Genomic DNA, 114,308 nt, shown 5'->3' with positions numbered 1-114,308 from the left:
ACGGCGGCGGACGATGGTTGTGCGCGAGTGAACGGACTCAGCGTCCGAGCCGTCCCCGCACCATTCCGACCATGGAGTTGAGCTCCTCGATCCGCATCTTCTTCGCCGCGACGAAGAAGACACCGAGCAGCACGGTCCCGCCCGCCACGAGTGCGACCAGCGAGCCGAGCGCCCCCTGGCCGAGCCCCTTGAGGACGACGTAGCCCAGCGCGCCGCCCATCGCGGCCGCCGGGACGGCCGCCAGGGACAGCCTCGCGTACGTACGCAGGACGCGCGTTCCGTCCAGGTCGCCGCCCAGACGGTTGCGCAGCCGGCGCCAGGCCACCCCGACGCCCACCGCGTAGGCCAGACCGTACGCGCCCGCCATCCCCACGACTGCCCACTGGGCGGGCAGGATCACATAGCAGGCGGCCGAGGCCGCGGCATTCACCGCGGCCACGATGACCGTGTTGTAGAACGGCGTCCGCGTGTCCTCGTACGCGTAGAAGCCGCGCAGTACGACGTACTGCACCGAGTACGGGATCAGCCCCAGTGCGAACGCCATCAGGATGAAGCCCATGGACCGGCCCGCCTCGACGCCGCTGCTGGAGTACAGCAGGGTGCACATCGGGACGCCGAGCGCGAGGAACATGAAGGAGACGGGGACGATCGCGACCGCCGAGTTGCGCAGGCCCTGCGAGATGTCGTCGCGGACCGCGCCCGGGTCGTTGTCGTGCGCGGCGCGGGAGATGCGCGGCAGCAGCGCCGCCATCACCGAGACGGTGATGATCGCCTGCGGCATGCCCCAGATCAGCTGGGCGTTGGAGTAGGCGAGGAAGCCGGCTCCGTGCTCCCCGGAGGCCTTTCCGGCCGCCGTGGCGAGCTGGGTGACGACGAGGACGCCGGCCTGGTTGGCGAGCACGAACAGTACGGTCCACTTGGCGAGCTGGACCGTCTTGCCGAGACCGTGGCCCCGCCAGTCGAAGCGCGGCCGGAAGCGGAAGCCGGTCTCCCGCAGGTACGGGATCATCGCCAGAGCCTGGACGACCAAGCCGAGCAGGGTGCCGAGGCCCAGGAGGCGAATGCCCTCCGGCGGGATCGTCTGCACGCCCATGCGGGACTCGGCCGACGTGCCGTACACCCAGATGAACAGGCCGAACGTGCCGATCATGACGATGTTGTTGAGGACCGGGGTCCACATCATCGCGCCGAACTTGCCGCGGGCGTTGAGGATCTGGCCCATCACCACGTGCACACCCATGAAGAAGATCGTGGGCAGGCAGTAGCGGGCGAAGGTGACGGCGACGCTGTTGGCGGCCGTGTCGTCGGAGATGGTGCCCGACATCAGCTTGATCAACAGTGGAGCGGCGAAGACGACGATGGCGACGATGGCGCCCAGCGCCACCATGACCAGGGTGAGCAGCCGGTTGGCGTACGCCTCGCCGCCGTCCTCGTCGTCCTTCATGGACCGCACCAGCTGCGGCACGAAGACGGAGTTGAGGCCACCGCCGACGGTGAGGATGTAGATCATCGTCGGCAGGGTGTACGCGATGGTGTACGTGTCGCCCAGCAGCGAGGTGCCCAGCGCGGCGGTGATCACCAGGCTGCGGACGAAGCCGGTCAGGCGCGACACGAGCGTGCCCGCTGCCATCACGGCGCTCGACTTGAGCAGCCCGGAGGCGCGGCCGCCGGACTTCTGCTGTGGCGTGGCGGGCAGCGGCTCGGGCTCCGGGGAGGCCGGTGCCGGACCGGACCCCTGCTGGTCGCGGTAGAGGTACGCGAAGGCGTCCTGCTCGGACGGCTCCTCGCCCGCCTGGGTGACCAGGGCGTCGACGCCCACGAACTGCGTGGTGCGGGCGGTGTCGCCGTACGGCAGACGGCGCGAGGGGCCCTCCGGCTCGGGCGGCGGGGTCTGGGCCCAGATCCGGGGGTCCGGTGCGTACTGCTGGGCGGGCGGCTGCTGGTAGAGCGGCTGCGGCTCGGCGTAGGTGCCCGGGGGCGGCGGCGGGTGCGCGGCGCGGTCGTACAGCGCCTCGGTCACCGGGTCCTGGGCGTACAGATCCTGCGCCCGGTACGGATCGTTGCCGTAGGCGTCCTGGAAGTACGGGTCCGGCACCGGCTGCTGCGGCGGCACCTGCTCGGCGTAGGGAGGCACCGGGGGCGTGTTGCCGGACGACGCGGAGCCGCCGCCCGCGCCCTGCCCGCGGTCACCGTCGTACGGCGCGTTCATGGTTACCCCACCTCATCGTCCCCGGCCTGGCCGGCCACGGTGCATAGCGATAGCTCAATGCTCCACTTTCTCACCCGTGCCGGGCGAGGCCCCGCTTTGCGGACCGGTGTCCGGTGTCGGGTCACTCGGCTGCTCGGGATCGTCGCCGCCGTCCGCCTCCGCTCCGTCGCCTTCCCCGGTCTCCCCGGCCGCCTTCCGGGCCGTCGACCGCTTGCGCTGGGTGTACATCCTGATGCCCGCGAGGACGAGCAGCAGAACACCACCGGCGATCACCAGCATCACGGTGGGGGTGATCTCGGAGACCTTGACCGTGAACTCCATCGGATCGCCGTACGGCGTGCCGTCCTGCGTGTAGAGCCGGGCGGTCACCTGTACGGGGCCGTTGGCGTTAGCGGTGGCCGTGAACTTCACCGACTGGCTGTGACCGCCGTCGATCTTGACCGGCTGTCCGCCGTTCGCGTCCTCGTTGGTGGTCACTTTCAGGCGGGAGGGATTGCTCGGCTCCAGCTTCAGCACCAGATTGCCCACGGGCTGGACCAGCTGGTTCTGCACGGTGACGGCAAGGGTGGCGCTGCGCCCCGACATGGTCGCCGTGGACTTCTGGATGAGCCGCACCTCGCCGGTGAGCCCGTCCAGATAGCTCTGCACCCCGGCCCGGTAGATCACGGCCCCTTCGCGGTCGCCGCGCCAGGACGTCGACATCTCGCGGTTGACGGCGTTGCCGAAGGGCGTGACGACGCGGTCGGGCGCGGTCAGGATGACCTTGAACTTGTCCAGGGTGCCCTGGGTGCTCTTCATGTCCTGGAACGCCTGCACCGGCAGTTCCTGCCTGCGTAGCGACCCGGGGTACGAGGAGGAGCCGGGCACCCGGGCGGTGGCGCGCGCGTCCGGCTTGGCCGTGGCGGCCGCGGTGAGGTCGAGGGGCTCGGTCCAGCGCTGCGCGCTCAGGGCGCGGATGGCGTTCGCCATCGTCTGGGCCTGGCTGGCGGACGGCATCCGCTGCGGGGCGACGACGATGCTGCGCTGCTTCTCGGTGTCCTGGAGCGTGATCGCCAGCGTCTGGGCGAGGAACTCCTGGACGGCCCGGGTGGAGTTCCCGGCCCTGGACATGTCGCCCTCGAACGCCGTCGAGAGGCGGGCGTCGGAGACCACGGCCGTGGTGCCGCCGCCGATCGGCCGCGCGGCCGACGGCGAGTACAGGAGGCCGCCGGTCTCGCGGAGGCTGTCGCTGCGGGCGATCACGTTGTGGGCGCCCGCCGAGGTGGCCACGTCGACGATCGAGGGGTCGACCGCGCCCTCCACCGGCCAGGTGAAGTCGACCGAAGGCGTCACATGGAGGATGGTCTCCACGGTCTTCTCGGCCACCTCGGTGGCCCCCTGCAGATGGCTCAGCGACCCGGAGACGTCCTTGCCGCGATGGGCGAGCGAGGCCAGGTCCGGGTCGGCGAAGGGCAGCGCGACGACCTTCTCGCCCTGTACCGCGTCCTCGAGCTCGCCCAGCCACTGCTTGGCCACGTCCTGGTTGGTGCCCGGCACATCGGTGTCGCCGGACTTGACCCGGTAGTTGCGGGTCATCGCGTCGACGCTGGCGAGCAGATCGGGGTCGATCACCCAGGTCACCGGCAGCTGGCTGCCCAGCGAGACCATCCGCTCCAGCCGGCCGCCGGGCGCGAGCTCCGCGGCCAGCGTGTCGTCGGCGAAGACCGGGGTCTGCTGCTCGTCCGAGCCCGTCTGCGCGGTGAGGTGGGTCGACGACATCAGCGGCCACATATAGGTGAGCTGTGACTTCTTGCCGTCGACGGCCTCGGGCTGCCACGGCAGGAAGGTCCGCTGGATGCCCAGGACCTGCTCGTACTGCTGGTTCGCCGTCTGCCCGGACAGGGAGACGCCCAGCTGGTAGACGCCGTCGCCGCCCAGCCCCAGCTTGCTCACCGGCACCGAGAGGGTGAAGTCCCGGCTGATCCCGGGGGCAAGCTTCGCGAACTTGACCGTGTACTTGTCACCGACCTCGGCCGGGTCCAGGCCCGGCGCGTAGCCGCTGCGCTGGGAGGCGTCGTCGATCGCGGTCCGGCCGTTGAGCCGCTGGCCCACCCGCAGGCCCACATGGGCGCCTGTGACGGTCTGCTTGCCCGTGTTGGTGACCGTGCCGGAGATCGTCAGCGTGTCGCTCTTGACGGGGGCGCTGGGGGACATCGAGTCGAGCGTCATCTGGACGGTGCGCGAGACCGGAGCCGCTCTGCCCGGTGCGGCCGCCCCGGTGGCGTGGGCCGCCGTGGTGGCGGCCGTGCCGGAGAGCAGACCGGCGATCAAGGGGGCGCCGACGAGCAGCGCCGCTGAGCGGCGCAGCCACCGGCGGGCAGGAGAGGGGCCCATCCCCTGAGAATCTGCCGCCTCGGCCACGCGTCGCCCGTCCCTCGTCGTCGTCAGCTGTGTCGGTGATTGTCGATTCCTGCGTCCACGCATGGTAACGAGGTGGACTGTGGCGAAGTGCCGTGGACTGCTCCACGTGATCGGAAGAGTGTGCCAGGGAGCCAGGCGAGGCGGCTTCCCGGGGCCGTGGAGAGCCCGCGAGGACGGGTGAGCCGGGGCGGGCGGAAACGGTGACGCCCCGGTCGGCCGGGGCACGTACCCTTTTCTGTTGTGCCGAACGCCAACGAAGACAACCCCAGCGCCCTGAGCCAGGTGCAGCGCCGCGCGGTCAGCGAACTGCTGCGGGTCTCCCCGGTCGCCGACGACCTCGCCCGCCGCTTCCAGGAGGCCGGGTTCTCGCTTGCCCTGGTAGGCGGGTCGGTACGGGACGCGCTCCTCGGCCGGCTCGGGAACGACCTGGACTTCACGACCGACGCCCGCCCCGAGGACGTGCTGAAGATCGTGCGCCCGTGGGCGGACGCGGTCTGGGAGGTCGGGATCGCGTTCGGCACCGTCGGCTGCCAGAAGGACGGCTACCTCATCGAGGTGACCACGTACCGCTCCGAGGCGTACGACCGCACCTCGCGCAAGCCCGAGGTGTCCTACGGCGACTCCATCGAGGAGGACCTGGTCCGCCGCGACTTCACCGTCAACGCGATGGCCGTGGCACTCCCCGAGAAGGAGTTCATCGACCCGCACGGCGGCCTGGAGGATCTGGCGGAGCGCATCCTGCGCACCCCCGGCACCCCGGAGGAGTCCTTCTCCGACGACCCGCTGCGCATGATGAGGGCCGCGCGTTTCGCGGCCCAGCTCGACTTCGAGGTGGCCTCCGAGGTCGTCGCCGCGATGACGTCGATGGCCGAGCGGATCGAGATCGTCTCTGCCGAGCGCGTGCGGGACGAACTGAACAAGCTGCTGGTCTCCGTACACCCGCGCGAGGGGCTGCGGCTGCTTGTGGAGACCGGGCTCGCGGACCACGTGCTGCCCGAGCTTCCCGCGTTGCGGCTGGAGAGTGACGAGCACCACCGGCACAAGGACGTCTACGAGCACTCGCTCACGGTGCTCGACCAGGCCATCGCCCTGGAGAAGGACGGCCCCGACCTGGTGCTGCGCCTCGCCGCTCTGCTGCACGACATCGGCAAGCCGAGGACGCGCCGGTTCGAGCAGGACGGCCGGGTCTCCTTCCACCACCATGAGGTGGTCGGCGCGAAGATGACCAAGAAGCGCATGACCGCGCTGAAGTACTCCAACGACATGGTCAAGGACGTCTCGCGTCTGGTGGAGCTGCATCTGCGCTTCCACGGCTACGGGACCGGCGAGTGGACCGACTCGGCGGTGCGCCGGTACGTACGCGACGGCGGGCCGCTCCTGGCGCGGCTGCACAAGCTGACCCGCTCGGACTGCACCACGCGCAACAAGCGCAAGGCGACCGCGCTGTCGCGGGCCTACGATGGGCTGGAGGAGCGGATCGCGCAGCTCCAGGAGCAGGAGGAGCTCGACTCGATCCGCCCGGACCTGGACGGCAACCAGATCCAGGAGGTCCTGGGGATCGGGCCCGGCCCGGCGATCGGTCAGGCGTACAAGCACCTGCTGGAGCTGCGCCTGGAGAACGGGCCGATGGAGCATGACGCGGCCGTCGCGGCGCTCAAGGAGTGGTGGGCCCAGCAGGGCTGAGGTCGGCCACGAGGCCGTTTCACGTGAAACATGCGCCGTGGTTTCACGTGGAACACGGCGACCGGTCGATATGCCCGGGGGCGGTGTTTCACGTGAAACACCGCCCCTGAGGTCCCTGCTACGACTACTTCTTGTAGTTCTCCAGGCAGAGGGTGAAGTCCTTGCTGCCGCCCGTCTCGGTGTACTCCGAGTACTTGTTGCGGTCGCAGCCGCCGGCGTCGTCCTTCTTCTGGACAACCTTGTACTTGGCCTTGGAGTCGCCGCAGTCCACGACCTTCAGGTCCGGGTTGGTCGTGGAGTCGGGGTTGCCGATGCTCATGCAGTCGCCGACCTTGGCGGTGTCGGCGTCATGGCGGCTGGTGTACCAGCCCACGGCCGCGGCGATGATGACGCTCACCACGACGAAGATCCGGACGATCTTCTTGACGTTGCGGCGCGGCGGGGCGGGCGCCGGCGCGTGGGGTATCGGACCGCCCTGGTTGAAGTAGGGCGACTGCTGCGGCGGGACTCCCGGCTGACCCGGCTGCTGACCGTACGGCGCGCCTCCCTGCGGCTGCCCGTACGGGGCTGCGCCCTGCGGTTGTCCGTAGGGAGCGTTGGGCTGCGGCGCGTACGGGTTCTGGCCCTGGGGCGGCGGAGTGGACACTTGGGGGTTCCCCCTTGGTGAAAAACAGATGATGTAGGACGCCCGTAAGGTAGCGGGCCCGGCTGACATCCCTGCTACCGGAGGGGACTCTGTGGCCCTGATGTGACACTCAGCCGCGCTGAAAGCGGGTCATAAACACTGCTACTGCCGCGTAGATCACAGAGACCGTGACAACCAGAAGTGCCGACTTTCCGTCAGGCGGCAGCATCAGCGCGGCAACCGCGGCGGCGCCGACGAAGGCGACGTTGAAGAGCACGTCGTACAGCGAGAAGATCCGGCCGCGGTAGGCGTCGTCCACCGAGGACTGCACCACGGTGTCCGTGGAGATCTTCGCGCCCTGGGTGACCAGCCCCAGGACGAAGGCGGCGACGAGCACGGGCGCGGAGGCGAACGGCAGCCCCAGGGCGGGCTCCAGGACCGCCGCCGTCCCCGCGCACACCGCCATCCATCTGTAGGGCCCCAGCCGCGCCACCGCCCCCGGTGTCACCACGGCCGCCGCGAAGAACCCCGCCCCCGAGATGCCCACCGCCAGCCCCAGCAGCGCCAGCCCGTCGGAGGTGCTGTCGGCCCAGGCGTACCGGCAGAGCATCAGCACCAGCACCGTCAGCGCCCCGTAGCAGAAGCGCATCAGCGTCATCGCGATCAGCACGTGTGCGGCCGCGCGGCGCTCCCGCAAGTGGCGCAGCCCGTCGGCGAGTCCGCGTGCCGCCGTGCCGATCGCGGCGCCGATCCCGGGCCGCACCGCGGCGGGGTCGGGCCCCAGCAGTCCGGGCGGCAGGCGCAGCGACCACAGGGCCGCGCACAGATAGAGGAGCGAGCCGAGCAGCACGGTGGCGGCGTCCGCCGGGAGCACCAGACGCAGCCCGAAGGCCAGCCCGCCGCCAGCTGTCGCGGCGAGCGTTCCGGCGGTCGGCGAGAGGGAGTTGGCCATGACGAGCCGTTCCTCGTCCACGACCCGGGGCAGCGCGGCCGAAAGTCCCGCGAGGACGAAGCGGTTGACGGCCGTGACGCAGAGCGCGGAGGTGTAGAAGAGCGCGTCGGGCGCCGAGGTGAGCAGGAGCAGCGCGGTGCAGCCGGCCAGCAGGGCCCGCAGCAGATTGCCGTACAGAAAGACCTGGCGCCGCTGCCAGCGGTCCAGGAGGACGCCCGCGAAGGGGCCGACGACCGAGTAGGGCAGCAGCAGAACGGCCATGGCCGAGGCGATCGCCGCGGGCGAGGTCTGCTTCTCGGGGGAGAAGACGACGTGTGTGGCGAGCGCGACCTGGTAGACGCCGTCCGACGCCTGGGAGAGCAGCCGTACAGCCAGCAGATGCCGGAAATTCCTCAGGCGCAGGAGTATGCGCAGATCACGCACGACAGGCATGTGTGCAAGCGTCACATACGGAGAGGGCCCCCGCGCCGGCACGGCACAGGGACCCTCAACAGTCGGGTGGAAGCCGAGGCTTAGCGCTCGACCTCGCCCTTGATGAACTTCTCGACGTTCTCGAGGGCCTCGTCGTCGAAGTACTGCACCGGCGGGGACTTCATGAAGTACGAGGACGCGGAGAGGATCGGGCCGCCGATGCCGCGGTCCTTGGCGATCTTCGCGGCACGCACGGCGTCGATGATGACACCCGCGGAGTTCGGGGAGTCCCACACCTCGAGCTTGTACTCAAGGTTCAGCGGAACATCACCGAAGGCGCGGCCTTCGAGGCGCACGTACGCCCACTTGCGGTCGTCCAGCCAGGCCACGTAGTCCGAGGGGCCGATGTGGACGTTGTTCTCGCCCAGCTCGCGGTCGCGGATCTGCGAGGTGACGGCCTGCGTCTTCGAGATCTTCTTGGACTCCAGGCGCTCACGCTCGAGCATGTTCTTGAAGTCCATGTTGCCGCCGACGTTCAGCTGCATGGTGCGCTCCAGGCGGACACCGCGGTCCTCGAAGAGCTTCGCCATGACGCGGTGCGTGATGGTAGCGCCGACCTGGGACTTGATGTCGTCGCCGACGATCGGGACGCCCGCCTCGGTGAACTTGTCAGCCCACTCCTTGGTGCCGGCGATGAAGACCGGAAGGGCGTTGACGAACGCGACCTTGGCGTCGATGGCGCACTGCGCGTAGAACTTCGCAGCGACCTCGGAACCCACGGGGAGGTAGCAGACCAGAACGTCGACCTGCTTGTCCTTGAGGACCTGGACGATGTCGACCGGGGCCTCGGCGGACTCCTCGATGGTCTGGCGGTAGTACTTGCCCAGACCGTCGTGGGTGTGACCACGCTGGACCGTGACGCCCTTGTTCGGGACGTCGCAGATCTTGATGGTGTTGTTCTCGCTGGCACCGATGGCGTCCGCGAGGTCGAGGCCGACCTTCTTGGCGTCCACGTCGAACGCGGCCACGAACTCCACGTCCTTGACGTGGTAGTCGCCGAACTGGACGTGCATCAGACCCGGCACCTTGCCGGCCGGGTCGGCGTCCTTGTAGTACTCGACGCCCTGCACCAGCGAGGCGGCGCAGTTTCCTACGCCGACGATGGCTACGCGAACCGAACCCATTCCGGTTGCTCCCTGTGTGTTCTCGACGAAGTCCTGCGGACGCAGGGCCTTCAGTTGGCGGTGTCCTCGGACGGATCCGGCCGGGTGCTGTCCCGATGCCGGGGCAGGCCGCCCGTCTCTCCTGATGTGTGGTCCTGCTGAGCGGAGCCGGTGGCCGGGCCGGATCGCTGATCCCGCCCCGCCCGCTCGCTCTCGATGAGCTCGTTCAGCCAGCGCACTTCGCGCTCCACGGACTCCATGCCGTGACGCTGCAGCTCAAGCGTGTAGTCGTCCAGGCGCTCGCGCGTACGGGCCAGGGAGGCGCGCATCTTTTCGAGGCGCTCCTCCAGCCGGCTGCGACGACCTTCCAGCACGCGCATCCGCACCTCGCGCTCCGTCTGCCCGAAAAAGGCGAAACGTGCCGCGAAGTGCTCGTCCTCCCAGGTGTCGGGACCGGTGTGGGAGAGCAGTTCTTCGAAATGCTCCTTCCCTTCGGCCGTCAACCGGTAGACGATCTTGGCCCGGCGCCCTGCGAGTGAAGCAGCGAGAGCGTCCTCGGGAGCGCTGCCCGGTTCCTCGATCAACCAGCCGCTCGCGACCAGCGTCTTGAGGCAGGGGTAGAGGGTCCCGTAACTGAAGGCCCGGAAGATCCCCAGTGAGGTATTGAGCCGCTTGCGCAGCTCGTACCCGTGCATCGGGGCCTCCCGAAGCAGGCCGAGTACGGCGAATTCGAGGATGCCGGAGCGCCTGCTCAACCTTCGCCTCCTCTGCTGCCGCGGACCTTTATGCCGTGCTGATGTATCGACTCGATACATCCTGACGATAGAACGGTGTCGCCTCTGCGACAAGAGGGGCCATGGTGAACGGCGTCACATCGGCAATTCGTAGGAAGCAAGTTGCCTGATTTGGGGTGAACTTCGGCCCCTGGCTGGTTTTGACCGTGCGTAGTCTGTGCGGCATGCAGACCACCGGGAGCCGAGTGACGTCAGGGGGCGTCGGCGCGTACCGCGCTATCGGCATACCGGGTGCACGGCGGACGGGCTCGTCGCAGGGCTGGTCCGTCTGTCGGGGGGACCGGAACTCACCAGTCGCTTTCAGGCGCTCTCGCCTGCCCGAGGAGTAGTCGTTCGATGAGCGAGCACCGTCGCAAACCGCCGGAGTCGCAAGGCGGCGGCCGGGCCGCCGCCCGACGGGCTGCCCAGCAGCCCTCCGGCCGCCGCGCGGCCCCCGCCCGGGACTCCGTCACGGATTCCCCCTCCGGCTCGTACGGAGAGGAGCGGCCGGCCGGTGGGCGCGCCGAGGCGCGACGATCCGCCCAGCGGGGCGGACGCAGACGAGGGGCCGAGCCCGGCGGCGGCGGTCCGGCGGGTCCGGGCGGGCGCCGCGGCGGTACGGGCCCCGGCAACCGGCGGCCCGGCAAGAAGCGCTTCATCGACTACCCGCGCTTCAACAAGCGCGGGTGGCGGCGCTGGATGCCCTCCTGGAAGCTCGTCAGCGGGCTGTCTCTGGGCTTTCTCGGCACGCTGGTGGTCGCCATCGGCGTCGCCTACTGGATGGTGAGCGTCCCGAACGTGGCCCAGGCGGCCCAGGCCGAGAACAACGTCTACTACTGGTCCGACGGGTCCCAGATGGTCGCGACCGGCGGCGAGATCAACCGCCAGATCATCGCGTACGAGAAGATCCCGGCGGCCATGCGGTACGCGGTGATCTCGGCGGAGAACAAGACCTTCGAGACCGACTCCGGCGTCGACCCCCAGGGCATCGCGCGCGCCCTGGTGAACATGGCCAAGGGCGGCCACACGCAGGGTGGCTCCACGATCACCCAGCAGTACGTGAAGAACGCCCGGCTCGACGACCAGTCGCAGACCCTGACCCGTAAGTTCAAAGAGCTCTTCATCTCCATCAAGGTCGGCGCGACCAAGAAGAAGAGCGAGATCATGGCGGGCTATCTGAACACCGCCTACTACGGGCGCGGCGCCTACGGTCTGCAGGCCGCGGCCCGCACGTACTACAGCAAGGACGCCAAGGACCTCGACCCCAGCCAATGCGCCTTCCTCGCCTCGCTGCTCAAGGGCGCCACCTACTTCGACCCGGCCGGCGCCACCGAGATCGACCCGGCGGCCACGCCGCAGCAGAACACCAAGAACGCCATGAGCCGGTGGGCCTGGATCCTCGACGAGGAAGTGAAGGACGGCCACCTCGGCGCGGCGGACCGGGCCAAGTACAAGACCTTCCCGATGCCGGACAAGCCCAAGAAGAACGCGCAGCTCAGCGGGCAGATCGGCTATCTGGTCAGCCTGTCCAAGGCGTACTTGGTGAACAACAACACCCAGGGCATCACCGCCGGTGACCTGGACAAGGGCGGCTACGAGATCCACACGACCTTCGACAAGAAGAAGGTCCAGGAGCTCGAAGACGTGGTGAAGAAGGTCCGCAAGAAGAACATCGACCCGAAGAAGCGCCCGGAGTACGACACGTTCGTCCAGTTCGGCGCGGCGTCGGTGGACACCAAGAGCGGCGCCATCAAGGCGCTGTACGGCGGTGAGGACGCGACCAAGCACTTCACCAACAACGCCGACCAGACCGGTGCCCAGGTCGGCTCGACCTTCAAGCCGTTCGTGCTGGCTGCCGCCATGGAGTACGGAAAGCGCGACCCGAAGGGCCCCAAGGACCAGGGCGACTCGGAGCGGACCCTGGTCTCCCCGAAGAGCATCTACAGCGGCATGAACAAGCTGAAGATCAAGAACTACGACGGGAGCGTGTGGACCAACGAGAAGGGCGAGCAGTGGCTGCAGACCAACGACGGCAATGAGTCGTACAACAAGCCCAGCTACGCCATCGACCTGCGGTACGCGATGCAGGAGTCGGCGAACACGCCGTACGTCCAGCTAGGCATGGACGTCGGCACGGACAAGGTGAGGGACGTCGCCCTCGCCGCGGGTCTGCGCAAGGACAGCCTGGCCTCGTCGAGCGTGCCGTCGTTCTCCATCGGTACCTCCTCCCCCAGCGCGATCCGCATGGCCGGCGCGTACGCCACCTTCGCCACCAGCGGGATGCACCACGACCCGTACTCGGTCGAGAAGGTCAACAAGCGCGGCCAGGCCGTCTACCAGCACGACGACAAGGCGACCCGCGCCTTCTCGGCCGCGATCGCGGACAACGTGACGGACGTCCTGAAGAACGTCGTGGAGAAGGGCACCGGCACCAACGCCCAGCTCAGCGGCCGTGATGTGGCGGGCAAGACCGGTACCACCGACGGCAACCGTTCCGCCTGGTTCGTCGGCTACACGCCGCAGCTGTCGACCGCAGTGAGCATGTACCGCCTCGACGACAACGAGACGAACAAGAAGCGCGAGTTCCTGAAGATGTTCGGTACCGGCGGCCAGGAGAAGATCCACGGTGCGTCGTTCCCGTCGACAATCTGGCACGACTACATGGAGCAGGCGCTGAACGGCGTACCGGCCGTCGACTTCCCGACGCCCGAGGCGATCGGCGACAAGGTGTACGGCGGCGGCATGTCGCCCAGCCCGAGCCCCTCCCCGACGCCCTCGGACTCCCCGTCGCCCTCCGGAAGCCCCTCGCCCACCCCGTCGCTGACGCCATCGCCGTCCCCGAAGCCCAGCAAGTCCTGTGGCAAGTGGGACTGGAGCTGCGGCGGGCCCGGTGGAGCTGGCGGCACCGACGCGGGCACCGACCAGGGCACCACCGCCGGGGACACCAGCGGCCCCTCCGGCAGCCCGTCGCCCAGTAAGTCCAAACCGGGCAGCGGCACCCAAGGGAATATCTTCGGAGGCCCTAACGGCTAGCGGGCCCGGCGCACGCGGCTGAATCGCGGGGGCGGTGTCTCACGTGAAACCAGACATGGTGTTTCACGTGAAACATCGCCCCTCGGCATTTCCACAGAGGTGTACGGCAGGATGTGCGGCATGACGAGCGAGACCAGTGCCCGCGCGGACGAGGACAGGCGTGCGGAGCCCGCAGAACCCGTCGTACGGCCCACGGAGCAGGACGAGGTCGCCGCGGCCGGCAGCGAGCTGCTGGGCGGTCCGATGGGCCGCTGGGCCTGGGGGGCGGGCCACTGGCTCACCCCTGTCCGGGTGATCGCCCTCGTCGCGATCGGCATGTTCGCCCTCGGTATGGCGCAGAAGGCCCCCTGCTACGAATGGGCCTGGTTCCGGGGCGTGAACTCCCAGTACACCCACGCCTGCTACTCCGACATCCCGCACCTGTACGTGGGTCGGGGCTTCGCCGACGATCTCGTGCCGTACTTCGACCGGCTGAGCGGCGACATGGACTACCTCGAATATCCCGTCCTGACGGGACTGTTCATGGAGGTGGCCTCCTGGCTGACGCCCAGCGGCGGCAGCATGCAGCACCGCGAGCAGATGTACTGGATGGTCAACGCCGGGATGCTGATGGCCTGCACGGCCGTCATCGCCGTCTGTGTCGCGCGGACGCACCGCCGCCGCCCCTGGGACGCCCTGCTGGTCGCCCTGGCGCCCGCCTTCGCGCTCACCGCGACGATCAACTGGGACCTCTTCGCCATCGCCCTGACGGCCGCCGCCATGCTGATGTGGTCCCGTAGCCGCCCGCTCGCCTTCGGCATCCTCGTCGGGCTCGCGACGGCCGCCAAGCTCTATCCCGTCCTGCTCCTCGGACCGCTGCTGTTCCTGTGCTGGCGGGCAGGGAAGTGGCGGGAGTACGGGGTGGCCGTGTTCGGCGCGGCGGGCGCCTGGCTGGCGGTGAACGTGCCGGTGATGCTGCTCGCGCCCGAAGGCTGGAAGAAGTTCTACACGTTCAGCCAGGAGCGGTCCGTCGACTTCGGCTCGTTCTGGCTGATCATCTCGCAGCGCACCGGCAAGTCCCTGGACGTCGACACGGTGAACAACCTGGCGACCCTGCTGATGGTGCTGTTGTGCGCGGGCGTCGCGGCGCTGACGCTCACCGCACCGCGCCGTCCACGCTTCGCGCAGCTCGCCTTCCTGGTCGTCGCCGCGTTCATCCTGACCAACAAGGTCTACTCGCCGCAGTACGTGCTGTGGCTGATTCCACTGGCCGCGCTGGCCCGGCCGCGCTGGCGGGACTTCCTGATCTGGCAGGCCGGGGAGGTCGTCTACTTCCTCGGGATCTGGATGTACCTCGCGTACACGATGAGCGGCGAAAAGCACCAGGGGCTGCCGCCGGAGGGCTACCAACTGGCCATCGCCGCCCATCTGCTGGCGACGCTCTACCTGTGCGCGGTGATCGTGCGGGACATCATGATGCCCGAGCGGGACGTCGTACGGCGCGACGGCTCGGACGATCCGTCCGGTGGCGTTCTCGACGGGGCCAAGGATGTCTTCGTCCTGGGGCAGGCGGCACATCCGCCCCGGCACGCGGCTCGCCTTGTGGAGGGCCCCCGGGTGGAGTGGGGTACGCGGCAGCCGGGCACCTAGCCCGGGCGGCCGGGAAGCGACGCGAAGGGCCCCCGCCGGTGGCGGGGGCCCTTCGTCATGTCCGGCGGCGACGCGTCGCCTAGCGGTCGACCAGGCGGTCGAACTGCGTCGTGGTGTGCCTCAGATGGGCCACCAGCTCATCGCCCACGCGCGGCTCCTGGGAGTCCGACGGGACGAAGAGGATCGACACCTGCATGTGCGGCGGCTCGGCGAACCAGCGCTGCTTGCCGTCCCAGACGAACGGCGACAGATTGCGGTTGACGGTCGCGAGACCGGCCCGGGCGACGCCCTTGGCGCGCGGCATCACACCGTGCAGCGCCTTGGGAGCCTCCAGCCCGACGCCGTGCGAGGTGCCGCCGGCGACCACGACCAGCCAGCCGTCGGAGGCGGCCTTCTGCTGGCGGTAGCCGAAACGATCCCCCTTCGCGACCCGGGTGACGTCCAGGACGGCGCCCCGGTACTCGGTCGCCTCGTGGTCGCCGAGCCACAGCCGTGTACCGATGCGGGCGCGGAAGCGGGTCTGCGGGAACTGCTGCTGCAGCCGCGCCTGCTCCTCGGCCCGCAGATGGCTGACGAACATGGTGTGCAGCGGCAGCCGGGCCGCGCGCAGCCGGTCCATCCAGCCGATGACCTCCTCGACCGCGTCCGAGCCGTCGGTGCGGTCGAGCGGGAGGTGCAGGGCGAAGCCCTCCAGGCGCACGTCGTCGATGGCGGAGTGGAGCATGCCGAGCTCCTCCTCCTTGACGCCGTGGCGCTTCATCGAGCTCATGCACTCGATGACCACGCGCGCGCCCACCAGGGCGTGCACCCCGTCCACGGACGACACGGAGCGGATGACGCGGTCCGGCAACGGCACCGGCTCCTCGCTCCGGCGGAACGGCGTGAGCACCAGCAGGTCGCCGCCGAACCAGTCCTTCATGCGGGCCGCCTCATAGGTGGTGCCGACCGCCAGGACGTCCGAGCCGAAGCGGTTCACCTCCTCGGCCAGCCGCTCGTGGCCAAAGCCGTAGCCGTTGCCCTTGCAGACCGGGATGATGCCCGGGAACTGGTCGACCACGGACTTCTGGTGCGCCCGCCAGCGCGCGGTGTCGACGTACAGGGAGAGCGCCATGGCCGGATCCGGAACCTTTCTGGTGGCTGCGGTGTATCAGAGGTATGTGAGACGAGATTACGCAACCATCAGCGCCGCGACATGTAGATGTCGAGGGCCTTGTGCAGCAGCTTGTTCAGCGGGAAGTCCCACTCGCCGACGTACTCGACGGCCTCGCCGCCGGTGCCCACCTTGAACTGGATGAGACCGAAGAGGTGGTCGGTCTCGTCGAGCGAGTCGGAGATGCCGCGCAGGTCGTAGACGGTCGCGCCCATGGCGTACGCGTCGCGCAGCATCCGCCACTGCATCGCGTTCGAGGGCCGGACCTCACGGCCGATGTTGTCGGAGGCGCCGTAGGAGTACCAGACGTGCCCGCCGACGACGAGCATCGTCGCCGCCGACAGGTTCACGCCGTTGTGCCGCGCGAAGTAGAGCCGCATCCGGTTGGGGTCCTCGTTGTTGAGGACCGTCCACATGCGCTGGAAGTACGAGAGCGGGCGCGGCCGGAAGTGGTCGCGGACAGCGGTGATCTCGTACAGCCGCTGCCACTCGGCCAGGTCCTCGTAGCCGCCCTGGACGACCTCGACACCGGCCTTCTCGGCCTTCTTGATGTTGCGGCGCCACAGCTGGTTGAAGCCCTTGAGGACATCGTCGAGCGAGCGGTTGGCGAGCGGCACCTGGAAGACATAGCGCGGCTGCACATCGCCGAAGCCGGCGCCGCCGTCCTCGCCCTGCTGCCAGCCCATCTTGCGCAGCCGGTCGGCGACTTCGAAGGCGCGCGGCTCGATGTGGGTGGCCTCGACGTCCCGCAGACGCTTGACGTCCGGGTCCTGGATGCCGGACTTGATGGCGGCCGAGTCCCAGCGCCGGATGACGACGGGCGGGCCCATCTTCACCGAGAAGGCACCCTGGTGCTTCAGATGCGCCAGCATCGGCTGCAGCCACTCGTCGAGGTTCGGGGCGTACCAGTTGATGACCGGGCCCTCGGGCATATACGCGAGGTACCGCTTGATCTTCGGCAGCTGGCGGTAGAGCACCAGGCCGGCGCCGACCATCTGGCCGTTCTTGTCGAACCATCCGAGGTTCTCCGAGCGCCACTCGGTCTTCACGTCAGCCCACGCCGGGACCTGGCAGTGGCTCGCCGCGGGCAGGCTCTGGATGTACGCCAGATGCTGCTCTCGGCTGATGGTCCTCAGGGTCAGGCTCATGCGGGGCGCTCCTCGGCAGGTGTGTCCCCATGGGTACAGGGGCTCCGGCTCTCGCGCCGAAGCCTACTGCGCCCGAGGAGCGCCCCGGTTGGCTGTACGGACCCTGGGCTGGTGCGGGGTGCTCTCAGCCGCCGACCACACCGCCGAAGAGGCCGCCGTGCGCCATGCCCAGGAAGAAGCCCACCGCGGAGGCTCCGAGCCCGAGGATCAGCAGGAACCGCTCGCGGGTGGTCTCCGAGATGAACTGTCCGTACGCACCGGTGAGGATCCCGATGAGGCCTGCCCAGGAGCTGACCAGGTGCAGGCTGTGGAAGAACGCGGTGCTGAACGCCAGCGCTCCCAGCACGACGGTCACCGCCATGAAGGCGTCCTGAAGGGGATGAGGCTTGCCGTCGGTGGCGAAGAGGGAGACGACGGACGAGTTCGATCGCACTGCCTGTGCCATGAGGCACCTCCTGGCGGTAGCGGAACGCGGCGAAGGGTAGCGCCACGCACACCCGATGTGTACAGATTGCGTCCCCTGACCGCCGGATTTCAACCGGAAGCGGGTGTGCGGGTACTCTGTACGATCTGCACCGGTGTCTGCCCTGGCCAGGACGCGGTCCCTCTCCCTCGGAGCGGGATTGTCAGTGGCGGCGGATACCGTTGCTTACGCATCACGACCCTCCTGCCACGGAACGACCGTGGCCGCTGAGTCCAAAGGAGGTGGGTTCCACATGCGTCACTACGAGGTGATGGTCATCCTCGACCCCGATCTGGAGGAGCGCGCTGTCTCTCCCCTGATCGAGAACTTCCTCTCCGTTGTCCGCGAGGGCAACGGAAAGGTTGAGAAGGTCGACACCTGGGGCCGTCGTCGTCTCTCCTACGAGATCAAGAAGAAGCCCGAGGGCATCTACACGGTCATCGACCTGCAGGCCGAGCCTGCGGTCGTCAAGGAGCTCGACCGTCAGATGAACCTGAACGAGTCGGTCCTCCGGACGAAGGTCCTCCGCCCCGAGACCCACTGAGCTTCCGCTCAGAGGCAATCGGGTTCCGAGTAGCAACACAGCAGCCAGCAGCAATCCCCGCCGAGAGGTTCATCCATGGCAGGCGAGACCGTCATCACGGTCGTCGGCAATCTCGTCGACGACCCCGAGCTGCGCTTCACCCCCTCGGGTGCGGCCGTCGCGAAGTTCCGTGTCGCGTCGACTCCCCGCACCTTCGACCGTCAGACCAATGAGTGGAAGGACGGCGAAGGCCTGTTCCTGACCTGCTCGGTCTGGCGTCAGGCGGCGGAGAACGTCGCCGAGTCGCTCCAGCGAGGCATGCGCGTCGTCGTGCAGGGCCGGCTGAAGCAGCGGTCCTACGAGGACCGCGAGGGCGTCAAGCGCACGGTCTACGAGCTGGACGTCGAGGAAGTCGGCCCCAGCCTCAAGAACGCCACGGCCAAGGTCACCAAGACCACCGGCCGAGGCGGCCAGGGTGGTTACGGCGGCGGTGGCCAGCAGCAGGGCGGCGGCAACTGGGGCGGAACCCCCAGCGGTGGCTCCCAGGGCGGCGGCGCTCCCGCCGACGACCCCTGGGCCTCCGGCGCGCCGGCCGGCGGCAGCCAGCAGCAGGGTGGCAGCGGCGGCGGCTGGGGCGGAAGCTCCGGCAGCTCCGGTGGCTCCGGCGGCGGCTACTCGGACGAGCCGCCCTTCTAGGGCAGCTCGTACCCCCACTTCTTGATCACACAGGAGAAACACCATGGCGAAGCCGCCTGTGCGCAAGCCTAAGAAGAAGGTCTGCGCTTTCTGCAAGGACAAGACCGCTTACGTGGACTACAAGGACACGAACATGCTGCGGAAGTTCATTTCCGACCGCGGCAAGATCCGTGCCCGCCGCGTTACCGGCAACTGCACGCAGCACCAGCGTGACGTCGCCACGGCCGTCAAGAACAGCCGTGAGATGGCGCTGCTGCCCTACACGTCCACCGCGCGATAAGGGAAGGGTGACCGAAAAATGAAGATCATCCTCACCCACGAGGTCTCTGGCCTCGGTGCCGCTGGCGACGTCGTGGACGTCAAGGACGGCTACGCTCGCAACTACCTGGTCCCGCGTGGTTTCGCGATCCGCTGGACCAAGGGCGGCGAGAAGGACGTCGAGCAGATCCGTCGTGCTCGCAAGATCCACGAGATCGCCACCATCGAGCAGGCCAACGAGATCAAGGCCCGCCTCGAGGGCGTGAAGGTGCGTCTGGCCGTTCGCTCCGGCGACGCCGGCCGTCTCTTCGGCTCTGTCACCCAGGCCGACGTCGCTGCGGCGATCAAGGCTGCCGGTGGCCCGGACGTGGACAAGCGTCGCGTCGAGCTCGGCTCGCCGATCAAGACCCTGGGCGCGCACCAGGTGTCCGTGCGTCTGCACGCCGAGGTTGCCGCGAAGGTTGGCGTCGAGGTCGTCGCCGCCTAAGCGCAGCGCTCAGCAGAGCATAAGAAGGGCCGCACCCTCCGGGGTGCGGCCCTTCGCCATGTGCGGCGCGTGTGATGTTTCACGTGAAACGCCGCGCTTCGGGTGCCGTGTTTCACGTGAAACAGCGGTCCTCCAACCGACCCTCAACCGTTCCTCAACCCGTCCACGGGGGGGCCTCGACGCTCCCCGAGCGGTCCTCAGCGCGTCGCGCCTGTCACCAGCCAGCGTCCCGAGCGGGCACGGGCCCACAGCGTCAGCATCCGGACGGTCATCATCAGGGTCATCGCCCACCACAGTGTCGTGAGCCCGCCGCCGAGTACCGGGACCAGGAGCGCCACCGGAGCGAAGCAGACGAGGGTCAGCAGCATCGCCCGGGCCAGATAGGGGCCGTCGCCCGCACCCATCAGCACGCCGTCGAGGACGAAGACAACGCCGGAGATCGGCTGGGAGACGGCGACCACGAGGAGAGCGGGCAGCAGGGTGTCCTGAACCGTGTGGTCGCCGGTGAAGAGCGGGATGAACAGCGGCCGGGCGACGGCCACCAGCAGGCCGAGCGCCACTCCGGCGGTGATGCCCCACTCCACCATGCGCCGGCACGCCTGGCGGGCGCCCTCGGTGTCCCCGGACCCCAGATAGCGCCCGATGATGGCCTGCCCGGCGATGGCGATCGCGTCGAGGGCGAATGCCAGCAGGCTCCACAGGGACAGGATGATCTGGTGGGCGGCGATGTCGGCGTCGCCGAGGCGGGCGGCCACGGCGGTGGCGATCATCAGTACGGCGCGCAGTGAGAGCGTACGAACCAGCAGCGGGACCCCCGCCTGGGCGCTGGCGCGGATGCCCGCCGCGTCGGGGCGCAGCGAGGCGCCGTGCCGCCGGGCCCCCCGTACGACGACCGAGAGGTAGACGGCCGCCATCGCGAACTGGGCGATCACGGTGCCCCAGGCGGAACCCGCGATGCCGAGGCCCGCCCCGTAGACGAGCCCGACGTTCAGCGCCGCGTTCAGCGTGAAGCCGCCGATGGCGACATAGAGCGGCGTCCTGGTGTCCTGGAGGCCGCGCAGGATGCCGGTGGCCGCGAGCACCATGAGCATGGCGGGGATGCCGAGCGCGGAGATGCGCAGATAGGTGACGGCGTAGGGGGCGGCGGTGTCCGAGGCGCCGAAGAGATCGATGAACCAGGGGGCCGCGGGCAGGACGACGGCTATGACGGCCGCGCCGAGCAGCAGGGCGAGCCAGACGCCGTCCATGCCCTGGCGGATGGCGGCCTGCAGGTCTCCGGCGCCGACGCGGCGTGCGACGGCGGCCGTGGTCGCGTAGGCGAGGAAGACGAAGACACTCACGGCGGTGGTGAGGAGTGCCGCGGCGATGCCCAGACCGGCCAGTTGCGGGGTGCCGAGGTGGCCGACGATCGCGCTGTCGGCCATCACGAAGAGCGGCTCGGCGACGAGTGCGCCGAAGGCGGGCACGGCGAGGGAGACGATCTCGCGGTCGTGTCTGCGCCGGATGCTCTTCGGTGCCACTGGGGCCTGTGTCATGAACTCAATCTAATCTTCCACAGGTAAGAGATGCAATGCATCAGTGATCCTTACTTTGGAACCGGAGTGCGGCTCGGCTGTGCGCCGTTTGTCGTGATCTTGGGCCAGCCGGGAAAGTTTTTCTCCCCCACAGCCGGTGGACGGAAAACCAGCAGGTCAAGTGGGTGTTGGCGGGGTGGGTATGACTTTGTCCACAGTGCTGTCCCCCGGTCCGTGCACAGGTTCTGCGGGGTTCTCCACAGCATCTGGTCCCTCGTCCACATGGCCTGTGGATAACCGGATTGGCTGACGGTGCCGACGGGCCTAACGTGGACCGGCGCCCGACGCGCCGGAACCGGAGTCGGGCATCTCGTTTTGTCAGTGCCGTGCCGTAGAAAGAGTGGCACGGCTAGGTCCGCGGAGCGGACGGGAGGAGGTGGCCCGGTGAGCATTCCCGAGCCCTTGGACGACCCCTGGGCCGACAGCGGTCCGGGTGACCGTCTGCCCGTCTCCCGCCCCCGCCGCGCCGAGGGACGGGGCCGCGGCCGCGACGACCAGCACGACCGGGGCAGCGAGAGCGAATCCTGGGACGGCGGCGGCTCGTCCGGCTTCGAGCGGGTCCCCCCGCAGGACATCGACGCCGAGCAGTCCGTTCTGGGCGGCATGCTGCTCTCCAAGGACGCCATCGCGGACGTCGTGGAGATCATCAAGGGCCATGACTTCTACCGGCCGGCGCACGAGACCGTCTACACGGCGATCCTCGACCTGTACGCGAAGGGCGAGCCGGCCGACCCGATCACCGTCGCGGCCGAGCTGGTCAAGCGGGGCGAGATCACCCGCGTCGGCGGCGCCTCGTATCTGCACACCCTGGTCCAGTCGGTGCCGACCGCGGCCAACGCCTCGTACTACGCGGAGATCGTCCACGAGCGGGCGGTGCTCCGCCGTCTCGTCGAGGCGGGCACCAAGATCACGCAGATGGGATACGCGGCGGACGGCGACGTCGACGAGATCGTCAACTCCGCCCAGGCCGAGATCTACGCGGTCACCGAGCAGCGCACCAGCGAGGACTATCTGCCGCTCGGCGACATCATGGAGGGCGCGCTCGACGAGATCGAGGCGATCGGCTCCCGCAGCGGCGAGATGACCGGTGTGCCGACCGGCTTCACCGACTTCGACTCGCTCACCAACGGTCTCCACCCGGGCCAGATGATCGTCATCGCGGCCCGTCCCGCCATGGGTAAGTCCACGCTGGCGCTGGACTTCGCCCGGGCCTGCTCGATCAAGCACAACCTGCCCAGCGTGATCTTCTCCCTCGAAATGGGCCGCAACGAGATCGCGATGCGTCTCCTGTCGGCCGAGGCCCGGGTCGCGCTGCACCACATGCGCTCCGGCACCATGACCGACGAGGACTGGACCCGGCTCGCCCGCCGGATGCCGGACGTCTCCCAGGCCCCGCTGTACATCGACGACTCCCCGAACCTGTCGATGATGGAGATCCGCGCCAAGTGCCGTCGGCTCAAGCAGCGCAACGACCTCAAGCTCGTCGTCATCGACTATCTGCAGCTGATGCAGTCCGGTGGGTCCAAGCGCGCCGAGAGCCGCCAGCAGGAGGTCTCGGACATGTCCCGAAACCTCAAGCTTCTCGCCAAGGAGCTGGAGCTCCCGGTCATCGCGCTGTCGCAGCTGAACCGTGGCCCCGAGCAGCGTACGGACAAGAAGCCCATGGTCTCCGACCTGCGTGAGTCCGGCTCCATCGAGCAGGACGCGGACATGGTCATCCTGCTGCACCGCGAGGACGCGTACGAGAAGGAGTCCCCGCGCGCCGGCGAGGCGGACCTGATCGTGGCCAAGCACCGTAACGGTCCGACGGCCACGATCACGGTGGCCTTCCAGGGCCACTACTCGCGCTTCGTGGACATGGCGCAGACCTGACCGGGCCCTGACATACGCGAACCGATACGCACGGGCCGATGCACACGGGCCTGAACCGTAGGGCCGGTGCCCACTCGTGCGTGTCGGACGAAAAACCGGTCGACGGCCGCATGACCTGGGGATAGACCTGGGCCCATGACCTCATCCCCGCATGCGCCGATCACTCCGCCGACGACCACGGCCCCCCTCGGCCTTCTGCCCAGTACAGAGCGCGCTCTGATTCACCGCCTCGCCGTCGCCCAGTCCGAGGGGCGGCTCCCTTCGCTGGTCGCCGCGGTGGTGCGCGAGGGCCGGATCGTCTGGACGGGCTCGCGCACCTCGGTCGACGGCCACGCTCCGGACGCCGACGTCCAGTACCGCATCGGCTCGATCACCAAGACCTTCACCGCCGTCCTGGTCATGCGGCTGAGGGACGAGGGGCTGCTGGACCTCGAAGACCCGCTGGAGAAGCACCTGCCCGGCACCGGGGTCGGTGAGGTGACCATCGCCCAACTCCTCGGCCACAGCGCCGGGTTGGCGGCCGAGACGCCCGCGCCGTGGTGGGAGCGGAGCTCGGCGGCGCTGCGCCCGGAGCTCGCGGACGTGCTGGGCGAGAACCCGTTTCTGCACCCGGTCGGCAGGCTGCACCACTACTCGAACCCGGGCTACACGCTGCTCGGTTCGCTGGTCGAGGCGGTACGCGGAGTGTCCTGGGAGGAGGCGTTGCAGAGCGAGATCCTCGATCCGCTGGGGCTGAACAGGACGAGCACGCAGCCGGTGGCCCCGCATGCGGGCGGCTGGGCCGTGCACCCCTGGGCCGACGCCCTGCTGCCCGAACCGTCCGAGGACCTGGGGATCATGGCCCCCGCGGGCCAGCTGTGGTCGACGGCCGCGGACCTCTGCCGCTTCGCCGCCTTCCTTGCCGGGGGAGACGACCGTGTGCTGAGCGCCGCGACCGTACGGGAGATGCGGAGGCCGTCCGCTCCGCCCGAGGCGGGGGACTGGCAGGGCGGTTACGGACTGGGCGTTCAGCTGAACCGCCAGGACGACCACCGCACCCTCGCCGGGCACACCGGCTCGCTGCCCGGGTTCGTCGCAGGGCTGTGGATCAGCGTGGAGGACGGCATCGGGGCGGTCGCGCTCGCCAATGCCACCTCGGGGACGGCCCCGGCGGTCGCCGCCGATCTCGTCCGGATCGTCGTCGAGGCCGAACCGAAGCTCCCTGAGCCGTGGCGGCCCCTGTCAGAGGTCGATCCGGACCTGCTGGAGCTCACCGGCCCCTGGTACTGGGGGACTTATGCCTATGGTCTGCGGCTGAACGCCGATGGCATGGTGGCGCTGGAGCCGCTGCGCGGAACCGGCCGCGCGGCGAGGTTCGAAGCTCGGGCCGATGGCACCTGGATCGGTCTCAACGGCTACTACAAGGGCGAAATCCTGCGGGCGGTGCGCCGCCCGGACGGTTCGGTGAGCCATCTCGACCTGGGGTCGTTCGCCTTCACCCGGGAGCCGTACGGGCCGGGCGAGGTGGTCCCGGGGGGTGTCGACCCCGAGGGCTGGCGCGGGGTCTGATGTTTCACGTGAAACGTGGCCCACGTGCCCCCGGGGCGCTCAGCGAGTTCCGGTTCCGGAGGCTCAGAGGGCTTTCTTGAAGCCCAGATGGGACGCCTCGAAGCCCAGTCGCTCATAGAAGCGGTGGGCTTCGATCCGGGTGGCGTCCGACGTCAGCTGGACCAACTGGCAGCCCAGGCGCCGGGATTCCTCGACGGCCCACTCGATGAGCCGGGTGCCGAGGCCGCTGCCGCGCTCATCGGCGTGGATGCGTACGCCTTCGATGATCGAGCGGGTGGCGCCGCGCCGGGACAGCCCCGGGACGACGGTCAGCTGGAGTGTGCCGACGACCTGGTTGTCGCGGACGGCGACGACCAGGTGCTGGTTGGGGTCTTCGGCCAGTCGCTCGAAGGCGGCGAGGTAGGGGGCGAGGTCGTCCGGCGACTCCCGCTGGGCGCCCAGCGGGTCATCGGCGAGCATCGCCACGATCGCCGGGATGTCCTGGGGCGCCGCCGGCCTTATCTCAAGATCGCTCATGGACCGGAGACTACGCGGGGACGCGGAGTTCCTCGACGGCCCTGACCAGCGGGGCGAGCTCCGGGTTCCGCGCGGCCTCGTCGAGCGCCTCGCGCAGTGCGCGGTCATTGGTGGGCCGGGCCTCGGAGAGCAGCTCCTGGCCGGACTCCGTGACGTCCGTGTAGATCCCGCGCCGGTCGGTGTCGCAGAGGTACCGGGTCAGCAGGCCGCGGTCCTCCAGGCGGGTGACCAGCCGGGTGGTGGCGGACTGGCTGAGGACGACCGCGTCCGCGACCTGCTTCATCTGCAGATGGCCGCCCGGGCCGCTGTGCTGGCGGCTGAGGACGTCAAGGAGCGAGTACTCGCGCACGCTCAGCTCGTGTCCCGACTGCAGGGCCCGCTCGATATGGGCCTCGATCCTTCCGTGCAGCAGGGAGAGGGCGCACCAGCCCTGGGAGAGGGCGGTGAGTGCGGGGTCCGTCGCGGTCATGCGTCTTTCCTCCGTCCGGAGCGGCTTGAGACCAGGATAGGTCACGAGCGCAATAGCCCGCGTTTGCAATTAACCCGCGTCTGCAATTATTGTGGACGCTTGTAAGGCGCTCATGCAATCTCCTGGAAGGGTGAACATCCCATGCCACTCGCGCTCCTAGCCCTGGCCATCGGGGCGTTCGGTATCGGCACCACCGAATTCGTGATCATGGGCCTGCTGCCGGAGGTGGCCGACACCTTCGACGTGACCATCCCCATGGCCGGCTACCTGGTGACCGGATACGCGCTCGGCGTGGTGCTCGGCGCCCCGCTGATGACCGTCCTGGGCACCAGGATCTCCCGCAAGCGCATGCTGATGCTGCTGATGGGTTTCTTCATCGTCGGCAACGTGCTCTCCGCCGTCGCCCCCGTCTTCGGACTGATGCTGGCCGGGCGGATCGTCGCCTCCCTGGCGCACGGCGCGTTCTTCGGCATCGGTTCGGTCGTCGCGGCCGATCTGGTCGCCCCGGAGAAGAAGGCCGGCGCCATCGCGATGATGTTCACCGGCCTGACCGTCGCCAATGTCATCGGCGTCCCGCTGGGCACGCTGGTCGGCCAGCAGATCGGCTGGCGTACGACGTTCTTCATCGTGGCCGCACTCGGTGTGGTCGGGCTGCTTGGCGTCGCCAAGCTCGTCCCCGACATGCCCAAGGCCGAGGGCGTCCGCCTGCGCCACGAGATCGCCGCGTTCCGCAACGTCCAGGTGCTGCTTGCCATGGCGATGACCGTGCTGGGCTTCGGCGGCGTCTTCGCCGCGATCACCTACATCACGCCGATGATGACCCATGTCACCGGCTATGCGGACGGCTCCGTCACCTGGCTGCTGGTCCTCTTCGGCCTCGGCATGGTCGCCGGGAACCTGATCGGCGGCCGGTTCGCCGACCGGGCTCTGATGCCGATGCTCTACGTGTCGCTGAGCGGCCTCGCCGTCGTGCTGGCCCTGTTCACCCTCACCGCCCACGACAAGACCGCCTCGGCCGTCACCGTCTTCCTGATCGGCGCGCTCGGCTTCGCGACCGTACCGCCGCTGCAGAAGCGGGTCCTGGACCAGGCCGCGGGCGCCCCCACCCTCGCCTCCGCCGTGAACATCGGCGCCTTCAACCTCGGCAACGCGCTTTCCGCCTGGCTCGGCGGGCTCGTGATCGCCGCCGGACTCGGCTACACCGCCCCGAACTGGGTCGGTGCCACGCTCGCCGCCTCGGCGGTCGTCCTCGCCGTCGTCTCCAGCGCGCTGGAACGCCGTACGCGGACGGACAGCCGGATCCTCACGGGCACCGCGCCCGAGCCGGTCCGCGCCACTGCGGCTCACCACTGACCGGTCCCGGAAGCACCCCGGTCGCCCCTGACCAACCGCTCTACCGCATCAAGGAGGCACCCCTCATGACCGCCGCCACCGCAGTCGCCCCGCTCACCATCCAGGACGCCGAAGCCCTGGTGGAGGCGGCCCGCGCCGCCGCTGAGGATGCCGGGGCCACGGTCGCCGTCACCGTGCTCGACGCGGGTGGCCATCTGCTGGCCTTCCGCCGCGACGACCGCGCCGTACTGATCGCGGGCGAGACCAGCACCCGCAAGGCGTACACCGCGCTCCAGCTCGGCACCGCGACCGCCGACCTCGTCGACGCGGTCCAGCCCGGTGGGCTCTTCCACACCCTGCCGACTGCGCTCGACCGGCCGCTGCTCTTCATCGCGGGCGGCATACCCGTCCACCGCGACGGCAGGCTGATCGGGGCGATCGGTGTGGGCGGCGGATCCCCCGAGCAGGACCACGGCTTCGCCACGGAGGCCGTCCAGCGGCTCGTCTGAGCCCCTGGCGAGTCCGCCGCAGGGCCACCGCCGACGCAGGCCGGCGTTCAGCCCGCGGCGACCGTCAGCGGTGCGAAGCGACGGGTCCAGTCGCCGGGCAGGCCGGGGATGTTGCGGGTCATCACCGCGTTGAAGGCGATCGGTTCCAGACCGTTCGCCTTCAGCCAGTCGAGCAACTCCTCGTGGCGTACGTCGACATCGGTGCGCAGCGGGCGGTCCGTGCCCGCGGCGAGCGAGGCGACCAGGGCCTTCGCTGTCTCGGTGTCACGCGCCACCAGCGGACCCACGACATGGGTCTCCATGTTCGGCCAGGCCGCCGCATAGCCGATGATGCCCCCGGAGTCCTCGGCGACCCGCAGCTGGTCGGCGAAGGCGGGCAGCCGGGTGATCACATGAGTGCGGTCGCGGCCGAAGACATCGGCGTCCAGCCGCAGGATGGCGGGCAGGTCCTCGGCGGTAGCGGGGCGGGTCGCCACGGTGGGGGCCGGGCCCGAGGGACGGAAGTGGCCACGGATCATCTCGGCGCGGCCGGTGGTCTCGAAGCCCAGCTGTTCGTAGAGCGGCTGCCCGTACGGCGTGGCGTGCAGCGTGACCGGCCGGTCGCCCAGCTCCGCCAGAACGTGCCGCATCAGCCGCCGCCCCACGCCCAGCCGTGCGTGCTTCTCGGCCACCAGGACCATTCCAATGGCGGCGAGATCCGCGTACGAGGTGACCACACAGGCGGTGACCAGCCCTTTGTCGTCCGGGTCGTCGATGCCGTAGCCCCTTCCCGCTGTGAGCAGCAGGCCCCACTTGTGCTCCTCGCGCGGCCAGCCGCGGTCCTCGGAGAGGTCGGCGCAGGAAACGAGGTCGTCAATGGTCAGGCGGCGGATCGGAAGCTCGTCGAGCGGTGAGGGCATGGGGATCAGGCTGTCCGATGAACCCGTACTTCGTCCACCGTTTTGCGCATACAGCACGTTGCTTTTGGCCACGCTCTGTCAGCCTCCACCCGGATGTTTCACGTGAAACGTGGAGCGAAGGCGTTGTTTCACGTGAAACATGGAGGCCCTGGACGACCCGGACTCCGGGCCGGGGTGCCCGATGCACAGGCGTGACCAGGGGTACTAGCCTCTCGACACATGGCGAGACTCCATCTCTTCGACCTCGACGGGACCCTCATCCGGGGATCCGCCGCGCCGGTCGAGATATCCCGGCAGCTCGGGCTGCTGGAGGAGATCGGCGAGCTGGAGAGGGAGTTGTCCGGCGGTCTGATCGGGCCGCCCGACTACGCAATGCGGGTGCACGAGCTCTGGTCGGGGCTGACAGAGGCACATGTGGCGGCGGCTTTCGTCTCGGCGCCCTGGCTCGCCGGGATCCAGGAGGTGTGGCGGGAGATCCGGGAGGGCGGCGACTACTGCGCCGTGATCTCGCTCTCGCCGTCGTTCTTCGTCGAGCGGCTGCTGGAGTGGGGTGCCCATGCCGCGCACGGCTCCGTCTTCCCCGAGGTGCCCTTCACCCGGCCCGTCGACCCGGCCGGGATCCTCAGCGCCGCCGCGAAGGTGACGGTCGCCGAGCGGCTGCGCGCAGAGTTCGGGGTGAGCCGCGCGAACTGTGTCGCGTACGGGGACTCGATGTCGGACATGGAACTCTTCGCCGCGGTGCCCGTCTCCGTCGCCGTGAACGCCGACGGCCATCTCGCCGGAAGGGCGACGCACACCTACACCGGGGGCGACCTCCGTGAGGCCTACGCGCTGGCACAGGTCACACGAGCCTAACGGGAATGTGGGTTCGGGTACCCGGGATTCCTGCTATTTGTCCCCGCGGCCTCACTGAAGCTGACATGCTCCGGTACGGGAGGGACGGGACTCCCGGACGTCGGTAACTGCGGCCAGAGGTTCGAGGCGAGACAAGGGATGAACGCTCCGACCAACACGTCGACCGACGCTGTGCTGATACGCCGCTCGCTCGCGGAGATCGCACCTTTAGCGGACAAGGTCACGTCGTATTTCTACGCACTGCTCTTCATAGGCGATCCGGAGCTGCGCACGCTCTTTCCGGCAGCGATGGACACCCAGCGGGACCGGTTGCTCAAGGCGCTGCTCACGGCCGCCGAGCATCTGGAGAACACCGCCACACTCACTGAATATCTTCGCCAGCTGGGCCGGGGCCACCGTAAGTACGGCACCCGGCCCGAGCATTATCCGGCCGTCGGAGAGGCGCTGATCGGGGCGCTGGTCCGGTACGCCGTGAAGACCTGGGACGAGGCGACCCAGGCCGCCTGGGTCCGGGCCTACACGACGATGTCGCAGATCATGATCGACGCGGCCGACGAGGACGAGCTGAGGCGGCCCGCCTGGTGGTACGCCGAGGTCGTCTCGCACGATCTGAGGACCCCGGACATCGCGGTGGTGACTCTCCGCCCGGACCAGCCGTACCCCTTTCTGGCCGGGCAGTACACGACGCTGGAGACGCCCTGGTGGCCGCGGATCTGGCGGCACTACTCGCTGGCCTCGGCGCCCCGCGCCGACGGGTTGCTGTCGCTGCACGTCAAGGCGGTGCCAGCCGGCTGGGTCTCCGGCGCGCTGGTCCACCGCGCCCGCCCCGGGGACACCCTGCGCCTGGGACCGCCCGCCGGGTCGATGGTGGTCGACCACACCACCGACAACGGCCTGCTCTGTCTGGGCGGCGGCACCGGCATAGCGCCCATCAAGGCGCTGGTCGAGGACGTCGCCCGGTACGGCGAGCGGCGGCCCGTCGAGGTCTTCTACGGCGCCCGCAGCAACCACGACCTCTACGACATCGACACCCTGCTGCGGATGCAGCAGGCCCACTCCTGGCTGTCAGTGCGGCCGGTGATCTCGGGGAGCCCGGGCCGGGGGCTCGGCGGGCGGCTCCCGGAGGCGGTGCGCGAGTACGGGCCGTGGAACTCGTACGACGCCTATGTGTCCGGGCCACCGGGGATGATCCGCAGCGGCGTGACCACCCTGCGGGACATCGGGATCCCCTCCGACCGTATCCGGCACGACTCCGTCGAGGAGCTCGTCGCGGCGAACGACTGAGGCGCGGCGCACGGCCGAGGGCCGCGCACCCGGTAGGGGATCAGCCCAGGTCCGGCGCGTGCATCGCGCGGACGCCCTCGATGTTGCCGTCGAGGTAGTGCCGCAGCGACAGCGGTACGAGGTGGACGGAGGCGATGCCGACGCGGGTGAACGGGATCCGTACGATCTCGTACTCGCCGCACGGCTCGTCCACTTCGGGGCCGTGCCGCAGGGATTCGTCCATGGAGTCGAGCCGGCAGACGAAGAAGTGCTGCACCTTCACGCCGGTCGCCCCGCCGTCGGCGCCGATGTGCTCGACGGTGTCGACGAAACAGGGCACCACATCGGTGATCTTCGCGCCGAGTTCCTCGTGCACCTCGCGGTGCAGGGCCTCGACGACGGTGGAGTCCTCCGGCTCGACGCCGCCGCCGGGGGTGAGCCAGTAGGGATCCATGCCGGGCTTGGTGCGCTTGATCAGGATCAGGTCGTCGCCGTCCAGCAGGACGGCTCGTGCGGTGCGCTTGACCACGGGTCGGACGGTCATGGGAGAAATGTGGCCCGTGGCGGCGCCCGCGAAACTCTCTCAGCTCCAGTCGACCGCGGCGCGCAGCAGCCACTCCTGCGCCCGCGCGATGTGCGGCAGGGCGAGCGTGCCGGTGCGCACCGCCAGGAAGTAGGTCCGCAGCGGGGGCACCGGCGGGTCGAGCAGGGCCACCAGTTCGCCGCGCTCCAGCGCCCCCTCGCAGAGATATCGCGGCAGTACAGCCAGGCCGGCCCCGGCCGTCACCGTCTCCAGGACCGCCCGCAGGTCGGGCGCGATCACCGTGCCCGCGGCGGCCGGCTTGGTGTCGAAGACCGCGGCCCAGTAGCGCGAGACGAGCGGGAGCGACTCGTGCACCTCCACCACCGGCATGTGCTCCAGTACGCCGGGGCCTCCGCGCCGCAGCGCCCCCGGCGCGACCCGCGAGGCCCAGCGCACTCCGGCGACCAGCACGTGCTCCTCGTCGCAGAGCGGGGTAGCGCTGAGCAGCCGGCCACGGGGGCGGGCGGTGGCGATTGCCAGGTCGTGGTGGCCTGCGGCCACGCCCTCCAGGGTCTCCTCCGCGTTGCCGAAGGAGGCCCGCAGCGCGAGCCCCTGCGGGACGAGGGAGGTCAGTGCGGGCAGGGCACGCAGCGAGGTGAACTCCGGCGGTCCTGCGAGATGGAGGGTGCGTACACCCGACTCCTCGTACGAGCCGGACTCCGCGATCTCGACCAGCGCGTCCAGGTGCGGAGCGGCGCGCTGAGCCAGTTCGTCGCCGACGGTCGTCGGTGTCACCCCGCGCGCCTGGCGCAGGAACAGCGGGCGCCCCAACTGCCGCTCCAGAGTGCGGATCTGGCTGGTGACGGCTGGCTGCGAGAGGCCGAGCAGGGCGGCGGCCCGGGTGAAGGAGCCCGCGCGATGGACCGTGACGAACGTGCGCAGCAGGGCGAGGTCCATGGGTGCCCTCCCGTCCCGAACTGCCTCACAACGTCCCCGGCCGGACACAACTATAAATATGTCGATAGGCCTCTGTCGCTACCGTGATTGGACACTGACACAGAGTCAACTAGCCTTGGTGGCACGGTTCTTCGCGCGCGGAACCGGGGCGGTCCGAGCCATGAGGGGGGAGGCTCGGACCGCCTGTCTCATGCCCCGGCGGCCGAGGCCTCGTCCAGCGCCCGCCGTACGTCGGCGACGAGGTCCGCAGTGTCCTCGGCCCCGGCGGAGAAGCGGATGAAGCCCTCCGCGACCTTGTCACCGCCCCAGCGGCCGCGCCGCTCGGCCGTGGAGCGCACCCCGCCGAAGCTCGTGGCGTCGTCCACCAGCCGCAGCGCCGCCAGAAACCGCTCCGCGTACGCGCGGTCGGGCAGGTCGAAGGAGACGACACAGCCGAAGCGGCGCATCTGCGCGGCCGCCTGCCGGTGCGCGGGGTCGGACGGCAGCCCGGGATGGCGCACCCCGCTCACCTCGGGGCGCTCCGCCAGCGCCTCGGCCACGGCCAGCGCGTTCGCCGACTGCCGGTCCGCGCGCAGCTGGAGCGTGGCCAGCGAGCGGTGCGCCAGCCAGGCCTCCATCGGCCCGGGAATCGCGCCGACGACCTTGCGCCATTTACGTACGCGCGCGGCGAGCTCGGCGTCCCGGCAGACCACATAGCCGAGCAGCAGATCGCCGTGGCCGGTGAGGCCCTTGGTGCCGCTGGCCACCGCGAAGTCCGCGCCGAGCTCCAGCGGGCGCTGGCCGAGCGGGGTCGCCAGCGTGTTGTCGACCGCGACCAGCGCGCCCGTGTCGTGGGCGGCCCGCGCCAGCCGCCGGATGTCGCAGACGTCCAGGCCCGGGTTGGAGGGCGTCTCGATCCACAGGAGGGCCGCGCCGTCCAGAACGTCCAGCTGGGCGTCGCCCGCGGTCGGCGCGGTGCGCACCTCGACTCCGTACGCGGCGAGCTGCTCGCGCACCAGGGGCAGCGCCTGGTAGCCGTCGTCCGGCAGGACCACGACGTCGCCCACGCGCGCGTGGGAGAGCAGGACCGCCGAGACCGCGGCCATGCCGGAGGCGAACACGACCGTTTCGGCGGGCGCGTCCGGGGACTCCAGCTCGGCGAGGGCGCGCTCCAGATGGGTCCAGGTCGGATTGGTGTCCCGGCCGTAGGTGTAGGGGCCCACGGCCTCGCCCGGGAGGTGGAAGTGCGCGGCGAACACCGGCCCCGGCAGCGGGGGTTCGTACGCCACCGGGTCCGGGAGCCCGGCCCGCACCGCTCTGGTGCCGTCACCCGGCGCCCGGGGAGGGTTCACACCGGAGGTCATCCGCGCTCCCCTCAGTCCCTGTCGTCGGGCAGGACGACGTTCAGCGCCCAGGACACGATCGAGATGATCAGGCCGCCGAGCAGCGCGGTCCAGAAGCCCTCGACATGGAAGTTGAGGTCGAGCTTCCCGGCCAGCCACGAGGTGAGCAGCAGCATCAGGGCATTGATCACAAAGGTGATCAGGCCGAGCGTGAGGATGAACAGCGGGAGCGAGAGGAGCTTCACGACCGGCTTGACGATGAAGTTCACCACGCCGAAGAGCAGCGCGACCAGAACCAGCGTCAGGGCCTTCCTGCCGGTGCTGTCACCGGTGAGCGTGATGTCCTGAACCAGCCAGATGGCCACGGCCAGAGCCGCCGCGTTGGCGAGCGTCTTGACTACGAAATTCTTCATGTGTCTGATCGTGGCAGACGTGATCGGTACCAGTGCAGGGGCGGACGGCGATGAAGCAATTCCGGCTTGACGAACTTGAGGCGGAGCGCGCCGCAAACGACGGCGCGTACCTGCAGTTTCTGCGTGAAAGGAACATGTCGGCCGGGCTCTACGCACTGGACGCGGGCGACCACGATCCGCAGAAGCCGCACGCCCAGGACGAGATCTACTTCGTGGTGAGCGGCCGGGCGTCCATCACGGTCGGCCTGGAGACCACCGAGGTGGCGCGGGGCAGCGTCGTCCATGTGCCGGCCGGGGTCGCCCACCGGTTCCACCACATCGTCGAGGACCTGCGGGTTCTGGTCGTCTTCTCTCCCCCTGAGAGCTGAGGGCGCCCCCGGGGATTCCCTAGGGGGCCGGTCAGGGGAGACCAAGGGCTGCGAGGCCCCCGTTCGGTACCCCCGCGCCCCTAGCATCGAGGGTGTCGAAGGCAGCAGCCCGAGACTTGAGGAGAATCACGAGTACGAAAGAGGTAAGGACGATGGCCGCACGGGAGATATTCACGGGGATGCCCTGGTGGGTGAAGTGGGTCGCCGTGCCCGTCATCGCGCTGGTCGTATTCGGCGGTCTCATCGCCAGTGTGGTCGGCTTCCTGTTCGGACTGCTCTTCAAGGCGCTGATCTTCGTGGCCCTGGTCGGCGGTCTCATCTACGTCGTCCGGCGGTTCATGTCCTCGTCGTCCTCGCGCGGCGACTGGTAGACGCCAGCGCGCATTTCGTACGGGTGCGGTCCCGTACAGGCACAGCGCTCGTACAGGACGACCAGGATTAGCCCGGCTGAGGGACGGAGAGGCCAAACCCCTCATGGCGCCGGAGGCGGCCGTTATGGTGAAAACCTCTGCTGCCTCGGGCGGGCCCCCTTGCCCGTCAGCACGCCTGGGGGTGACCTGTGGCCACGGCTGCGAACGCCGGTATCCCTACCCTGATCGGTTCGGTCCAGCGGGCGTTGCGCCTGCTGGAGGCCGTGGGTGCCCATGTGGACGGCGCTCCTGCCAAACAGCTGGCGCGGGAGGCCGGGCTGCCGCTTCCCACCGCGTACCACCTGCTGCGCACCCTCACACACGAGGGCTATCTGCGCAGGGAGAACGGGGTGTTCGTCTTCGGCGAGGCGGCCGAGAGGCTGGCGGACGGCGGCGCGATGCAGAATCGTCGCACCAAGATCAGCCGCTCTCTCGCGGAGTGGCGCGACGCCATTGGGGTCCCCGTCTACTTCGCGGTCTACCGCGAGGGTGAGATCGAGATCGCCGGAGTGGCCGACACGCCGTCGGCCCCGGCCGTCGAGGAGTGGGCCGACTTCCGGGAGACCGGGCACGCGCACGCCATCGGCCAGTGCCTGTTGAGCCAACTCGACGAGAAGGCCCGCGAGGACCATCTGAAACGGCACCCTGTCCGCGCGGTCACCCCCTATTCCGTACGCGACCGCCGGGCCCTCCTGGACCGCCTCGCGGCTACGGAGCGTATGCAGCCGTTCGTCGAACGACAGGAGTACGCCCTGGGTACGGTCTGCGCGGCCATCCCGATCACGGCGGGTTCCGGAGCCGCGACCATGGCCATCTCCCTCCCCCTCCACCAGCAAGAACGCCTGATTCCGGCGATCGAGCAGCTCCGCGGCGAAGTCGGCCGTCTCCTCAGCTCCCTCGCGTTCTCTATCAGTATCTGAAAAATCACTCCTTGTGATCTTTTAGTGCTTCCAGCACGATTGCGTCAAGAGGGCCAGGGGGATCATTCCTGGCCATTTCAGCTACAGCGGGGTACATGATGCGTGAGGTCCTGGCAGAGGTCATGATGAGCTTCCTCGTCTCCGAGGAGCTCTCCTTCAGGATCCCGGTGGAGCTCACGTACCGCGGCGACGATCCGTACGCCGTCCGCATGACCTTCCACCTTCCCGGCGACGAACCCGTGACCTGGACATTCGGGCGGGAACTACTGCTCGACGGCATCAACACCCCCACCGGCGAAGGGGACGTGCACATTGCGCCCTCCTGCCCCGAGGAGCTCTGCGACGTCCACATCCGCCTCCAGGTGGGCGGCGAACGGGCGCTCTTCCGGGCCGGGGCCGGCCCGCTGGTGGCCTTCCTCGACCGCACCGACAAGCTCGTACCGCTGGGACAGGAGCGCGCGCTCGGCGACTTCGACGGACATCTGGACGAGGCGCTGGGACGGATCCTGGCCGAGGAGCAGAACGCGGGCTGAGCGCCGCCTACTTCTTGCGGCGCCGGCCCCGCCCGCCCCGCACCGGCCCGCGGGCCGCGACGGCCGGGCGGTCGGCCGAGACCACCAGCGCCGCGAGTGCGGTGGTCAACGGGACCGAGGCCACCAGGCCGATCGATCCCACCAGCGTCCGGACGATCTCCGCGGCGACCAGCTCGCTGTTGGCCACCGTCCCCACGCTGCTCTGCGCGATGGAGAACAGCAGCAACAGCGGCAGCGCCGCGCCCGCGTATGCCAGGACCAGGGTGTTGACCACCGACGCGATGTGGTCGCGGCCGATCCGGATGCCCGCCCGGTACAGCCCGCGCGGGCCCATCGTCGGATTGGCCTCGTGGAGCTCCCAGACCGCCGACGTCTGGGTGACCGTCACATCGTCGAGCACCCCGAGCGATCCGATGATCACGCCGGCCAGCAGCAGACCGGACATGTCGATGTTCGGGTACAGCGCGTGGATCAGGCCGGTGTTGTCGTCGGTGTTGCCGGTCAACGAGGCCCAGCCGATGAAGAGCGACCCGAGCAGCCCGATCAGGACGAGCGAGACCAGCGTGCCGAGCACGGCGACCGAGGTGCGCGCCGACAGGCCGTGGCACATGTACAGCGCGATCAGCATGATCGCGCTCGAACCCACCACCGCGACCAGCAGCGGATTGGAGCCCTGGAGGATCGCCGGGAGGATGAACAGGGTCAGCACGGCGAACGAGACGACCAGCGCGACGAGCGCCATCACCCCGCGCAGCCGGCCGACGACCACGACCGCGAGCGCGAAGATCCCCGCGAGCAGCGCCATCGGGAGCCGCCGGTTCACATCGGTCACCGAATACTGCAGGTCGTGCGGGGCGTCGGGGGCGTACGCGACGATCACGCCCTGCCCCTTGTGCAGTTGGCGCGGGGCGTCCGGCTGGACGATCTCGGTGAAGGTGCGGCCCTTCTCCTTGCCGCTGGTGACCTCGACGGTCGCCTTGGCGCACAGGCCCCGCTGGGAGCGCCCGGCCTGTTGGCCCTCGGCGGTTGAGGTGTCGCCGTTCGACGGCGTCTGACCGGCGTTGACCGACTTGCAGTCGACCTTCTGGAGGGCGAGGACCTTCGCCTGCTGGGTCTGGCGGTCGAAGCCGACTCCGGTGCGCTGGTGGGACGGGGATCCCCCGGGCCACAGTACGGCCAGGCCGACGAGCACCGCGACCGAGAACGGGATCAGCACGGCGGCGATCACCTTGCGGAGGTGCTTCGAGACGGGCGCCGCAGGACCGTGACTGTGCGTGTGCCCAGGGGGCTGGCCGTGCGGGTGTCCGTGGGCGTCCTCGGGGGGCTGCTCTGCTGATGTCACCGCCCGATCATCGCAAGACGGCGGGGCCCCTCTGTTCAGCGCGCTGGCGATGACGCTAGCGTGGTGACACCTTTGCACACGCGGGAGCTCGGAGCACCGGGCTGAGAGGGCGCTGAAAGCCGTACGAACCGTACGGAAGCGGCTGCGCCGACCGCCGAACCTGTTACCGGGTAATGCCGGCGTAGGGAGTAGGTCTCATGACCGTTCAGGACGCACGCACGCCTGCCTCGAATCAGAGCGAGGCCGGGAAGTCCATCGGCTGGCACAAGGGATACGTCGAGGGCTCGCGCCCCGACCTCCGGGTGGCGGTCCGCCAGGTTCACCTCACCAACGGCAAGGACGTCACGCTGTACGACACGTCCGGGCCGTACACCGACCCGAACATCGAGACGGACGTCCGCCGGGGACTCGCCCCGCTCCGGGAGAACTGGATCATCGCGCGCGGCGACACCGAGGAGTATGCGGGCCGCCCCGTGCGCCCCGAGGACGACGGCATCAAGCACACCTCGCCGCGCGGCGGGCTGAAGAACCTCGACGCGGTGTTCCCGGGCCGCCCGCGCCAGCCGCGCCGGGGCCGTGGTGGGCAGGCCGTCACCCAGCTCGCGTACGCCCGCCGGGGCGAGGTCACCCCGGAGATGGAATACGTCGCGATCCGCGAGAACGTCTCTCCCGAGGTCGTGCGCGAGGAGATCGCGGCCGGGCGCGCGGTGCTGCCCGCCAACGTCAACCACCCCGAGATCGAGCCGATGATCATCGGTAAGCGGTTCCTGGTGAAGGTCAACGCCAACATCGGCAACTCCGCCGTCACCTCCTCCATCGAGGAGGAGGTCGACAAGATGACCTGGGCCACCCGTTGGGGCGCCGACACGGTCATGGACCTCTCGACCGGCCGCAACATCCACACCACCCGTGAGTGGGTGCTGCGCAACTCCCCCGTCCCGATCGGCACCGTGCCGCTCTACCAGGCGCTGGAGAAGGTCGACGGCCGCGCCGAGGAGCTGACCTGGGACGTCTACAAGGACACGGTCATCGAGCAGGCCGAGCAGGGCGTCGACTACATGACGGTCCACGCCGGGGTGCTCCTGCGGTACGTGCCGCTCACCGCCCGCCGCAAGACCGGCATCGTCTCGCGCGGCGGCTCGATCATGGCCGCCTGGTGCCTCGCGCACCACAAGGAGTCGTTCCTGTACGAGAACTTCGAGGAGCTCTGCGAGATCCTCGCGGCGTACGACGTGACGTACTCCCTGGGCGACGGTCTGCGCCCGGGCTCCATCGCGGACGCCAACGACGAGGCGCAGTTCGCCGAGCTGCGCACGCTCGGTGAGCTCAACACGATCGCCAAGCGCCACAACGTGCAGACGATGATCGAGGGCCCGGGACACGTCCCGATGCACAAGATCAAGGAGAACATCGACCTCCAGCAGGAGATCTGCGAAGAGGCGCCGTTCTACACGCTCGGCCCGCTGACCACCGACGTCGCCCCGGCGTACGACCACATCACCTCCGGCATCGGTGCTGCGATGATCGCCTGGTGGGGCACCGCGATGCTCTGCTACGTCACGCCCAAGGAGCACCTGGGCCTGCCGAACCGCGACGACGTCAAGACGGGCGTCATCACCTACAAGATCGCGGCGCACGCGGCCGACCTCGCCAAGGGACACCCGGGCGCGCAGGACTGGGACGACGCGCTCTCGGACGCCCGCTTCGAGTTCCGCTGGGAGGACCAGTTCAACCTGGCCCTTGACCCGGACACCGCGCGGGAGTTCCACGATGAGACGCTGCCCGCCGAGCCGGCGAAGACCGCTCACTTCTGCTCGATGTGCGGGCCGAAGTTCTGCTCGATGAAGATCTCGCAGGACATCCGGCGCGAGCACGGCGGGGATCTGGCGGCGGGGGACATCGAGGCCGGAATGGCGGAGAAGTCCAAGGAGTTCGCCGAGGCGGGCAACCGCGTCTATCTGCCGATCGCGGAGTGACGTACGCGTACCGATGTTTCACGTGAAACAGCGCTCGCTGTTTCACGTGAAACATGCGCGGCCGCGGTTTCACGTGAAACGAAGGTGCCGGTGGTTTCCCCGTGGGGTCCCAGCGGTTTCACGTGAAACGGGCGCCCCCAAGCCGGTCACTCCGGCTGGTGTTCGGGGCCCCCGAAGTCGGGACTGGTGAAGTCCGGGCTGGTGAAGCTGGGCCGGGTCCCGGTGGACGAGTCGCCCGGACTGTCGAAGTCGGGCCGGTCGTAGCCGAGGCTCGGTATCCGGCCCGCCGAGCGACGCCTCGGCACGCCCGGACCGGCGCCCGGGTCGGCCAGCGCCTCACGCAGGAACGGGTAGATGCCCCGCTCCACCAGGGCGTGGCGCCATGCGTCACGGGCCCGGGAGACCTCCTGTGTTCTCTCGTCGCCCACCTCGGCCTCCTCCGGCTCGGCGACGACCTGGGTGGCGCCGTTGCGGAGCGCGGTGAGCAGGAGGCTGATCGCGGCGGCGAGTATCGCGGCCGCGGTGAGCGCTCCGAAGAACCATCCGGCGGTCAGTAAAGTGTCGGCGAAGGCGGGCTCGGGGTTGAGCATCTTCAGGATGTAGCCCACCAACAGGAAGATCGCGGCGGCGGTCCCGGAGAGGACGGGCGCCAGCACCGCGACGACCGCGCCGACACCCGCACCCGAGGTGGACTCCGGGCTGTCGACCACCGGAGGAGTCATCACCGAACCGCGTTCCGATGTGAGCGCAGGGGTGGAGGGCGTGCGCAACTCCTCGCGCACCCTGACGTAGTGCTCGTACTCGGCCGCCGCGGCCGCCGAGACGAGGGCACCGGCGTTGAGCACCATGGTGCGCAACTGCTCGGTGTTGAGCCGTACTCCTACGCCGGCCAGTTCGGGCCGGTCGGGCGCGGTGCGCAGTGCGTCGTCGAGGATCCGCTCGAACTCCGGGCGGTCCTCGGTCAGCAGGTGCGGAGCGCTGTTCATGTGCATCCCCCGATGCTCCGTAGGGCCGGAAAGCCCGCCTGACGAACGGGCAATCGGGCGGAAACGGAGGAGAGCCTGCTACGGATAAGCCGATGGTAGAGCGATTACGGCACGGGGTGACAGGGTGTTTCCGAAATCACCTGGCTGCCGCCCGAGCCGGTGCTTTCCCGATTACGCGTCAGTCATGCAGAGGCAACTGCACGACCAGCAGTTTTCCGGCCATGGTCACCCCACCGTCCATGGCGATGGCGAGGCCGTCCGCGTACACGTGCGGGCCCTCCACGACCGGACGGGAGTCTTCCTCACCGTCTTCGGTGCCCACTTCGCCCAGAAGGTAGGGAATCGGGCTGTGTCCGTGGACCACTCGCTGTCCGCCGTACGCCGAGAGCAGCTCGCGCGCGGCCTGGGGGCCGCCCTCGTCGCGGAAGGCGAAGCGCTTGGTGAACTTCCGGAACAGGTCCCAGCATTCGTCGGCGTCGTTGCGGGTGAGCAGCGCGTGCACGGTGTCGTTCACGGCCTCGATGGAGTCGCCGTACTCCAGGTACGCGGTGGTGTCTGAGTGCATCAGCAGATGCCCGTCCTCCTGCTCGATCGCGTCGAGGCGGGACATCCACTGCAGATGGACGTCCTGGAGGCGGTCCATGTCGGCCTTCTGGCCGCCGTTGAGCAGCCAGGCGGCCTGGAAGGTGGCGGTGCCCGCACCGGAGTTGACCGGGGTGTCACCGAAACGCTTGGCGCCGATCAGGAGCAGCTCGTGGTTGCCCATGAGGGCCTTGCAGTAGCCGCCGACGGCCGCGGCCTCGGCCGACAGCCGCATCACCAGGTCGATGACGCCGATGCCGTCGGGACCGCGGTCGGTGAAGTCGCCGAGGAACCAGAGGCGGGCGTTGCCCGCGGCCCAGTTCGCGTCGACGTCGATCAGCCCCTGCTCGCGCAGCGCGGCCAGGAGTTCGTCGAGGTAGCCGTGGACGTCGCCCACGACGTAGAGCGGCCCGAGGCCGTCCGGCAGGGGCGCCGGGGCGGGGTCGGTCTGCACCCGGACCTGCACGGTGTCCCCCCGGTTGATCACCGGGAGGTCGCGTGCCGTCGGGGTGTAGCCCTCGGGCGGCTCGTCGTCCGCGAAGGCGTCCCCCGGGTGGATGTCCGCGGGGTACGCCTCCGCCAGGTGCACTGCCACAGGAGGGTGCGGCTGCGCCGGCGGAGGCATTTCGACGGGTGGGGGCGGCGGAGGGACCTGCGCGGAATGCGCGGGAGCCTGCGCGTACGGAGGCACCCGGAAGTCACGCAACGTCTCCGTCCGCTCGGGTCCCAGACCGGCCCCCTGAGTCATCGACCCCTCCACCACCGTCGCGCCGCCGTACACCGTGGGACCCCCCTGGTCGGGCGGGGATCCGCAGTGTCGTGCGCCCATCATAGGAATGAGGCTCGTGCTGTGTGACGCACCAGGGGTGGTGAATCCGGGCGCGGCCCTGGTTTGCCGGTTGTTATGTCCCCCAATGTGTTGGTCTAGTCCTTGTCTCCATCGCTGTCGGGGCTCCTGTCCGGCACGTTCGGGTCCTGGCCGAGTCCCCTGGGTTCCGCGACGGGGGAGCGCGGGGGACTGACCGTCGTACGCGGCGAACGGCGCTGCGACGACGTGCGGATGATGAGTTCGGTCGGTATCACCTGCTCGATCGGGTGACCGTGGTCGATGCCTTCGATGGCGTCGATGAGCAGTTGGACCACGGCGGTGCCGATGCGCCGGGGCTTGAGCGAGAGGGTGGTGATGGGCGGTTCGGTACTCGCGTACACGGTGGACTCGCTGCAGCAGACGAGCAGCAGGTCCTCGGGCACCCGCAGGCCGTATCTGCGGGCGGCCGCCAGCAGATCGGTGCCGTTGGGGTCGAACAGTCCGTACACGGCGTCGGGCCGGTCCGGGCGAGCGAGCAGCCGGTCGGCCGCGACGGCGCCCGCGCACGGGTCGTGGGCGGGGTAGGACTCGTAGACCGGGTCCTGCCCGACCCGCTCGCACCAGCTCAGATATGCCTCGGTGGAGAGCCGGGTATAGGTGTCGGTGGTGGTGCCGGTGAGAAGGCCGATCCGGCGGGCGCCGGCGGCTGCGAGATGGTCGAGCAGTTCGAGTACGGCGGCCTCGTGGTCGTTGTCGACCCACGCGGTCACCGGCAGCGAACCCGCAGGACGTCCGTCGGAGACCACTGGAAGTCCCTGGCGGACCAGTTCGGTGACGACGGGATCCTGGTCGGAGGGGTCGATCACGACGGTGCCGTCGAGGGCGACGTTCGACCAGACGTCCGCGGGGCTGCGGCGTGAGGTGGCGGGCAGGATGACGAGGGCGTAGCCGCGCGCGAGCGCGGCGGATGTCGCGGCCCTCGCCATCTCGGCGAAATAGGCGAACTCGGTGAAGGTGAAAGGTTCATCCCCGTATGTCGTCACGGTCAGGCCGATCAAGCCCGACTTGCCGGTACGGAGCGTGCGGGCCGCTGCGGATGGGCGATAGCCCAGCCGGTCTGCGACCTCGCGGACGTGGCGACGGGTGGCGTCGGGGAGCCGGCCCTTGCCGTTGAGCGCGTCGGAGACGGTCGTGATGGAGACACCGGCGGCGGCGGCAACGTCCCGAATGCCCGCCCTCCCCAGCCGGCGACCGGTCGACCGGCTCACCTGGTGCTTCCCTGCTGCTGTCATGGCGAGCCGATAGTAGGGCGAGGCGAGACAGTTGCCCCGCGTGCATATGCACGCGTTGACAGGCACGTTTCTGCATGATCATAAGTAGCTAAGCGCCTTGATTTGCATGGGAGTTGGGCGGATTCGCGTTGCGGTGGCGGTTGTCGATCGGTGGGAGGCTGCCGAATGCCCGATGTTTCGAAGAGGACTCAACTCACCTGCACGAGGGATGCGCGCCACGGCGCAAGCCACCGGCGCACGGCTTTGACGGGGTGCGCTCCCCCTCCCCGCGCGCCCGCGTTCCCGGGACGGGCCGGTGGGGGCGGCCGCGCCCGGAGGATGCCTTTTGGCTCTTCGCAGGGGCGCCGAATCCTCATAAGGTGAGCAGTATTCGTACGGACGGAACGGTCGAGGAGGACCTGCGGTGAGCGAGACGAGCCCCAAGCTGCGCGCCGAGCTGGACGGCATCCCCACCTACAAGCCCGGCAAGCCCGCGGCCGCCGGCGGCCCGGTCGCGTACAAGCTGTCCTCCAACGAGAACCCCTACCCGCCGCTGCCGGGGGTGATGGAGGGCGTCGTCGCCGCCGCCGGGAGCTTCAACCGCTACCCGGACATGGCGTGCACCGGTCTGATGAACGAGCTGGCCGACCGCTTCGGCGTGCCGCTCACCCACCTCGCCACCGGTACGGGCTCGGTCGGGGTCGCCCAGCAGCTGCTCCAGGCCACCTCCGGCCCCGGTGACGAGGTCATCTACGCCTGGCGCTCCTTCGAGGCGTACCCGATCATTACCCAGATCAGTGGAGCGACGTCCGTAAGGGTGCCGCTGACCTCGGGCGATGTGCACGACCTGGATGCCATGGCCGAGGCGATCACCGACCGGACCCGGCTGATCTTCGTCTGCAACCCGAACAATCCGACCGGCACCGTGGTCCGCCGGGCGGAGCTGGAACGATTCCTCGACCGGGTGCCGTCGGACGTGCTGGTGGTCCTGGACGAGGCGTACAAGGAGTTCGTCCGCGACGCCGACGTGCCGGACGGGCTGGAGATCTACCGCGACCGCCCGAACGTCGCGGTGCTGCGCACCTTCTCCAAGGCGTACGGGCTCGCCGGACTCCGGATCGGCTTCGCCGTCGCCCACGAGCCGGTGGCGGCGGCGCTGCGCAAGACGGCCGTCCCCTTCGGCGTCAGCCAGCTCGCCCAGGACGCGGCGGTGGCCTCCCTGCGCGCCGAGGACGAACTGCTCGGGCGTGTCGGCTCGTTGGTGGGCGAGCGCGCCCGGGTGTACGAGGGCCTTGTCGGGCAGGGCTGGACCGTGCCCGAGACGCAGGCGAACTTCGTCTGGCTGCGCCTCGGCGAGCGGACGGTCGAGTTCGCGCAGGCCTGTGAGGCGGCGGGCGTGGTGGTCCGGCCGTTCGCGGGCGAGGGCGTGCGGGTCACGATCGGTGAGACCGAGGCCAACGACCTCTTCCTGAAGGTGGCCGAAGGCTTCCGCAAGGCGAACTAGGGCCTTTGGCGCCCCGAGCCCGGTCCGGGACGGCGCGGCCCCAGGGTCTGTCCGGCGGATCCGGTCGGCCCCGGGCCCACCCCCTCGCGCGCGTCCGACTCCAGCGCGGGGGAGGCCGGGGTCTCGATGTAGACCTCCTCGCCCCAGGTGCGGGCGGTGGGGACGATCGGAGTCCCCCGCGAGCAGTGCGCTCGTGGGGGCCCGGGAGCTCACCCCATACGGGCCCCGCCCAGAGGTCCCCCCCCCCGCTTGAAGGTCACGGAAGCGTGTGCGACATAATGCTTGTGAATGTGAACGCGTTCACAAGCGTGTCCCTCTTCATCCCGGAATCAGTGGGATCAGAGGGGCAAACCGCCGCTGTGATCACGGCGATGTAAGGAGATGACGTTGTGAATCTGGCTCTGGCGCCGGAAACACTGGCGCGATGGCAGTTCGGCATCACCACCGTCTACCACTTCCTCTTCGTGCCGCTCACGATCTCGCTCGCCGCGCTCACGGCCGGGCTGCAGACCGCGTGGGTGCGGACTGAGAACCAGAAGTACCTCAAGGCGACGAAGTTCTGGGGCAAGCTCTTCCTGATCAACATCGCGATGGGCGTCGTCACCGGCATCGTCCAGGAGTTCCAGTTCGGCATGAACTGGTCCGACTACTCGCGGTTCGTGGGTGACATCTTCGGGGCCCCGCTCGCCTTCGAGGCGCTCATCGCCTTCTTCTTCGAGTCGACCTTCATCGGCCTGTGGATCTTCGGCTGGGACAAGCTGCCGAAGAAGATCCACCTCGCCTGCATCTGGATGGTCTCGATCGGCACCATCCTCTCCGCGTACTTCATCCTGGCCGCCAACTCCTGGATGCAGCACCCGGTCGGCTACAAGATCAACAAGGCCACCGGGCGCGCGGAGCTCACCGACTTCTGGCACGTGCTGACGCAGGACACCACCCTGGTCGTCGTCTTCCACACGCTCACCGCGGCCTTCCTCACCGGTGGCGCGTTCATGGTCGGCATCTCCGCCATCCATCTGCGCCGCAAGAAGCACATCCCGGTGATGCGCACCTCGCTCCGGCTCGGCCTGGTCACGCTCGTCGTGGGCGGACTGCTCACGGCCGTCAGCGGCGACCAGCTCGGCAAGGTCATGTTCAAGCAGCAGCCCATGAAGATGGCGGCGGCCGAGGCGCTGTGGGACGGCGAGAAGTCGGCGCCCTTCTCGATATTCGCCTACGGAGACGTGGCCAAGGGCCACAACAGCGTCGAGGTCTCGGTCCCGGGTGTGCTCTCCTTCCTCGCCGACAACAACTTCTCCTCGTACGTTCCCGGCATCAACGACGTGAACAAGCAGGAGCAGCAGAAGTACGGGCCCGGCGACTACCGGCCCAACATCCCGGTCACCTTCTGGGGCTTCCGCTGGATGATCGGCTTCGGCATGGCGTCCTTCGCCATCGGAGCCGTCGGCCTCTGGCTCACCCGCAAGAAGTTCCTGCTGGCACCCGGCCTCAGGACCGGTGACGACGAGGTGCCGCACCTGGTCCTCTTCCGGAACAAAGCGCTCGGCACCCGGCTGACCGGCTGGTACTGGTTCATCGCCATCTGGACGCTCGGCTTCCCGCTGATCGCCAACTCCTGGGGCTGGATCTTCACTGAGATGGGCCGGCAGCCCTGGGTCGTCTACGGCGTGCTGCGCACCAAGGACGCGGTCTCCCCCGGTGTCTCGCAGGGCGAGGTCCTCACCTCGATGATCGTCTTCACCCTCCTCTACGCCGTGCTCGCGGTGATCGAGGTGCGGCTGCTCGCGAAGTACGTCAAGGCCGGACCGCCCGAGCTCACCGAGTCCGACCTCAACCCGCCCACCAAGATCGGCGGGGACGACCGCGACCCCGACCGGCCGATGGCCTTCTCGTACTGAGGCTGAGGAGACAGAGGCATGGAACTCCACGACGTCTGGTTCGTACTCATCGCCGTCCTGTGGACCGGCTACTTCTTCCTGGAGGGCTTCGACTTCGGAGTCGGGATCCTCACGAAACTGCTGGCCCGCGACCGTACGGAGAAGCGGGTCCTGATCAACACGATCGGGCCCGTCTGGGACGGCAACGAGGTGTGGCTGCTGACCGCGGGCGGTGCGACCTTCGCCGCCTTCCCTGAGTGGTACGCCACGCTCTTCTCCGGCTTCTATCTGCCGCTGCTGATCATCCTGGTCTGTCTGATCGTGCGCGGTGTGGCCTTCGAGTACCGGGCGAAGCGGCCCGAGGAGAAGTGGCAGCGCAACTGGGAGGAGGCCATCTTCTGGACCTCGCTGATCCCGGCGTTCCTGTGGGGCGTGGCCTTCGGCAACATCGTGCGCGGAGTGAAGATCGACGCGCACAAGGAGTACGTGGGCACCTTCTGGGACCTGTTCAATGCGTACGCCATCCTCGGCGGACTGGTGACGCTGTTCCTGTTCACCTTCCACGGCTCGGTCTTCACCTCCCTGAAGACCGTCGGTGAGATCCGCGAGCGGTCGCGGGCGCTGGCACTGAAGCTGGGCCTGGTCACGGCCGTACTGGCGCTCGTGTTCCTGATCTGGACGCAGGTCTCGCGCGGTGACACCAAGAGCCTGGTCGCGATGGTGATCGCGGTCGTCGCCCTGGTCGGGGCGGTCGGGGCGATCAAGGTCGGTCGCGAAGGCTGGTCGTTCGCCCTGTCGGGCATCACGATCGCGGCCGCCGTGGCGATGCTCTTCCTGACGCTCTTCCCGAACGTCATGCCGTCCTCGCTGCACGAGGAGTGGAACCTCACGGTCTCCAACGCCTCGTCGAGCCCGTACACGCTGAAGATCATGACCTGGTGCGCGGGCATCGCGACCCCGGTGGTGCTCCTCTACCAGGGCTGGACGTACTGGGTGTTCCGCAAGCGGATCGGCACACAGCACATCGCCGAGACGCACTGAGTCCGCACGGGGGTGTGTTTCACGTGAAACACACCCCCTGATCCGTAGCCCCCTGACCCTTCGAGGGGATGTTTCACGTGAAACCGATCGACCCGCGACTGCTCCGATACGCCCGGGCCACCCGACTCTTCCTCGCGGCTGTCGTCGCCCTCGGCCTGGTCGGGGCGGGGCTGGTCGTCGCGCAGGCGATGCTCATCGCCGAAGTGGTGGTGGGGGCGTTCCAGGACGACCTCGGCGCCGGTGGGCTGCGGGCGCCCCTGCTGCTGCTCGGGGCGGTCGCGGTCGGGCGGGGGCTGGTGTCCTGGCTGACCGAGCTGGCCGCCCACCGGGCGAGCGCCGCGGTCAAGTCTGAGCTGCGGGGACGGCTTCTCCAACGGGCGGCCCTGCTGGGGCCCGAGTGGCTCAGCGGCCAGCGGACCGGCTCGCTGGTCGCGCTGGCCACCCGCGGGGTGGATGCGCTCGACGACTACTTCTCGCGCTATCTGCCGCAGTTGGGGCTCGCGGTGGTGGTGCCGGTGGCGGTGCTCGCCAGGATCGTCACCGAGGACTGGGTGTCGGCCGCGACCATCCTCGTCACCCTGCCGCTCATCCCGCTCTTCATGGCGCTGATCGGCTGGGCCACCCAGGCGCAGACGGACCGCCAGTGGCGGCTCCTCTCCCGGCTGTCGGGGCACTTCCTGGACGTGGTCGCCGGGCTGCCGACGCTCAAGGTGTTCGGCCGGGCCAAGGTGCAGGCCGAGTCGATCCGGACGATCACCTCGGAGTACCGCCGGGCCACGCTGAAGACCCTGCGGATCGCGTTCCTGTCGTCGTTCGCCCTGGAGCTCCTCGCGACGCTGTCGGTGGCGCTGGTCGCCGTCGGCATCGGCATGCGCTTGGTCCACGGCGATCTGGACCTCTACACCGGGCTGGTGATCCTGGTCCTCGCCCCGGAGGCGTATCTGCCGCTGCGGCAGGTCGGCGCGCAGTACCACGCTGCGGCGGAGGGGCTGTCGGCCGCCGAGGAGATCTTCGAGGTCCTGGAGACCCCGCTGCCCGAGGGCGGTACGGGTGTGGTGCCGGCCGGTCCCGTACGGATCGAGGTCGACCGGGTGACGATTCGTCATTCAGGCCGCACCGAACCGTCGTTGGCCACCGCATCCCTGGTGGTGGAGCCGGGCGAGACAGTGGCGCTGACCGGGCCGAGCGGTGTCGGGAAGTCGACGCTCCTGGGCGCGGTGCTGGGCTTCGTGGCGCCGGACGAGGGCCAGGTGCGGATCTCCGGCACCGATCTGGGGGCGCTTTCGCTGGAGCAGTGGCGCGAGCGGATCGCCTGGGTGCCGCAGCGGCCGCACCTGTTCGCCGGGACGATCGCGGAGAACGTACGCCTCGCACGGCCGGACGCGGACGACACAGCGGTACGGGACGCCCTGCGGGACGCGGGCGCCCTGGAGTTCGTGACGGCGCTGCCCGAGGGTCTTGGGACCGAACTGGGGGAGGACGGCGCCGGGCTCTCCGCCGGTCAGCGCCAACGGCTCGCGCTGGCAAGGGCGTTCCTCGCGGACCGGCCGGTCCTGCTCCTCGACGAGCCCACGGCGGCGCTGGACGGGGCGACCGAAGCGGGCATCGTCGACGCGGTAGGGAGGCTGTCGGCGGGCCGCACCGTACTGCTGGTGGTCCACCGCCCCGCCCTGCTCGCGGTCGCGGACCGGGTGGTGGAGCTGCGGCCGGCCGGGGGCGGGGACGGCGGGGCGGTGGCGCGGGAGGCGGTGTACGGGGTCGGCGAGGCGGTTGCAGCGATGACTTCCCGTACTGACGTTCCCGTACCGGCTCAGGCCCTGGCTTCAGCTCCGGCCGTGGCTTCTGCATCAGCTTCTGCTTCGGACGGGCACGCCACCTCCCAGGACGTGCTCGCGCGGGTGCGCGGGGCGGCCGGGGGGCTGCGCGGGCGCCTCGCCCTGGCGTTGGTGCTGGGGGCGTTGGCGCTCGGGTCGGCCGTGGGGCTGACGGCCGTGTCCGGGTGGCTCATCTCGCGGGCCTCCGAGCAGCCGCCGGTGCTGTATCTGATGGTGGCCGTGACGGCGACCCGGGCGTTCGGCATCGGGCGGGCCGTGTTCCGGTACGCCGAGCGGCTGGTGTCCCACGACTCGGTGCTGCGGATGCTCGCCGAGGTGCGCGTCGCGGTGTACCGCAGGCTGGAGAGGATCGCCCCGGCCGGGCTGCGCTCCACCAGGCGCGGCGATCTGCTGTCCCGCCTGGTCTCGGATGTGGACGAACTCCAGGACTACTGGCTGCGCTGGGCGCTGCCCGCCGCCACGGCCGTGGTGGTCTCGGCGGCCAGTGCCGGGTTCACCGCCTGGCTGCTGCCCGAGGCCGGGGCGGTACTCGCGATCGGGCTGCTGGTCGCCGGGGTGGGCGTGCCGATGGTCAGCGGCGCGTGCGCACGTCGGGCCGAGCGCCAACTGGCGCCCGCGCGCGGCCTCCTGGCCGCCAGGGTGGCCGATCTGCTCACCGGAACGGGCGAGTTGACGGTGGCGGGCGCGCTCGCCCGCCGTAGCCGGGAGGCGAAGGCCGCCGACTCGGCGCTCACGCGGATCGCGTCGCGGGCCGCTGCCGCCACCGCGCTCGGCGGCGGCCTCTCCGCGCTGACCTGCGGACTGACCGTGGCGGCCGCGGCCCTCGTAGGGGTTCAGGCGGTCGCCGACGGGCGCCTGGACGGGGTACGGCTCGCCGTTGTGGTCCTGGTGCCGCTCGCCGCCTTCGAAGCCGTCAACGGTCTGCCGCTCGCCGTACAGGCGCGCCAGCGGGTCAGGCGTAGCGCCGAGCGGGTGTACGAGGTGCTCGACGCACCCGTGCCGGTACGGGAGCCGGAGCACCCGGCCACCGCACCCGCGTCGCCCTTCCCCCTGGAGGTGCGGGGGCTTGCCGCCCGGTACGACGGGCAGAGCCGGGACGCGCTGAGTGACTTCACGCTGACGCTCACCCCGGGCCGGCGTGTCGCCGTCGTCGGGACCTCCGGGTCCGGCAAGACCACCCTCGCCCAGGTGCTGCTGCGCTTCCTGGACGCGCGCGAGGGCACGTACCGGATCGGCGGGAAGGACGCGGCGGGGCTTGCGAGCGACGACGTCCGCCGCCTCGTGGGGCTCTGTGCCCAGGACGCCCACATCTTCGACAGCTCCGTACGAGAGAACCTGCGGCTGGCCCGTACCGGCGCGGACGAGGACGCGCTGCGGGACGCGTTGGCCGCGGCACGGCTGCTCGACTGGGTGGACGGGCTGCCCGACGGCCTCGACACCCTCGTCGGGGAGCACGGCGCCCGGCTCTCGGGCGGCCAGCGCCAGCGGCTCGCGCTGGCCCGAGCGATCCTGGCCGACTTCCCGGTGCTGGTCCTGGACGAGCCCGCCGAGCATCTGGACCTGGCGACGGCCGACGCGCTCACGGCGGATCTGCTGCGGGTGACGGAGGGCCGGACGACCGTGCTGATCACCCACCGGCTGCGTGGCCTGGACGCTGTGGACGAGGTGGTGGTGCTGGCCGAGGGCCGGGTCGTGCAGCGCGGGGCGTACGACGAACTCGCCCTGGTCGACGGGGAGCTGCGGCGGATGCTGGAGCGTGAGCGCGACAGCGACCTCCTCCAGCCGGGCCGCCCGGCTTGAGGCGGGCTCCGTGCTGGGGCTCCGCTCTGCGGAGCCCCAGCTGTCGCGATCCTCGCCCGGTCTTCCGGTCTGCGCCCTGGCCCTTCGAGGCTGTGCCCCCCTGCCGCCCGCCAGGTCCGACTTTCCTCGCCAATTGGGACTTACTAGGCTCAAGGGCATGTCAGTGCCGGATCCGAAGGACCCCCAGGACACCAAGGACCGTGACGCGCTCGAAGCGGCGACCCTGGCCACCCGAAGCCTCCAGGGTCTGTCCACCGAGCTCACCGCGCGCGTGCCGCAGCTGCTTGAGGCGATGCGTTCCGTCGGTACCGGCCTGGAGCTGCACTCCACGCTCGACCGGATCTGCGAGACCGCCGCCGAGCTGGCCGATGCCCGGTACGCGGCGATCGGGGTCGTCGACGAGACGGGCACGGGACTCTCCGACTTCGTGACGTACGGCGTCACGTTCGAGGAGGCCGCCGCAATCGGCCGACGGCCGGACGGTCACCGGGGGCTGCTCGGCTGGCTGATCCACCACCCCGAGCCGCTGCGGCTCGGAGACCTCTCCGCAGACTCGCGCTCGGCTGGATTCCCCGCGCACCACCCACCGATGCGGACTTTCCTCGGAGTTCCCATCCGGGTGCAGGGCGAGGTCTTCGGGAACCTCTATCTCACGGAGAAGAGCGGCGGGGCCGCGTTCAACGACTACGACCTGCACATGGTGCGGGTGCTGGCCACCGAGGCGGGGATCGCGATCGGCAACGCCCGGCTGTACGAGGCGGCGCGCCAGCGGGAGCGGTGGATCGACGGATCGGTCGCCGTCACCACCGCGCTGCTCTCGGGCGGCGACGCGGACGACGCCCTGGAGGTCGTCGCCGAGCAGGCCCGGCACCTCGCGGACTCCGCCGCCGGAATCGTGCTGCTGCCCGCCGAGGAGGGCGGCCTTGAGATCGTCGCCGTCTCCTCCGAGGAACCAGGCTCGGTGCTGGGCGTGGTGATTCCCCCGGAGAGCCCGGTCGTCGCCACACTTCTGGACGGCGAGGCGGTCTTCATGGACGACGCGGCGACCGACGCCCGGATGATCACCAAACTCGCGGAGCGGTACGGGCCGAGCATGATGCTGCCGCTGCACAGCGGCGGCCGGGTGCTGGGCGCGCTCGCCACCCCGCGTGCGCGGGGAGGCCGCCCGTTCACCGAGGCGGAGCGGACGCTGGCCACGCAGTTCGCCTCACAGGCGGCGCTCGCGCTGATGATGGCGGAGGCGCAGCGGGACCGGGAGCGGCTCGCCGTGTACGAGGACCGCGACCGCATCGCCCGGGACCTCCACGACCTGGTCATCCAGCGGCTGTTCGCCACCGGGATGATGCTGGAGGGCGCCCAGCGCAAGTCGGTCGTGCCCGAGGTGCAGCGGGGCGTCGGCAAGGCCGTCGACGAGCTGGACGTGACGATCCAGGAGATCCGCACGGCGATCTTCGCGCTCCAGCAGGGGCCGGTCGAGGCGCCGTCCGGGCTGCGCACCCGGGTGCTGCGGGAGATCAACATGGCGGCGGTGCCGCTCGGCTTCAGGCCCGCGCACCGCTTCGTCGGACCGGTCGACGCCCTGGTCGGTGAGCTGACCGGCAAGAACCTCATCGCGGCCCTGCGCGAGGCGCTTTCCAACGCCTTCCGGCACGCCGCGGCCTCGCGTATCGAGGTCGTCGTGGACGCCACCGTCCAGCTCCCGGACGGGAGTCAGGGCGTGCGGCTCATCGTCGCGGACAACGGGGTCGGCATCCCCGAGGGCGGGCGCCGCAGCGGGCTGCGCAATCTGGGGCGGCGCGCGGAGGCGCTGGGCGGGTCCAGTACGTACGGGCCCGGGACCGGGGAGGACGGCGGCGGGACGGCAGTGGTGTGGGAGGCCCCGCTTTAGGGGGCAGGCCGCGAGCCCGCTGAACCCCGACCGCCACGGGGCGCGGGCCGCCTCGATCTCGTATCTGTACGCCACTTGGGGGGAGAGGCCCCCGGGCGATAGGTGTGTTTCACGTGAAACATGCTCCGGCCGCGCGACGATCCGGGCATGCGTCTCGGACACCTGTGCAGGGCCCTCACGCTGGTCCTGTGTGTCCTCGCCGGGCCGCTCACTCCCGCCGCCACGGCCGCCGACGACCCCGATGTGCCCCGTACGAGCCTGGCCGTGGCACGGCGCTATCTGAACGCCGCCCATGTGACCGCCGCATATGAGCAGGGAAGACGTGCGGCCGAGGCCCAGCGGGCGAAGGCGGAGTGGCTCGACCGGCTTCTCGCTGACCGGCGGCGCGATCTCGTACGGCTCCATGACGACATGGGCCGGGTGGCCCGTGCCCAGTACCGGACCGGCGGGAACATCGCGTACACCGCACAGCTGCTGCTCGCCGACGACCCTGAGGAGCTGATGCGCGGTCAGCGGCTGTCCTGGCAGGCCGACATGGCCGTGGCCAGGCTCTATGGGAAGGCGCGGCGCGCAGAAGGGCGGCTCACAACGGCCCAGCGGCGGGCACAGGACGCCTGGCACGACCTCGCGGACCGCAGGGGCCAGCTGGAGGGCATCAAGAAGTCCATCGCAGCGCGCCTGGAGGAGGCGCGCCGGGAGCTCCAGGGCGAGGCCGACCGGAGCGTGGCGGCGGGCCGGTGCCGTGGCGCCGTACGCCTTGAGGAGCCGCCGGGCTCACGCCCCGCGAGTGCGTGGACGGCGCCCGTGGAGATGTACCGGCTGTCGGCGGGCTTCGACAGCGCGGGCGAGCGCTGGGCCCAGCGCCACACCGGCCAGGACTTCGCGGTGGACATCGGCACGCCGGTACGGGCGGTCGGCGCGGGCCGGGTCGTCTCCGTCTCGTGCGGTGGCGGCTTCGGGATCCAGGTCGTCGTCAGGCACCCCGGCGGCTACTACTCGCAGTACGCGCATCTCGCGGCGGTCACCGTGGACCAGGGCGACCGTGTGAGCGCCGGTCAGTGGATCGGTCAGGCGGGCACCACCGGCAACTCGACCGGCCCGCACCTTCACTTCGAGATCAGGCTCACCCCCGAGATGGGCTCGGCGGTCGATCCGGTTCCGTGGCTGAGCGAGCGCGGGGTGACGCTGCACAGCAACGCCGCCGAGCCCGAAGCGGACGGCCCGTGACGCCGGCTCTGCCGCTGAGGGACGCGCGCGTTGCGGGAGTGCGGCTCAGAGGGAGGCGAGGATCCGCTCGATGACGACCGCCACGCCGTCGTCGTTGTTGGCGACCGTGTGACCCGAGGCGGCGGCCACGACGTCCGGGTGGGCGTTGCCCATGGCGTACGAGGTGCCCGCCCAGGTGAGCATCTCGACGTCGTTGGGCATGTCGCCGAAGGCGACGACCTCGGCGGGGGTGATGCCACGCTCGGCGCAGCACAGTTCGAGCGTGGACGCTTTGGAGACGCCGGGGCCGCTGATTTCCAGGAGCGCGGTCGGACTGGACCGGGTGATCTCGGCGCGTGCCCCCACGGCCTTGCGGGCCAGCGCGAGGAAGTCGTCGGGCGGCAGATCCGGGTGGTGGGCGAGCACCTTGAGGATGGGCTCAGCGACCGTGTCGGCGTCCTCGGCCAGCAGCTTCTCGGCGGGCGCGATGCTGCTGGCGGCATACATCAACAACGGCGGATAGGGCCGTTCGTGGTGGAGCCCACCGGTCTGCTCGACGGCGAAGGACGTGCCAGGGACGGCGGCGCGCAGGATCTCGACGACTTCCAGGGCGGCCGCACGCTCCAGCGGGCGGACCTTGACGAAGCGGTGCTCGCCGACCCCGTCGTGCAGATCGACGACGGCCGCGCCGTTGCCGCAGATGGCCAGGCCGTGGCCGTGGACGTGGTCACTGACCACGTCCATCCAGCGGGCGGGGCGACCGGTGACGAAGAAGACCTCGATACCCGCCTCCTCGGCGGCCGCGAGCGCCGCGACCGTACGCTCCGAGACGGACTTGTCGTCGCGCAGCAACGTGCCGTCCAGGTCGGTCGCGATGAGCCGGGGGACGACAGGGGCGGGGTGCTCGGCGGGGAGGGGCTCGGTGGCTGAGGTCACAGATCCCATTCTCCCGTATACCGATGCACGGGCGTGCGAGGGAGCGCACATGTGAGTACGCACGCTGGGGCGTGCGGGGCGCAGGGGGCGCATGAGGCGCCGGGCTCCAGCCAACCTCTGCTGGCCCTGGTGCGAGACTCTGGCCACCCCTGCCCGCCTGCCTTGCTGCCCGGCGCACCCGCGGCGAGGCCGGCGAGCCCCTCCCCGGCACCACCGGGCCGAGGCCAGTGAGATGCCAGGGGCGACGGTGGGAGGCCGGGAGTGTCAGAGGCAGCCGTTAGTGTCGTAGGTATGCGTCTGAGCACTGTGATTCTTCCGGTACGCCGCTGGCACGACGGCGGTCGCGACGAGTGGCTGCGAGCCGAGGAGCTGGGCTTCCACACCGCGTACACCTACGACCACCTGTCCTGGCGGACGTTCCGCGAAGGGCCGTGGTTCGGCGCGGTGCCGACGTTGACCGCCGCTGCTGCCGCCACGTCGAGGATGCGGCTCGGCACGCTGGTCACCTCGCCGAACTTCAGGCACCCGGTGACCCTCGCCAAGGACCTGATAACGCTCGACGACGTCTCGAACGGCCGGATCACGCTCGGGATCGGGGCCGGTGGCAACGGCTTCGACGCCACCGCGCTCGGCCAGCAGGCGTGGACGCCACGCGAGCGGGCCGACCGCTTCGCCGAGTTCGTGCCGCTGCTCGACCGACTGCTGACCGAGGACTCGGTGACGTCCGAGGGCACCTTCTACTCGGCGGTCGAGGCGCGCAACGTCCCCGGCTGCGTGCAGCGGCCGCGGCTGCCGTTCGCCGTGGCGGCGACCGGTCCGCGCGGGCTGAAGCTGGCTGCGCGGCACGGGCAGGCGTGGGTGACCACGGGCGACCCGAAGCTCTTCGAGTCGGGCACGCCCGACCAGTCGGTCGAGGCGATCCGCGGCCAGATCAAGAAGCTCGGCGAGGCCTGCGACGACATCGGCCGTGATGCGGACGAACTGGACAAGATCCTGCTTACCGGCTTCACGCCGGAGCCCGGGCGGGTACTGGAGTCGCTCGACTCCTTCGTGGACTTCGCGGGCAGGCACTTCGAGCTCGGTGTGACGGAGATCGTTCTGCACGCGCCGATCCCGGACTCGGGCTTCGCCGCAGACCGGAAGGTGTTCGAGCAGATCGCCACGGAGGGGCTGGCGCAACTGCGCTGACACGGCGGGGGCACTGACGATGCCCCCGTTCCCCGCCCTGCCGCCGCTCCCGGGCCCGTACGGCCTGCGCGGCTCAGCTCTTGGCGCGTACGCGTCCGCTCAGCCAGGGTGTGAGCGTGCCGCCGAGGACGAGTTCCTTGTACGTCTCGTCGCCGGGCAGCGGCACCACCAGCCACCACCCCGGCGGGAAGAAGCGGCCCCTGACGTACGCCAGGTCGCCGTAGACCGAGCGGAGGAACGCGGGAACCGCGTCGCGCGGCACGTCGTTGAACTCCACACCGTCGACGGTGATCTTCGCGTCGTCCTCCGTGAAGAGCTGCACGGTGACGGCGGGAGAGCCGCCGAGCTCGACGAACGCCTCGTGCGGAAGCGAGCCGTCCGGGTCCAGGACGGCGAACGCCCCGGCCGAGCTGCGGCGCGAGGAGCGGTCGGCGCCTATGTCGTGGGTGACCTCGACGGCGAGGTGGTGCGCGCGGGCGACCTCGCGGATCGCGGCGACGGCGCTCTCGGTGCTGGGCAGACGCGGATGTGCCATGCCGTCGATCATCCCATCGGAGAGCACGACCTGACCCGGCAGCGGGCCTCACTCGGCAGCGGACCTCACTCCGGAAGGCGCAGGTACTTCGGCGGTACGGAGTCGGTGAGCCACACCCCGTTCGCGCTGATGTGGAAGACATGGCCGTCCCGCCGCATCGCCGCGGTGTCCACGCTCAGGACGACGGGGCGGCCGCGCCGGGCACCGACCCGGGTCGCCGTCTCGCGGTCGGCGGAGAGGTGCACATGGTGGCGGGCCATGGGCCGCAGCCCCTCGGCCCGGATCGCGTCCAGGCTGCGGGCCACGGTGCCGTGGTAGAGGTACGCGGGCGGCTCGGCGGCCGGCAGGCCCAGGTCGACGGCGACGGTGTGGCCCTGACTGGCCCGGATCCGGTCGCCCTCGATCGCGAACCGGCGCTTGTCGTTGACGGCGACGACATGGTCGAGCTCGGCACGGGTGATGGGGAAGCGGTGCGCGGCAGCCGCCCGCAGCAAGGTGCCGATCTCGACCCAGCCGTGCGGGTCGAGGGTCAGTCCGATGCGTTCGGGCTGGTGGCGCAGGTGTTTCGACAGGTATTTGGACACCTTCACGGTGCGTCTGTCGTCCGGTGTTTCGGCCATGCCGCCAGGGTGCCGGGCAGGGACCGTCCCGGCACCCCATTTTCCCTCGGCGTCACGCCTTGAGCTGCTCGGCCGCCCAGCGGGCCCACTCTTCGTGCATCGCGCTGAGCCGCTTGCCGTACTCCAGGGCCAGCCGGCCGTGGAGGGAGAGCGGGTCGTTGTCCCACTCGATCGCGGCCTCCGCCTCCCGGAGGCCGGCGAGCTGGCGGGCGGAGCGCTCGGCCTCGGTCAGAAGGTACGTCTGCGCCTCCAGCGGGGTGAGGAGGCCGAGGAAGAAGACGCGCAGCAGAGAGTCGCTGCGGCGGGTGCGGGAGGGCTCGGTCTCGGTGAGCCAGTGGCGCAGCTCGGCCCGGCCCGGGTCGGTGATGGCGTACTCCTTGCGGCCCCGGGGGCCCGCGGACGCCACCTCGATCAGGCCGGAGTCGGCGAGCTTTCCCAGCTCGCCGTAGACCTGGCTCTGGGTCGCCGACCAGACGTGGGAGAGCGAGGTCTCGAACAGTTTCATCAGGTCGTAGCCGCTGGCCGGACGTTCGGCCAGCAGCCCCAGGACCGCGTGACGAAGGCTCATGACCTCAACTTTACATTCCACTCTTGACACGTCAATGCAGGAACCTCTAATTTTGACATGTCGAAGTTGGAATGTGGAGCGGGCGAGAGCCCGACGAAGGGGGACTCCCATGAACTACCTGCGCGGTTTCATCCCGTGGATCGTCTTCGCCGCCGTTGGCAGCGCGCACTGGCAGTGGGGCGCGGTCGCCGCGCTCGCCGTGGGAGCCTGGCTGTTCTACACCGACCGCAAGGGCGGTGCGGCGGCCGACTCGCTGATTCTTGAGCAGTCCACCATCGCCTTCTTCGCCGTGCTGAGCGTAGTGGCCTTCGCCGCGCCGGACAGCGGCCTGCGGGAGTACGGCGGGGCGCTGGCCACCGGCTGGCTGGCCCTCACCGCCTGGGCGACGCTGGCCGTCCGGCGGCCCTTCACCACCGGGATAGCCAAGCGGCAGGCGCCGCGCGAAGTGTGGAGCAACCCGGTGTTCCTGCGCATCAACGTGGTGCTGACCGCCGCCTGGGCCGCCGCCTTCACCGTCACCGCCGTCGGGCTCGCCGTCATCCACGCCGAGTCGCTGGGCAGCACCGCCGCGATAGCCGTGCAGGTCGCCGGGTTCGCGCTGCCCGCACTCTTCACCGCCAAGTACCCGGAGAGCGCCCGACGCTCCGCTCAGGCCGCCAAAGTGACTGCAATCACGGAGTGATGGCGGTCAGTTAGGTTTGATCCACAGACAAGTGCGGTTATCCACAGGGTTTGTGACTATTCTGTGGACAACGGTCGGGCCGCGAGAGCGTCCAACGTACGGGACTGAACCTCCCGTTCGGCCGCGGCGGAGATGAACGCGGCGACGTTCTCCGGGCCGACCAGGGCCTGTACGGCCCGGACCGTGTGCGCGGCCAGGGTGACCGGCCCGGGGTCGGGATCGGCCGGGACTGCCGGGGCCGCGGCGCCGAGGTGCTGCTGAAGGTGCCGGGTGGCGAACAGGCGCATGGCCCGGGCCAGTTCGGCGTCGACGGTCTGTTGGGCGAGCGGGCGCAGCCGGCGCACTAGGCCGGCGGCCTCGGCGGCCTCCGCGTCGGTGGGCGGCCGGTGCCCCAGATAGCGGGCGAAGACGTGCTCGGTGGTGAAGTCGAGGAAGCGGGCCGCGATGTGCTCCACCTGGCCGCGCAGCTCGCGCAGATGCCCGGAGATGGCGTCCAGGGGAACCCCGGCCGCGTGAAGCTCGGCGGCGACCGCCAGCTCCTGCGGGCTGGGAACCAGGAACTCGCGGTCGTTGCCGGGGATGCGTTCCAGGATGCCCAGTTCGACCGCCTCGGCGACGGCCTGGTCGTCGGGCTCGCCGCCGAAGGTGGCGTCGAGATCGTCCCGGGAGATCCGGGCGGCCTCCTCGTCGGTCCAGGGCCCGTTGACCTCGGCGACCAGGCCGAGGACACCGCCGAGGCCGCGGCCCGCGTCCCAGGCCTCCAGGAGTTCCTTGATGGAGGCCAGGGTGTAACCGCGGTCGAGCAGATCGGCGATCTGGCGCAGTCGGGCCAGATGGGCCTCGCCGTACACATTGGACCGGCCGCGGCGCTCGGGCCTGGGCAGCAGGCCACGGTCCTGGTAGGCGCGGATCGTACGGACAGTGGCGCCGCTCGCATGGGCCAGGTCCTCGATGCGGTACTCGGACGAGGAGGGGAGGGAGTGTGGCCCCGCTTGCTGCGGCGCAGGCTGGACCGCCTGCTGGACGGCTTGCTGAGCCGGTGACTGGACCGGAGCCGGGACCGGGGGCTGGAGGGCCGGCTGGGCCGTCGGCCGGACCGGAGGCTGGGCCGGCACGGCCGAGGGCACCGGGGCGTGGGCCGGCGCCGCCGACGCACCCGGCGCCGCCGACGCACCCGGCGCCGCCGACGCACCCGGCGCCGCCGATGACTGTGTTGCTGGCTGCCCGGACAAACCGTCTCCCTCTACCCCAGGGCGGCGCGGCCCACCGCACCCGCTGCCGCACGGGCCGCCGGCGAGGTCGCGAGATATTCGACGGCCTTGCGCAGGGAGCCCTCCTGCGAGGGATGGTACGACCGCCGGAAGTAACGGGGTATGGCCGCGCCGAGCTCCTTCCAGCTGGGCAGCAGCCCGCGCCGTACCGCCCCGTTGTGCTCGCGCAGCGAGTAGCGCAGCCGGCCGGCGAGCTGGGGGTCGTGGCGGATCAGATAGGAGGCGCCCCACCCCCACAGCCAGAGCAGCACCGGGGCGACCACGACCATGCCCTCTACCCGGCGGGCGTAGCGGGGCAGGCCCTCGCCGCCGCAGTGCTGGTACATGTCGAAGGCGACGGCACGGTGTTCGACCTCCTCGGCCCCGTGCCAACGCAGCAGGTCGAGCATGACCGGGTCCGAGCCGGCCAGGTCGAGGGCTTCGGCGTGCAGCACCCAGTCACCCAGAACCGCGGTGAACTGCTCGATCGCGGCGATCAGCGAGAGCCGGAAGCGCAGCCACTCCTGGGCCGGTATCGGCGCGCCGAACGGGGGCCGCTCACCGAGGAGTTTGTCGAAGAGGAAGTCGACGTGGCGGGTGTAGGCGGCGGTGTCGAGGCGCTGCTTGGCGAGGTGGTCGAGGACGTAGGCGTGCTGGACGCTGTGGGTGGCCTCCTGGCCCATGAAGCCCTTGACGTCCTTGAGCAGTGTCGGGTCGGTGACCAGCGGAAGGGCTTCCTTGAAGACCTTCACGAACCACCGTTCGCCCGCTGGCAGGAGCAGGTGCAGAACGTTGATGACATGGGTGGCGGTGGGCTCGTCCGGTATCCAGTGCAGGGGGGTCTCGTGCCAGTCGAACGAGACCCGCCGCGGGGTGATCCTGTACTGCTCCGGACCCGCGCCCTCCAGTCGGTTTGGGCTCACAGCGGTGGCTCCAGTCGGGCGATCGCGCGCAGGGTGCGGGGCGTGAAGCGGGACATGAGGTGGGCGCCGCGGGCCTCGGGCGTCACCGGCACCACGGCCTGGTTCTTCACGACCGCGCGCAGGATCGCCGTGGCGACCTTCTCCGGCGGGTAGTTGCGCAGGCCGTACAACCGGGCGGACCTCTTCTGGCGGCGCTTCTCCTCGGTCTCGTCGACCCCGGCGAAGCGGGCGGTGGAGGTGATGTTGGTGTTGACGAAGCCGGGGCAGATGGCGCTGACGCCGATGCCCTGCCCGGCCAGTTCGGCGCGCAGGCACTCGCTGAGCATCAGCACCGCCGCCTTGGTGGTGGAGTACGCGGGCAGCGCCTTGGAGGGCTGGTAGGCGGCCGCCGAGGCGGTGTTGACGATGTGGCCGCCCTGGCCGCGCTCGGTCATCTGCTTGCCGAAGATCCGGCAGCCGTGGATGACGCCCCACAGATTGACGTCGAGGACCTTCTTCCAGTCCTCGGTGGTGGTGTCGAAGAACGAGCCGGAGAGGCCGATCCCGGCGTTGTTCACCAGGACGTCCACGATGCCGTACTCGGCGGCGACCTTCTCGGCGAGCTTCTCCATGGCCTGCTCGTCGCTGACGTCGACCGTCTCGGCCCAGGCCTCGGGGGCGCCGATTAGCCGGGACATGTCGGCGGTCCGGGCCGCACCCTCCGCGTCCCGGTCCACGGCGACGATCCGCGCCCCGGCCTCCGCGAACGCGAAGGCGGTGGCGCGGCCGATGCCGCTGGCGGCGCCGGTGATGAGGACCAGCTGTCCGCCGAAGCGGTCCGCGTACGGGCCGGTGGCTACGGCGTCCTTGGCCGGGACGCCGTCCTCGTTGGCGGTGATGAACTCGGTGATCCAGGCGGCCAGGCGGTCGGGCCGGGTGCGCGGAACCCAGTGCTTGGCGGGCAGGGTGCGGCGGACCAACTGGGGCGCCCAGAGCTCCAGGTCGTCGTAGAGCCGCTCGGAGAGGAACGCGTCGCCGGTCGGCGTGATCAGCTGCACCGGCACGTGTGCGTACGCGTCGGCGCGCGGTCGGCGCAGCCGGGCCCGGATGTTGTCCCGGTAGAGCCAGGCGCCGTGCGCCGCGTCCTGGGGCAGGGAGGACGTGGGGTAGTCGCCGGAGGGGACCTTCTCCACCCGTTCGAGGATCCTCGGCCACTGCTTGCCGAGCGGGCCGCGCCAGGCGAGCTCGGGAAGGACCGGGGTGTGCAGCATGTACACGTACCAGGACTTGGCGCCCTGGCCGAGCAGCTGGCCCACCCGGCGGGGGGTCGGGCGGGTCATCCGGCTCTTGATCCAGTGCCCGAAGTGGTCGAGGGAGGGGCCGGACATCGAGGTGAAGGAGGCGATCCGGCCCTCGGTGCGCTTGACGGTCACGAACTCCCAGGCCTGTACGGAGCCCCAGTCGTGGCCGACCAGGTGCACCGGCCTGTCCGGGCTCACCGCGTCGACGACCGCCAGGAAGTCGTCGGTCAGCTTCTCCAGGGTGAAGCCGCCGCGCAGCGGGGCCGGAGCGGTCGAGCGGCCGTGGCCCCGTACGTCGTACAGCACGACGTGGAAGCGCTCGGCCAGCCGGACGGCGACCTCCGACCAGACCTCCTTGCTGTCCGGATAGCCGTGCACGAGCACCACGGTCGGCTGCTGCGGATCGCCGAGTTCGGCGACGCACAGCTCGATCCCTCCCGTGCGCACCCAGCGCTCGCGCGCGCCCTCCATACCGTTGCCCGCCCGGTCTCCCACGCTCACGCCGCCTTCTCCTCGGCCCAGCGCCGCACATGCGGCAGATCGTCGTCCAGCCAGAACGCGCTCTGTTCGGGGTCCTTGGAGTCGGTGACGACCAGGATCTCCTCGAACTTCGCGCCCGTACCCCGGAACCCGAGGTGCGGCTCGACCGCCCACAGCCCCGGCCGGGGCGGGTGGTCGGAGAACTTGTAGGGACTCCACAGCGGCGACCAGCCGTCGCGGTGGCCGTGCAGCGCGTCGCCCGCCAGGCCCTTGAGGGACTGGGTGCCGAACCCGAAGACGTTCGGCGACCAGCGGCGCTCCTTGACCTGGTCGACCTTGTGGGCGATCACGCCGAACGGGTACGCGCGGTGCCGGTTGGCATAGCCCTGGCGGACCATGAGCCGGTCCACGTCCTCGTAGATCTCGCGCAGCGGCCGCTGCTCGCGGACCTCGCGCAGGATCAGCTCCCGGTGCGCCTCCAGATCCGCGAGGAGCCGGTTGTGCACGGGGTTGAGGCCGAGGCAGCCCGAGTAGCCGATGTCGGCCGTGAAGCCCCTGTGGACCGGGGCCATGTCGAGGATGAACGGCATCCCCGCCTCCAGCCTCCGGTTGGTGGGGAAGAACTGGAGCGGGATGCGGAAGTTCACGAACGCCGTGCGGTCCCCGAACCAGGCGAACGGCAGATGGAACCAGTCCCGCACGCCGCGCTCGCGCAGCCACTCCCGCTGCATGCGGGCCGCCTCGCGCTCCGTCACACCCGGCTTGAGCTGGGCCGCGACGGCCTCCGCGCACTCGTAGGCGAGCCGCTGCACTTCCCTGAACCCGCTGAGCCGCGCGTCGAGTTCCGTCTTGACCGCCGTTGGCATCGCGCCCACACCCCTGTCGTCGTACGCGTGCGTAACTTGACACTGATGAATGTGACAATGCCCGGCGGCTACGTCAAGGGTTCTGCGTCCGCCTGTGGACAACGACCGCGTTGTGGACAACCCGATGCCCCTTCGGAGGGCGTTTCTCGGGGTTCCGTCACTCTTCCGTAGGGGGCACCTACGGGTCCGTACCTCTGGAGGCGGACACGGATACAGCCGCCTGGTCTGACGATCGATGTGGTCTGCGCCACTACCTTCGAAGTGTGAATGTGATCGCGACCGAAAGCCTGAGCAAGCGGTTCCCCCGGGTGACCGCGCTTGACCGGCTCTCCTTGGACATCGGGCCCGGTGTGACCGGCCTGGTGGGTGCCAATGGAGCCGGCAAGTCGACGTTGATCAAGATCCTCCTCGGCCTCTCCCCGGCCACGGAGGGCACCGCCGCGGTGCTCGGCCTCGACGTCGCCACCAGCGGCGGCGCGATCCGTGAGCGCGTCGGCTACATGCCGGAGCACGACTGTCTGCCGCCCGACGTCTCGGCCACCGAGTTCGTCGTGCACATGGCGCGCATGTCGGGCCTCCCGGTGACCGCCGCCCGCGAGCGCACCGCCGACACCCTGCGCCACGTAGGGCTCTACGAGGAGCGGTACCGCCCGATCGGCGGCTACTCGACCGGTATGAAGCAGCGCGTCAAGCTCGCGCAGGCGCTGGTCCACGACCCGCAGCTGGTCCTGCTCGACGAGCCGACCAACGGGCTCGACCCGGTCGGCCGCGACGAGATGCTCGGCCTGATCCGCCGCATCCACACCGACTTCGGCATCTCCGTCCTGGTCACCTCGCACCTCCTTGGTGAGCTGGAGCGCACCTGTGACCACGTAGTGGTCATCGACGGCGGCACGCTGCTGCGGTCCAGCTCCACCAGCGACTTCACCCAGACCACCACCACCCTCGCGGTCGAGGTCACCGACTCCGACACGCACCCGGACGGCGCCGAAGCCGTGCGCGGCGCGCTCGTCGCGGCCGGCATCACGCTCCACGCGGGCGTGGAGGAAGGACTGCCGGGCGCCGGGCACATCCTGCTCGTGGAGGCGGCGGGCGAGGAGACGTACGACGTGGTGCGCGACACCGTCGCCGGGCTCGGCCTCGGGCTCGTACGGATGGAGCAGCGCCGCCACCACATCGCGGAGGTCTTCAAGACCCCGGCGCAGGCCCCGGAGCCGGTCTCCGAGCGCGCCGCAGCCTGGGCAGCGACCGCCGCCGCACAGCAGAACGGAGGCGGCAGCCATGGCAGCTGAGGCCGCAGGGACTCGGATGACACAGAACCAGATCGCCCAGACCCAGATCCACAACATCGGCTACCGGGACTACGACGGCCCGCGCCTGGGCCGGGCGTACGCACGGCGCTCGCTCTTCTCGCAGTCGCTGCGCGGGGCGTACGGACTGGGCCGCAGCGCCAAGTCCAAGGTGCTGCCGATGCTGCTCTTCGCGGTGATGTGCCTGCCCGCGGCCATCATGGTCGCGGTCGCCGTCGCCACCAAGGCCAACGACCTGCCGGTGGACTACACGCGCAACGCGATCCTGATGCAGGCCGTCATCGGCCTCTTCATCGCCGCGCAGGCCCCCCAGACCGTCTCACGCGACCTGCGGTTCCGTACCGTGCCGCTGTACTTCTCGCGGCCCATCGAGCGGGTGGACTACGTCCTCGCCAAGTTCGCGGCGATGGCCTCGGCGCTCTTCATCCTCACCGCGGCGCCGCTCGTCGTGCTCTACGTGGGCGCACTGCTCGCCAAACTCGACTTCGCGGACCAGACCAAGGGGTTCGCACAGGGACTGGTCTCCGTGGCGCTGCTCTCGCTCCTGTTCGCCGGCATCGGCCTGGTGGTCTCGGCGCTCACCCCGCGCCGCGGCTTCGGCGTCGCGGCCGTCATCGCCGTGCTGACCATCTCCTACGGCGCGGTCTCCGCGGTCCAGGGCGTCGCGTTCGACCAGCAGTCCACCGGGGTCATCCAGTGGCTCGGGCTCTTCTCCCCCATCACGCTCATCGACGGGGTGCAGACCGCCTTCCTCGGCGCGACCTCGGCCTTCCCGGGCCGCGAGGGGCCGGGCGCGGGAGCCGGCGCGGTGTATCTGCTCGTCGTCCTCGCGCTGACCGCCGGCTCGTACGCCGTCCTGATGCGCCGCTACCGGAAGGTCGGGCTGTGACCACCATCGACATCGACCACACCTCACGCTGGTTCGGCAACGTGGTGGCCGTCAACGACGTCACCATGTCGGTCGGCCCCGGGGTGACCGGACTGCTCGGCCCCAACGGCGCCGGAAAGTCCACGCTCATCAACATGATGGGCGGTTTCCTCGCTCCCTCGACGGGAAGCGTGACGCTCGACGGGCGCCCCATCTGGCGCAACGAGGACGTCTACCGGCAGATCGGCATCGTCCCCGAGCGGGAGGCGATGTACGACTTCCTGACCGGCCGCGAGTTCGTCGTCGCCAACGCCGAGCTGCACGGGCTCGGGGCCAGGGAGGCCCAGCGGGCGCTCGCCACGGTCGAGATGGAGTATGCGCAGGACCGCAAGATCCAGACGTACAGCAAGGGCATGCGCCAGCGCGTGAAGATGGCGTCCGCGCTGGTCCACGACCCTTCGGTGCTGCTGCTCGACGAGCCGTTCAACGGCATGGACCCGCGCCAGCGCATGCAGCTGATGGAGCTGCTGCGGCGGATGGGCGCCGAGGGCCGCACCGTCCTGTTCTCCTCGCACATCCTCGAAGAGGTCGAGCAGCTCGCCGCGCACATCGAGGTGATCGTGGCCGGGCGGCACGCGGCGAGCGGTGACTTCCGCAAGATCCGCCGGCTGATGACCGACCGCCCGCACCGCTATCTGATCCGTTCCAGCGACGACCGCGCGCTCGCCGCCGCGCTGATCGCCGACCCGTCGACGGCCGGGATCGAGGTGGACCTCAAGGAGGGCGCGCTGCGCGTCCAGGCGGTCGACTTCGGGCGGTTCACGACGCTGCTCCCGCAGGTCGCGAAGGCGCACGGGATCCGTCTGCTGACCGTCTCGCCGTCCGACGAGTCGCTCGAATCCGTCTTCTCCTACCTCGTAGCGGCCTGAAAGGAGCTGTGAGCGTCATGTACAACCCCACAGTCGCCCGGCTCACCTACCGGGCCCTGCTCGGCCGCCGCCGGGCCGCCATCCTCTGCGTGCTGCCGGTGCTGCTGATCGTCATCTCCGCGGCGGTACGGTCCTTCAGCGGCGCCGACGACCAGGTCGCGGCCAATCTGCTCGGCGGGTTCGCGCTCGCCACGATGGTCCCGCTGATCGGCGTCATCGCGGGCACCGGAGCCATCGGGCCCGAGATCGACGACGGCTCGATCGTCTATCTGCTGGCCAAACCGGTGAAACGCCCGACGATCATCCTCACCAAGCTGATCGTGGCGATCGCGGTGACCATGGCCTTCTCGGCCGTCCCCACCTTCATCGCCGGAATGATCCTCAACGGCAACGGCCAGCAGATCGCGATCGCCTACACGGTCGCGGCCCTGGTGGCCTCGATCGCGTACGCGGCGGTCTTCCTGCTCCTGGGCACGGTCACCCGGCACGCGGTGGTCTTCGGCCTGGTCTACGCGCTGGTCTGGGAGAGCCTGTTCGGCAACCTGGTCCCGGGCGCGCGCACGCTGAGCGTCCAGCAGTGGTCGCTCGCCCTCGCCGAGCGGATCGGCACGAACGGCTTCATCACCTCGGACGTCGGCCTGCCGGCCGCGGTCGTGCTGCTGACGGCGGTCACGGTCCTGGCGACCTGGTACGCGGGCCAGAAGCTGCGGACCCTGAAGCTGGCCGGGGAGGAGTGAGGCGCTGGGGGGGTGACGCGCGCCGAGGTGTGAACTCCGGAGCAGGTGTCACCCTCCCGCGACCCGGGCGGCGGTCTTCCGGCCCCGCCCGGGTCATCATCGAGGGATGACGACGCTTCACGGTCCGGGCACGCGCCGGGCCCCCGAGCCGGCCCGGCCGGTGCGGGCCTGGGTGCGCTCCTCGCCGGGGACGCACATCTGGCTGCTGGTCATCGCGATCACGAGCATCGTCATCGAACTGTCCAGCCAGGGCCTTGAGCACTATCTGCTGCACCGCAACAGCAGCAACATCCACCAGCTCACCAAGCACCCCGCCCAGTCGTTGTTCACCAGCGCGTTCTGGATCGAGAACCCGTCCTCGTTCCTGCTGTACCTGGTGCTCTTCGAGCTGGTCCACGCGCCGGTGGAGCGCTGGATCGGCACCGTACGGTGGCTGGTCGCGGTCGCCGCAGCCCATGTCGCGGCCACGCTGATCAGCCAGGAAGTGATCCTGTGGAGCATCCAGAACCACGAGGTGCCCAGACGGATGGCGCACGTGGTGGACATCGGGGTCAGCTACGGGCTCGCCGCTTCGGCGGGGCTGCTGGTGTACCGGCTGCCGCAGCCGTGGCGGTGGCTCTACCTCGCGTGCGTGGTCGCGTTCTTCGGGGTCCCGCTGCTGACGGGGGCCACGTTCACGGACATCGGGCATGCGGTCTCGCTGGCCATCGGGCTGGCCTTCTGGCCGCTGACCAGGGGTAAATCGGTGGCTTCGAACGGGCGTGCGGTGCACAGTGGTTGAGGGCCCCAGGGCAGACCGCTTCGAGCGCGCTACGGCGCGGGTCACGCCGGGGCACGGGGATCAGTAAGGGGCGTCCACCCATGGCGGACGCCCCTTACTTCCCCTTACTTCTGCCCGTACAGGCGCTCTCGTAAGGGCGCTCCCGTACGTACGCCCTCACGCGCCCAGCAACTGCTCCAGGACCACCGCGATCCCGTCGTCCTCGTTGGACGCCGTGATCTCGTGGGCGACGGCCTTCAGCTCGTCGTGGGCGTTGGCCATGGCCACGCCGTGCTCGGCCCAGCCGAACATCGGGATGTCGTTGGGCATGTCGCCGAACGCGATCGTGTCCGTCGACCGGCAGCCGAGCCGGCGCGCGGCCAGCGACAGGCCCGTCGCCTTGCTCAGGCCCAGCGGAAGCAGCTCCACCACACCCTCGCCCGCCATCACCACGTCGACGAGGCTGCCGACGACCTGGCGCGCGATCCGCGCCAGCGCGTCGTCACCGAGCTCCGGGTGCTGGATGTAGACCTTGTTGAGCGGCGCCGACCACAACTCGGCCACCTGGTCGAAGGCGACGACCGGCAGCGAGCCCTCGTGGACCCGGTAGCCGGGGCCGACCAGCACCTCGCCGTCGAGCCCGTCCCGGCTCGCGGCCAGCGCCAGCGGGCCGACCTCGGCCTCTATCTTCGAGAGCGCGAGCCCCGCCAGCTGGCGGTCCAGCGTCACCGATGTCAGCAGACGGTGCTCGCCCGCGTGGTAGACCTGCGCGCCCTGGCCGCACACCGCGAGGCCCTGGTACCCCAGGTCGTCCAGGATGTGCCGGGTCCAGGGCACCGAGCGGCCGGTCACCACGATGTGGGCCGCGCCCGCCGCGGTGGCCGCGGCGAGCGCTTCACGGGTGCGCTCCGAGACCGTCTCGTCGGAGCGCAGCAGCGTCCCGTCAAGATCGGTCGCGATCAGCTTGTACGGGAACGGCTTCCCCGGGGCGATGCTCACTTGGCGATGGGCTCCAGCACCTCGCGGCCGCCCAGGTACGGGCGGAGCACGGCCGGGACCCGCACGGAGCCGTCGGCCTGCTGGTGGTTCTCCAGGATCGCCACGATGGTGCGCGGCACCGCGCAGAGCGTGCCGTTCAGCGTCGACAGCGGCTGGACCTTGCTCTTGCCGTCGGCGTTGTCGCGCATCCGTACGGACAGCCGGCGCGCCTGGAAGCTGTCGCAGTTGGAGGCCGAGGTCAGCTCGCGGTACTTGCCCTGCGTCGGGATCCACGCCTCGCAGTCGTACTTGCGCGAGGCCGAGGAGCCCAGGTCGCCGGTGGCCACGTCGATCACCTGGAAGGGCAGTTCGAGGCCGGTCAGCCACTGCTTCTCCCAGTCCAGGAGCCGCTTGTGCTCGTTCTCGGCGTCGTCCGGGTGGACGTACGAGAACATCTCGACCTTGTCGAACTGGTGGACCCGGAAGATGCCCCGGGTGTCCTTGCCGTACGTACCGGCCTCGCGACGGAAGCACGGCGAGAAGCCCGCGTAGCGCAGCGGCAGCTTGTCCGCGTCGAGGATCTCGTCCATGTGGTACGCGGCGAGCGGGACCTCGGAGGTGCCGACCAGGTAGTAGTCGTCCTTCTCCAGGTGGTACACGTTCTCCGCGGCCTGGCCGAGGAAGCCGGTGCCCTCCATGGCGCGCGGGCGGACCAGTGCCGGGGTGAGCATCGGGATGAAGCCGGCCTCGGTGGCCTGCGCGATCGCCGCGTTGACGAGCGCGAGCTCCAGGAGCGCGCCGACACCCGTCAGGTAGTAGAAGCGCGAGCCGGAGACCTTGGCGCCGCGCTCGACGTCGATGGCGCCCAGCGCCTCGCCGAGCTCCAGGTGGTCCTTGGGCTCGAAGCCCTCGGCCGCGAAGTCGCGGACGGTGCCGTGCGTCTCCAGGACGACGAAGTCCTCCTCGCCGCCGACCGGCACGTCCTCGTGGACGATGTTGCCGAGCTGGAGCAGGAGGCGCTTGGCCGCCTCGTCCGCCTCGTTCTGCTCGGCCTCGGCGCTCTTGACGTCGGCCTTGAGCTGCTCGGCCTTCTGCAGGAGCTGGGCGCGCTCCTCGGGCGAGGCCTTGGGGATGAGCTTGCCGAGCGCCTTCTGCTCGGAGCGCAGCTCGTCGAAGCGGACGCCGGACGACCTGCGCCGCTCGTCGGCTGAGAGCAGGGCGTCGACGAGCGCGACGTCCTCTCCACGGGCGCGCTGGGAGGCGCGAACACGGTCGGGGTCCTCACGGAGCAGGCGAAGGTCAATCACCCCTCCAGGCTACCGGTGCGGATCCCTGGCACCCCACCGGATATCCCCGCCACGCCCGTTCCGCGTGTTGGTTTGCCCGAATTGACCGTATTGAGAAATGTGGCGGGGGAATTCCGGGACGGGCGTCAATAAAGGCAGTCCTTTTCCCTGAAAAGGGGTGCTTTCCGGACTTTCGTTGACCCGAATCCCTTGCGGCTCAAGGGGCTTGTCCACAGAGGCGTCCGGGTCGGGAAAGTTATCCACAGGGTGTGGGGACTTCCTGTGGACCGCCAGGAAGATCCCTTCCGTGGCGCGATGCGGGGCCAAGGATTCCCAGTTCGCACCCCTACCACACACTCATTCGGGTGGGAATTGCTCGCCCTAAAGAGTTGATCGAGGGAATTGGGGTGACATCGTCCCTGCTGATCTTCTGTGGACGGATGTGTCGTCACTAGAGTTATTTGTCGACTCTGTCTGGTTACGTTGTCGACTTACCCACAGGTCGAGAAGAGAGCCTGTGGATAACTTTTGTGGACAGTGAAAATCAGCAGGTAGGACCGCGGGCGGAGCCGGTGGAAAACGTGCTCAGGCCCGGCCGTCCTGGCTGCGGGCCAGCCACTCCGCCGCCGCCACGAACTCGGCGTCCGAGGTCCCCGGCCGTACCGTCCGCACCTCGTCGGCCGTCACGCCCGCACGCGGGTACGAGCCGAGGAAGCGCACCTTCGGGCAGATCCGCTTCAGCCCCATCAGCGCCTCGCCGACGCGCCGGTCCGAGATGTGGCCCTCGGCGTCCACCGCGAAGCAGTAGTTGCCGATGCCCGCACCCGTCGGCCGGGACTGGATGAGCATCAGGTTGACCCCGCGTACGGCGAACTCCTGGAGCAGTTCGAGCAGCGCGCCCGGGTGGTCGTCGCCCAGCCAGATCACCACGGACGTCTTGTCCGCCCCGGTCGGCGCGGCCGGCCGGGCCGGCCGGCCCACCAGGACGAACCGCGTCTCCGCGTTCTCCGCGTCGTGGATCTCGGTGACCAGTGGCACCAGACCGTACGTCGCCGCCGCGAACTCGCCCGCGAACGCCGCGTCGAACCGGCCCTCCTGGACGAGGCGGGCGCCGTCCGCGTTGGACGCGGCCGACTCCCACAGCGCCTCGGGCAGATGCGTACGCAGCCAGTTGCGCACCTGCGGCTGGGCCACCGGGTGCCCGGTCACCGTCTTGACGTCCGACAGCTTCGTCCCCGGCCGCACCAGCAGCGCGAAGGCGATCGGCAGCAGCACCTCGCGGTAGATCATCAGCGGCTCGCCGGAGGCCAGCTCGTCCAGGGTCGCGGTGACCCCGCCCTCCACCGAGTTCTCGATGGGCACGAGCGCGGCCGCGGCCTCCCCGTTGCGTACCGCGTCGAGCGCGGCGGGCACGGACACCATCGGTACCAGCTCACGGGTCGCCGCCTCCGGCAGCGTGCGCAGGGCGGCCTCGGTGAAGGTGCCTTCGGGACCCAGATAGGTGTATCGCGTGGCGGACATACTCGTCACCCTAATGGCCTGCCGTCACGGGCGAGGGCCGTCTCGACCGGTCAGGACTCCAGCAGCAGCTGGCCCACGTACTCGCCCGCGCGCGGGCCGCCGGGCACCGCGAACAGGCCGCTCGACTCGTGCCGGATGAACGCCGACAGCGCGTCGCCCCGGTCGAGCTTGCGCTGCACGGGCACGAAGCCCCGCAGCGGGTCGGCCTGCCAGGCGACGAACAGCAGGCCCGCGTCCGGCACCCCGTCCGCCGAGAAGCCGTCGTGGTACGAGAAGGCGCGCCGCAGCATCGCCGCGCCGCCGTTCTGCTCGGGCGCGGAGATCCGGGCGTGCGCGTTGTCGGGGATGACCAGCTTGCCGTCCGGGCCGAACTTGTCGAGCTGCATCGCGGTGGTCTCGGTACCCCCCGAAAGAGGGGCGCCGTTCGCCTTCTTGCGGCCGATCACCTGCTCCTGCTGGGCGAGCGGCACCTTCTCCCAGTCGTCCAGCAGCATCCTGATCCGGCGCACCACCGCGTACGAGCCGTTCGCCATCCACGCCGGCTTCCCGCTGTCCGGGACGAAGATCCGCTTCTCGAAGTCGGGGTCGGAGGGCTTGGGGTTGCCGGTGCCGTCGATCTGGCCCATCAGATTGCGGGCCGTCATCGGCTTCTTGGTGGCGCCGGGCGTCCGGTTGAAGCCGTTCATCTGCCAGCGCACCCGGGCCGCCGCGCCCGCGTCCTTCTGGAGCGCGCGCAGCGCGTGGAAGGCCACCAGGGCGTCGTCCGCGCCGATCTGCACCCACAGGTCGCCGTTGGAGCGCTTGGCGTCCAGCCGGTCCGAGGAGAAGTCCGGCAGCGGGTCCAGCTCGACCGGGCGCTGCGCCACCAGGCCCGTACGGTCGAAGAACGTGCGGCCGAAGCCGAAGGTGACGGTGAGCGAGGACGGGCCCGCGTCCAGCGCGACCCCCGTGTCCGCGCCCGTCGCCGCGCCCGCCATCAGCGCCTTCGCCGTCGCCGACCAACGCCGCAGCAGCGCCGCCGCCTCCTTGCGCCCGGCGCCGGGTGCGAGGTCGAAGGCGACCAGATGGCCGCAGGCCTGAACCGGCGTGGAGATCCCCGCTTGATGTTTCACGTGAAACGGGACCTCGGTGGAGCCGACCGAGGACAGCTCGGTGGCCCCCGACCCGTTCGACTCGACGGCGGCGTGGACGAGCGCGCCGCCCGTCGCGCCCAGTGCGACACCGGCCGCGCCCACCGCTCCCACCGTGCCGAGCAGGCGCCGACGGGTCATGTCGAGGGACTCGCCGGTGTCTTCGGCGCTCTTGTTGATCTGGTCCGTCATGTGGTCGTACTCAGCCGATCTTGATGTTCTTGTCCACGGTGACCTGGTCGATGTCGGAGGTCCGCACGGTCACGGACACCTGCCACTCGCCCGGCATCGGAAGCTGGACGCCGCTCGCGCTCCAGTGTCCCCGGGTGATGCGCTCGGGCTCTACGGGCAGCGGGCCGATCGCCTTGGCGGTCAGCGTGAACGCGACCTTCACCTCGGCCGCGTCCAACGGTTTGGCCGCGGCGTCGTCCGTCCACACGTGCATCTCGTTGGCGCCGGTGCGGCCCGGGTCCAGGGTGAGGCGGACCGTGCCCTTGCCGTTCTTGCCGCCGGTGTCGAAGGGGATGCGGATGCTGATCGGCCGGTCCGGCACGGCCACCTGGGTGGTCGACTGGGCGGCGGCCGCAGCCTCCTGCGTACGCCCCGGCTCGGTCGACGACAGGATCGTCGCCACGGCGAGCACCGCCACCGCGACCCCGGCCTCGGTGAGCACCGAGCGCCGCAGCCCCGACCGCTGCGGGTCGGCGTCGCGGATGCGCTTCTCGCGCGCGACCGTCACTGCGGCCTGCTGGCGGGCCAGCTGCTGGGCGCGCTTGCGGTCGGCCGGGTTCTTGGCGTCGTCGGGCACGGTCACCGGCTCCGGCTCCTCGGAGAGCTCCGGCTCGGCCGCGCGCTGCTCGACGATGGACGCCGCCTCGGCCTCGGGGGCCGCGTGCTCGGAGAGCTGCCCGGTCCAGCGGCGCGAGATGTACGCGGCGGAAAGGAGCACCGCGATCAGTCCGGCCTTGACGAGCAGCAGCTGCCCGTAGCCGGTCCCGGTGAGCGCGGACCAGGAGCCGACCTGCCGCCAGGCCTGGTAGACGCCGGTCGACACCAGGACGGTCACGCTCCAGAAGGCGATCCGGGAGAACCGCCGCACCGCCGCCCGCTCCACCGCGGGCGTCAGGTGCAGCGCCACCAGCAAGGTCGCGAGCCCGCCCAGCCAGGTCGCCACGGCCAGCAGGTGCACCACCGCGACGGGCATCGCGAGCGCCGTCTGGATGCCGGTCGAGGCGTGCTCGGCGAGCGCCCAGGTGGCGGCGATGCCGGCGGCCACCACGAAGCCGCCGATGGCGAGCCCGTAGGTGAGGTCCTTCTTCTCCTCGTCCTCGCGCTTGGCGTACGCGCCGAACAGTACGGAGATGAACAGCGCGGCGGCGCTGAGCAGCAGCAGCCGGGAGCTGAGCGCGGCACCCGACTTGGTCTGCAGGACCGCCTTGAGCCCGTCGAGGTCGAAGGCGTCCGAGAGCTGCCCGGAGCCGGTGTAGGGGGTCCGCAGGAGCAGCAGCGCGATGGTGGCAGCGGTCATCGTCAGCCAGCCGCCGACAACGAGCCGCTGCACCGGGCGCACCGAGGCGCCCCGCTGCCAGCACGCCAGGATGAAGGCGCCGCCGCCGGCGAAGAGGATGAAGCCGGCGTACGCGGCGTAGCGCATGGTGTCGTACAGCGCGCCCACCAGACCGCCGCCGACGTCCGGGGCGGACAGCGAGACGGTGGTCTTGGAGGGGGCGCCGATGGAGAACGTGAAGGCGCCCGCGACCGGGTGGCTGTCGGCCGAGACGGCCTGCCAGGCCACGGTGTAGGTGCCCTTGGGCAGCCCGTCGCGCAGGCTCACTCCGTACTTCACGATGGAGCCGCTGCACAGGTTGAGCAGTTCGCCGGTGTCGGCGCGCTTGCCGTTCGGGTCGAGGACCCGGATGGACTTGTCGTCCATGGCGACCTGCTCGGAGAAGGTGAGGTCGACGTCCTTGGGGGCGGAGGCGACCACCGCCCCGTCCTTCGGATTGGTCGCGGTGACCGCGGCGTGCGCCGAGGCGGGCGAGGCGGTCGCGAACACCGCGCCGAGCAGGGCGGCCGCGACGAGCAGCAGCCGGGCCAGGGCGGTTCCGAAGCGTGGGGCGGTGGCCGTCATCGTCTGTTCAGTCCCTCATCCCTCAGTGGTGCTTCGGGTTGTAGGTGGATTCCTTGACCGGCAGTTCGACCCGGACCGTGCCGACCTTCTCGAAGTGCAGGTCGACGGCGACCTTGTCGCCCGGCTTCGGCTTCTTCTTGAGGCCCATGAACATGATGTGGTTGCCACCGCGTTCGAGGTCGAGCTCGCCGCCCGCCGGGATGTCGAAGGTCTTCACCTCCCGCATCTTCTGGTCCTTGGTCGCGTGCATCGTGATGTCGTCCGAGACGTCACTGGTGACCTTGGTCAGCTTGTCCGCGGTCTTGCCGTCGTTCTTCACTACCAGGAAGCCGCCGGCCATGTCCGCGCTCACCGGCTCCGGCATGAACGCCTGGCCGATCTTCAGGTTGGGCGTGCCGTCGGAGCTGTCGGACGAGCAGCCCGCCAGCGCCATCCCGGCGGTCAGGGCTATGGCGGAGACGAGAGTGGTGCGGCGGTTCACGGGTTTTCTCCAAGAACGATCTTCGGCAGGTCCTTCGTGTAGTCCTCTGGGGTGGCGGTGTCGCCGTACAGGACGTACCCCTGGTCCGTCTTCGGCGAGAAGGCGATGACCTGGGCGCCGTGCATGGACACGACGTTCCCGTCCTTGTCCTTCGTCGCCGGGTCGATACCGATGCCGATCGAGCGGGCCCCGGCCTGGATGGTCGGGAAGTCACCGGTCAGACCGATGAACGACGGGTCCAGCCCCTTGAGCCACTTGCCGAGCGACTCGGGGGTGTCCCGGTCGGGGTCGGTGGTCACGAAGACGACCTGGAGCTTGTCCTGGTCGGCCTTGGGCAGGCGCTTCTTGGCGATGGCGATGTTGCTCATCGTCAGCGGGCACACGTCGGGGCACTTGGTGTAGCCGAAGTAGATGAGGGTCGGCTTGCCCTTGGTCCGCTCACGGAAGTCGAACTTCTTGCCCTGGGTGTCGGTCAGGACGAAGTCCGGCTTGGTGAACGGCCGGTCGAGCACGGTGCCGGCCTTGTTGCTGGTGTCGGCGGAGACATCGGTGACGGGGCTCTTGGCCTTGTCGTCGCTGCCACCGCACGCGGTCAGGGAGAGCGCCGCCGCCACCGCGAATGCGATGGCAGCCGGCACGTACTTGGTGCGCATGGGGAAAGTTTCCGGTCGGGGGGAGGGGCCTGGCGGGGATTACGCGGCCCGGCGGCGCCCGGCGAGCACGCCGAAGGCCACACCGGCGACGCCGACGACGATGCCCACGACGCCCAGGACGCGCGCGGTGTTGTCGGTGTCCTTGGAGTCCGAGGCGGCCTCGGTCTTCTTGTCGTCGTGCCCGGCCATGTCGTCCTTCTTGTCGTCGGACGCGGGCGCGGCTCCGCCGTGGTGGTCGGCGGCGGCGGCGGACAGCGTGAGCACCGGCGCCGGGTTCGCCGGCTCCTCGGCGCCCTGCTTCTGCTCCTCGATCCAGCGGACGGTCTCGCCGTTGCTGTACGTCTGGACGGCCTTGAAGACCAGCTTGTCGGTGTCGGTGGGCAGCGCGCCGATGGAGAGCGGGAACTTCTGGAAGTAGCCGGACTCGATCTTGCCGCCGCTCCAGGTCACCTTGGTGACGGCCTCGTTGATCTGCTTGCCGTGCACCGTCAGCGGCTTGTCGAGCTTGGACTTGGTGACCTCGACGGTCCAGCCGGGCAGGGCCTGGGGCTGCACGGACGCCAGCGGGTGGTCGGCCGGGAAGTTGACCTCAAGCTTCACGGTCTGGGCGTCGTCGCGCTCGTTGGGCACCTTGAAGTTGACGACGGCGTAGCCGCCCTTCGCGGCCGCGCCCTCGGGCTGCACGCTGACGTGCGCGAGGGCCGGGCCGGCCAGCATCAGGACGGACGAGGCGGCGACGGCACCGGCGATGGCGATACGACGGGAAACGTTCATGGCGGAGACACTCCAGTCAGCAGGAAGGTAAGTGGTGACGGCCCGCAGCGCAGATGCGCGCGGACTCCACGGACCACTCCTGGGACGGGTGTTGTCTGGTGCGTTACGGAGTGGGCCGCGTCAGGCTGCGAGGGTGTATACGGCGGGCGGCCCGCGCCTGATCACCGAGTGCTGAAGTGCTTCCCCGGCCGGCGGCAGGGGGGTGGCGAGCCGGGCGAGCGGAAGGCGCGGGCCGTGCCCAGGCGCCCCCGGCAGACCGGCACGCAGAGCCCGTACGAGCGCGAGAGCGGCGCGCAGCGAACGTGCGCACGCCCCTTCGGCGGCAGTCGTGGCGGCCTGAGCGGAGAGCCGCACCAGACGGAAGAGCGCGGCCTCGCCGCGCCGCAGCAGCCAGCCGGTCAGCAACGCGGCCAGCAGATGGCCGAGGAGCATCGGGAGCGAGGGGAACAGTCCGGCCAAGGCGCTGTGCGCCGAGCCGGAATCGGTCATCCCGGGCATTCCGGTCATGCTCGTCATGGGGCCGTGTGCGGCGGAGGCGGCACCGGAGGGCGGGCGCAGGCCCGCGTCGGTGACGATCCGTCGCGCGTCCGAGGCCGTCAGCTGGGCCGACGCGGCCGGGCCGCAGACCAGCTTGGCGGCGAGCCGCAGCAGCGAGGTGTCGCCGGGTGCCCCGTTTCCGGAGGCGGCGGCCGTGTGCTGGCCGATGCCGAACAGGACGTGCAGCCCGAGCTGTCCGGCGGCCAGGGCGCCCGCGATGGACGGCAGCGCGCGCTCCCGTCCGGCGAGCGGCGCGGCGGCCGCGAACACCCCGAGGAACCCGGCGAGCAGCGTCCACCACGGGACCGTCGCACAGGCGGCCAGGACGTGCCCGAGCGCGGACAGCATGACGCAGACCGCGGCGAAGACCGCGGCCCTCAGCAGCCGGAGACCGGCGCCTGCGTCGGTGTGTCGGGCGTGTCGGGCAGACATGGCGGGGCCATCATCGCACCAGCCTTAGCCGTCCCATACGGCAGGTCCACAAGGTGCCGTATTCCTGTGATGATCACATCCGTCCCCGGCTGTCCGGAACCTGACGGGGTGGCCGTCCGCCGCGTCCATACACCGGCACGGGGGGCGCATACATCCGCCGAATGAGCGCTATCACGTCAAGTCCGTGCTTACGAACCAAGGGTTGCGGCAATACGTAGGGGTATGTCGAGCCGCAGCCAGGAGGCCGGAGCATGAGCATCTGGTGGTCACTCCATTTGCGGCGCGAGGCCGCGAGCGTTCCGCTCGCACGTCGTCTACTGCTCGGCACCATGGAGACCGCGGGCGTCGATCCGGACATCTCCTACGACCTGTCGGTCGCACTCGGTGAAGCGTGTGCGAACGCGGTCGAGCACGGTGGGGACGAAGGTTCCGGCACCTCGGCGGCGTACCGGGTGACCGCGTATCTGGATGGCGAGAAATGCCGTATCGAGGTCGCCGACTCGGGGCCGGGCTTTCCCGTACGACGAGGCCGTCGCACCGCAGCACGGATGAACAGCACATTGGGATCCGCCATGGCGGAGCAAGGCAGAGGACTCTGCCTGATCGAACAGCTCGCCGACCACGTCCACTTCGGCAACCGGCCGGGCAGAGGCGCCGTGGTGAGCTTCGACAAGATCCTGAAATGGCGGGAAGGCGCCCTCCTCAACGTCTCGTGAGGGTCCCGTGCGGTGAGTAGAGCTACTCATCCGTCCCCCCTACGCGCGCGTGGGGGAACAGGCGGACACGACGGAGGCGTGAACGGCGCCATGAGAAGAGCCCGGCCTCCGCGAGGGGCGACCGGGCTCCGGCACTCGTGGCGGCGTCAGCCCTGCTTGACCCGCGCCATCCACGCCTCGACCTCGTCGGCCCGGCGCGGCAGCGAGGCCGACAGGTTCTCGTTGCCGTCCTCGGTCACCAGGATGTCGTCCTCGATCCGGATGCCGATGCCCCGGTACTCCTCGGGCACGGTCAGGTCGTCGGCCTGGAAGTACAGACCCGGCTCGACGGTCAGGCACATGCCCGGCTCCAGGTCGCCCGCGACATACGTCTCGGTGCGCGCGGCGGCGCAGTCGTGGACGTCCATGCCGAGCATGTGGCCGGTGCCGTGCAGGGTCCAGCGGCGCTGGAGGCCGAGCTCCAGGACCTTCGCCACGTCCAGGTCGCCGAAAAGGCCCCACTCGACGAGCTTCTCGGCGAGGACGCGCTGGGCGGCGTCGTGGAAGGCGCGGTACGGGGCGCCCGGCTTGACCGCGGCGATACCGGCCTCCTGGGCCTCGTACACCGCGTCGTAGATCTTCCGCTGGAGCGGCGAGAACGTGCCGTTGATCGGCAGCGTGCGCGTGATGTCCGCGGTGTACAGCTCGTTGGTCTCGACGCCGGCGTCGAGCAGGAGCAGCTCGCCGGGGCGCACGGCGCCGTCGTTGCGCACCCAGTGCAGGGTGGTGGCGTGCGGGCCGGCCGCGCAGATCGAGCCGTAGCCGATGTCGTTGCCCTCGACGCGGGCGCGCAGGAAGAACGTTCCTTCGATGTAGCGCTCGCTGGTCGCCTCGGCCTTGTCGAGCACCTTGACGACGTCCTCGAAGCCGCGCGCGGTGGCGTCGCAGGCCTTGCGCAGCTCGGAGACCTCGAAGGCGTCCTTGACCAGACGCGCCTCGGACAGGAACTCCCGCAGCTCCTCGTCGCGCTCGGCGGTGACCTTGTCGGTGAGCGCCGCCTCGATGCCGGCGTCGTGGCCGCGCACGTTGCGGACCGGGCCGGTGGCCTCCTTGAGCGCGGCGGCCAGCTCGCGGACGTCCTTGGCCGGGATCCCGAGGAGCTGCTCGGCCTCGCCCAGCGAGTGGCGCCGGCCGACCCACAGCTCGCCCTGGCCGTCCAGCCAGAACTCGCCGTTCTCCCGGTCGGAGCGCGGCAGCAGGTAGAGCGTCGCCTCGTGGCCGTCACCCTTGGGCTCCAGGACGAGCACGCCGTCCTGGGTCTGGTCGCCGGTGAGGTACGCGTACTCGGTGGAGGCGCGGAAGCTGTACTCGGTGTCGTTCGAGCGGGTCTTCAGGTTGCCCGCGGGGATCACCAGGCGCTCGCCGGGGAAGCGCTTGGACAGCGCGGCGCGGCGGTCGGCGGTGTGCGCGGCCTGGGCGATCGGCTCAAGGCCGTGCAGCTCGGTGTCGGCCCAGCCGGACTTCATGTTCTCGGCCAGCTCGTCGGACACGCCCGGGTACAGGCCGTTCTTGCGCTGCTTGATCGGCTGCTCTTCCGACTCGTCCGGGGTCTCCGGGGTGAGCTGCTCGGCCACGGTCTGCCTCCACTTAGTACGACATTGGACCTCCGTCCATCGTACGGGCGGGTGGGAAAGGGTCCAGGGCCGAAGGGCCTGTTACACCCCGTAGGCGACCGCTACCGGAGCCGCGGGCCGTCCGTGGCCTGCGCCGCCGCCCGTCCCCGGCCCGCGGAGCCGCCCGAGCCGCTATGCGAAGCGGGCCGCGAGCAGCACCACGTCCTCGCCGCCGTCCGACGCGTCGAGCCCGCCCGGCAGCACGGTCCGCAGGACGTGGTCGGCGATCGCGCCCGGGTCGTCGCGGGCGGCCCTGGGGACGCTCGCGGCCGCCGTGTGGAGGCGGGCGAAGGCCCGGTCCATCGGGTCGCCGGTGCGGTGGAGCAGCCCGTCGGTGTACAGCAGCACCGTTTCTCCTGCCGCGGGCTGGATCTCCACGCTGGGCGCCTCCCAGCACGCGAGCATCCCCAGCGGCGCGGAGAGCGAGGTCTCCACGTACTCGGTGCGGCGCTCGCCGACGATCAGCGGCGGCGCGTGCCCGGCACCGGCCAGGACGATCTTGCGGCGCGCGGGCTCGCAGTAGGCGAAGAGCGCGGTCGCCGAGCGGGCCGGCTCGGTCAGCCGCAGCAGCAGTTCGAGGTCGGAGAGGACGGCGACCGGGTCCTCGCCCTCCATCACCGCGTACGCCCGAAGACTGGCCCGTAGTCGGCCCATCGCGGCGACGGCGCTCGGCCCGGACCCGGTGACGGACCCGACCGCGAGGCCGAGCGCGCCCTCGGGCAGCGGCAGTGCGTCGTACCAGTCGCCGCCGCCGCGCGGCCCGGTGCGGTGGCGGGCGGCGAGCTGCACCCGCGCCACCCGGGGCAGTCTGCTGGGCAGCAGTTCCTCGGTGACGGTGGCGAGCCGCGTCCGCGCGCGGTCCAGCTCGACAAGCCGGGCCACATGCTCGGCGGCCTGCCGCAGATAGAGCCCGACGAGGTGGCGGCGGCGCTCGGGCGGCTCGGCGGGCTCGTCGTAGAACCAGACCACCGCGCCCAGGCGGCCGCCCGTGTCGGTGGTGAGGGGCAGCGCGTAGCTGGCGGCGTAGCCGAGCCGGGCGGCCACCTCGCGGTGGCGCGGGTCGGGGCCGGGGCCGCTGCCCACCGCGCCGACCAGGTCCGATCCGCCGTCGGCGTCGGGGAAGCCGTCGAGGATCCTGCCGTACGGGGTGGCGCTGCGCGGGACCGTCTCGATGTGGCCGAGGTCGGCGTGGGCGAGGCCGAGGCCGGTGGTGACGGCGGGGCCCAGACCGTCGGCGGGCTCCAGGACGACCAGTCCGCGCCGGGCGCCGACCAGCGCGGCACCGGCCCGCAGCAGCTCGTTGAGGGCGTCGTCGAGCACACAGGTGCGGGAGAGGCGCTCGGTGAGTTCGTGCAGCGTGGTGAGGTCGGAGACCCAGCTGGCCAGCCGGTCCTGGATCACCGCGCAGGGGCCTGCGGGGGAGTCGGGGTTGGATGTGGGCAGAGGCGCAGAAGTGTGCGCGGGGGGCGGGACGGCTGGATCGATTCCAGCCACTTTCGGCAGGCGTGGGGCGCTCATGGCAGTCGGCTTTCCGGCCGGTCGATTCCGCTCAATAGCATCGCAAACCCCCATGTCAATCTGCGCCGCCATCAATGCATCCAGATGTACACGCACAAGTAAGGGGATGTCCAGCATTGTCATAGCGGGATTGTTGGTGTCCGGGGGGTGTTCAACTTGGCGGAAAATTGCCCCCTATGGCCCATCTCTGGGGTCGACTGAGGGCGTTCAAGAGCGCGTCATATCGAGCGGGTTGGGTACGTACTCGGTGATGGCCAGGGGCAGTTGACGATGTCCCGGAACCCGGCGGCGGGCCACGGCGTCTTAGGAGCCGACGGCCGCGCCCCATCCCCGAGTGGCGGGGTTTTTGCACAAGGGACGGCAAGCGCCAGGCGCGCGCCACCCCTCGCCATGCTTTTAATGGTCACAGCCCACGTTCGGTCCTGACGGGTTACCCGTACCGCAGGCTCGCAGAGCTCACAGAGCATATACGCGCAGTGAAGTGATGCACACATGGTGTGATGTGGACCTCGGCGTTCAACGGAAAGGAACGAGCGCTCATGCGCGAGATCCTCGGAAGGCGACGCAGGCTCCGGTTCCGGCGCAGTGAAAGGGCTGCTCAGCTTGGCGCCGCGCTGACCTGCGCGACCGAGTGGAAATGGCCCGTACTCCCAGGTGTGGGACTCAAGGCGGCCGGCGGCCGCGGTGACCGGGGCCGCGGCTGTGCCTGTCCCGACCCCGATTGCGCCGTCCCGGGGGCGCACCCCTTCGACCCGGGGCTGCTCGCGGCCTCGACCGACGAACGCCTGGTGCGCTGGTGGTGGACCAACCGCCCGGCAGCGCCCGTGCTCCTCGCGACGGGTGACAGGGCGCCGTGCGCGGTGAGTCTCCCGGCGGTTGCCGGGGCGCGGGCGCTCACGGTGCTCGACGAGATGGGCATCCGGCTCGGCCCGGTGGTGGCGACGCCCACCCGGTGGTCGCTGCTGGTCGCTCCGTACTCGTTGGAACGTCTGGGTGACCTCCTCTACTCCAAGGACTGGGTGCCGAGTTCGCTCCGTTTCCACGGAGAGGGCGGATATCTGGTGCTGCCCCCGTCCGAGACGGGCAAGGGGCAGGTGCGCTGGGAGCGGGCTCCGCTGCCGGGCACGGCCAAGCCCTGGCTGCCGGACGTGGAGGCGGTGGTGGACGCGCTGGTCGCGGCGTCGACCAGCGCACCGGACGGCGGGTCCCGGCTCGCGTACTGAGCCGGCGACCCGGTCCGCGTACTGGGTCAGCGAACGGGACGCGTGCCGAGTTCCCGCCGGAGCGTGGTGTCACTCATTCGGGTGTGAGAGCGCCCCACTTGTACGGGAAACGGGCGCGCGGATCACCGGGCGCCCGGTTTCCGTCGCTATCTTCGGCCCACCGCAGGAATTCCATGGGATGGGTGGGCCGCCGTGAACCTCCGCATGATCGGTATCGGGGCCGTGGTGGTGTTCGCGGCGCTGCTGCCGCTGGCGGCTTCGGCCGGACCGGTCGAAGAGCCGGATCCGACGGGGGCCGAGTCATCGGGCGGCGATCCCGCCCGGGCCGACCCCACCCCTGCGGTGGCGGCGGGCTCCGGGCCGGCCGACTCCACGGGGTCCGATTCCGTAGGGACCGAATCCGGTGGGTCCGCTTCCGGTGGGCGCGATTCCGCTCGGTCCGGTGGCTCCGGCTCCGTACCGGACGACGCGAAGCAGGCTCCCCACGCGCGCGTGGGCGGTGCGTCCGCCGAGCCGGCCGCCCACTGCGGGCCCGAACTGGTCTCGCCCGACGGCGTCGAGGCGCAGACCTGTGTGCTGACCGAGGGCCGCGATGCCTGGGCGCGCGCCTACTACCGCAATGCCACGGGCGGACGGTTGCGCTCGGTGCTCACCCTGATGGGGCCGGGCGGCCACACCGTACAGACGAACTGTGCCGTCGGTGCGGGAGATCAACCGGGAGTGTGTGAGACCCCGAGAGGGCCTTCGAGGGGAAAACCTGGCGCGTACTCGGCGGTCGCGGAGTTCGCCGGAACGGGCGAGGAAGCACCTCTGCTGCTGCGTTCCGGGTCCAATACTGCCGACGGCGCGGCGCTCAACTCGGCGGCGGACACGGCTCGTTGAGCGGAAAGTGGCCACGTGGGCGCGTGCGGCGAACCGGAAGGGGAAATGGAAGGGCCCGATCGCTGGCGACGGGGGATGCACCAGCGACCGGGCTCTTAGAACGGTAACAAGAGATCTGTCATTCGCAAATTCGATCTCGGTTATTCGGACACCGATTTATCTGCGACTACCGGGAGTTGTGACGCGGGTCACCTGTCCCGTGACAGGAATGGTCACTCTCAGCTCAAGGTCACCTGGCGGTTGGTGAGGCCGCCGCGCGCCCTGCGCTCCTCCGGTGTGAGCGGCGACTCGTCCGCCAGCGCCGCCGTCAGCCGCTCCGCGAACGCGGCGGCCGGCTTCTCGCACTCCTCGGCCGTCATCGAGCTCGGCAGGTCCCAGACCGGAACGGTCAGACCGTGCGCCCGGAAGGAGCCGACGAGCCGGGTGCCCTCGCCGAGCGAGGAGGTGCCGGCCGCGTGCAGCCGGGCGAGCGCGTCCAGAAGGCGCTCCTCAGCGTGCGGCATGACCCACCGGAGGTGGTTCTTCTCGGGCGTCTCGCACCAGTAGGAGGAGTCGACCGACTTGAGCCGTACGGTCGGGATCGCGGCCGCGTTGGCGCGCTCCAGGGAGGCGGACACCTCCGGGGTGGCGTTCTCCGCGTCCGGCACCCAGAACTCGAACCCGCTGTGCACGGCGGGCTCGAACGCGGCGGCCGGGTCCAGCAGGTCCTGGAGCCGGGGGCCCTGCGGGTCGACGCGCTGGGCGGCGACCGGCGTACCCGGCTCCGTCGTCAACGCGCGCGTGAGCGTGTCCGCCAGGTCGCGGCTGATGTCGCCGGACGGCGTGTCGTTCTGCAGGCCGAGCAGCACGGAGCCGTCGTCGCGGCGCAGCGCGGGCCACGCCATCGGCAGGACGGTCGCGAGCGTCACGGACGGCACGCCCTCGGGCAGCCCGTCCTTGAGGGTGAGTTCGACGGTCGCGGCGGGGACCAGCTCGCGCAGCGCGACCCAGTCGCACTCGCCCGTCAGGCCCTCGAACGGGCGCTGGACCAGCTCGGTCACGGCGTGCGAGGCGGCCCGGCCGTGACAGGCCTTGTAGCGGCGGCCGGAGCCGCACGGGCAGGGCTCGCGGGCCCCGACGACCGGAACCTCCCCGTCCTTGAGCTGCGGCGCGGCGGCCTTCGTCTGGGGGCGCTTCTTGGCCATGGTGTGGCTCTCTCCCGGCTGCGGTGGTGCGGTGTCGCTGTGTCGGGCGCGAGCCTAGTCGTACCGGTCGGCGCACGACGTACGCCTCGGTGCAAGTCGTACGGTGCGGTTCGCGTTCGGGGGTGGGCCGTGCGGCTGGGCTCGCGGTGCGGGCGCTCCGGCGGTCCCGTCCGGCGGTGGGGCTCAGTCCAGGCCGTCGACGCGCCGCCCTGCGGCTCGGTACATGCCCCGACGGCGCCCGGGAGCTCAGTTCAGGTCGTCGAAGGCGTCCGCGAAATCCAGTCCGGGCATCGCCACGCGCCCGACGAAGCCGTCCGGGGCGGGCCCGCGGCCGTTCTCGCGCCCCGGTGCGCGGTCGTATCCGGCGGTGATGATCACCCAGACGGTCACCTCACCGGACGCGCTGTCCCGGACGCCCCAGTCCTGGGCGAGCGCGCTGATGATGTTCAGACCGCGGCCCCCGCGCGCGGTGACCGAGGGCGTGGCCGGAATCGGCCTGGTCGGGCCGCCGCCGTCGGTCACTTCGACCGTCAGCCGACCCGCCTTGTCGACACGCCAGGCGGCTCGGACGTCTCCGTCACCCACGTCCGCGTGCCCCAGCGGCCTACCGTGCCGGCAGGCATTGCTGAGCAGTTCGGAAAGGACCAGTACGGCATCGTCCACGACCGGCTCCGACACCCCGCTGCCGAGCAGTTGCTCGCGCATCCGGTGTCTTGCCTTGCCCACGCCCGCAGGGCCGTGGGGCACGGCCATGCTCGACGACGTGGGCACCTCCTGTGCCACCACCAACGCCACCCCCGAGACCTCCTTCACCCCACGCCACGGTGTGGATGCCCCAATGGACTGGACCGGAAACCGGCCAACCGGCGTCCGGTGACGCACTCGTAACGATCGAATACGGACCGAACGCGCCGGTGCACTCCCTGTCACCAGTATTACGGGTGACAGGGAGTGGGGAGGGCGACAAAGGAAGCGGCGCTCCTGCGGCCCTGGTACCGCGCTCCGAGAGGCCCTGAGGATGTCCCGCGCAACTGCCTCAGAGGCGGCCCAGCTGGTGGAGGACCTGCTTCGGACGGTTGGTGATGATGGCCTCGACCCCGAGGCGTACGCACAGTTCGACGTCCTCCGGCTCGTTCACCGTCCAGACGTGGACCTGGTGGCCCGCCGCGTGCAACCGGTCGATGTAGCCGGGGTGATTGCGGACGATCCGCATGCCGGGGCCCGCGATCCGCGCCCCCGCGGGCAGCCGCCCGTCGCGCAGCCGGGGCGACAGGAACTGCATCAGGTAGACGGTCGGGATGTCCGGCGCGGCCGCCGCGACGCGGTGCAGGGAGCGCGCGGAGAAGCTCATGATGCGTACGGGCGAGGTCTCGCCGGCCGGCGGCGGTCCGGCCATTCCGAAGCGCTTGAGCAGGTGCAGCAGCCGGTCCTCGACCTGCCCGGCCCAGCGGGTGGGGTGTTTCGTCTCGATGGCCAGCTCGATGCGGCGGCCCGAGTCGGCGACGAGTTCCAGGAGCCGTTCGAGGGTGAGGACGGAGATGAAGGACGGGTCGCCCCAGTCCGGGCTCTCCTCGCTGTCCTTCCAGGAGCCGAAGTCGAGCGCCGAGAGCTCGGAGAGCTCCAGGGCGGAGACGGCGCCGCGGCCGTTGGAGGTCCGGTTGACGCGGCGGTCGTGGACGCAGACGAGATGGCCGTCGGCGGTGAGCCGGACGTCGCACTCAAGGGCGTCCGCACCGTCCTCGATGGCCTTCACGTACGCGGCGAGGGTGTGCTCGGGCGCGTCCTCGGAGGCACCGCGGTGGGCGACCACCTGGATGGAGGCCCGGTGGGGCGTATGACTGTCGTGCTGCCGTGCTTGGGTCACCGCGTCATCGTGCCACTGCGACGGGGGTGAGGGGCGGCTTGCGGGCGGGCGCCTCGGGGCCGGGTGCGCTGTCCGGCGGCCGGCGTCGGTCCCCGTAGCCGGCGCCTTGTGGGCGCCGTCCTGTGGACGGGAGCACGAATACACAGCTCCTGCTTACAGTGGCCTGACAGCTTGTGGGAAAAGCTGAGGGCTGACATGTGCACACGTCCGCATCGTGCGATACGCGATTGTCGGACCCCTGACGCACCATGGTCGGTGTCGCGTCCCCAAGTCGAAACATACCGACCCCGAGACTGAGTGGAACCGAGGAGAGAGAGCTGTGAGCACCGAGAACGAGGGCACCGCGGCCCCGGCCGTCCCGCCTGCCCCGTCGTCAGCACCGCCCGCGCCTCCCGCCCCTCCCGTGACGTCCGAGGAGGCTGCGGCGCCGTCCCATGCGGCTGAGCACGCCACCCCGCAGGCCGGGCCGGTGGCGCCGTCCTCGGCGGCCGGGCCCGCGGCCACGCGCGCGACGCCGGAGTCCGCCGCTACGTACGCCGAACCCGCGGCCACGCGCGCGACGCCCGAGCCGACGGACGCGCCGGGGGCGGCGAGCGAGCAGGAAGCGACCCCTGTACATGAGCCGGTCTCCGCGCAGGAGTCCGCGCACGAGCCGGTCACCGCGCAGTTGCCCGGCCCGGTGCCGGCCGAGCCGTACGGCGGGGCGCCCGCCACGCACGCGCAGGGGCCCGCCCCGCAGGCGCCGGGCGGCGGCTGGCCGACGCCCCCGCCAGCGCTGCCCGCCTACGGCGGCGGAGGCGGCGGCCCGGTATGGGGCGCGCCCGTGCCCGAGCCGCAGGGCCCGCGCCGTCGCCGCGGCGGCCTGGTCGCGGCCGTCCTGGTGGCCGCGCTGGTCGCGGGCGGCGTCGGCGGTGCCATCGGCTACTGGGCGGCGGACCGCGAGGACGGCTCCGGCGGCTCGACCACGGTCTCGGCGTCCGACGCCCCGAAGGACTTCAAGCGCGACCCGGGCACGGTCGCGGCGGTCGCCGCGAAGGCGCTGCCGAGCGTCGTGACGATCGAGGCGCAGGGCGGCGACGGCGAGGGCGGCACCGGTACCGGCTTCGTCTACGACCGGGAGGGCCACATCGTCACCAACAACCACGTGGTGGCCTCCGCCGCCAACAACGGCAAGCTGACGGCGACGTTCTCCAACGGCAAGAAGTACGACGCCGAGGTGGTCGGCCGGGCGCAGGGCTACGACGTGGCCGTCATCAAGCTCAAGAACGCCCCGTCCAACCTGATCCCGCTCGCCCTCGGGAACTCGGACCAGGTGGCCGTCGGTGACTCGACCATCGCGATCGGCGCGCCCTTCGGCCTCTCCAATACCGTCACCACGGGCATCATCAGCGCCAAGAACCGCCCGGTGTCGTCCAGCGACGGCGCCAACTCCAAGGCGTCGTACATGAGCGCCCTCCAGACCGACGCCTCCATCAACCCGGGCAACTCGGGCGGCCCGCTGCTCGATTCGCGCGGCGCGGTCATCGGCATCAACTCGGCCATCCAGTCGGCCGGCAGCGGCGGCTTCGGCCAGTCGCAGGCGGGCTCGATCGGCCTGGGCTTCGCGATCCCGGTCAACCAGGCGAAGAACGTGGCGGAGCAGCTCATCAAGACCGGCAAGCCGGTCTACCCGGTGATCGGCGCGACCGTCGCCATGGACGAGAAGGGCCAGGGCGCCAAGATCTCCCCGCAGGCGTCCGGCGGCGCCGCGGCCGTGGTGTCCGGCGGCCCGGCGGACAAGGCGGGCCTCAAGCCCGGCGATGTCATCACCAAGTTCGGCGACACGGTGATCGACAGCGGCCCGACCCTGATCAGTGAGATCTGGACGCACAAGCCGGGCGACCAGGTCCAGCTGACGTACAAGCGCGACGGCAAGGAGGCGACGGTCACGGTCACCCTGGGCGAGCGCATGGGCGACAGCTGACCACGGCCGACACGGCAACTGCCCGAGCAACCCCGGCAACTGCCACGGGAGCCCGGCCGATCCCCCGGCCGGGCCTCCGCACCACGATGGCCCTCCGCTAGGCTGTAGCCGCCCCGCCGCCGGTCGGCCCGGGGAAAGGGTGGGTTGCCCGAGCGGCCTAAGGGAACGGTCTTGAAAACCGTCGTGGCGCGAGTCACCGTGGGTTCAAATCCCACACCCACCGCGTGTACGGGCCGTACGGCCTGTGAAAAAAGAGGTGCCCCGGAAATCCGGGGCACCTCTTTTTTGATCCGGGGTTCTGATCCGGGGCGCCTCTTGACGTCGAGTCTCTACGTCGAGGCGCCCGGCCCGTACGGGATCAGACGCTGCCCGCGGCGCGGCGGCGGCGCAGCAGGGTGAAGCCGGCGGCGCCGAGGGCCGTGGCGCCCGTGGCGCCCGCGTACAGCGCGGTCTTGTCGCTGACCTGGTTCTTGTGTGACAGCCGCACTCCTGCGTACGCCTTTGTTTCGTACCCCCGCGTGCGCGACTGCTCCTCAGTACGCCGCCGTCAGCCGCGCCGCCGACGCGATCGTCGCCCGCGCCTCCCGCTCGGTGAGGCCGGTGTGGACCGCGGCGGCGGTGAGGCGGTCGGCCAGGGCGTCGCCGATGCCGTTCTCGTAGGCGCGGCAGGCGGCCCAGAAGAGGCGGGTGTTGCGCTGGCCCTCGTGAGCGGCGAGGACGAACTGCACCAGGCCATGGCCCCGTTCCGTGCCGTACGCCCGGGGTGGGTGGGCGCGCGCCGGGGGCGTGAGCAGATCGAGAAGCGCGTCGGGGCAGGGAGCGGGTGCCAGATGGGCCGTGCCCGGGGCGAGCCGGTAGACGCCGTTGCTGGTCAGCGAGCCGGGGCCGACCAGATAGCCGCCCGCGCCCCGGACGTCGATACCGGGTGCGAGCCGGCTCGCGGAGTTGGGGACGACCCGGTCGGGCGGACCGGTCAGCCAGATGTGCCGCCCGCCGCTCGGCGTGATCACGACGACGGTCTCCGGGATCGTGAACAGGTGCCGCAGCGCCAGGTGTTGGAGGGCCGCCACGGACTCGGGCGGCGGGTCGGCGGCGAGCGGCATGAAGGGCGACGGCGGCGACGGCCGCACCGCCCCCGGCTCGCGCTGGGGCGGAACCGACGCCCCTGCCGCCGTCCCCGTCGGCGAATCCGCCCCAGACCCCGGAGTCGGCCCCGGAGCCGAGGCCGCCGCCGCTCCCACCGGTACGTCTGTCGCCCCGTGCTCCGCCTGGACCGGCTTCATCGTGTCCAGATCGATCCCGATGAGGTGGTGCGGAGGCCGCCCGCAGGCGATGCCGTACCCGGTGGCCCAGGGCGCGGCCGCGAACAGCGCGCGTACCGCCGCCGGGTCCGTGGTCGCGTCGTGCACCCCGTGCCCCGGCAGCCCGCACTCGCCCCGGCAGAGGGCGGGCTGCGGCTCGTCGTGGTGCGGCGAGCGCAGCGCGGGGAGCTTGGAACGGGACAGCGGAATGACGGGGAGCCCGCGCTCGGCGACGGAGAGAGCGTGGGCGAGGGCCAGGGTGGAGGCATGCCGGTCGATGGTGGCCATGCCTTCCATGTTCGTACGAGTGTTCGAAAAAAGGAAGCGGGAAACGGTTCGGGTTCCAAGAGGGGCGGGGAGCGTCCGTGGGTTGGGTGCGACCGGGCGGAGGCGGGGTGCGGGCTGAACCGATCCGGGGCCCGCGCCGGGCGAACACGGGCTCGGGCGGGACGGGGGACGGGTGTGTGGCAGGCGGGGTACGGCTGCCCGCCATCCCGGTGACAGCAGAGTGGCGTGGAAGATTGGCCGAAAGTGCGCCGAAACGCTTCTTCTCCCCTGGGGGCCGGTGTGTGGCGCGGTGCGCCTGGGGCGGCAGGGGGGCTCTGGGGTTTTGGAAGCGCATTGGTGGTTTATCGACATGTCCTCACGCTTGCGAGCGAAACGTACCGACTGGGCTGGTTCGATGGGGATTCGGTGGGCAATTCTGATGTCGCGACGTCGCAGCAGCGTCCGGGGCGGTCGGCCAACTTCCCTGGGGCAAGCCGTACTTCTGGTTCCTGGAGGAATAGACATGGCAAGCATCCGTACCGCCCGCGTCATCGCCGCCGTCGCCGCCCTGCCTCTCGCAGTGGGGCTCTTCACGGGGGTGGCCGCCGCGGACAACGGTTCCTTCGCGGGCCACAGATCGAACGCGGCCGTGGCGACCGTCAGCGGGAGCGGCGTCGGGCACGACAACAAGGGGAACTCGTCCACCACGCAGCAGCAGGCGGTGGGGTCGGGCGCCTCGAACCAGAGCAATACCGCCCAGGTGAACGGCTCCGCCTTCACGGCGATCCGTCAGGACAACGTGTCGGTCAACTTCACCAACCTCTGGTGAGCCGGGGCCCCTCGGGGTCGGGGTCAGGGTCAATGGGGTGAACGACTGCCCGGGTGGCGGCGCTGCGGCGCGGCCACCCGGGCAGTCGTGTGTCCGGATGGCGCCGGGCGGCAGGGGTACGGGCGCGGGCGCAGGCAGAGGTACCGGCACTGGCGCAGGCACTGGCATGAGCATTGACAGGAGAGCCACATCTGACGGACAGTCAGAAACCCCGACCCGTAAGCGTACGTCCGGACTCCGGAGGCCGCCGCCGTGCACCTCGCCCCGACCGAACGCCAGCAGTGTCTGCGCGCCGAACTCCGCTCGTACTTCCGCGCCTTGATGCCGGACGGCGCCGTCGCCGCGCACGGTGGCGATCCGGCGGACGGTGATCCGGCGGCGCAGCGCGCCCTGCTCCGGCGCATCGGCGCCGACGGGATGCTGGGGCTCGGCTGGCCCGTCGAGTACGGCGGCCAGGGGCGCGGCCCCGACGAGCAGTTCGTCTTCTTCGACGAGGCGTACCGCGCGGGCGCCCCCGTCTCGATGGTCACGCTGAACACGGTCGGGCCGACCCTGATGCGGTACGGGACCGAGGAGCAGAAGAGGTACTTCCTGCCCCGGATCCTCGCAGGCGACCTCGTCTTCGCCATCGGCTACAGCGAGCCGGAGGCCGGTACCGACCTCGCCTCGCTGCGGACCCGGGCCGTACGGGACGGCGAGGACTGGCTGGTCGAAGGCCAGAAGATCTTCACCTCCAACGCCCAGAACGCCGACTGGATCTGGCTCGCCTGCCGCACGGACCCCTCCGCGCCCAAGCACCGGGGCATCTCGATCATCCTGGTCCCGACCGACGCGCCGGGCTTCTCGTGGACGCCGATCCGCACCGTGGGCGGCCTGACCACGACGGCCACGTACTACGACGGGATCCGCGTTCCGGCCGGGAACCTGGTCGGCGAGGAGAACGGCGGATGGGGGCTGATCACCAACCAGCTCAACCACGAGCGGGTCGCGCTCGCCGCGATCGGCATGCAGGCCGAGGATTTCTACGAGGCGGCGCTCGCCCGCGCCCGTACCCCCGATCCGGTGAGCGGGCGGCGCAGGGTTGACGAGCCGTGGGTGCGATCCAGGATCGCCGAAACGCATGCCCGGCTGGCGGCGAATCGCCTGCTCAACTGGCGTTTGGTGGGGGATGTGGGGGCGGGTTCGCTGGCCCCCGGCGACGCGAGCGGCGTGAAGTTCATGGGAACCGAATCGGCCGTCGAGGCGTATCGAATGTGCCAGGAGATCACGGGGGAAGCGGCGCTGCTGCGGCGAGGTTCGCCGGGCGCCGTGGGGGACGGGGAACTGGAGCGGATGAACAGGGCGGCACAGATCAACACGTTCGGGGGCGGGGTGAGCGAGGTGCAGCGGGAGATCGTCGCCACGATGCGGCTCGGGATGAAGAGGGGGCGGAGGTAGGTGAGCGAGAACATGTCCGCGCGCCCGGAGGGGCGGTCTGCGGGCGCAGAGAGCTCAGAGAGGCGACCTACGGGTCCGGAGGAGGGGAACATGCGCGGGGAGGGGCCGTCCGCGCGCACGGACCCGGGCGGGCTGTACGGGCGTCTGAAGGCGTACGAGGGGAGGTCGGCGGCGAGCGAGGGCGTCGGCAAGGACCTGGTCAACGAGCCGATGATCAGGCACTGGTGCGAGGCGATGGGCGACACCAACCCGGCCTACCGGGGACCGGACGCGATCGCGCCGCCGACCATGCTCCAGGCCTGGACGATGGGCGGCCTCTCGGGGCACACGGACCGCTCGGGAGCCCACGACGAACTGTTCGCGCTGCTCGACGGCGCCGGTTTCACCTCGGTGGTCGCGACCGACTGCGAGCAGGAGTACGTACGGGAGCTGCGCCCGGGCGACCGGATCACCTATGACGCGGTGATCGAGACGGTCTCGGAGCGGAAGACCACCAAGCTGGGAACGGGCCACTTCATCACCACGCGGATGGACGTGCGGGCGAACGGCGAGCTCGCGGGCACGCACCGCTTCCGGATCCTCAAGTACGCCCCGGCGCGTCGCAAACCCAGGGGGCGGCGCCCGAAACCGGTCGTCAACCGGGACAACGCCGGGTTCTGGGACGGAGTCGCCGCGCACAAGCTGCTGATCCAGCGCTGCACCGACTGCGGTGAGCTGCGCTTCCCCTGGCTGCCGGGGTGCAACGGATGCGGGGCGGCCGAGTGGGACACGGTGGAGGCGAGCGGCGCCGGGACGGTGTTCTCATACGTGGTGATGCACCACCCTCGATTCCCGGGGTTCGCCGTGTCCGACGCCACCGGCGCGGGATCCGGTGCGGGTGGAGACGTCCCGGCCGACCCCGATGGGGACGGGTCGGGCCCGTACGCGGTGGGGCTGATCGAGCTTTCCGAGGGCGTGCGGATGATCAGCAACGTGGTGGGGGTCCCGTACGACAAGGTGCGGGTCGGGATGCCCGTGCGGCTCGAATTCCTGCGAGTCGACGAGGAGTCGGAGCTGCCGGTGTTCCGAGGGGGTGAGGGTGGCTGATGGACTTCACCCCCACCGAGGAGCAGTCGGCCGTCCGTGAGCTGGCCGGGGAGATCTTCGGGGACCTGTCCACCCATGAGCGCCTCACTGCCGCGGGGACGGGGACGGACACCGAGCTGTGGAAGGCCCTGTGCGGCGCGGGGCTGCCTGCGGCCGTCGAGGAGACGGGGCTGCTCGGGCTGGTCCTCGCACTGGAGGAGCAGGGCCGGACCACCGCCCAGGTGCCGTTCGCGGCGAGCTGTGTCTACGGAGTCCTGGCACTGGCCGCCCACGGCTCCGGGGAACAACGCGACCGGCTGCTCCCGGCGCTGAGGGACGGCACCGCGGTGGCGACCGGCGCTTTCCCCGCGCACGGCGGAGTACGGGCCTCGGCGGACGGGGGGCCGACAGGGGAGCTGACCGGAGTGGTGCCGGTGGTCCCCTGGCTGCGGGATGCCACGCACGTCCTGGTGCCGGACGCGGAGCGGGCGTTGTGGTGGATACGGACGGGAGCGCCCGGGACGCGGGCGGAGCCGGTCGAGACGACCGCGCCCTGGTCGGCCGGGCGGCTCACGCTCTCGGGAGCGCGGGGCGAGCGGGTCGGCGGGCCCGGGCCGGGTGCGTACGAGGACGTGCTGGCGACCGCCCGTACCGCCTTCGCCGGATTGCAGACGGGCGTGTGCGCGGGGTCGCTTGGACGGGCGGTGGAGCACACCGGCACCCGTGAGCAGTTCGGGCGGCCGCTCTCGACCAACCAGGCGGTCCTGCTGCGGGCGGCCGACGCGTACATGGAGACCGAGGCGATACGGGTGACCTCGTACGAGGCGGCCTGGCGGCGCGACCGGGCGCTGCCGTACCGCACGCACGCGCTGACGGCGGCCTGGTGGGCGTCCGAGGCGGGCAGAAGGGTCGTCCACACGGGCCAGCATCTGCACGGCGGACTCGGCGCCGACCTGGAGCACCCGGTGCACCGGCATTTCCTCTGGGGACGCCAGATCGACGCCTACCTGGGGTGCGGCGTCGAACTGCTGGAGGAGCTTGGCGGGTTGATCGTCGACGGAGAGGGCGCAACGGGTGTCCCGGACGGAGAGGTGGAGGACGCCTTGAACGGACAGGTCGGACTGGATGGGCAGGTCGGGCAGGACGGAGAGGAGGGCGCGGCATGAAAGCGGGCGACGAGCTGCCACCGCTGGAGATCCCGGTCACCCGGACGCTGATAGTCGCCGGGGCCGTGGCCTCCCGCGACTACCAGGACGTACACCACGACGCGGTGCTCGCCCAGGAGAAGGGGTCCCCGGACATCTTCATGAACATCCTGACCACCAACGGCCTGGTCGGGCGTTACGTCACCGACCACTTCGGTCCCGAGTCACGGCTGCGCTCGGTGCGCATACGGCTGGGGGCGCCCAACCATCCCGGCGACACGATGACCTTGACGGGCACGGTCACCGCAGTGGAGGCGGACACGGCCGAGGTGCGGGTGGTGGGGGCGAACGGGCTGGGCCACCACGTCACCGGGACCGTGACGGTCGCACTCCCCCGGGCCGGGGCGAGCGGTGCCGGGGAGGTGGCGGTATGAGCGTCCGGCGGGCCGACTCGCTCGGGGGGAAGGCGGCGATCGCCGGGATAGGGGCGACCGAGTTCTCCAAGGACTCGGGCCGCAGCGAGCTGAAGCTCGCGGTGGAGGCGGTGCGCGCCGCGCTCGACGACGCCGGGCTCACCCCCGGCGACGTCGACGGCATGGTCACGTTCACCATGGACACCAGCCCCGAGATCACCGTGGCGCAGGCGGCCGGCATCGGTGAGCTGTCGTTCTTCTCGCGGATCCACTACGGCGGCGGCGCCGCGTGCGCGACCGTCCAGCAGGCGGCGCTCGCGGTGGCCTCGGGGGTGGCGGAAGTGGTCGTCTGCTACCGGGCGTTCAACGAGCGTTCGGGGCGGCGGTTCGGGTCCGGGGTACAGCACCGGGAGCCGTCCGCCGAGGGGGCGGCGCTCGGCTGGTCCCTGCCGTTCGGGCTGCTCACTCCGGCCTCCTGGGTCGCCATGGCCGCCCAGCGCTATCTGCACGCCTACGGACTGACGCCCGAGGCGTTCGGGCACGTGGCCGTCGTCGACCGGCGGCATGCGGCGACCAACCCGGCGGCGTACTTCTACGGCAGGCCGATCACGCTGGCCGACCACGCCGCCTCGCGATGGATCGTGGAGCCGCTGCGGCTCCTCGACTGCTGCCAGGAGACGGATGGCGGTCAGGCGATCGTCGTCACGACGGCCGAGCGGGCGCGGGATCTGCGCCGCCCGCCCGCCGTGATCACCGCGGCCGCACAGGGGGCGGGCCGCAGACAGGAGGGGATGACGAGTTTCTACCGGGACGGTCTGACCGGGCTGCCCGAGATGGGGGTGGTCGCGCGGCAGCTCTGGCGGACGTCCGGGCTCACTCCGGCCGAGATCGATGTGGCGATCCTGTACGACCACTTCACCCCGTTCGTGCTGATGCAGCTGGAGGAGTTCGGGTTCTGCGGCGCGGGGGAGGCGGCGGATTTTGTGGCGGCGGACGCGTTGCCGCTGAACACGCACGGGGGACAGCTGGGGGAGGCGTATCTGCACGGGATGAACGGGATAGCGGAGGCGGTCCGGCAGGTCAGGGGACTGGCGGTCAATCAGATACCGGGCGCCGGGCGGGTGCTGGTGACGGCCGGCACGGGTGTTCCGACGTCGGGGCTGGTTCTGAGCACGGAGGACTGAACGCGGCGGGGCGGCGCGGCGCGGCGCGGGGCGGCTGAGCACGGCACGCCGGCCGCCCGCTTCCCGCACACCGGCCACTGGCTTCCCGCGCGTCGACCGCCCGCTTCCCCCACACCGGCCACCCGCGTCCCGTACGCGGGCCACTGGCCCCGCCGCACGCGGACGGCTGAACCTCCGCACACGGAAGGATGATCCTGTCCACGGACGGCTGAGGCGGAGGGCCGAGCGGTGGCCGACAGTAGCTGACGGCCTTTCACTCGCCTTATGCGCAGCCTTACATCGATCCGGCCCTGGTACCTGGGCATCGTCACGCCACCGCTCGCCGTGGCCACCACGCTCGCCGCTCTGCTCACGCTGAGCCCACCCGCTTCGGCCGCACCGGTGCCCGATGTCCCGGCCGTCGCCGCCGCGCCCGAGGCCGCCTCGGGCGTCGACGCTGCCGCCGCCCCGGAGGCTGCCGCGGAGGCCGCCCCGCACGCCGCTCCGGCGGACGCGGTCGACAGTCCTGAGGTGCTGGCGCGGGCCGTGCACTTCAAGGGGGCGGCGTTCGACACCTGTCAGGCGCCGCCGCTGGCGACGATGAAGGCTTGGCGGTCGTCGTCGTACCGAGGGGTCGGCGTCTACTTCGCGGGGCGCGGGCGCGGCTGCCCGAACCAGCTCCACCTCAGCCGGAGCTGGTTGGCGAGTGTGGACGGGATGGGCTGGCGGGTGCTGCCGATCTTCGTCGGCTCGCAGTCGCCGTGCGTGCGGTCGGAGGCGAAGCGGAAGGTGCGGATGGGCAGCGGCTCGGCGGCCCAGGGCCGGACCGAGGGGAGGCAGGCGGCCGACGCGGCCGGGAAGCTGGGCATCCGGCAGGGCAGCGCGCTCTACCTGGACATGGAGGCGTACGACGCGGGCGACTCGGGGTGCGCGCGAACCACGCTGGCGTTCGTCCGTGCCTGGAACCGTGAGGTGCGCGGCCAGGGCTTTCTGCCCGGGTTCTACAGCAGCGCCGCGTCGGGTGTGCGGCACATGGAGCAGGCCCGGCGGGCCGGGCAGTCCGACCTGCCGTCGGTGATGTGGTTCGCGCGGTGGGGCTCCGGGCCGTCCTTGTACGGGGAACCGACCCTGCACGCGGACGCGTGGCAGCCGCACCGGCGCATTCACCAGTACGCGGGGAACGTGACCGAGACGCACGGCGGGCAGCGGCTCGTGGTGGACCGGAACACGGTGGACGCGCCGGTCGCGCGGTTCCAACCCTGACGAGCCCGGGGGCGTCCTCCACCTTCAGGAGGTGCAGTCACCCCTACCCGTACAACCTGAGAGGGACCCAGCTTCGCGACCTGGGGCCGATCCGTGGCGTAGCGGGCGCTCCTAGCGTGGAGGCATGACCACGCCTGTCTGCAACAGCGCCTCCCGGGCGGCGACGCCGTACCCGTCGTTCGCCTCGTACATGCGGGCCCGAGGCCCCGTGCTGCTGCGCACCGCACGCTCGCTTACCGCGAACCCGAGCGACGCCGAGGACCTGCTGCAGACGGCCCTCACCAAGACGTACGTCGCCTGGGACCGGATCGAGGACCATCGCGCCCTCGACGGCTATGTGCGCCGTGCGCTCCTCAACACCCGGACCTCGCAGTGGCGCAAGCGCAAGGTGGACGAGTTCGCCTGCGACGAGCTGCCCGAGCCGGAGACGGTGCCGGAGCCGGATCCGGCCGACCAGCAGGTTCTGCACGACGCGATGTGGCGCGCCGTGATGAAGCTGCCGGACCGCCAGCGGGCGATGGTCGTGCTGCGGTACTACGAGGACCTGAGCGAGGCGCAGACCGCCGAGGTGCTGGGGGTCTCCGTCGGCACGGTGAAGAGCGCGGTCTCCCGGGCGCTGGGCAAGCTCCGCGAGGACCCGGAGCTCACCCCCGTCCGCTGACCGGAAACCAGGCGGCCGATCCCGGGCGCAGGGGCCCGCGCACCGCGTGACCTTGGTCTCGTGGGTGATTCATTACCTCCGGGTAGTGACATACCGCGCGGTACGTGAGCAGAATCGGGACACCCCTATCGCCACGTGGCGCACCGTAGCGCCCCTCGGGAGGCCGCCGTGCTGAGCACCATGCAGGACGTACCGCTGCTGATCTCGCGGATCCTGACCCACGGGTCGACGATCCACGGCAAGTCGCAGGTCACGACCTGGACCGGCGAGGCGGAGCCACGGCGCCGCAGCTTCGCCGAGATCGGGGGCCGGGCCGCACAGCTGGCACATGCGCTGCGTGAGCTCGGCGTCGAGGACGGCCAGGCGACCGCCACCCTGATGTGGAACAACGCCGAGCACGTCGAGGCGTATCTCGCGATCCCCTCCATGGGCGCGGTGCTGCACACGCTGAACCTGCGGCTCCCGGCCGAGCAGCTGATCTGGATCGTCAACCACGCGGCCGACCGCGTGATCATCGTCAACGGTTCGCTGCTGCCGCTGCTCGCCCCGCTGCTGCCGCATCTGCCGACCGTCGAGCACATCGTGATCTCCGGGCCCGGCGACCGTTCGCTGCTCGACGACATCGACGGCGCGGGGCCGCAGGTGCACGAGTACGAGGAGCTGCTCGCCGGCCGCCCGACCTCGTACGACTGGCCGCAGCTGGACGAGCGCAGCGCCGCCGCCATGTGCTACACCTCCGGCACGACGGGCGACCCCAAGGGCATCGTCTACTCGCACCGTTCGGTCTATCTGCACTCGATGCAGGTCAACATGGCCGAGTCGATGGGGCTCACGGACAAGGACACGACCCTGGTCGTGGTGCCGCAGTTCCATGTGAACGCCTGGGGGCTGCCGCACGCGACCTTCATGACCGGCGTCGACATGCTGATGCCGGACCGCTTCCTGCAGCCGGCGCCGCTCGCCGAGATGATCGAGCGCGAGAAGCCCACACACGCCGCCGCCGTGCCGACGATCTGGCAGGGGCTGCTCGCCGAGGTCACCGCGCGCCCCCGGGACCTCACCTCGATGGTGAGGGTCACCATCGGCGGCGCGGCCTGTCCGCCCTCGCTGATGGAGGCGTACGACAAGCTCGGCGTCCGGCTCTGCCACGCGTGGGGCATGACGGAGACATCGCCGCTGGGCACCATGGCCAACCCGCCGGCCGGGCTCACGGCCGAGGAGGAGTGGCCGTACCGGATCACCCAGGGCCGTTTCCCGGCGGGCGTCGAGGCGCGGCTGGTCGGTCCCGGCGGGGACATCCTGCCCTGGGACAACGAGTCGGCGGGTGAGCTGGAGGTCCGGGGCACCTGGATCGCGGGCGCGTACTACGGCGGCGCGGGCGGCGAGGACTTCCGCCCCGCCGACAAGTTCAGCGAGGACGGCTGGCTGAAGACGGGTGACGTCGGCGTGATCAGCGCCGAGGGTTTCCTGACGCTCACCGACCGCGCCAAGGACGTCATCAAGTCGGGCGGGGAGTGGATCTCCTCGGTCGACCTGGAGAACGCGCTGATGGCCCACCCCGAGGTCGCCGAGGCCGCGGTCGTCGCGGTCCCCGACCAGAAGTGGGGCGAGCGCCCGCTCGCCACGGTCGTACTGAAGCCGGGGGCGACGGCCGACTACGCGGCCCTGAAGGAGTTCCTCTCCCGGTCCGTCGCGAAGTGGCAGCTGCCGGAGCGGTGGACGATCGTCGAGTCGGTGCCGAAGACGAGCGTGGGGAAGTTCGACAAGAAGGTGATCCGCAAGCAGTACGCGGCCGGGGAGCTGGACGTCACGGAGCTGCGCTGACGAGTGCGCTGACGGTGGCCGGGTGAGGTGGGACGGGCCATGTTTCACGTGAAACGTGGCCGATGGAGTGGGCTGGGGTGTGTTTCACGTGAAACATGCCCCGGCCCACTCCTGTTCGGCGTCGGTCAGTTGGTGCCGATCTTCGCGAGCAGATCCACGATCCGGCCCTGGACCTCGGTGCTCGTCGAGCGCTCGGCCAGGAACAGCACCGTCTCCCCCGCCGACAGCTTCGGGAGCTCCTGCTGGTTGAGGCCCGCCGAGGTATAGACGACGAGCGGGGTGCGGTTCAACTGTCCGTTCGCGCGCAGCCAGTCGACGATCCCGGCGCGGCGGCGGCGTACCTGCATCAGATCCATCACGACCAGGTTGGGCCGCATCTGGCCCGCCAGCGTCACGGCCTCGGTGTCGGTGGCTGCGCGGGCGACCTGCATGCCGCGCCGCTCCAGGGTGGCCGTCAGGGCGAGGGCGATCTCCTCGTGCTCCTCGATCAGCAGGACCCGGGGCGGGTGCTGCTCGCTGTCGCGGGGGGCGAGGGCCTTGAGGAGTACGGCGGGGTCGGCGCCGTACGCCGCCTCGCGTGTCGCCTGTCCGAGCCCGGCCGTCACCAGCACCGGGACCTCAGCGGCGACGGCCGCCTGACGCAGCGACTGGAGCGCGGTACGTGTGATCGGCCCGGTCAGCGGGTCGACGAACAGCGCGGCGGGGAACGCCGCGATCTGGGCGTCGACCTCCTCACGGGAGTGCACGACCACGGGCCGGTAGCCGCGGTCGCTGAGCGCCTGCGAGGTGGAGACGTCGGGCGCGGGCCAGACGAGCAGCCGCCGCGGGTTGTCGAGCGGTTCGGGGGGCAGCTCGTCGTCGACGGGCTGCGGGTGCGGGCGGTTGGCGACCTCGACGGCGCCCCCGGGCCCGTCCAGCGGCTCGGGCCCCTCGGCGCCCTTGTCCGGCGCACCTATGGCGTACGCGCGCCCCTGGCCCTCCGAGGGGGGCGAGAGCAGCGATGTGGGGGACGGGCCGGGGCGCTCGGCCTCGGCGGTGCCGGCCGGGCGTTCGCCCTCGGAGGGCGTACCGAGCTTGCGGCGCCGCCCCGAGCCGGAGGAGCCGCCGGTCTGCTGGGTGAAGGCCACGCCCTGGCCGAGCGTGCGCACGCTGATGGAACGGCCCTGGGAGGCGTCGTCGGGTGCGGGGGCCGCCTCGGCGGGCAGCGGCTGGCGGGCGGGCTGCGGTACGGCGCCGGGGCCGCCCGCCGTCTCCGGCCCGTTCGCCGGAACCGCGCCGCCCATCGCCCACGCGGCCGGCTGCTCGACGGGGTGCGGCTGCGGCGGGGTGTGCTCGTCGGCGGCCTCGTTGCGTACGGCGTCGTGGCGCCCGCGACCGGTGGCCGGGAGGGGCTGACCAGTCTGGGAGGCCTGTGCGGGCCCGTTCGCCAGCGGGCGGTGGGCCGGGGCCGGGGCGGCGGTGGGGCCGCCGCTCTGGCCGGGGCCGTTCGCCAGGGGGCGATGAGCCGGGGCCGAAGGGGCCGGGAGGGGCTGGTGGGGGTCGGGGACGCCGGGGCGGTTCGGGTCCACGGGGATGCCGGTGCCCTGCCCGGGCGCCGCTCCGGGGAGCCCGAGGGGCCTGCCGGGCCCGGCCGCCGGGGGCCGCTCGGCGTCGGCCGGGCCGGAAGCCGGTGCGGGGGCCGGGCCGGAAGCCGGGCCGGTGGCCGGGAAGCCCCCGGGCCGGGCCGGGCGGTCGGCGTCGGCGGGCGGGAGCGCGAACGCCGTGCGCACCGCCCCCTCCTCGGCCTCCGGGGCAGCCGCGAGAGCCCTGCGGGCACGACGGCCGCCGGGCTCCGCGTCAGCGGTGGGTGCGTCGCCGCTGCTGGCGGGCAGGGCGCGACGGGCGCGGCGGCCCGAGGGCGCGGCCGGGTCGGCCGCCATGCCCTGGGGCGGAACGGTCTCGCTCAGCGCGGCCGGCCGGCCCGCGCCGGGCTGGCGGGCGCTCTCGGCGGCGGTGACGACAGACCCCTCGGAGGGCATGGCGGGCGCGGTGCCGTCCTCGGCCGGGCTGGGCCGCCCGCGCCGCCGCCCCGTGCCCGAGGAGCCGCCGGTGTCGCCGGACGGTCCGGCACCCGGGCCGCCCGAAGTCCCGTCGCCAGGGCCGCCGTTGGGGCCTGCGGGTCCGGTGCCGGAGGCGTAGGGGTGCGCGCCGCCCGTCACGTTCCGGCCGCCGCCCGTGGAGCCCTCGGGTCCCGGCATACCGGCGGCCGGGCCGTTGGGGGTCCCGCCGGACGGGCCGCCGGGGCCGAAGGGGTGGCCGCCGGGGGAGCCTCCGGGCGTACCGCTCGAAGAGCCACCGGGCACGCCCGGCACTCCGCCGGGCCCCGGGCCGCCGGACGGCCCCGCGCCCCGGACGCCCGGTCCCGTACCGGAACTCGCAGCGGAACTCCCACCGGAGCCCGCGCCGCCGCCCTCGGCCTCGCCCGCCTGCTGTGCGGGGATGCCTTCAAGTGCCGCCGGGGACGCGGCGGACGGGTCGGCCGGCCGGCCATCCTGGGCACGCGCCCGGCGGCGGCCGGTGGGGGACGTCTCCTCCTCGACGGGGCTCTCCAGGAACGCGTCCGTGGAGGCCCGCCGGGCGCGGCGGCGCCCCGAGCCGGTCGGCTGCTGGGCGGGAACCACCGCGATCTCGGCTGCGGCGGGCTCCGGAACCGAGCCCGCGCCCTCCCCCAGCGGCACCTCCAGTACGTACGCGGTGCCGCTCATGCCCGGCACCTCGACCGTCTGGAGCACACCGCCGTGGGCGCGCACGATGCCCTGCACGATGGGCTCGTGGACGGGGTCGCCCCCGGCGTACGGCCCTCGCACCTCGATGCGTACGACCTCGCCGCGCACCGCCGCCGCGACGACGACCGTGGAGTCCATGTAGCCGCCGGCGGCGACCGGCGCGTTGCCCGTGGCGTCGACGCCCGCGACGTCCGCCACCAGGTGCGCGAGCGCGGTGGAGAGCCGCGCGGGGTCGATCTCGGCCTCGATCGGGGGCGCGTGGACGGCGAATTGGGCCCGGCCGGGCCCGATCAGCTCGACGGCGCCCTCGACGCCCGCCGCGACCACGGTCCCGACCAGCACCTTCGCCTTCTTCAGCTCCTCCGTACCGGAGTCGAGCCGCTGGAAGGCCAGGACGTTGTCGACGAGGGTGGTCATCCGGGCGTATCCGGCGGCCAGATGGTGCAGGACCTGGTTGGCCTCGGGCCACAGCTGGCCCGCGTCGTCCGCCGCCAGCGTGGACAGCTCGCGGCGCAGCTCGTCCAGGGGCCCGCGCAGCGAGCCGCCGAGCACGGAGAGCAGTTGCTGGTGGCGCGCGGACAGTGCGTCGTAGCGGGTGGTCTCGCGCTCCAGGACCTCCGCGTGCTTCTTGGCCTGGTCCTCGTACGGGCGGCGGTCGGTGAACGTCATCACCGCGCCGACCAGCAGGTCCCCGTCCCGTACCGGCGCGGTCGTCAGGTCGACGGGCACGCCCGCGCCGCTCTTCGCCCACAGCATCTGGCCGCGCACACGGTGCTTGCGGCCGGACTTCAGTGTGTCGGCGAGCGGGCTCTCCTCGTACGGGAACGGCTCGCCGTCGGGGCGCGAGTGCAGCACCAGCGGGTGCAGCTCCTGGCCGCCGAGGTCGCTGGCGCGGTAGCCGAGGATCTGTGCGGCGGCCGGGTTGACCAGGACGACGCGGCCCTCGGTGTCGGTGCCGACGACACCCTCCGCCGCCGCGCGCAGGATCATCTCGGTCTGCCGCTGCGAACGGGCCAGCTCGGCCTCGGTGTCCACGGTTCCGGAGAGGTCGCGGACGACGATCATGAGGAGCTCGTCGCCGGAGTAGTGCGCGCCGCCGACCCCGTAGGAGGTGGACGGCGAGGCGTACGCGTCTCTTCCGTCCTCCAGGTTGGCGCTTGTCACCTCGACGGGGAACTCGCTGCCGTCGGTGCGCCTGGCCACCATCCGGGTCGGCTTGGTGCGGCCCAGCTCGTCCTCGGTGTCGGGGCGGCGCATCGATCCCGGGATGAGCTTGGAGTCGAAGGTGGGCAGCAGGTCGAGCACGCCCCGCCCCACGAGTCCGGTCCCCGGAGATTCGAACATCTCCAGGGCGATGGTGTTCGCGTTGACGACCGTGCCGTTGCAGTTGACGAGCACCAGCCCGTCCGGAAGGGCGTCAAGTATGGCTGCGAGGCGAGCAGCGCCTCGGGATGGCCTGCTGCTCACGACGACGCTTCCTCCCTGAACCACTGCACCTTGCGGCCTGTCACTGGGAGGGAGTCTAAAGGCAGGGGATGTGCGCGCGACGGCGGATGAGGGGGAGCTCTCACCAATGTTCTGTGACCACGGCTTATGCCGGGAGATTGGGCCGACGGGGTGGGGCGCAGCCGGCTGCCCTGCCGGGGCCGCGTGCTTCGGGCGCCCCGTCGGCGCGCTCACCGTGTCGCCGTCCCGGCCCTCACCGAACCTTCACCGGACACTCACCGGGCCCCGGGGAGGACCGGCACGAACACGTTCCACCGCTTGATCTCGCACCCGTTGTGCCGGTTGTACGTGGCGTCCACCGGCCGTCCGGCCCAGGTGCCGGTGACCCGGGCGGTGGACCTGCCGCCGTCGATCATCGGGCACAGGGCGCCCGGGGGGACGGGTGCGAACGGGTCCTTGTGCCAGGTGGTGAGCCGGTCGAGCCGGTCGCACGCCTGAAGGATCTGCGGGTGGTTGCCCCCGGCGGGGTGGCACTCCAGCTCGTACGTGCCGTCGGTCTCCCCGTTGTGCGTGACGGTGACCGTGAGGTGGTCGTGGCCGCTGCCGCCGTCGAGGAGGGGGAGCGGGGGCAGCGGCAGGGGGGCGGCTGAGGCGGCGGGCGAGGCCGCGAGGGCGGCCGTGGCGGTGGTGGCGAGCGCGGTGACGACGAGGCGACGCAGCATGCGGGGCTCCACGGGCTGGACGGGGTGGGTCCGGCCCCATCGAGGTGAACGGATTCGCCGTGCCTAACGCGCCGGGACGCCGGGCGTTGCGCACGGGCTCGAAGCCCGCCCCGGGAGCACCACCCCGGAGCCCTCGGCGGAGGCCTCCCCCGAGCCGGTCCCCGCACAGGTCGCCGAGGCGTTTCCGACTCGGCTCCCAAGGCCGGAAGTCGTGGGTCGCCTAACGCTTTGCTCTGGCGCCCGCCTGCCTAGTACCGTGGGGTTCGATTGGTGACGCGGAGCAAGGCTGTGTCATCATCTGCACGCACCACTCGCGCACGCGGGAGGTTGTGCTGGAGGCGTCGCCTAGTCCGGTCTATGGCGCCGCACTGCTAATGCGGTTTGGGTCTTAAAGCCCATCGAGGGTTCAAATCCCTCCGCCTCCGCCAGCTGAACCCGAAGCCCCGGCCCCATGGCCGGGGCTTCGGCCGTTCCCGGGGCGGTGCGGAGGTCGGGGGTCCGCTCTCGGGCGCCGATCCGGTGACCCCGGTCACATTTCCCCTGTTACGGGCACATCGCCCCCGCCGGGCCCTCTCCCCCGCATCTGCCCCCACAGGGACGTTTTCGCAGGTCAGGAGGGGTATGGCCAATGGATTTCGCGTCACGGCGCAGGTCATGTAATGTTGTTCCCGCAACGCCGACCGGGAAGAAAAAAACCGGGAAGCAAGCACTCGTAGCTTAACGGATAGAGCATCTGACTACGGATCAGAAGGTTGCAGGTTCGAATCCTGCCGAGTGCACAGCCGAAAGGCCCCCTGGAGAGATCCAGGGGGCCTTTCTCGTATGCCCGGCCCCAGTGCCGTCGGCCCCAGCCCCGGCCCCGTTGTCAGTGCCCCCCGCTACCGTCGAGACATGGCTGAGGTGTGGCGCAGTGGTGGGGTTCGTTGGGGGGAGGACGGGCCTGGGCTGCTGTGGGTGGGGGACCGGGGGGAGCGGCGGGTCAGCCGGATCGCGTTCGGGGGTGAGGTCGGGTTCCGGGTCGTGGGGGAGCGCCGCTGTGTGGGGGCTCGGGGGAATCCCTGCCCCGGGGACGTGGCCGTGGCGCGGAGGAGTGCTCAGGCGCGGTGCGGCGAGTGTGCCCGTCTGGACCGGGTGCATTCCGTCGCCGCCGACGGGGTGCCCGACGACCCTCGGGTCTACCGGGTCTATCTGGCGTGGTTCGGGCCGGAGCTCGTCAAGGTCGGGATCACCGCCGAGGAGCGCGAGGGTGCGCGGCTGAGGGAGCAGGGGGCCGTCTGCTTCTCCTGGCTGGGGCGCGGGCCGCTGATGGCCGCCCGGCGGTGCGAGGAGCTGCTGCGGGCCGCGTTGGGGGTGCCCGATCGTGTCTCGTACGAGCAGAAGCGGGTCGTAAGGGCCTCGCTTCCCGGTCCCGGCGAGCGCGGTGACGAGATTCGGGACATGCACGGGCGGGCCGTCGCGCTCGGCGGGTGGCCCGAGTCCCTGGAGCCGCTGCCCTGCCGGGTCGTCGACCACGGGCGGCTGTTCGGGCTCGACGGCCTCGGGCCCGCGTACGGGGTCGTGCGCGAGCTGGTGCCCGACGGGGTCGTCGGCGGGCGCGTTCTCGCCGCCGCCGGGCCCGATCTCCACCTGGAGTCCGGGGGACGGCACCTCGTCCTGGACACGCGGCTCATGAGCGGGTGGGGGCTCGGGGCGGCGCCCGCCGGCGGGGGGATCACCGTGCCCGTCCGGGCGCTGCGCCCTCCTGACGTGCAGGATCAGCTCTTCTGATCCCCGGGGGACCCCACTTGGGCCCTCCTCGGATCCCTCCTCGGATCCCTCCTCGGATCCCTCCTCGGATCCCTCCTCGGATCCCTCCTCGGATCCCTCCTCGGATCCCTCCTCGGATCCCTCCGGTCAAGACTTGGATCCCCTTTGGATCCCTTCGGGTAAGGGGTATGGACACGTTCACCGATGACAGCGGAGGGTGGAGCGCATGAGCGATCAACTTGTGGCCGGTCTGGAACCGCCCTACTACGCCGTCGTGTTCACCTCCCTGCGCACCGAAGGCGACCGGGGGTACGGCGAGACGGCCGACCTCATGAAGAAGCTCGTCGAGGAGATACCGGGCTACCTCGGATACGAGTCCGCGCGCACCCCGGGCGGCATCGGCATCACCGTCGGGTACTTCCGCGACGAGGACGCCATCGCCGCCTGGCGCTCCCGCCTGGAGCACCAGAGGGCGCAGAAGCAGGGCCGCGCCGAGTGGTACGAGAGCTACAGCGTCCATGTCGCCAAGGTCGAGCGGAGCTACAGCTTCCAGCGCGAGGGCAGCGAGAGCCCCGGTGCACGTGCCGACCGCTGAGGCCGGGGCCGCCCCTGTGCGGGCCTTCTGGGCCCGCCTCGGGCTGCCCGGGCTCGTCGACGTGCACACGCACTTCATGCCCGACCGCGTCCTGAAGAAGGTCTGGGCCTACTTCGACTCGGCCGGGCCGCTCACCGGAGTGGAGTGGCCCATCGCGTACCGCGAGGAGGAGGCGCGGCGCATCGAGCTGCTCGCCGACTTCGGCGTGACCGCGTTCACCTCGATGCTGTACCCGCACAAGGCGGACATGGCGCGATGGCTCAACGGGTGGGCCGTCGACTTCGCGCGCCGCACCCCCGGCTGTCTGCACACCGCGACGTTCTTCCCGGAGGAGGGAGCGGGCGCGTACGTCGAGGAGGCGCTCGGCGCCGGGGCCCGGGTCTTCAAGGCGCACGTCCAGGTGGGGGGTTACGACCCCAACGACCCGCTCCTCGACGCCGTCTGGGGCGCGCTCGCCGAGGCCGCCGTGCCCGTCGTCGCCCACTGCGGCTCCGGGCCCGCGCCCGGCAAGCACACCGGGCCCGAGCCCATCGGGCGCCTCCTCGCCCGGCACCCCCGGCTGCGGCTGGTCGTGGCGCACATGGGGATGCCGGAGTACGTCGACTTCATGGCGCTCGCCGATACGTACGAGGGGGTGATGCTCGACACGACCATGGCGTTCACGGACTTCAGCGAGCGGCTCGCGCCCTTCCCGGCGGACGCGCTGCCCCGGCTCCGCGACCTGGGCGACCGGGTGCTGCTCGGGTCGGACTTCCCCAACATCCCGTACGGCTATCTCCACCAGCTCGAATCCCTCGAACGGCTCGGGCTCGGCGACGACTGGCTGCGGGGTGTCTGCCACGGGAACGGCACCCGGCTGTTCGGCCTCCCGGGCGCCGGTCTTTAGGGGGCCGCCCTCGGCCCGCCGCCCCTTTCTCAGGAAATTCACAGGAACGCGCAAGGGCGTTCTCAGGGGGCGCTCACAGGGTGGTGAGCATGACCACCACCTCCCCGCAGGGGCGCACCGAATTGCTGAGGCCGGACGGGAGCGCCGTCCGGGTGCTCGTCGTGGACGACGAGGCGGCGCTCAGCGAGCTGCTGTCCATGGCGCTGCGCTACGAAGGGTGGCAGGTGCGCAGCGCCGGGGACGGGGCCGGTGCGGTGCGGGCCGCCCGGGAGTTCCGGCCCGACGCGGTCATCCTCGACATCATGCTGCCCGACATGGACGGGCTCGCCGTGCTCGGACGGCTGCGCCGCGAACTCCCGGACGTGCCCGTGCTGTTCCTCACCGCCAAGGACGCGGTCGAGGACCGGATCGCGGGGCTCACCGCCGGCGGCGACGACTACGTCACCAAGCCGTTCTCGCTCGAAGAGGTCGTGGCCCGGCTGCGCGGGCTCATCCGCCGGTCCGGCAGCGCGACCGTACGCAGCGAGTCGCTGCTCGCCGTCGGGGACCTCACGCTCGACGAGGACAGCCACGACGTGACCAGGGGCGGCGTGAACATCCACCTCACCGCCACCGAGTTCGAGCTGCTGCGCTATCTGATGCGCAACCCGCGCCGGGTGCTCAGCAAGGCGCAGATCCTCGACCGGGTCTGGTCGTACGACTTCGGCGGCCAGGCCAACGTGGTGGAGCTGTACATCTCGTATCTGCGGCGGAAGATCGACGCGGGGCGGTCGCCGATGATCCACACCCGGCGTGGGGCCGGGTACCTCATCAAGCCCGGCGAGTGAGCCGGATGCGTTCCGGGCGCGCCCCGAGGCGGCCGCGCCGGTGGACGCTGCGGACCCGGCTCGTCGTCTCCGCCGTCGCGCTGATCGCCGTCGTCGCCGCCGTGATCGGTACGGTCACGGTCATCGGGATGCGCTCCAACCTCCAGCGGCAGCTGGACGACTCGCTGCGCCCCGCCGTCGAGCGCACGCACCACCTCGCGCCCGCCGACCTCTCCACGGGCTTCGTCTCCGCGCCCGGGCAGCCGTTCGGCACGGTCGGGCTGCGCATCGGCCCCGACGGGCAGCCCGCCGGGGCCGCCAGCGTCCGGGGCGAGCCCGGGTCGTCGCCCCGGGGGGCCCAGGAGCCCCTCACCGCCGGCCAGATCGGCGCGCTGGCGGCGGTGCCCAAGGACGGGCGCATCCACACCGTCCCGGTGCCGGGCCTCGGCTCGTACCGGGCGCAGTGGGCGATGGACGGCTCGGCCCTGCTCGGCTTCCCGCTCAAGGACGTCGAGTCGACCGTCAACAAGCTCGTCCTCGTCATCGTGTGGGTGACCGCCGCCGGTCTGGTCGCCGCCGGTATCGCGGGCGCCGCCATCGTCGGCGTCGCGCTGCGCCCGCTGCGCCGGGTCGCCGCCACCGCCACCAGGGTCTCCGAACTGCCGCTCCACAGCGGCGAGGTGGCCCTGCACGAGCGTGTCCCGGACGCCGAGGCCGACCCCCGGACCGAGGTCGGGCAGGTCGGCGCGGCGCTCAACCGGATGCTGGGGCACGTCGGCTCCGCGCTCGCCGCGCGGCAGGAGAGCGAGACGCGCGTACGGCAGTTCGTCGCCGACGCCAGCCATGAGCTGCGCACCCCGCTCGCCTCCATTCGCGGGTACGCCGAGCTCACCCGGCGCGGCACGGAGGAGGTCGGGCCCGCGACCCGCCACGCGCTGGGGCGCGTCGAGGCGGAGGCGCAGCGGATGACCGGGCTCGTGGAGGATCTGCTGCTGCTCGCACGGCTCGACGCCGGACGCCCGCTCTCGTACGAGAGCACTGATCTCTCCCCGTTGGTCGTGGACGCGGTGAGCGACGCGCGGGCGGCCGGGCAGGGCCACCGGTGGCGCCTGGAGCTGCCGGACCTGCCCGACGACCCGGTCTCCGTACTCGGCGACGGCCCCCGGCTCCACCAGGTGCTGGTCAATCTGCTCGGCAACGCGCGCACCCACACCCCGGACGGCACGACCGTCACCGCGCGCGTGGCGCGCCAGGGCGCGTGGGCCGTGCTCGAAGTCGAGGACGACGGCCCGGGCATCCCGCCCGCGCTGCTGCCGCACGTCTTCGAGCGGTTCGCGCGCGGCGACGCCTCCCGGTCCCGCGCGCACGGCTCGACCGGGCTCGGCCTCGCCATCGTGCAGGCGGTCGTGGCCGCGCACGGCGGCGGCGTCTCGGTGCGCTCGGCCCCGGGCAGCACGGTCTTCAGCGTCCACCTGCCGGTCCCGGGCACCCCGTCCGCGCCGACGGCCCGGACCGCGACGACCCCCGCTCCCGTACCCGTTCCCCACTCACAGCCTGCCCACAGTCGCACCACACAGGTGTGACAGCGGCCCTCGCGAGGGTCGGTGGCATGCGAACCGACATCTCCGTGGGCACCCTGCCGGCACGGGAGCACCTGCCCGTCGGTGCGGCGGGCGGGCCCGTACTCGACGTGGTGGTCCCCGTCTACAACGAGGAGCGGGACCTGGAGCCGTGTGTGCGCCGGCTCCGGGAGCACCTCGCACGCACCTTCCCGTACGCGTTCCGGATCACCGTCGCCGACAACGCCTCCACCGACCGCACGCCCGAGGTCGCGGCGCGCCTGGCCCGCGAGATGGAGGGTGTACGCCACTTCCGGCTCGAAGAGAAAGGGCGCGGGCGGGCGTTGCGGACCGTGTGGTCGGCCTCGGACGCGCCCGTGCTCGCGTACATGGACGTCGACCTCTCGACCGATCTGAACGCCCTGCTCCCGCTGGTCGCCCCGCTGATCTCGGGCCACTCCGACCTCGCGATCGGCTCCCGCCTCAGCCGGGCCTCGCGGGTGGTGCGCGGGCCCAAGCGCGAGTTCATCTCCCGCGCGTACAACCTCATCCTCAAGTCGTCGCTGGCGGCGCGCTTCTCGGACGCCCAGTGCGGGTTCAAGGCGATACGCCGTGATGTGGCCGAGCGGCTGCTGCCGATGGTGGAGGACACCGGCTGGTTCTTCGACACCGAACTCCTGGTGCTCGCCGAGCGGGCCGGTCTGCGCATCCACGAGGTGCCGGTGGACTGGGTCGACGACCCGGACTCGACCGTCCACATCGTGCGGACGGCCACCGACGACCTCAAGGGCGTGTGGCGGGTCGGGCGCGCCCTCGCCGTCGGCGCGCTCCCCCTGGACCGGCTCGCGCGCCCGTTCGGCGACGACCCGCGCGACCGCGCGATCAGCGGCGTACCGGGCGGACTCGCCCGTCAGCTCGTCGGCTTCTGCGTGATCGGCGCGCTCTCCACGTTCTTCTACCTCGGCCTCTACTCGCTCCTGCGGACCGGCACCGGGCCCCAAGTGGCCAACGCCGCCGCCCTGTTGGTGTCCGCCGTCGCCAACACCGCAGCCAACCGCCGGCTCACCTTCGGCGTACGGGGACGGGACCGCGCGATGCGCCACCAGGCGCAGGGCCTCGTCGTGTTCGCCATCGGGCTCGCCCTCACCAGCGGCTCACTCGCGGCCCTGGGCGCCGCGAACGGCGACCCCTCGCACTCCACCGAGGTGGCGGTCCTGGTCGCGGCGAACCTGGCGGCCACCGTGCTGCGCTTCCTGCTCTTCCGCGCCTGGGTCTTCCCGGACCGCGCCACCTCGATCCCCCACCAGAAGGACGCCACCCGATGACCACGACCTCCTACCCGGCCGGCGCGCACGAGGGGGTCGCCGCGGCCCGGCACAAGGCCGCCGCGGGCCGCCTGTGGCGCGGCCGCACCACCGACCCGGCCTGGGTGCGCCCCGCCTTTCTCGGCCTCCTCCTGCTCACGTTCCTCGCCTACCTCTGGAACCTCAGCGCCTCCGGGTACGCCAACTCCTTCTACTCGGCGGCCGTCCAGGCGGGCGGCGAGAGCTGGAAGGCGATGTTCTTCGGCTCGCTGGACTCCGCGAACGCCATCACCGTCGACAAGCCCCCGGCCGCGCTCTGGCCGATGGCGCTCTCCGTACGGCTCTTCGGCCTCGGCTCCTGGCAGATCCTGCTGCCCGAGGTGCTGATGGGGGTGGGCACGGTGGCGGTGCTGTACGCGGCCGTGCGGCGCAGGTTCAGCCCGGCGGCGGGCCTGATCGCGGGCGCGGCGCTCGCGCTCACCCCGGTCACGGCGCTGATGTTCCGCTTCAACAACCCGGACGCGCTGCTCGCCCTGCTGATGACCGTGACCGTCTGCTGCGTGCTGCGCGCGCTGGAGGGCGCGCGGACGAAGTGGCTGGTGTGGGCGGGTGTGGCCGTCGGGTTCGCGTTCCTGACGAAGACCCTCCAGGCGTTCCTGATCCTTCCGCCGCTCGCCGTGCTGTACGCGGTGTGCGCGCCCACGACCGTACGCAGGCGGCTCGGCCAGCTCGCCCTGTCCGGGCTCGCGACGGTGGTCTCCGGCGGCTGGTGGGTGGCGGTCGTGGAGCTGTGGCCCGCGTCCTCGCGCCCGTACATCGGCGGTTCGCAGAACAACTCCTTCCTGGAACTGACCTTCGGCTACAACGGCCTCGGCCGGATCAACGGCGACGAGACCGGCAGCGTGGGCGGCGGGGGCGGCGGCCGGGGAGGCGGCGGCTGGGGCACGACCGGCCTCGACCGGATGTTCGGCTCCGAGGTGGGCAGCCAGATCTCCTGGCTGCTGCCCGCCGCGCTGCTGCTGCTCGTCGCGGGCCTGGTGACCACCTGGCGGGGCAAGCGGACCGACACGGCCCGGGCGGCGTTCCTGGCCTGGGGCGGGGCGCTCCTGATGACCGCGGGGATCTTCAGCTTTATGGCGGGGATCTTCCACCAGTACTACACGGTCGCCCTCGCCCCCTATGTCGCCGCGCTCGTCGGCATGGGCGCGACCGTGCTGTGGGAGGAGCGGACCCGGCTCGCGGCGGCGGTGACGCTGGGCGCGTCGGTGGCGCTCACGGCCTGGTGGTCGTACGTGCTGCTGGGCCGTACGCCCGACTATCTGCCGTGGCTGCGGTGGGCGGTAGTGATCGGCGGCCTGGCGGCGGCGGCCGGCATCGCGCTCGCGGGACGGCTCGACCGGAGGCTGGCACTGGGTGCGGCCGGGGTGGGTCTGGTGGCGTCGCTGGCCGGGCCGTTCGCGTACACGGTGAGCACGCTCCAGACCGGCCACACCGGCTCGATCGTCACGGCGGGTCCGGCGGGCGCGTCCATGGGGGGCGGGCCCGGCGGCGGGCGGATGCGGGGCGGTCCGGGCGGCGAGTTCGCCGTGCCGGGCGGGCAGAACGGGCGCCCCGCGCAGGCCGGTCAGGGCCAGGGCCCGGGCCAGGGGCCGCAGGGCGGCGGGATGGTCCCTCCGGGCGGCGGCGCCCCGCAGGGCGGCCGGAACGGCATGCCGTCCCAGTTTCCCGGCGGCGGGCAGTTCCCCGGCGGCACGGGCGGCGAGCGCGGTGGGCCCGGGGGCATGGGCGGACTGCTCAACGGCGCCCAGGTCAGCGCCAAGGCGAAGGCGCTCCTGGAGACGGACGCCGACCGCTACACCTGGGCCGCGGCGGCCGTCGGCTCGCAGAACGCGGCCAGCTACCAACTGGCCACCGAGAAGCCGGTGATGGCGATCGGCGGCTTCAACGGCAGTGACCCCTCGCCCACGCTCGCGCAGTTCAAGAAGTACGTGGCCGAGAGGAAGGTCCACTACTTCATCGCCGGGGGCGGCGGCATGATGGGCGGCCAGGGCGGCGGCAGCTCCATCGCCACCTGGGTGTCGGCCACCTTCACCAAGGTGACCGTCGGCAGCGCCACCTTCTACGACCTGACGGCTCCCGCCAAGTAGCGGCCGTCGGTGGGGGGGGGGGGGGGGGGGGGGGGGGGGGGGGGGGGGGGAGGGGTGGGGGGGGGGGGGGGGGGTGTTGCTGGCGTTTCGCGGAAACCGGTCGCG

The 114,308-nt window shown here is 70.9% G+C and carries 98 protein-coding genes, 3 tRNA genes and 1 pseudogene; 55 read left to right on the top strand and 47 right to left on the bottom strand.

Annotation, left to right across the window (positions count from 1 at the left end):
• Positions 1-37: 37 nt before the first annotated feature.
• Positions 38-2,209 (bottom strand): murein biosynthesis integral membrane protein MurJ, encoded by a 2,172-nt coding sequence (murJ, locus tag ACZ499_RS01060; protein WP_468670855.1) that lies wholly within the window; start codon positions 2,207-2,209, stop codon positions 38-40.
• A gap of 54 nt (positions 2,210-2,263) precedes the next feature.
• A complete protein-coding gene (locus ACZ499_RS01055; RefSeq protein ID WP_468670853.1) occupies positions 2,264-4,609 on the bottom strand; it encodes a DUF6049 family protein in 2,346 nt (781 codons plus the stop codon).
• Positions 4,610-4,849: 240 nt separating this feature from the next.
• Between ACZ499_RS01055 and ACZ499_RS01050 the strand changes: the two genes are divergently transcribed.
• The gene (locus tag ACZ499_RS01050; RefSeq protein WP_468670849.1) at positions 4,850-6,292 is read left to right on the top strand and encodes a CCA tRNA nucleotidyltransferase; all 1,443 of its coding nucleotides are present in this window, start codon (positions 4,850-4,852) and stop codon (positions 6,290-6,292) included.
• A 124-nt stretch (positions 6,293-6,416) separates the two neighbouring features.
• Here ACZ499_RS01050 and ACZ499_RS01045 read toward each other — a convergent pair whose 3' ends face one another.
• From ACZ499_RS01045 to ACZ499_RS01030, 4 genes are all read right to left on the bottom strand, one after another.
• Positions 6,417-6,938, bottom strand: coding sequence for an LppU/SCO3897 family protein (locus ACZ499_RS01045; RefSeq protein WP_468670847.1), 522 nt, complete (start codon positions 6,936-6,938; stop codon positions 6,417-6,419).
• A 109-nt stretch (positions 6,939-7,047) separates the two neighbouring features.
• Positions 7,048-8,301, bottom strand: coding sequence for an MFS transporter (locus tag ACZ499_RS01040; protein ID WP_468670845.1), 1,254 nt, complete (start codon positions 8,299-8,301; stop codon positions 7,048-7,050).
• Between the two features lie 80 nt (positions 8,302-8,381).
• The gene (locus tag ACZ499_RS01035; protein WP_468670843.1) at positions 8,382-9,464 is read right to left on the bottom strand and encodes an inositol-3-phosphate synthase; all 1,083 of its coding nucleotides are present in this window, start codon (positions 9,462-9,464) and stop codon (positions 8,382-8,384) included.
• Positions 9,465-9,514: 50 nt separating this feature from the next.
• Complete coding sequence (locus ACZ499_RS01030; RefSeq protein WP_188276669.1) at positions 9,515-10,198, bottom strand: PadR family transcriptional regulator; 684 nt, start codon at positions 10,196-10,198, stop codon at positions 9,515-9,517.
• 375 nt (positions 10,199-10,573) lie between these two features.
• Here ACZ499_RS01030 and ACZ499_RS01025 point away from each other — a divergent pair, with 375 nt between their 5' ends.
• Positions 10,574-13,249 carry a transglycosylase domain-containing protein gene (locus tag ACZ499_RS01025; RefSeq protein ID WP_468670841.1) on the top strand — a complete coding sequence of 892 codons (2,676 nt, stop codon included), beginning with the start codon at positions 10,574-10,576 and terminating at the stop codon, positions 13,247-13,249.
• A gap of 120 nt (positions 13,250-13,369) precedes the next feature.
• A complete protein-coding gene (locus tag ACZ499_RS01020; protein WP_468670839.1) occupies positions 13,370-14,878 on the top strand; it encodes a glycosyltransferase family 87 protein in 1,509 nt (502 codons plus the stop codon).
• A gap of 79 nt (positions 14,879-14,957) precedes the next feature.
• Here ACZ499_RS01020 and ACZ499_RS01015 read toward each other — a convergent pair whose 3' ends face one another.
• From ACZ499_RS01015 to ACZ499_RS01005, 3 genes are all read right to left on the bottom strand, one after another.
• Positions 14,958-15,989, bottom strand: coding sequence for an alanine racemase (locus ACZ499_RS01015; protein ID WP_468670837.1), 1,032 nt, complete (start codon positions 15,987-15,989; stop codon positions 14,958-14,960).
• A gap of 68 nt (positions 15,990-16,057) precedes the next feature.
• Positions 16,058-17,176: a lipid II:glycine glycyltransferase FemX gene (locus ACZ499_RS01010; protein ID WP_371653704.1), complete on the bottom strand. Its 1,119-nt coding sequence runs from the start codon at positions 17,174-17,176 to the stop codon at positions 16,058-16,060.
• 124 nt (positions 17,177-17,300) lie between these two features.
• Positions 17,301-17,621: a hypothetical protein gene (locus ACZ499_RS01005; RefSeq protein WP_371653705.1), complete on the bottom strand. Its 321-nt coding sequence runs from the start codon at positions 17,619-17,621 to the stop codon at positions 17,301-17,303.
• A gap of 271 nt (positions 17,622-17,892) precedes the next feature.
• Between ACZ499_RS01005 and rpsF the strand changes: the two genes are divergently transcribed.
• The 4 genes from rpsF (at position 17,893) to rplI (ending at position 19,603) form a co-directional block, all read left to right on the top strand.
• Entirely contained in the window at positions 17,893-18,183 is a 291-nt protein-coding gene (gene rpsF / locus ACZ499_RS01000; protein ID WP_067162183.1) for a 30S ribosomal protein S6, read from the top strand.
• A 75-nt stretch (positions 18,184-18,258) separates the two neighbouring features.
• Positions 18,259-18,858 carry a single-stranded DNA-binding protein gene (locus ACZ499_RS00995; RefSeq protein WP_468408177.1) on the top strand — a complete coding sequence of 200 codons (600 nt, stop codon included), beginning with the start codon at positions 18,259-18,261 and terminating at the stop codon, positions 18,856-18,858.
• A gap of 43 nt (positions 18,859-18,901) precedes the next feature.
• Positions 18,902-19,138, top strand: a complete 237-nt coding sequence (gene rpsR / locus ACZ499_RS00990; protein WP_005315025.1) for a 30S ribosomal protein S18 — start codon at positions 18,902-18,904, stop codon at positions 19,136-19,138.
• A gap of 18 nt (positions 19,139-19,156) precedes the next feature.
• Positions 19,157-19,603 carry a 50S ribosomal protein L9 gene (rplI, locus tag ACZ499_RS00985; RefSeq protein ID WP_067162187.1) on the top strand — a complete coding sequence of 149 codons (447 nt, stop codon included), beginning with the start codon at positions 19,157-19,159 and terminating at the stop codon, positions 19,601-19,603.
• Positions 19,604-19,800: 197 nt separating this feature from the next.
• Here rplI and ACZ499_RS00980 read toward each other — a convergent pair whose 3' ends face one another.
• On the bottom strand, positions 19,801-21,138 hold the full coding sequence (locus ACZ499_RS00980; protein WP_468670834.1) for an MATE family efflux transporter: 1,338 nt from the start codon (positions 21,136-21,138) through the stop codon (positions 19,801-19,803).
• A 441-nt stretch (positions 21,139-21,579) separates the two neighbouring features.
• Here ACZ499_RS00980 and dnaB point away from each other — a divergent pair, with 441 nt between their 5' ends.
• Together dnaB and ACZ499_RS00970 are read left to right on the top strand one after the other, a co-directional pair.
• Positions 21,580-23,049: a replicative DNA helicase gene (gene dnaB, locus ACZ499_RS00975; RefSeq protein WP_067162191.1), complete on the top strand. Its 1,470-nt coding sequence runs from the start codon at positions 21,580-21,582 to the stop codon at positions 23,047-23,049.
• Between the two features lie 135 nt (positions 23,050-23,184).
• Positions 23,185-24,597, top strand: coding sequence for a serine hydrolase domain-containing protein (locus tag ACZ499_RS00970; RefSeq protein ID WP_468670832.1), 1,413 nt, complete (start codon positions 23,185-23,187; stop codon positions 24,595-24,597).
• A gap of 63 nt (positions 24,598-24,660) precedes the next feature.
• Here the strand turns inward: ACZ499_RS00970 and ACZ499_RS00965 are convergent, their stop codons facing one another.
• Together ACZ499_RS00965 and ACZ499_RS00960 are read right to left on the bottom strand one after the other, a co-directional pair.
• A complete protein-coding gene (locus ACZ499_RS00965) occupies positions 24,661-25,113 on the bottom strand; it encodes a GNAT family N-acetyltransferase (protein WP_468670830.1) in 453 nt (150 codons plus the stop codon).
• Between the two features lie 10 nt (positions 25,114-25,123).
• Positions 25,124-25,582, bottom strand: a complete 459-nt coding sequence (locus tag ACZ499_RS00960) for a MarR family winged helix-turn-helix transcriptional regulator (protein WP_468408185.1) — start codon at positions 25,580-25,582, stop codon at positions 25,124-25,126.
• 141 nt (positions 25,583-25,723) lie between these two features.
• Between ACZ499_RS00960 and ACZ499_RS00955 the strand changes: the two genes are divergently transcribed.
• The gene (locus tag ACZ499_RS00955; protein WP_468408187.1) at positions 25,724-26,935 is read left to right on the top strand and encodes an MFS transporter; all 1,212 of its coding nucleotides are present in this window, start codon (positions 25,724-25,726) and stop codon (positions 26,933-26,935) included.
• A gap of 65 nt (positions 26,936-27,000) precedes the next feature.
• On the top strand, positions 27,001-27,423 hold the full coding sequence (locus ACZ499_RS00950) for a GlcG/HbpS family heme-binding protein (protein ID WP_468670823.1): 423 nt from the start codon (positions 27,001-27,003) through the stop codon (positions 27,421-27,423).
• A gap of 47 nt (positions 27,424-27,470) precedes the next feature.
• Here the strand turns inward: ACZ499_RS00950 and ACZ499_RS00945 are convergent, their stop codons facing one another.
• The gene (locus ACZ499_RS00945; protein ID WP_468670821.1) at positions 27,471-28,322 is read right to left on the bottom strand and encodes a GNAT family N-acetyltransferase; all 852 of its coding nucleotides are present in this window, start codon (positions 28,320-28,322) and stop codon (positions 27,471-27,473) included.
• Between the two features lie 219 nt (positions 28,323-28,541).
• Between ACZ499_RS00945 and ACZ499_RS00940 the strand changes: the two genes are divergently transcribed.
• Positions 28,542-29,177, top strand: coding sequence for an HAD family hydrolase (locus ACZ499_RS00940; protein ID WP_468670819.1), 636 nt, complete (start codon positions 28,542-28,544; stop codon positions 29,175-29,177).
• 54 nt (positions 29,178-29,231) lie between these two features.
• Positions 29,232-30,461: a globin domain-containing protein gene (locus ACZ499_RS00935; protein WP_468672048.1), complete on the top strand. Its 1,230-nt coding sequence runs from the start codon at positions 29,232-29,234 to the stop codon at positions 30,459-30,461.
• A gap of 40 nt (positions 30,462-30,501) precedes the next feature.
• Here ACZ499_RS00935 and ACZ499_RS00930 read toward each other — a convergent pair whose 3' ends face one another.
• From ACZ499_RS00930 to ACZ499_RS00915, 4 genes are all read right to left on the bottom strand, one after another.
• Positions 30,502-30,984, bottom strand: a complete 483-nt coding sequence (locus ACZ499_RS00930; RefSeq protein WP_101389186.1) for an NUDIX domain-containing protein — start codon at positions 30,982-30,984, stop codon at positions 30,502-30,504.
• Between the two features lie 39 nt (positions 30,985-31,023).
• Positions 31,024-31,920, bottom strand: a complete 897-nt coding sequence (locus ACZ499_RS00925; RefSeq protein ID WP_468670816.1) for a LysR family transcriptional regulator — start codon at positions 31,918-31,920, stop codon at positions 31,024-31,026.
• A gap of 188 nt (positions 31,921-32,108) precedes the next feature.
• A complete protein-coding gene (locus ACZ499_RS00920) occupies positions 32,109-33,263 on the bottom strand; it encodes a cystathionine gamma-lyase (protein WP_468670813.1) in 1,155 nt (384 codons plus the stop codon).
• 11 nt (positions 33,264-33,274) lie between these two features.
• The gene (locus ACZ499_RS00915; protein ID WP_468670811.1) at positions 33,275-33,655 is read right to left on the bottom strand and encodes a phage holin family protein; all 381 of its coding nucleotides are present in this window, start codon (positions 33,653-33,655) and stop codon (positions 33,275-33,277) included.
• Between the two features lie 50 nt (positions 33,656-33,705).
• Between ACZ499_RS00915 and ACZ499_RS00910 the strand changes: the two genes are divergently transcribed.
• From ACZ499_RS00910 to ACZ499_RS00895, 4 genes are all read left to right on the top strand, one after another.
• The gene (locus ACZ499_RS00910) at positions 33,706-34,023 is read left to right on the top strand and encodes a cupin domain-containing protein (protein WP_385536192.1); all 318 of its coding nucleotides are present in this window, start codon (positions 33,706-33,708) and stop codon (positions 34,021-34,023) included.
• A gap of 152 nt (positions 34,024-34,175) precedes the next feature.
• Positions 34,176-34,394, top strand: coding sequence for a DUF5326 family protein (locus tag ACZ499_RS00905; protein ID WP_385536193.1), 219 nt, complete (start codon positions 34,176-34,178; stop codon positions 34,392-34,394).
• 188 nt (positions 34,395-34,582) lie between these two features.
• Positions 34,583-35,353, top strand: a complete 771-nt coding sequence (locus ACZ499_RS00900; protein ID WP_468670804.1) for an IclR family transcriptional regulator — start codon at positions 34,583-34,585, stop codon at positions 35,351-35,353.
• Between the two features lie 95 nt (positions 35,354-35,448).
• Positions 35,449-35,886, top strand: coding sequence for an SsgA family sporulation/cell division regulator (locus tag ACZ499_RS00895; RefSeq protein ID WP_468670800.1), 438 nt, complete (start codon positions 35,449-35,451; stop codon positions 35,884-35,886).
• Between the two features lie 7 nt (positions 35,887-35,893).
• Here ACZ499_RS00895 and ACZ499_RS00890 read toward each other — a convergent pair whose 3' ends face one another.
• On the bottom strand, positions 35,894-37,228 hold the full coding sequence (locus tag ACZ499_RS00890) for a YibE/F family protein (RefSeq protein WP_468670796.1): 1,335 nt from the start codon (positions 37,226-37,228) through the stop codon (positions 35,894-35,896).
• Between the two features lie 197 nt (positions 37,229-37,425).
• Between ACZ499_RS00890 and thiC the strand changes: the two genes are divergently transcribed.
• Entirely contained in the window at positions 37,426-39,204 is a 1,779-nt protein-coding gene (gene thiC / locus ACZ499_RS00885) for a phosphomethylpyrimidine synthase ThiC (RefSeq protein WP_468670794.1), read from the top strand.
• A 146-nt stretch (positions 39,205-39,350) separates the two neighbouring features.
• Here thiC and ACZ499_RS00880 read toward each other — a convergent pair whose 3' ends face one another.
• From ACZ499_RS00880 to ACZ499_RS00870, 3 genes are all read right to left on the bottom strand, one after another.
• A complete protein-coding gene (locus ACZ499_RS00880; protein WP_468670792.1) occupies positions 39,351-40,196 on the bottom strand; it encodes a hypothetical protein in 846 nt (281 codons plus the stop codon).
• Positions 40,197-40,368: 172 nt separating this feature from the next.
• On the bottom strand, positions 40,369-41,535 hold the full coding sequence (locus tag ACZ499_RS00875) for a metallophosphoesterase (RefSeq protein ID WP_468672046.1): 1,167 nt from the start codon (positions 41,533-41,535) through the stop codon (positions 40,369-40,371).
• 161 nt (positions 41,536-41,696) lie between these two features.
• Positions 41,697-42,872: a LacI family DNA-binding transcriptional regulator gene (locus tag ACZ499_RS00870; protein ID WP_468670790.1), complete on the bottom strand. Its 1,176-nt coding sequence runs from the start codon at positions 42,870-42,872 to the stop codon at positions 41,697-41,699.
• A gap of 403 nt (positions 42,873-43,275) precedes the next feature.
• Between ACZ499_RS00870 and hisC the strand changes: the two genes are divergently transcribed.
• The 6 genes from hisC (at position 43,276) to ACZ499_RS00840 (ending at position 54,023) form a co-directional block, all read left to right on the top strand.
• A complete protein-coding gene (gene hisC / locus ACZ499_RS00865; RefSeq protein WP_468408212.1) occupies positions 43,276-44,355 on the top strand; it encodes a histidinol-phosphate transaminase in 1,080 nt (359 codons plus the stop codon).
• Between the two features lie 389 nt (positions 44,356-44,744).
• On the top strand, positions 44,745-46,253 hold the full coding sequence (locus ACZ499_RS00860) for a cytochrome ubiquinol oxidase subunit I (protein WP_468670787.1): 1,509 nt from the start codon (positions 44,745-44,747) through the stop codon (positions 46,251-46,253).
• Positions 46,254-46,271: 18 nt separating this feature from the next.
• Entirely contained in the window at positions 46,272-47,273 is a 1,002-nt protein-coding gene (cydB, locus tag ACZ499_RS00855) for a cytochrome d ubiquinol oxidase subunit II (protein ID WP_468670785.1), read from the top strand.
• A 77-nt stretch (positions 47,274-47,350) separates the two neighbouring features.
• Positions 47,351-50,908, top strand: coding sequence for a thiol reductant ABC exporter subunit CydD (gene cydD, locus ACZ499_RS00850; RefSeq protein ID WP_468670783.1), 3,558 nt, complete (start codon positions 47,351-47,353; stop codon positions 50,906-50,908).
• A gap of 157 nt (positions 50,909-51,065) precedes the next feature.
• The gene (locus ACZ499_RS00845; RefSeq protein ID WP_468670781.1) at positions 51,066-52,796 is read left to right on the top strand and encodes a GAF domain-containing sensor histidine kinase; all 1,731 of its coding nucleotides are present in this window, start codon (positions 51,066-51,068) and stop codon (positions 52,794-52,796) included.
• A 147-nt stretch (positions 52,797-52,943) separates the two neighbouring features.
• On the top strand, positions 52,944-54,023 hold the full coding sequence (locus tag ACZ499_RS00840; RefSeq protein ID WP_468670778.1) for a M23 family metallopeptidase: 1,080 nt from the start codon (positions 52,944-52,946) through the stop codon (positions 54,021-54,023).
• A 45-nt stretch (positions 54,024-54,068) separates the two neighbouring features.
• Here ACZ499_RS00840 and ACZ499_RS00835 read toward each other — a convergent pair whose 3' ends face one another.
• A complete protein-coding gene (locus ACZ499_RS00835) occupies positions 54,069-54,947 on the bottom strand; it encodes a Cof-type HAD-IIB family hydrolase (RefSeq protein WP_468670775.1) in 879 nt (292 codons plus the stop codon).
• Positions 54,948-55,229: 282 nt separating this feature from the next.
• Here ACZ499_RS00835 and ACZ499_RS00830 point away from each other — a divergent pair, with 282 nt between their 5' ends.
• Positions 55,230-56,126 carry an LLM class flavin-dependent oxidoreductase gene (locus tag ACZ499_RS00830; RefSeq protein WP_468670773.1) on the top strand — a complete coding sequence of 299 codons (897 nt, stop codon included), beginning with the start codon at positions 55,230-55,232 and terminating at the stop codon, positions 56,124-56,126.
• A gap of 73 nt (positions 56,127-56,199) precedes the next feature.
• Here the strand turns inward: ACZ499_RS00830 and ACZ499_RS00825 are convergent, their stop codons facing one another.
• From ACZ499_RS00825 to ACZ499_RS00815, 3 genes are all read right to left on the bottom strand, one after another.
• Positions 56,200-56,661, bottom strand: coding sequence for a hypothetical protein (locus tag ACZ499_RS00825; RefSeq protein WP_468670771.1), 462 nt, complete (start codon positions 56,659-56,661; stop codon positions 56,200-56,202).
• A gap of 65 nt (positions 56,662-56,726) precedes the next feature.
• Positions 56,727-57,281, bottom strand: a complete 555-nt coding sequence (locus ACZ499_RS00820; RefSeq protein WP_468670769.1) for an RNA 2'-phosphotransferase — start codon at positions 57,279-57,281, stop codon at positions 56,727-56,729.
• A gap of 52 nt (positions 57,282-57,333) precedes the next feature.
• The gene (locus tag ACZ499_RS00815; RefSeq protein WP_468670768.1) at positions 57,334-57,849 is read right to left on the bottom strand and encodes a PadR family transcriptional regulator; all 516 of its coding nucleotides are present in this window, start codon (positions 57,847-57,849) and stop codon (positions 57,334-57,336) included.
• A 109-nt stretch (positions 57,850-57,958) separates the two neighbouring features.
• Here ACZ499_RS00815 and ACZ499_RS00810 point away from each other — a divergent pair, with 109 nt between their 5' ends.
• The gene (locus ACZ499_RS00810; protein ID WP_468408230.1) at positions 57,959-58,531 is read left to right on the top strand and encodes a hypothetical protein; all 573 of its coding nucleotides are present in this window, start codon (positions 57,959-57,961) and stop codon (positions 58,529-58,531) included.
• A 56-nt stretch (positions 58,532-58,587) separates the two neighbouring features.
• Here ACZ499_RS00810 and ACZ499_RS00805 read toward each other — a convergent pair whose 3' ends face one another.
• The 4 genes from ACZ499_RS00805 to ACZ499_RS00790 form a co-directional block, all read right to left on the bottom strand.
• The gene (locus tag ACZ499_RS00805) at positions 58,588-59,484 is read right to left on the bottom strand and encodes a MerR family transcriptional regulator (RefSeq protein WP_468672044.1); all 897 of its coding nucleotides are present in this window, start codon (positions 59,482-59,484) and stop codon (positions 58,588-58,590) included.
• A 290-nt stretch (positions 59,485-59,774) separates the two neighbouring features.
• Positions 59,775-60,704, bottom strand: coding sequence for a metal-dependent hydrolase (locus ACZ499_RS00800; protein WP_468670767.1), 930 nt, complete (start codon positions 60,702-60,704; stop codon positions 59,775-59,777).
• Positions 60,701-62,455 carry an SDR family oxidoreductase gene (locus ACZ499_RS00795; RefSeq protein ID WP_468672041.1) on the bottom strand — a complete coding sequence of 585 codons (1,755 nt, stop codon included), beginning with the start codon at positions 62,453-62,455 and terminating at the stop codon, positions 60,701-60,703. Before ACZ499_RS00795 ends, ACZ499_RS00800 begins: the two co-directional genes overlap by 4 nt.
• 26 nt (positions 62,456-62,481) lie before the next feature.
• The gene (locus ACZ499_RS00790; RefSeq protein ID WP_468670763.1) at positions 62,482-63,330 is read right to left on the bottom strand and encodes a M24 family metallopeptidase; all 849 of its coding nucleotides are present in this window, start codon (positions 63,328-63,330) and stop codon (positions 62,482-62,484) included.
• 269 nt (positions 63,331-63,599) lie between these two features.
• On the opposite strand from ACZ499_RS00790, the gene ACZ499_RS00785 reads away from it, so the two are divergent.
• From ACZ499_RS00785 to ACZ499_RS00765, 5 genes are all read left to right on the top strand, one after another.
• Positions 63,600-64,622 carry an ABC transporter ATP-binding protein gene (locus ACZ499_RS00785; protein ID WP_385536286.1) on the top strand — a complete coding sequence of 341 codons (1,023 nt, stop codon included), beginning with the start codon at positions 63,600-63,602 and terminating at the stop codon, positions 64,620-64,622.
• Between the two features lie 16 nt (positions 64,623-64,638).
• Positions 64,639-65,529, top strand: a complete 891-nt coding sequence (locus tag ACZ499_RS00780) for an ABC transporter permease (RefSeq protein WP_468408236.1) — start codon at positions 64,639-64,641, stop codon at positions 65,527-65,529.
• Positions 65,526-66,437 (top strand): ABC transporter ATP-binding protein, encoded by a 912-nt coding sequence (locus tag ACZ499_RS00775; RefSeq protein ID WP_385536237.1) that lies wholly within the window; start codon positions 65,526-65,528, stop codon positions 66,435-66,437. The genes ACZ499_RS00780 and ACZ499_RS00775 overlap by 4 nt, the downstream gene beginning before the upstream one ends.
• Before the next feature lie 17 nt (positions 66,438-66,454).
• A complete protein-coding gene (locus ACZ499_RS00770; protein WP_385536239.1) occupies positions 66,455-67,174 on the top strand; it encodes an ABC transporter permease in 720 nt (239 codons plus the stop codon).
• 106 nt (positions 67,175-67,280) lie between these two features.
• The gene (locus ACZ499_RS00765; protein ID WP_468670754.1) at positions 67,281-67,955 is read left to right on the top strand and encodes a rhomboid-like protein; all 675 of its coding nucleotides are present in this window, start codon (positions 67,281-67,283) and stop codon (positions 67,953-67,955) included.
• Between the two features lie 156 nt (positions 67,956-68,111).
• Here ACZ499_RS00765 and ACZ499_RS00760 read toward each other — a convergent pair whose 3' ends face one another.
• The 9 genes from ACZ499_RS00760 to ACZ499_RS00720 form a co-directional block, all read right to left on the bottom strand.
• Entirely contained in the window at positions 68,112-68,927 is an 816-nt protein-coding gene (locus tag ACZ499_RS00760) for an HAD family hydrolase (RefSeq protein WP_468672036.1), read from the bottom strand.
• 2 nt (positions 68,928-68,929) lie between these two features.
• On the bottom strand, positions 68,930-70,219 hold the full coding sequence (gene serS / locus ACZ499_RS00755) for a serine--tRNA ligase (RefSeq protein WP_468670751.1): 1,290 nt from the start codon (positions 70,217-70,219) through the stop codon (positions 68,930-68,932).
• A gap of 564 nt (positions 70,220-70,783) precedes the next feature.
• On the bottom strand, positions 70,784-71,719 hold the full coding sequence (pheA, locus tag ACZ499_RS00750; protein WP_385536247.1) for a prephenate dehydratase: 936 nt from the start codon (positions 71,717-71,719) through the stop codon (positions 70,784-70,786).
• A 50-nt stretch (positions 71,720-71,769) separates the two neighbouring features.
• Positions 71,770-73,041: an iron uptake transporter deferrochelatase/peroxidase subunit gene (gene efeB, locus ACZ499_RS00745; RefSeq protein WP_468670745.1), complete on the bottom strand. Its 1,272-nt coding sequence runs from the start codon at positions 73,039-73,041 to the stop codon at positions 71,770-71,772.
• A gap of 10 nt (positions 73,042-73,051) precedes the next feature.
• Positions 73,052-74,980, bottom strand: a complete 1,929-nt coding sequence (locus tag ACZ499_RS00740) for a copper resistance protein CopC (protein WP_468670742.1) — start codon at positions 74,978-74,980, stop codon at positions 73,052-73,054.
• A 22-nt stretch (positions 74,981-75,002) separates the two neighbouring features.
• Positions 75,003-75,461 (bottom strand): copper chaperone PCu(A)C, encoded by a 459-nt coding sequence (locus ACZ499_RS00735; protein ID WP_468670740.1) that lies wholly within the window; start codon positions 75,459-75,461, stop codon positions 75,003-75,005.
• On the bottom strand, positions 75,458-76,114 hold the full coding sequence (locus ACZ499_RS00730) for an SCO family protein (protein WP_468670737.1): 657 nt from the start codon (positions 76,112-76,114) through the stop codon (positions 75,458-75,460). The genes ACZ499_RS00735 and ACZ499_RS00730 overlap by 4 nt, the downstream gene beginning before the upstream one ends.
• A gap of 39 nt (positions 76,115-76,153) precedes the next feature.
• Complete coding sequence (locus ACZ499_RS00725; protein ID WP_468408252.1) at positions 76,154-76,888, bottom strand: YcnI family copper-binding membrane protein; 735 nt, start codon at positions 76,886-76,888, stop codon at positions 76,154-76,156.
• 120 nt (positions 76,889-77,008) lie between these two features.
• On the bottom strand, positions 77,009-77,857 hold the full coding sequence (locus tag ACZ499_RS00720) for a hypothetical protein (RefSeq protein WP_468670733.1): 849 nt from the start codon (positions 77,855-77,857) through the stop codon (positions 77,009-77,011).
• Positions 77,858-78,108: 251 nt separating this feature from the next.
• Here ACZ499_RS00720 and ACZ499_RS00715 point away from each other — a divergent pair, with 251 nt between their 5' ends.
• On the top strand, positions 78,109-78,573 hold the full coding sequence (locus ACZ499_RS00715) for an ATP-binding protein (RefSeq protein WP_101389220.1): 465 nt from the start codon (positions 78,109-78,111) through the stop codon (positions 78,571-78,573).
• Between the two features lie 146 nt (positions 78,574-78,719).
• Here ACZ499_RS00715 and ACZ499_RS00710 read toward each other — a convergent pair whose 3' ends face one another.
• Both ACZ499_RS00710 and ACZ499_RS00705 read right to left on the bottom strand, forming a co-directional pair.
• On the bottom strand, positions 78,720-80,186 hold the full coding sequence (locus ACZ499_RS00710; RefSeq protein WP_385536263.1) for an aminopeptidase P family protein: 1,467 nt from the start codon (positions 80,184-80,186) through the stop codon (positions 78,720-78,722).
• Between the two features lie 171 nt (positions 80,187-80,357).
• Complete coding sequence (locus ACZ499_RS00705) at positions 80,358-81,860, bottom strand: PP2C family protein-serine/threonine phosphatase (RefSeq protein ID WP_468672033.1); 1,503 nt, start codon at positions 81,858-81,860, stop codon at positions 80,358-80,360.
• Positions 81,861-82,282: 422 nt separating this feature from the next.
• On the opposite strand from ACZ499_RS00705, the gene ACZ499_RS00700 reads away from it, so the two are divergent.
• Both ACZ499_RS00700 and ACZ499_RS00695 read left to right on the top strand, forming a co-directional pair.
• Positions 82,283-82,966 (top strand): bifunctional DNA primase/polymerase, encoded by a 684-nt coding sequence (locus tag ACZ499_RS00700; protein WP_468670727.1) that lies wholly within the window; start codon positions 82,283-82,285, stop codon positions 82,964-82,966.
• A 192-nt stretch (positions 82,967-83,158) separates the two neighbouring features.
• Complete coding sequence (locus ACZ499_RS00695) at positions 83,159-83,848, top strand: hypothetical protein (protein WP_468670725.1); 690 nt, start codon at positions 83,159-83,161, stop codon at positions 83,846-83,848.
• Positions 83,849-84,066: 218 nt separating this feature from the next.
• Here the strand turns inward: ACZ499_RS00695 and ACZ499_RS00690 are convergent, their stop codons facing one another.
• From ACZ499_RS00690 to ACZ499_RS00680, 3 genes are all read right to left on the bottom strand, one after another.
• On the bottom strand, positions 84,067-85,032 hold the full coding sequence (locus tag ACZ499_RS00690; protein ID WP_468670721.1) for a DUF5926 family protein: 966 nt from the start codon (positions 85,030-85,032) through the stop codon (positions 84,067-84,069).
• 246 nt (positions 85,033-85,278) lie between these two features.
• Positions 85,279-85,914: an ATP-binding protein gene (locus ACZ499_RS00685; RefSeq protein WP_468670719.1), complete on the bottom strand. Its 636-nt coding sequence runs from the start codon at positions 85,912-85,914 to the stop codon at positions 85,279-85,281.
• Between the two features lie 154 nt (positions 85,915-86,068).
• Positions 86,069-86,896, bottom strand: coding sequence for a glycerophosphodiester phosphodiesterase (locus tag ACZ499_RS00680; RefSeq protein WP_468670716.1), 828 nt, complete (start codon positions 86,894-86,896; stop codon positions 86,069-86,071).
• Between the two features lie 319 nt (positions 86,897-87,215).
• Between ACZ499_RS00680 and ACZ499_RS00675 the strand changes: the two genes are divergently transcribed.
• Together ACZ499_RS00675 and ACZ499_RS00670 are read left to right on the top strand one after the other, a co-directional pair.
• Positions 87,216-88,859 (top strand): S1C family serine protease, encoded by a 1,644-nt coding sequence (locus tag ACZ499_RS00675; RefSeq protein ID WP_468670714.1) that lies wholly within the window; start codon positions 87,216-87,218, stop codon positions 88,857-88,859.
• Positions 88,860-88,997: 138 nt separating this feature from the next.
• Positions 88,998-89,082 (top strand) — tRNA-Ser (locus tag ACZ499_RS00670).
• Between the two features lie 135 nt (positions 89,083-89,217).
• Here the strand turns inward: ACZ499_RS00670 and ACZ499_RS00665 are convergent.
• Together ACZ499_RS00665 and ACZ499_RS00660 are read right to left on the bottom strand one after the other, a co-directional pair.
• Complete coding sequence (locus tag ACZ499_RS00665) at positions 89,218-89,346, bottom strand: hypothetical protein (protein ID WP_468670711.1); 129 nt, start codon at positions 89,344-89,346, stop codon at positions 89,218-89,220.
• A gap of 46 nt (positions 89,347-89,392) precedes the next feature.
• Entirely contained in the window at positions 89,393-90,448 is a 1,056-nt protein-coding gene (locus ACZ499_RS00660) for a bifunctional DNA primase/polymerase (RefSeq protein WP_468670709.1), read from the bottom strand.
• Positions 90,449-90,950: 502 nt separating this feature from the next.
• On the opposite strand from ACZ499_RS00660, the gene ACZ499_RS00655 reads away from it, so the two are divergent.
• From ACZ499_RS00655 to ACZ499_RS00615, 9 genes are all read left to right on the top strand, one after another.
• The gene (locus ACZ499_RS00655; protein ID WP_468670706.1) at positions 90,951-91,256 is read left to right on the top strand and encodes a hypothetical protein; all 306 of its coding nucleotides are present in this window, start codon (positions 90,951-90,953) and stop codon (positions 91,254-91,256) included.
• A 252-nt stretch (positions 91,257-91,508) separates the two neighbouring features.
• Entirely contained in the window at positions 91,509-92,693 is a 1,185-nt protein-coding gene (locus ACZ499_RS00650) for an acyl-CoA dehydrogenase family protein (protein ID WP_468670705.1), read from the top strand.
• A gap of 90 nt (positions 92,694-92,783) precedes the next feature.
• A complete protein-coding gene (locus ACZ499_RS00645; protein WP_468670702.1) occupies positions 92,784-93,779 on the top strand; it encodes a bifunctional MaoC family dehydratase N-terminal/OB-fold nucleic acid binding domain-containing protein in 996 nt (331 codons plus the stop codon).
• Complete coding sequence (locus ACZ499_RS00640) at positions 93,779-94,924, top strand: acyl-CoA dehydrogenase family protein (RefSeq protein WP_468670701.1); 1,146 nt, start codon at positions 93,779-93,781, stop codon at positions 94,922-94,924. Before ACZ499_RS00645 ends, ACZ499_RS00640 begins: the two co-directional genes overlap by 1 nt.
• Positions 94,921-95,337, top strand: coding sequence for a MaoC family dehydratase (locus ACZ499_RS00635; RefSeq protein WP_468670698.1), 417 nt, complete (start codon positions 94,921-94,923; stop codon positions 95,335-95,337). Before ACZ499_RS00640 ends, ACZ499_RS00635 begins: the two co-directional genes overlap by 4 nt.
• Positions 95,334-96,500, top strand: a complete 1,167-nt coding sequence (locus ACZ499_RS00630; RefSeq protein ID WP_468408282.1) for a lipid-transfer protein — start codon at positions 95,334-95,336, stop codon at positions 96,498-96,500. The genes ACZ499_RS00635 and ACZ499_RS00630 overlap by 4 nt, the downstream gene beginning before the upstream one ends.
• 264 nt (positions 96,501-96,764) lie before the next feature.
• The gene (locus ACZ499_RS00625; RefSeq protein WP_468670695.1) at positions 96,765-97,742 is read left to right on the top strand and encodes a DUF1906 domain-containing protein; all 978 of its coding nucleotides are present in this window, start codon (positions 96,765-96,767) and stop codon (positions 97,740-97,742) included.
• Positions 97,743-97,866: 124 nt separating this feature from the next.
• Complete coding sequence (locus ACZ499_RS00620) at positions 97,867-98,403, top strand: SigE family RNA polymerase sigma factor (RefSeq protein ID WP_468670693.1); 537 nt, start codon at positions 97,867-97,869, stop codon at positions 98,401-98,403.
• 168 nt (positions 98,404-98,571) lie between these two features.
• A complete protein-coding gene (locus ACZ499_RS00615) occupies positions 98,572-100,227 on the top strand; it encodes a long-chain fatty acid--CoA ligase (RefSeq protein ID WP_468670691.1) in 1,656 nt (551 codons plus the stop codon).
• A gap of 125 nt (positions 100,228-100,352) precedes the next feature.
• Here the strand turns inward: ACZ499_RS00615 and ACZ499_RS00610 are convergent, their stop codons facing one another.
• Both ACZ499_RS00610 and ACZ499_RS00605 read right to left on the bottom strand, forming a co-directional pair.
• Positions 100,353-104,459: a hybrid sensor histidine kinase/response regulator gene (locus ACZ499_RS00610; protein WP_468670690.1), complete on the bottom strand. Its 4,107-nt coding sequence runs from the start codon at positions 104,457-104,459 to the stop codon at positions 100,353-100,355.
• A 254-nt stretch (positions 104,460-104,713) separates the two neighbouring features.
• Positions 104,714-105,160: an SSI family serine proteinase inhibitor gene (locus tag ACZ499_RS00605; protein ID WP_468670687.1), complete on the bottom strand. Its 447-nt coding sequence runs from the start codon at positions 105,158-105,160 to the stop codon at positions 104,714-104,716.
• A 334-nt stretch (positions 105,161-105,494) separates the two neighbouring features.
• Here ACZ499_RS00605 and ACZ499_RS00600 point away from each other — a divergent pair.
• The 10 genes and pseudogenes from ACZ499_RS00600 (at position 105,495) to ACZ499_RS00555 (ending at position 114,203) form a co-directional block, all read left to right on the top strand.
• Positions 105,495-105,588: transfer RNA gene (locus tag ACZ499_RS00600), tRNA-Ser, on the top strand.
• Between the two features lie 278 nt (positions 105,589-105,866).
• A tRNA-Arg gene (locus ACZ499_RS00595) sits at positions 105,867-105,939 on the top strand.
• A gap of 43 nt (positions 105,940-105,982) precedes the next feature.
• Entirely contained in the window at positions 105,983-106,927 is a 945-nt protein-coding gene (locus ACZ499_RS00590) for a DUF2797 domain-containing protein (protein WP_468670685.1), read from the top strand.
• Positions 106,928-106,960: 33 nt separating this feature from the next.
• A pseudogene (locus ACZ499_RS00585) lies at positions 106,961-107,089 on the top strand (hypothetical protein); the annotation flags it as partial.
• Positions 107,090-107,132: 43 nt separating this feature from the next.
• A complete protein-coding gene (locus tag ACZ499_RS00580; protein WP_468670683.1) occupies positions 107,133-107,501 on the top strand; it encodes an antibiotic biosynthesis monooxygenase family protein in 369 nt (122 codons plus the stop codon).
• Positions 107,488-108,387: an amidohydrolase family protein gene (locus ACZ499_RS00575; protein WP_468670679.1), complete on the top strand. Its 900-nt coding sequence runs from the start codon at positions 107,488-107,490 to the stop codon at positions 108,385-108,387. The genes ACZ499_RS00580 and ACZ499_RS00575 overlap by 14 nt, the downstream gene beginning before the upstream one ends.
• A gap of 89 nt (positions 108,388-108,476) precedes the next feature.
• Complete coding sequence (locus ACZ499_RS00570) at positions 108,477-109,214, top strand: response regulator transcription factor (protein WP_385542449.1); 738 nt, start codon at positions 108,477-108,479, stop codon at positions 109,212-109,214.
• 5 nt (positions 109,215-109,219) lie between these two features.
• Entirely contained in the window at positions 109,220-110,776 is a 1,557-nt protein-coding gene (locus ACZ499_RS00565; protein ID WP_468672031.1) for a HAMP domain-containing sensor histidine kinase, read from the top strand.
• Between the two features lie 26 nt (positions 110,777-110,802).
• Complete coding sequence (locus ACZ499_RS00560; RefSeq protein ID WP_468670676.1) at positions 110,803-112,077, top strand: bifunctional glycosyltransferase family 2/GtrA family protein; 1,275 nt, start codon at positions 110,803-110,805, stop codon at positions 112,075-112,077.
• Positions 112,074-114,203, top strand: a complete 2,130-nt coding sequence (locus ACZ499_RS00555; RefSeq protein ID WP_468670673.1) for an ArnT family glycosyltransferase — start codon at positions 112,074-112,076, stop codon at positions 114,201-114,203. Before ACZ499_RS00560 ends, ACZ499_RS00555 begins: the two co-directional genes overlap by 4 nt.
• Positions 114,204-114,308 lie beyond the last annotated feature (105 nt).

This window comes from Streptomyces sp. NPDC031265, assembly GCF_055570295.1.
Note: the sequence above shows the minus strand (reverse complement) of the source record. Positions and strands in the feature narration are given on the sequence as shown.

What these genes read in the sequence shown, in the direction of transcription:
- murJ (WP_468670855.1), bottom strand. Translation starts at nt 2,209, where the DNA reads ATGAACGCGCCGTACGACGGTGACCGCGGGCAGGGCGCGGGCGGCGGC.
- ACZ499_RS01040 (WP_468670845.1), bottom strand. Translation starts at nt 8,301, where the DNA reads ATGCCTGTCGTGCGTGATCTGCGCATACTCCTGCGCCTGAGGAATTTC.
- ACZ499_RS01035 (WP_468670843.1), bottom strand. Translation starts at nt 9,464, where the DNA reads ATGGGTTCGGTTCGCGTAGCCATCGTCGGCGTAGGAAACTGCGCCGCC.
- ACZ499_RS01025 (WP_468670841.1), top strand. Translation starts at nt 10,574, where the DNA reads ATGAGCGAGCACCGTCGCAAACCGCCGGAGTCGCAAGGCGGCGGCCGG.
- ACZ499_RS01020 (WP_468670839.1), top strand. Translation starts at nt 13,370, where the DNA reads ATGACGAGCGAGACCAGTGCCCGCGCGGACGAGGACAGGCGTGCGGAG.
- ACZ499_RS01015 (WP_468670837.1), bottom strand. Translation starts at nt 15,989, where the DNA reads ATGGCGCTCTCCCTGTACGTCGACACCGCGCGCTGGCGGGCGCACCAG.
- ACZ499_RS01010 (WP_371653704.1), bottom strand. Translation starts at nt 17,176, where the DNA reads ATGAGCCTGACCCTGAGGACCATCAGCCGAGAGCAGCATCTGGCGTAC.
- ACZ499_RS01005 (WP_371653705.1), bottom strand. Translation starts at nt 17,621, where the DNA reads ATGGCACAGGCAGTGCGATCGAACTCGTCCGTCGTCTCCCTCTTCGCC.
- rpsF (WP_067162183.1), top strand. Translation starts at nt 17,893, where the DNA reads ATGCGTCACTACGAGGTGATGGTCATCCTCGACCCCGATCTGGAGGAG.
- ACZ499_RS00995 (WP_468408177.1), top strand. Translation starts at nt 18,259, where the DNA reads ATGGCAGGCGAGACCGTCATCACGGTCGTCGGCAATCTCGTCGACGAC.
- rpsR (WP_005315025.1), top strand. Translation starts at nt 18,902, where the DNA reads ATGGCGAAGCCGCCTGTGCGCAAGCCTAAGAAGAAGGTCTGCGCTTTC.
- rplI (WP_067162187.1), top strand. Translation starts at nt 19,157, where the DNA reads ATGAAGATCATCCTCACCCACGAGGTCTCTGGCCTCGGTGCCGCTGGC.
- ACZ499_RS00980 (WP_468670834.1), bottom strand. Translation starts at nt 21,138, where the DNA reads ATGACACAGGCCCCAGTGGCACCGAAGAGCATCCGGCGCAGACACGAC.
- ACZ499_RS00970 (WP_468670832.1), top strand. Translation starts at nt 23,185, where the DNA reads ATGACCTCATCCCCGCATGCGCCGATCACTCCGCCGACGACCACGGCC.
- ACZ499_RS00965 (WP_468670830.1), bottom strand. Translation starts at nt 25,113, where the DNA reads ATGAGCGATCTTGAGATAAGGCCGGCGGCGCCCCAGGACATCCCGGCG.
- ACZ499_RS00960 (WP_468408185.1), bottom strand. Translation starts at nt 25,582, where the DNA reads ATGACCGCGACGGACCCCGCACTCACCGCCCTCTCCCAGGGCTGGTGC.
- ACZ499_RS00955 (WP_468408187.1), top strand. Translation starts at nt 25,724, where the DNA reads ATGCCACTCGCGCTCCTAGCCCTGGCCATCGGGGCGTTCGGTATCGGC.
- ACZ499_RS00950 (WP_468670823.1), top strand. Translation starts at nt 27,001, where the DNA reads ATGACCGCCGCCACCGCAGTCGCCCCGCTCACCATCCAGGACGCCGAA.
- ACZ499_RS00945 (WP_468670821.1), bottom strand. Translation starts at nt 28,322, where the DNA reads ATGCCCTCACCGCTCGACGAGCTTCCGATCCGCCGCCTGACCATTGAC.
- ACZ499_RS00940 (WP_468670819.1), top strand. Translation starts at nt 28,542, where the DNA reads ATGGCGAGACTCCATCTCTTCGACCTCGACGGGACCCTCATCCGGGGA.
- ACZ499_RS00930 (WP_101389186.1), bottom strand. Translation starts at nt 30,984, where the DNA reads ATGACCGTCCGACCCGTGGTCAAGCGCACCGCACGAGCCGTCCTGCTG.
- ACZ499_RS00925 (WP_468670816.1), bottom strand. Translation starts at nt 31,920, where the DNA reads ATGGACCTCGCCCTGCTGCGCACGTTCGTCACGGTCCATCGCGCGGGC.
- ACZ499_RS00920 (WP_468670813.1), bottom strand. Translation starts at nt 33,263, where the DNA reads ATGACCTCCGGTGTGAACCCTCCCCGGGCGCCGGGTGACGGCACCAGA.
- ACZ499_RS00915 (WP_468670811.1), bottom strand. Translation starts at nt 33,655, where the DNA reads ATGAAGAATTTCGTAGTCAAGACGCTCGCCAACGCGGCGGCTCTGGCC.
- ACZ499_RS00910 (WP_385536192.1), top strand. Translation starts at nt 33,706, where the DNA reads ATGAAGCAATTCCGGCTTGACGAACTTGAGGCGGAGCGCGCCGCAAAC.
- ACZ499_RS00905 (WP_385536193.1), top strand. Translation starts at nt 34,176, where the DNA reads ATGGCCGCACGGGAGATATTCACGGGGATGCCCTGGTGGGTGAAGTGG.
- ACZ499_RS00895 (WP_468670800.1), top strand. Translation starts at nt 35,449, where the DNA reads ATGATGCGTGAGGTCCTGGCAGAGGTCATGATGAGCTTCCTCGTCTCC.
- thiC (WP_468670794.1), top strand. Translation starts at nt 37,426, where the DNA reads ATGACCGTTCAGGACGCACGCACGCCTGCCTCGAATCAGAGCGAGGCC.
- ACZ499_RS00880 (WP_468670792.1), bottom strand. Translation starts at nt 40,196, where the DNA reads ATGCACATGAACAGCGCTCCGCACCTGCTGACCGAGGACCGCCCGGAG.
- ACZ499_RS00870 (WP_468670790.1), bottom strand. Translation starts at nt 42,872, where the DNA reads ATGACAGCAGCAGGGAAGCACCAGGTGAGCCGGTCGACCGGTCGCCGG.
- cydB (WP_468670785.1), top strand. Translation starts at nt 46,272, where the DNA reads ATGGAACTCCACGACGTCTGGTTCGTACTCATCGCCGTCCTGTGGACC.
- ACZ499_RS00845 (WP_468670781.1), top strand. Translation starts at nt 51,066, where the DNA reads ATGTCAGTGCCGGATCCGAAGGACCCCCAGGACACCAAGGACCGTGAC.
- ACZ499_RS00840 (WP_468670778.1), top strand. Translation starts at nt 52,944, where the DNA reads ATGCGTCTCGGACACCTGTGCAGGGCCCTCACGCTGGTCCTGTGTGTC.
- ACZ499_RS00835 (WP_468670775.1), bottom strand. Translation starts at nt 54,947, where the DNA reads ATGGGATCTGTGACCTCAGCCACCGAGCCCCTCCCCGCCGAGCACCCC.
- ACZ499_RS00830 (WP_468670773.1), top strand. Translation starts at nt 55,230, where the DNA reads ATGCGTCTGAGCACTGTGATTCTTCCGGTACGCCGCTGGCACGACGGC.
- ACZ499_RS00825 (WP_468670771.1), bottom strand. Translation starts at nt 56,661, where the DNA reads ATGGCACATCCGCGTCTGCCCAGCACCGAGAGCGCCGTCGCCGCGATC.
- ACZ499_RS00820 (WP_468670769.1), bottom strand. Translation starts at nt 57,281, where the DNA reads ATGGCCGAAACACCGGACGACAGACGCACCGTGAAGGTGTCCAAATAC.
- ACZ499_RS00815 (WP_468670768.1), bottom strand. Translation starts at nt 57,849, where the DNA reads ATGAGCCTTCGTCACGCGGTCCTGGGGCTGCTGGCCGAACGTCCGGCC.
- ACZ499_RS00810 (WP_468408230.1), top strand. Translation starts at nt 57,959, where the DNA reads ATGAACTACCTGCGCGGTTTCATCCCGTGGATCGTCTTCGCCGCCGTT.
- ACZ499_RS00795 (WP_468672041.1), bottom strand. Translation starts at nt 62,455, where the DNA reads ATGGAGGGCGCGCGCGAGCGCTGGGTGCGCACGGGAGGGATCGAGCTG.
- ACZ499_RS00790 (WP_468670763.1), bottom strand. Translation starts at nt 63,330, where the DNA reads ATGCCAACGGCGGTCAAGACGGAACTCGACGCGCGGCTCAGCGGGTTC.
- ACZ499_RS00780 (WP_468408236.1), top strand. Translation starts at nt 64,639, where the DNA reads ATGACACAGAACCAGATCGCCCAGACCCAGATCCACAACATCGGCTAC.
- ACZ499_RS00770 (WP_385536239.1), top strand. Translation starts at nt 66,455, where the DNA reads ATGTACAACCCCACAGTCGCCCGGCTCACCTACCGGGCCCTGCTCGGC.
- ACZ499_RS00765 (WP_468670754.1), top strand. Translation starts at nt 67,281, where the DNA reads ATGACGACGCTTCACGGTCCGGGCACGCGCCGGGCCCCCGAGCCGGCC.
- pheA (WP_385536247.1), bottom strand. Translation starts at nt 71,719, where the DNA reads ATGTCCGCCACGCGATACACCTATCTGGGTCCCGAAGGCACCTTCACC.
- efeB (WP_468670745.1), bottom strand. Translation starts at nt 73,041, where the DNA reads ATGACGGACCAGATCAACAAGAGCGCCGAAGACACCGGCGAGTCCCTC.
- ACZ499_RS00740 (WP_468670742.1), bottom strand. Translation starts at nt 74,980, where the DNA reads ATGACGGCCACCGCCCCACGCTTCGGAACCGCCCTGGCCCGGCTGCTG.
- ACZ499_RS00730 (WP_468670737.1), bottom strand. Translation starts at nt 76,114, where the DNA reads ATGCGCACCAAGTACGTGCCGGCTGCCATCGCATTCGCGGTGGCGGCG.
- ACZ499_RS00725 (WP_468408252.1), bottom strand. Translation starts at nt 76,888, where the DNA reads ATGAACGTTTCCCGTCGTATCGCCATCGCCGGTGCCGTCGCCGCCTCG.
- ACZ499_RS00720 (WP_468670733.1), bottom strand. Translation starts at nt 77,857, where the DNA reads ATGTCTGCCCGACACGCCCGACACACCGACGCAGGCGCCGGTCTCCGG.
- ACZ499_RS00715 (WP_101389220.1), top strand. Translation starts at nt 78,109, where the DNA reads ATGAGCATCTGGTGGTCACTCCATTTGCGGCGCGAGGCCGCGAGCGTT.
- ACZ499_RS00705 (WP_468672033.1), bottom strand. Translation starts at nt 81,860, where the DNA reads ATGCTGGACATCCCCTTACTTGTGCGTGTACATCTGGATGCATTGATG.
- ACZ499_RS00700 (WP_468670727.1), top strand. Translation starts at nt 82,283, where the DNA reads ATGCGCGAGATCCTCGGAAGGCGACGCAGGCTCCGGTTCCGGCGCAGT.
- ACZ499_RS00690 (WP_468670721.1), bottom strand. Translation starts at nt 85,032, where the DNA reads ATGGCCAAGAAGCGCCCCCAGACGAAGGCCGCCGCGCCGCAGCTCAAG.
- ACZ499_RS00660 (WP_468670709.1), bottom strand. Translation starts at nt 90,448, where the DNA reads ATGGCCACCATCGACCGGCATGCCTCCACCCTGGCCCTCGCCCACGCT.
- ACZ499_RS00655 (WP_468670706.1), top strand. Translation starts at nt 90,951, where the DNA reads ATGGCAAGCATCCGTACCGCCCGCGTCATCGCCGCCGTCGCCGCCCTG.
- ACZ499_RS00645 (WP_468670702.1), top strand. Translation starts at nt 92,784, where the DNA reads ATGCGCGGGGAGGGGCCGTCCGCGCGCACGGACCCGGGCGGGCTGTAC.
- ACZ499_RS00640 (WP_468670701.1), top strand. Translation starts at nt 93,779, where the DNA reads ATGGACTTCACCCCCACCGAGGAGCAGTCGGCCGTCCGTGAGCTGGCC.
- ACZ499_RS00635 (WP_468670698.1), top strand. Translation starts at nt 94,921, where the DNA reads ATGAAAGCGGGCGACGAGCTGCCACCGCTGGAGATCCCGGTCACCCGG.
- ACZ499_RS00630 (WP_468408282.1), top strand. Translation starts at nt 95,334, where the DNA reads ATGAGCGTCCGGCGGGCCGACTCGCTCGGGGGGAAGGCGGCGATCGCC.
- ACZ499_RS00625 (WP_468670695.1), top strand. Translation starts at nt 96,765, where the DNA reads ATGCGCAGCCTTACATCGATCCGGCCCTGGTACCTGGGCATCGTCACG.
- ACZ499_RS00620 (WP_468670693.1), top strand. Translation starts at nt 97,867, where the DNA reads ATGACCACGCCTGTCTGCAACAGCGCCTCCCGGGCGGCGACGCCGTAC.
- ACZ499_RS00605 (WP_468670687.1), bottom strand. Translation starts at nt 105,160, where the DNA reads ATGCTGCGTCGCCTCGTCGTCACCGCGCTCGCCACCACCGCCACGGCC.
- ACZ499_RS00590 (WP_468670685.1), top strand. Translation starts at nt 105,983, where the DNA reads ATGCCCGGCCCCAGTGCCGTCGGCCCCAGCCCCGGCCCCGTTGTCAGT.
- ACZ499_RS00580 (WP_468670683.1), top strand. Translation starts at nt 107,133, where the DNA reads ATGAGCGATCAACTTGTGGCCGGTCTGGAACCGCCCTACTACGCCGTC.
- ACZ499_RS00570 (WP_385542449.1), top strand. Translation starts at nt 108,477, where the DNA reads ATGACCACCACCTCCCCGCAGGGGCGCACCGAATTGCTGAGGCCGGAC.
- ACZ499_RS00565 (WP_468672031.1), top strand. Translation starts at nt 109,220, where the DNA reads ATGCGTTCCGGGCGCGCCCCGAGGCGGCCGCGCCGGTGGACGCTGCGG.
- ACZ499_RS00560 (WP_468670676.1), top strand. Translation starts at nt 110,803, where the DNA reads ATGCGAACCGACATCTCCGTGGGCACCCTGCCGGCACGGGAGCACCTG.
- ACZ499_RS00555 (WP_468670673.1), top strand. Translation starts at nt 112,074, where the DNA reads ATGACCACGACCTCCTACCCGGCCGGCGCGCACGAGGGGGTCGCCGCG.